We start from the raw sequence: 115,343 nt of genomic DNA on the forward strand, positions 1-115,343 counted from the left end.
AGGAAACAGTACCTTAATCTATTTTTCATGTGATGATTGTGCGAATGAAGCGAGCCGGCTTGTTGAGTCTGGCGGAAAAATTCATGAAGCAAAAACGGCCATTGGTGAATATGGTTTTATTGTGCTGGCCTTTGATAGCGAAGGAAATATGATTGGCCTACATTCCATGACGTGAAACGGATGAAACTCCAAATTTTCGCTTAGCTGGTTTGAATTTTTGTATTAAACCTTTTCCTCTATCATCCATCAGACTTGAAAAATCGATAAAAAGCCCGATATAAATAATAAGAACAAATACGCGCTGTATGTTTCTTTTTATTGATGATTTGAAATTGCATGGTCATCTGATTCTCCAGACGGATGACCTTTTATCGCAGTTCTCGCTACTTGAGAACTGCGTTTTTTATGGCTCAAAATACCTTAAGGTTTCAATAAATGCTGTACCAGCCCATCGATCACATTTGCCATTTTGGTCAAATTCAACGTCGCTAAGCGGTCTGCTTTGGTATGGTAGTGACTATTTCGATAAAATGCCGTATCGGTAATCATCACTGCGGGAATATCAAACTCCCAATAATTCAAGTGATCTGAAAAATCAAAAGCATTAGCAAAGCTCGGAGCAACCAAACGCTGACATTCCAACTGATCAAGTTGCTGCATCGCTGTACAATAGCCTGCGCCTAAATCACGCGAACTAACATTACTCACGGTCGCAATAAAATTACCATGGGTTGGATAAATCCACTTTAAGCCCACAGGATAGCTTTGGATGGGTTGTTCACTAAAGAACCCGATCATTTCTAAAATATACACACCTTTAATCTTATCTTTTTGTGACTGAACCGATTTCGCATGCACATAGCTGCCCATTTGTTCAGTTTTAGAAAACGGTGGTTCTTCTAAACTATAGAACACGAAGTCCACATTGTTAGGCAGTTTAGACTTTTGCTCTGCCAAAATACGCGCCGTTTCAATTACCCCTGCAACGCCAGAGGCATTGTCATCTGCACCATCTTGATCGCCAAAGACGTCATAATGTGCCCCAACAATCACGCGGTCTGCCCGTCCGACGTTTAAACTACACACTACATTTCGGTAGATTTGCTGATTGGCCGTAAAGTTTTGATAGTGACACGGAACGCCCAATAAGCGCATTTGTTCTTTGATCCATGCAGAGACACGGTTCAGTTCATCAAGATTTTTATAGTTACGTGCTTTGCCCTGACCGATCACTTGCTCCAAATAAACTTGTAGGTTTTGTTCATCAGCCATTTTGACGTTGCTTGCAAATACCTGCCCTGTGAAAGTACCCAGTACAACAATCAACAAAAAAGCCTGTTTTTTTAAAGTTTTGAGCCACATTGTTATTATTCCAAGTATTTCTTATTCCTCTCATCTGTTGAATTAAGCAACATTAGTTCAGTGAATTCAATTGCATTTTGTTTCGTCTCACTGCAAAGCCTTACTTTCACCGTTATAATGAATCGTCTCCTTATACATGACCCATTATGAAAATCCGTATTCTGACCATTGGTCAAAAAATGCCTGCATGGGTACTGACTGGTTTTGAAGATTATTTCAAACGTATTCAACCTTTTGTGCAAACGCAGATTATTGAACTGCCAATGGCAAAGCGCGGTAAAAATGATTCAGAAGCAGATATTTTAAAATACCGTCAAATTGAAGGTGATAGCATTTTAAATGCAATGAAAGGCAACGAAATACTGATTGCTTTGGAAGTCGGTGGTCGTGAGTTTAGCACCGAAAAACTGGCAGAAACCATGAAAGGATGGATGCTTGAGGGCAATGATATTGTACTGGCAATTGGTGGGCCTGACGGTCACTCTGAAGCAGTACGTAAAGCAGCTGCTTGGCATTGGTCTTTATCCAAACTGACCTTACCTCACCCGATGGTTCGCGTGATGCTGATTGAACAACTCTACCGTGCGATGAGTATTAATCATAATCACCCTTATCATCGTGCAGGTTAAGCTCAAGTATTGTTCTTTTTTTGGAACAATACGTTGATATTTCTCCCATTACACAGATGATTAGAATCTGACAAAATTCCTTTCATCTTCCCTTATTAGGCTTTCACAATGAACTTACAAACGCTACCCGGCTTATTCATTTCTCATGGCTCACCCATGCTTGCGTTGAATCCAGAGCAAGTTGGGCCTGCGTTACATCGTTTGGGCCTAAACTTACCGACACCACAAGCAATTGTGATTATGTCTGCTCATTGGGAAAGTAACTCACTTGAAGTAAGTACTGGAGTCCGCCCTGAGACATGGCATGACTTTCGAGGCTTTCCTGCTGAGCTTTATGACATTCGCTACCCAGCACCCGGTCAACCTGTTCTAGCTGAAGAAATTCTACATTTATTGGCAGAAGCGGGTTTTTCAGCTCATGCAAACAGTACCCGTCCGCGTGATCATGGCGTTTGGATGCCTTTACTCCATATGTATCCAGATGCAGACATCCCTGTGGTGGAAATTTCACTCCCGATGAATCTGTCGGCAGAGGAGATTTATAAAATTGGACAAACCCTTGCGCCTCTACGCGAACAGCAGGTCTTGCTGATCGGCTCAGGGAGTATTACCCATAACTTAGCCGAATTGTCTTGGCATGGTCAGTCACAAACGGTACCTGAGTGGGCGTCGACGTTTCGTAATCATGTCGTCGCGAAACTTAGCCATCAGGACTTTGACGCCATTTTAGACTGGGAATCGATTCCTTTTATCCGTCGTAACCACCCAACGTTAGAACACTTTGCCCCAATATTCTTTGCGATGGGTACAGGTCATCGTTTTAATATTGTGCATAGTAGCTTTACCATGGGTGCACTGGGCATGGACATTTACCGTTTTGATTAATGTATAAATTTTACTTATATATTAACAAAAAAATATTTATGGATACATTTTGAAACCCAAAAGAACTGAATGTATCCATTCTTTTAAAAACAACATCGGATATGATGTATCTTTTTATTTTAAATCAAGAACTTGTAACCCATGAAATTAAAATATTTAGCGATTGCCCTTTTCCCACTCGCACTGGCTGCTTGCCAATCATCTGATATTCAAAAAGTAGGAGATTTGGCTGTGTCTGTACTACAACAACAAAATGCAGATCAAACACTCGCAAACTACCATTGGAGTGCGAACACCGTGGATGCGCCTAAACCTTTGGTTTTAAACTTTGACAAACAAGCAGGTCGTTTAGGCATTGCAACCAGTTGTAACGGTATGGGTACCAGTTGGAAAGTTGAGAATAATCAAATCGTCACGGGTAACCTGATGGCGACTCAAATGGCATGTGAACCAAAAGCCATGGCTCAAGAAGGCGTTGCAGCAGATTTATTTGACAACCGTAAGGCACCGTTTGTTTTAAACCTAAATGATCCTGATGCACCAACACTAACCGTGGTATCGGCAAAAGGTGAAAAAATTGTATTCACAGGTAAGCAAACTGCTGAATCGAAATATCAAAGCCAAGGTGAAACTGTTTTCTTAGAAATTTCACCTGAAACTAAAACATGTTCTGCAGGTGTTGCCCGTATGGAATGCCTACAAGTTCGTGAAGTTAAATATGCTGAAAATGGCGTAAAAACACAGGTCGATAAAGACTGGACGTTATTCTATAACCATATCGATGGCTTCACTCATAACCCTAAAGAGCGTCAAATCGTGCGTGTTAAACGTTTTGAAATTGCCAACCCTGCGGCTGACCAATCAAAATATGCTTATGTTCAAGACATGATTATTGAACGTGAAGCAGTAAAAGGTTCATTGTAATCGTTCAATGACCTAGAAAAAAACCGAGGCCTCAAGCCTCGGTTTTTTATTGGGATTTTTCTAAGTGTATATAAACTTAGAATACGCCTTGAGCAAGCATTGCATCTGCAACTTTTACAAAGCCTGCAATGTTGGCACCATTTACATAGTTCACAGTACCATCTGCTTGTGTACCGTATTTCACACAGTTACGGTGAATTTCTTTCATGATCGCATGTAAGCGCTCATCGACTTCTTCAAAAGTCCAACCCAAACGCAAAGCATTTTGTGACATTTCTAGGCCAGAGGTCGCAACACCACCCGCGTTGGATGCTTTACCTGGTGCGTATAAAATTTTCGCTTCAACGAATTTTTCGACTGCATCTAAGGTAGAAGGCATGTTTGCCCCTTCAGCGACACAAATCACTCCATTTGCAAGGAGTACTTCAGCATCCGCCTGATCTAACTCATTTTGAGTTGCACATGGCAATGCGATATCACATGGAATAGACCATGGACGCTGCCCTTCTAAGTATTCAAAACCATGCTTAGACGCAAACTCAGAAATACGACCGCGCTTCACATTTTTCAGTTCCATCACTTCAGCAAGTAAAGCATCGGTGAAACCTGCTTTTACATATACCGTACCCGCAGAGTCAGACAATGAAACGACTTTTGCACCTAGGTACATTGCTTTTTCAGCAGCGTACTGTGCTACGTTACCAGAACCAGAAATCGTGACTGTTTTGCCTTGGAAGCAGTCGCCACGTGTTTTCAGCATTTCTTCAGCAAAATACACTGTGCCGTAGCCCGTTGCTTCAGGACGCGCCAAAGAACCACCAAAGGTTAAACCTTTACCAGTAAACACACATGAAGTGTCATTACTCAGCTTCTTCATCATGCCAGCCATATAACCCACTTCACGGCCACCCACACCAATATCACCCGCAGGGATATCCGTATTTGAACCAAGGTGACGGTATAGCTCAATCATTAGCGCTTGGCAAAAACGCATAATTTCGCCTTCAGACTTCCCTTTAGGATCAAAGTCTGAACCACCTTTACCGCCACCCATTGGCAGTGTCGTTAACGCATTTTTAAAGGTTTGTTCAAAGCCTAAAAATTTTAGGATCGATAGATTCACCGATGGATGAAAACGCATACCACCTTTAAATGGACCAATTGCCGAGTTGTACTGAACACGGAAAGCACGGTTGACATGCGTTTGACCTTGATCATCCACCCATGAAACGCGGAATTGAATCGCACGCTCTGGCTCAACTAAACGTTCTAGCAAGCCGTGGTCTGCATAACGAGGATTTTTTTCAATGAACGGCCAAAGGCTGGTCATGACTTCCTCTACCGCTTGTAGAAACTCGGGTTGATGTTCATCACGTGTTTTCACGTAATCTAAAAACTCATTAAGGCTGTTATATTTCAACGCTTAATCCTCAGCAGAAAATGGATCAAAATTGGTCAAATTTTATAAACAATGTTAAATTTTGGCGCAAACAATTAAATATCTTTTACCAACAATTCACAACACATTTCTTTTAAAAAACATATTTATCATTTATATAACAATTATTTATATAAAATATACCTAGAAACTGCTTATAAAAAAACACCAATGAAAACACAGGTTTAAAATCTTTTTTTTGCTCAAAAATGATGCAATCAATGAACCATTTTAGAACACAGGATTAATCAAAAAAAACATGGTAAAATTCAGTGATCTACCTATTTCTTCTAATATCTCTGCAAATTCATCTGCAGGATTGGTTTACGCATGAATTCGCACATTTCCCTGATCCAAAATATCGATGCTCTCCTTCCCCAAACCCAATGTGGACTCTGCGGACATCGTGATGGATGTCTGCCTTATGCCCAAGCCATCAGCGAAGGTGAAGCAGCCAATAAATGTGTACCCGGCGGGCAGCCTGTAGCCGATGCATTGGCTCAGTTGCTAAACCGACCAGCATTAATTGCAGAGGAAAGTGTTTGGCCTATTCAAGCCGATGGCCGCCCACAGAGAATGAAAGCAATCATTCGTGAAGATGAATGCATTGGTTGTACCAAATGTATTAGTGCCTGTCCTGTAGACGCCATTGTTGGCTCGGGTAAACTCATGCACAGTATTTTGACTGACCTGTGTACAGGCTGTGAACTGTGTATTCCGCCTTGTCCTGTTGACTGTATTGACCTTATTCCAGATGTAAGCGGTATACCGACGGAAATCTTGCGCAAAGCTGAGCAAGATGACTTAAGACAACGCTATTACGCGCACATTCAGCGTGAAGAAAAACAGCGTCTACACCGTAAAGGTCCAGTAGTTCGTGCAGAAATTGATACGGCGTTATTTGCCCAGTTTTCAGCACAGAACGATGCTGTACCTGATATTCAAATCCTCGACAAAGAGCCAGAAATGGCAGCAAAGCTCGATGCAAAAGCCACCATTGAGCTGGCGAAATTACGTGTACAAATTAAAAAATTAGAAAAGCAGCTCAGCGTGCGTGAAGATACGAAAAAACGTCTGTTGTTAGATGACTTAACCCAACAGCTTCATCAGTTACAGGGAGCTTAAGCATGCTCACTACAAGCGGAAAACCCGTAAAAAGCATGACCAAAAAGCAAATCCAAATCTTTTTTGAACGTTTACGCGCGCAACGTCCAAATCCCAAAACTGAATTGAATTATTCGAGTCCTTTTGAGCTGTTGGTGGCTGTGACCTTGTCTGCTCAGGCGACGGATGTGAGTGTCAACAAAGCTACAGATAAACTCTTTCCAGTCGCCAATACACCTGAAACGATTTATGCCTTAGGGGTCGATGGTTTAAAAACCTACATTAAAACCATAGGCTTATATAATGCAAAGGCTGAGAATGTCATTAAAGCCTGTAAGATACTGATTGAAAAACATAACAGCATCGTGCCAAACAACCGTGCCGATTTAGAAGCTTTGCCCGGTGTAGGACGAAAAACCGCCAATGTGGTGTTAAATACTGCTTTTGGACAACCGACCATGGCGGTCGATACGCATATTTTTCGTTTAGGCAATCGTACGGGGTTAGCGGTCGGCAAAAATGTACTTGAAGTCGAACACCGTTTAGTTAAAGTCATACCGAAAGAATTTATTGTCGACTCGCATCATTGGCTCATTTTACATGGTCGATACTGCTGTATCGCACGCAAACCGAAATGTCATGAGTGTATTGTTTCAGATGTGTGTAACTGGCCAGATCGTTTTGAATTTGGTGCAGCACGTATTACCACAAAGACGATAGAAGCTGAACATTAAAGTTCAGTTTTTTTATTGTTGATTTGATTTATCTTTTAAGTCTTGCTGCAACTTCGGATGTAACTGACGTTCTGGCTGCGTCTTCGACATTTTTTCTTGCTTACTGACATCGCGTAGCATTTTTACGCTGATATAAAACAGACCTACTAATACCGCCGCAACAACAATAATTAAAACAATGATTCCAACTTGTGCCACACGCGACTCCATTTTAACAGGATCAAGAAAAAGAGCCCTAATATGACTTAGAGCTCTTTCAATGTCAAAACATTGCCATGTTTAAAACATGCAATTATTTGTCTTGATCAAGAATCGCAAACAAATCTGCTTGTACTTCGTCAATTGGACGTAAGCCATTCAGCTTGTTATAGGTTGGTGCATTTTCACCAGACGCTGCGCGACCTTGGTAGAAACCAACCAACTGTTCAGTTTCAGTGTGGTATGAACCTAAACGTTTACGAATTGTTGCTTCTTGGTCATCAGGACGTTGTACCAGCTCTTCACCAGTTTCGTCGTCCTTACCTTCCACTTTAGGTGGGTTGTAAACGATGTGATAAACACGGCCCGATGCAGGGTGCTGACGACGACCAGAAAGACGTTGTACGATTTCTTCGTCAGGAACATCAATTTCAATCACGTGATCAATGTTGATGCCTTCATTTTCAAGCGCTTCGGCTTGAGGAATGGTACGAGGGAAACCATCAAAGATACAGCCATTTACACAGTCAGGTTGTGCAATACGTTCTTTCACTAAACCAATGATCAGTTCATCAGATACAAGACCACCATTGTCCATCACGCTTTTAGCTTGTAGACCGAGTTCAGTTCCTTCACGAATTGCAGCACGGAGCATATCACCGGTTGAAATTTGTGGGACATTGTAGCGCTTACAGATCAACTGAGCTTGTGTACCTTTACCTGCTCCAGGTGGTCCGAGTAAGATAATGCGCATAAAAAAACATCCTCATTTAAACAATGTATTTGACACTTTAGTACATGCCGACAAATTCGACATATTTTTAGCATCTAATTATAAGAAAGCTACAAACAAATGTATTGTACCCGCAATGAAGCCCGTTACCCCACCCAATAAAATCAAAATCCATTCGTCTTCCTGAAATGCAGGACGTAATAAGTTTTGAAATTCTTTCGGTGTTAGCTCTCGAATACGGTCTCTAAACATTTGATAGATTTTCTGTGCACGGCTCGCATTGAACGCTGGGTCGCATACAGGCACCATCGTAATTTCAATTGAACGATCAATCAAGTCCGTCTTGAGTTTTGCGTATTCACGTGGCCCCAAAGACAGCTGCAAAGATGTTCTCACCAATGGCGTTTCCATGATTTCATTAATATGACGTTTGACAATACGACGGGTCTTGTCTTTTTTATTGCCATACATCATTTCAGTCATGATGGATTTTAACGTAATCAGGTCTTCTGTGACTACACTTGCAAACACATCAGACACTTCTTCTTGGCGCTTCATGAAAGCTCCTTGTACATTATAAGTCCCAATGCGCGGAATCACAGGTTTAATCCATGGAAACTTACGATCTTTTGTTAATTCAGTCAGTTGTAAGTATCGAACATAGTGTGGCTCAATTGGATTAAACACCATCCAAATCGCAATCCAGTTGGTTAAGAAGCCCCATACCGCGGCCCAAAATGGCACGGTCCAATGCCATGGCACCACAAACCAAACAATCATTTGGAAGATACCAAAGAACATCCCAATGAGGGCACTAATATGCCAAATAAAGTTGATTTCTTTCTGACCCACTTTCAAGAACATACGCACCATTAGTCTGCGGTCACCTTCCATTTGGCTGACCACCATATCGCGCATATCCACAAGTGACTCGACGTTCATGGTCAGTTCGGTCACTAATTCTCTGAGCACAGCCGGAAGCTGTTTGTGTGCCTGCGCATAAATTCGACGCTTAATCGAATAAGGTAAGTTTTCCCAAAGTACAGCATTACGGTCAATCATGACTTCATCAATCAGGTGCTCAAGTTCAAAACCAACTTGCTCACCAATGATTCGCGCCATATCCTCAGGATCCATTGCATCTAAAAATTCACGCAAAGAACCAAGTTTAGATAAGGTGTTATCCGTAATGATGCCTGAAATACGCCCCGCTTTTCTGGGCACAATACCCTGCCAACCCACAGGCAAAGGCCCAATATGAACCCCCCAAAATGTAATCGGGTAAAAGACCATTTTCAGGGCCATCCAAACGTGTGCCCAAGTCACAAAAGCAGTCACAGGAATAATGCTGAGTACAGCCCAAAAATCAGGTCGATTCAAAAAGGTTTGCCACAACTGATTGACGTACTCAAGCATGCATAACTTCCATATTTAATTTTATTAACTGAATTATATAGCGTTTTAAAAAAGATATTGTGTCTATAAACCGAAACTTAGAGTATAGGAAAATTGTAGTCTCGGTTCAGTTTCTGCAACCACATAACCCGATTTGGCTTCGAGTTTTTCGCCTGCACCAATCCCTACACTGAAAGTGCTGATTCGTTCAGGACTAAGTAACACATAAGCAAGATCTACACCACCACCAAGGCGAGATTCGTACTCGCCATCTACTTTCTTGCTGTCAATATGCCCTGCGTAAACACCGAGATAATAACCATTTTTATCTTTACCAGTAAAATGCACAGGAAATCTAAAACCCAGCTGACCACCGACAGGGTAATCATCATTGATAAATACCCCAGCTTTTGCGTATGCAATGCCATAAGGATTCACCCACTCCAAATTGGTGTGCAGTAATTTCTGCGTTACACCAGCCCCTACATTCCACGTTTGAGCACTGCCAGCAGGAATTTTCGCATCTGGCAAAAAGGAATTATCTTGAGCGTAGGCTACGTTTGCACAGGCAACAAGTGCCAACACTGGATAAATTCTTGTCATTATTGTCACCATTATCCGTAATGTTATTTTAGTAATTGGTCCCTTTTTACAGGATTTTGACTGTAGCAGAATTTATAAAACACTTATATACAGCAATTTATATTTTTGATGTCTATAAAGTCAAAATTTAGGCAAAAATGAAAAGCAGAAGCAGCGATAACAAATATCAAAACAGTGTGACATGCGTTAGAATAGCGCGCAGGTATTTTCCTCTTTATCCATGTGTTTAAGTCGATTTGGTATGAAACAGCACTTTCCTTTAAAAAATGTCCAACAAGAAAAGCGCATTTTTCGAAATCGTACCTTTATTTCCATGGGTATTGTGGTTTTCTTCTTGCTGATTTTAGTCACTCGCTATGCCTATTTGCAGCTGGTTCAATTTGACGAGTTTTCAACTGCATCCGATCAAAACCGTATCCGCCTACAACCTTTAGCCCCTGCACGTGGTTATATTTATGACCGCAATGGTGTGTTGTTGGCGGACAACTATCCTGTCTTTACCGCGACGATGAGTCGAGCGGATGTGACGGATATTGATGCTACGATTGAACGTTTAACGCCAATCTTAGAACTCACACCAGATGATATTGAACGCTTTAACAGTCGTATTAAAGCCTCACGTAAAACTGAACGCGTTTCCATTAAACTTAATCTCAATGAAAATGATATCGCTCGCTTTAGCGAAGTTAAGTATCAATTCCCTGGGGTTAATATCGAAACCCAGATGACGCGCTACTATCCACATGGTGAGCTATTTGCCCATGTGATTGGTTATGTAGGTCGAATTAACGATAAAGAATTAAAAAGTATCAATAAAGATTTGTATGCGGGCACTAACCTGATTGGTAAAATTGGGGTAGAAAACTCCTATGAAGATTTGCTACATGGTGTGCCAGGAAATGAGTCGGTCGAAGCCGATGCGCACGGTAACGTGTTGCGCCATTTAGGTCGCAAAGAACCCGTTCGTGGTAATGACTTATATCTTTCACTCGATTATGGCTTGCAGACGGTTGCCTCAGAGCAGCTTGCAGGTCGTCGTGGTGCAATCGTGGCGATGGATCCACGTACAGGTGAAATTCTGGCCTTGGTCTCAAGTCCAAGTTTTAACCCTAACCTGTTTGTCACGGGGATTAGTCATACCGACTATAGCGGTTTACGCGATAACCTCGATCAACCGCTATATAACCGTGCTGTACAAGGCGCTTACCCACCCGGCTCAACCATTAAACCGATGTTTGGTTTAGGTGGTATTCATTATGGCTTAATTGATTGGGGTACTGCTATTTCCGATCATGGCTATTTTACCCTTCCGGGCGATTCGCATAAATTCCGTGACTGGAAAAAGTCAGGACATGGTGTAGTCAATTTACATAAAGCTCAAGTTGTTTCTTGCGATACCTTTTATTACATTCTGTCTTTCCGCATGGGCATTGAAAAAATGAACACATGGATGCGTCAGTTTGGTTTTGGTGAGAAAACGGGTGTTGATTTACCGAGTGAAAGCACAGGTCTGTATCCAAACCCTGAATGGAAAATGCGTACTCGCGATGCCAAATGGCTTAAAGGTGAAACCATTTCTGTCAGTATTGGACAAGGTGCTTTTACCGCAACCCCCCTACAATTAGCCATGGCAACTGCCATTACTGCGAATCATGGTTCGCATGTAATTCCACATGTTTTACAAACCAGTAAAGGCGCAAAACCACATAAAAACCTCAATGCACCTGATGGTCGAATTCAGTTCAATGGTACAGATGAAGACTGGATAAAAATGCGTGATGCTATGGTCGATGTCATCGAAACGGGTACAGGACGTGGTATTCGTACACCAATGTATAAAATTGCAGGTAAAACTGGTACGGCACAAGTCAAAAGTATTGCCCAAGGCAAACGCTATAACGAAGCACTTTTAACAGAACGTCAGCTCGACCACGGTTTATTTGTTGGCTTTGCACCTGCGGAAAACCCTGAAATTGCGATTGCAGTAGTGTGGGAAAATGGTCGTCACGGTGGTTCTGCGGCACAGCTGGCTCGTCCGATCTTAGACTACTGGCTGCTCACACGTCATAAAAATCCAATTCGTCCTCAAAACCATCAAATTAGTGGCGGCTTGATGACGGCGGGGATTAAACCGGGTGAATTACCAAGTGGTAGCACTCCACCAGCGACCACAACTGGGACAAATACAGCTACACCAACCAGTACTTCAAATACAGCACCCACTTCAACAACGGCAAATACAAGCCGTTCAGCTACACCACCTTCTGCACCTGTGGAGTCAGACTAATTATGAAAAACCAACTCCGCATCATTGGAGGGGACTGGAAACGTCGCCAATTGCCTTTTGCCAGTATTGAAGGTTTACGCCCTACGCCTGATCGTGTACGTGAGACTTTGTTTAATTGGCTCATGTGGGATGTGCAAAACACCAATGTTTTGGATATTTGTGCAGGTTCGGGTGCGTTGGCATTTGAAGCCTTATCACGTGGTGCCTCAAAAGTAGTGATAATTGAACCTGACCACAATCAAGCACAGTTTTTAACAAAAAACTTGGAACTCCTTAAAGTCCCTAAGTCTCGTGCCCAGTTAAAAGTAGCGACTGCACAGCAAACATTACCTACCTTAAAAGAACAGTTTGATTTGGTCTTTTTAGACCCGCCGTATAGCCTAGAGCTATGGGAAGAACTAGCCCTCTTGGCGGATCCGATGATTCAAAATAATGGCTATATTTATGTGGAAGCCGACCGAGATTTGAATCAGTTAAAACTTCCAAGCACTTGGATTCAAATAAAGAACACCAAAGCTGGGTCTGTACGTGCAGGTTTATATCAAAAGAAAGTGGTTGTTTCCCCATAATCTAGACACTTTTATGTCCTTTTGATTGACACCATCACGAAAGAAAGTGGTCTTAGCGCATATTAGTGTGGTTCTGAGCTACGCTATGTATGAAGATCAATATACATATTCAAAATCAAGCTAAGGTTTCAATCATTTTTCATGTCTAAAACTATGTAGACAGATCGAAAAACCATACACTCGCTAAAATTTTAAATATATCGCATATGACTTGGTTGATCTTTATCTTAGGTGTAATGGTGGCGGGTTTTGTACAGGGACTCACGGGCTTTGCATTTGCCTTAATTGCCATGTCATTTTGGGTCTGGATCTTGGCACCTCAGCTCGCAGCGCCCTTGGTGGTGTTCGCCTCAGTCTGGAGTCACCTAATTTCCTTAAAGTCGGAATCTGCCTTTCAACTTGATAAAAGCCTTGTTACGCCTTATATCCTTGCAGGTCTGATTGGCGTTCCATTGGGTACCTATCTGTTAGACATCATTCAAGCACATACCTTTAAACTGGTTCTAGGAATTTTTCTGATTCTTTGGTGTCCATTGATGCTACTTAATCCCCAGATTCACTTCATTCAAAACTCTGGAAAATACGCCGATAGCAGTATTGGTTTTCTTGGAGGTGTATTGGGTGGGTTAGGAGGCTTTTGTGGCTCACTGCCTTCAGCTTGGGTCATGTTAAAAAACCTTCCTAAAGAGCAACAGCGCTCAATTTTAAGGCATTTTAATTTCGCCATTCAGCTATTCACCTTACTCACCTATCTGCTCCGCGGAAATTTAAACTTGCAACATTTACCCTATATGGGCATCTTACTTTTGAGTGTGAGTCTACCGGCCATGCTCGGCGCGCAATTGTTTTATAAGATTTCGGAGCGGCAGTTCAAGCATACGGTACTGGGTTTATTATTTAGTACAGGCTGTTTTCTATGTATCAGCTATCGCTTTCTGTAGTGCTATAAAAACCTGACTCTGCACTTTGGCATTGGCTTGGGTCAGCAATTGTGTGTTTTGTGTCAAAATAGGCTTATCTTTAAACAGCTTGGCACTACTAGACTTCCTCCAGCTTCACAAATCTTTATACAATTGGCGCACCTTAAAACCCACCGCCCACCATATATGAAACTGCCTCTTGCACTACTGAGTATTTGCTTTATCAGTGCTTGCTCCATAAGCTCATCCAAAGAAATAAAACAAGCCGAAAAACTTCTCCAATCTTTTGACTGTCAAAATATAGAACGCGATCAGGCAGACCACAGCAGCATGACCAGTTATCATGAACAAGTGCTTGCCAGCAGCAAACAAAAAGCCCAATCCTATGTAGAAAGCTATCAACATGGCGATCAAATTTTTGACCTGCCCCTGCCCGAAGTGATTGAAACACAGCTACAAAGTTATACGGCCGCATGCCAGTCACTAGGTGGGGTTTTACCCAATCCCTAGCAAAGCCCTTAAAATACGGTTAGCAATAAAAAAGACAGCTCGAAAGCTGTCTTTTTTAATTTCATATGACTTAAATTTGAAGTTAAGACACAGTTGAGTCGTTGTGATAGCGAGTATCGACACTGAAATCTTGAGGAAATTTAGCAGAAATTTGTGCATAAAATGCCATAATTTCAGCCATATCTTTTTCATAATCACCCGTAGGATAAATAATTTTACCCACTCCAGTTTTTTTCTTCGCATAGTCCATATAGGCCAACGCAATTGGAACACCTGCACTAACTGCAACATGGTAAAAACCTGTTTTCCACTGTTCCTGCTTGGCACGTGTCCCTTCAGGGGTGACCAACATCACCAACTTAGGGTGTTCTTTAAAAAGATCACTCATGAGTTGTACCATACTTGGACGTGGTTCACCTTCATGCTTCGGACGACGGTCAATACCTATCCCGCCCATTGCACGAACAAATGGCCCAAATGGCAGTTTCATATAGCTGTCTTTAATAGTGATACGGACATGCACACCTAAGGCCTTTAATGCCAAACGAGCGTACAGCGCATCCCAATTGCTGGTATGTGGCGCTGCAATCATCACACATTGATCGATATTCAAATCCCAATGATTATCAATCTGCCACCCCATTAAGGCTAAACTTTGTTCTGCAAGCTTTTCGAACACAAAAAATACCACATTACTAAAAATCTGTGCCGATTCTAGCAATGCTGCTGATCAAATACACGGCGAGACGCTCAATAAAACAACAATTAATCTATAAACGTATATTTTATTTAATTCCAAATATTTCAAGAAAAAACAGGGTCTTTGAGATTAAAGGTAAAAATACGTGAATAGTATTCTTTATTGAAGATACAGAAGCACTCACAGATCTTCATAGATTCATTTCTTGCACTACTGTAAGGTAAAACTAAACAATGAATAATATCGGGTGCTGTATATGCAAAAGACTGTTTTAGCACTATGCCTATCTTTCACCATGTTAACTGCATGCTCAAAGCCAAATGAAAACAATCCTCCACCAGATCACAATGTCACGGCATCTCTGGACGACAGTGCTAGCGCAACCGTGATGGATACACCAGACACAGCAAATGCCTTAGATTGGGTAGGCACATATCAAGGGATTCTACCCTGTCATGATTGTTCTGGGATCGACACTGAACTTGAACTGACCTTAGATCATCATTTTGTGCTGAAACAAAAATTTTTAGGCAAATCGAATAATAATTATGTGAATGAAGTGAAAGGTTCATTTCAATTTGTGAATGGCTCTGATCAACTGATACAGCTCGACTCATCTGGTGATAGCCGTATTTATTATATTGGTGCGCAATTTATTGAAATGCGTGGCGATAAAGGTCAAGTACTGGATCAACCTGAGTCCAACTTTAAACTCACCAAATCCTTGGAATAGACACTCGCAACATTCTGAATGATTTAAATTGCTTATTTATATATCACAGCAAAAATTTCACCCAAACATCAAAAAGGTAGCCTAATTACTTCGGCCACCTTTATCAGAGTTTACTACTTTTGAGTTTGCATATTCTTAATTAGCTCGCTAAAATCAAGTGTTGCAGCTTTTTGTACCGGTGGATAATCCATCAAAGATTTAATGTGTGAACCCAGTAATGCCTGTAAGGGTTCAGAAATCCATTGCTTGGTTTGAATAATATCTGAACGGTCTCTGATACTATCAAAAGTCTCAAATGGGTCTTGGCGAAGGTTGTACATCACTGGAAATTTTTTGCTTTTGATATTGGTCGTAATAATTTTCACTGGTTTCAAAATGAACTTTCCATTGATTAATACGAACTGCACGTAAAATCGATTCACGATAGTACAGAAAATTATCTCGCATACTCTCTTTTGATTTTCCCGTCCAATAGTCGATATTGTTTACACCATCAATAATTTGCTTACGATTGGTTTTCATTTCCTCGACTACATTTTTATTCCCTGCGACATTCGCCAAAGTTGTAAACAGATCCATATGCGACTGAATGCCGTGTTTCACTTGTCCCGCAGGAATATGTCCCGGCCACCGTACCATCATTGGAACACGGACTCCCCCTTCATAGGTCGTCATTTTTTCACCACGGAACGGTGTGGTTCCACCATGATTTTTTGCACTGTGCTCAGGGCCGTTATCGGTGGTATAAACAATGATGGTGTTATCCAACACTCCCATCTTCTTCATATCATCCAAGAGTTGACCGACTTGCATATCGTGTTCAACCATACCACTGCCGTATAAATCATCTTCTGAGGTGGCTTTGGCAGCTAAGTAACGATGCTCAGGACGTAAATGGGTAAACATATGCATACGACTTGGATTCAGCCACACAAAAAACGGCTTGTCCGATTTTTTACTACGCTTCATGAAGTCTACACTGGCAGCAATGAACTCATCATCCACCGTTTCCATGCGTTTACGCGAAAGTTCACCCGTATCTTTACATTTTTGCTTACCCATTTTACCAAAACGCGGATCATTCGTTTCATCATCTGTAGTGTTTGCATAACAGTGTAGAACGCCACGAGTACCAAATTTTTGACGGAATTCTGGATCTTTTGGATAATCATACTGTTCAGGAAATTCTTCAGTATTTAAGTGATATAAATTACCAAAGAATTCATCAAAACCATGTACTGTCGGTAAGCTATCATTTCGATCACCCAAATGATTTTTACCAAACTGACCACTCATATAACCTAACGGTTTGAGTACTTCTGCCAAAGTCGGTGTTGCAGCTTTAATCCCTAAAGGTGAACCTGGACGACCGACTGTCGTCATACCTGAACGAATTGGATACTGACCTGTAATAAATGCTGCACGTCCAGCGGTTGAACTTGGCTGTGCATAGTGATCGGTAAACATCACGCCTTCTTGGGCAATACGATCAATATTCGGCGTGTTATAGCCCATAACACCATGACGGCTTTGTTGCATAAATATGTAAGCATCTGATTTAAATAAATTTAATTTTGGATCAAAAAATAATCAAAACTTTTAAAATCATATAGTTATGAAATCTTTGTGCAACAAAGCCGTTGGCGGATTTCACTGGCCATTTTTGGGCTACGCCAAGGAAATAACACTTTGAGGCGGTAATGCGGTTTGAATGGGTCGCGTGTTCCAATATTGACTTGGTATTCTCTTTTGACTGGGCTGCGATGTTCGTGATGGCGGATATGCGTTCCCGTCATCGGATTGCTGGTGACTGTGCTTGTATAAGAGACTTTGTCTTCAACTAAGTTGAAGTGGCCGACTGAGGTAATATAGTCAAATGGGTATTTCACTAAACGCTGTTCAGGTTCATCAAACAGGATGATGGTTTTATCCTGACTGTTAATCCAGACCCCACGATTGTGATAATTAAACTGTTCACCTTGGCGGCTCAGTTGCTCCGTCATGCCTGCAAAGTAGGTATTGCCATATTCATAGAAGTAATAGGTGATCACAAACCATAACAGCCAGATGCCAAAGAACAGAGAGCCAAACCAGCCAAAAGCAAACACTTTAGCCATAATTAAAAAAATGACGATCGGCACCACAATGCATTTAACAAAGACCTTGGATTTTGGTGGGCGATTTTCGATTGGAATGATTTTTGGTTGAGTGAATTCAGACATCATTGTTCCCCGCATGTTCAATGCAATTGACAATCACAAGGGGATATAAAAATAAGTATTTTTTATAGGCGTGATTGAGCCATCCACCTTAGAGATTGTTCGTGTAAAAATGTTTTTTTAATACAGCTTAAAAATTAAAATCAGTGCTGTATGCCCTGTTGAATGACACAACAAGGTTGAACAGGTGCGGAGGCACAATAAAGAATAGATGGATACAGCATGAGAAGCTCCTTGTGTTAAAGAAGTTCTACCAAATTACTGCTAAATAATGGTGGCAGAACGAGAGCGGGTTAGCAGACTGGAACACAAGAATCCAGCACGTCAAAGACGTCCCCCTCCCGTTCCACCGCAGAGAGGCACGAGGAGATAAACACTAAAGGACAAGTCCTTTAATGCTCTTGTGTTGGACGGTCTGCTAAAACCGACTGGCAATGTAGGCCAGCGAGCTCATATTAGATTTATCCAGCGCTTTAGTCAATTTTGCGATACGATAAAATTCACATGATCGGCTTGAATAAATTCAGTTAAGTTGTTGATTTCACCCAGAAGCTCAAATTAAAACCATCCATGGGTTCATTTTGATTTCATGGATCGGCCTAAAATGAACTGCTCTTCTGTAATAAAATAAATGAATAAAATGATTGAATAGATCTTCGCCAAACATTCATTTCTTTAAGCGTATCTGAAGAAAAGCTATGCCGTATCAAATGACACATTCCTGTTCAACATAGGTAGATCCAGCCGTCAGACTTCGCAAATAACTAAAGCTTAATCAATGAATTAATGAAATGTTGCGTTTTGTAAAAATAATCAAATACAGCGTTGACAGCTCACGGGATACGCAGATAAGCTTATAGGACACAGCAAAATCTGTGTTCAGGCGTGAGAACCTGATACAATCTAGGTGCAAATTAATGTCGCACTCGCGGCTATTTTTTTGTCTACTGTTTTAGCAGTCGTTATGGCAGCTTGATAGGGCAACCGTAAGGTTGGCTGATCCTAGATTCAGTATTCTCACCCCTGTCTCGCTGCCACCATTACCGTGAGAAGTAATGCTGGTAAGTATTTAAAACTTATCTAGGACCACTGCTATGAACGCTAAATTTCATGGTGCATACACTAGCACATCTAAAAAACAAGCCTCTCAACTGATTGTTGAACTTGGCAAAAGCATTTCAAATCCCCAGCGTCAAAGCTTAACCCATCTTTATCAAGCACTCGATACTGCAGACTCCATGCTGACCGAGCTTGAACATGCGCACCAAATTATTCGTCAATGCATGCGCCAGATGAATGATGAACAAATCACTGAAGTCGCAAAACTCAATCAAAATAATCATACCCCTTCGCTCTGGGCATTCCGTACCCATCAGCGTCAGAACCTGATTGAACGTGCTGAGCGTCTTTTGGGAGCACGTTATGAAGCATAATCAGCATATTCTGCTGGCTCCCTCTGACTACCCTTTAATTGCTTCGCCTACGCTTGCAAAAGCGTATGGCGTCGCAGCCGCGACTTTCTTGCAAAAACTGCACTACTGTTTAGAACACAGTGATGCTCAAGTCCACAAAGGAAAAAAGTATTGGTTCCATAGTTATGAACAATGGCAACAAACACTCGGGATTTATAGTGTCTCCACAATCAAACGGATCGTCGCTAAATTAAAACAAGCTGAGATTTTAGTGATTAAAAAGCTCTCAAAAAATAAATGGCTTCAAACCAACTTTTATTCAATTAACTATAAAAAGTTAAAACAATTGATCCAGCCGAATACTGAAACTCAAGCTCAACCGCAATCGTTGATGCAAACTACAAATACAACTGTTACAAAGCCTGAAAGAAGTAGAAATGCAGTTAAAGACACTCAAGCTGATACACTAACGCTGTCAATTCAACAGGCGTTTCACACTCTCAAAGATCAGGCGACTACTCCCACGCAGTCCTTAAAATCAGCGAAAATTTCCGTACAACCGAAAATTGTCATTTCTGAACATACGACGGCACAAGGATTGAGTCAGCCACTCTCCCCGATCGCTACAAGTGAAATACTCAAAAATATGAATATGGATTATCGTCATTTCTATCAAGCGCTGTTGCAGCAGCGCGTTGATATTCATTATGCCGATCAGCGCATTCAGCATTTACTCAAACAGCAGAAACAGGTGATTCGACATATTGCATATATTAAGCAGTCATTCGATGGTCAATACCGTTATCAATGGCATCCACTTGAGCAATTACAAATCGACCGCTATTTAACAGAATAAGCAAGTTGATCACATCAATAATCAAAACTTGCTTATGACTCAGCTAGACAACCAAAATAAATTAGAAGTCAAAATCATTTGATTTTGGCTTCTGAGCAATATCATTATTTTCATATTGATACTGATTTCTTCTGGACAATTCAAGCTGATACTCAGCTTGATGTAATTCATATAAGTTCGCTTCTCGAATCTCTTTAACTATTTGTCTAACCATTTTAATTTTTTCTTGAATATCCGGATCTTTACTATGCAAATAATGTCGAGGTATTTGCGGAACATCTTTTAAATTTGTCCCATTTTTTTTGTTATAATCTTCATTCGATAAACATGAGACCTTATTTTCGACGTGGAACTTAATTCCGTAGATCTCCACTTCTTTAATGGGTGCATATTCTTTTAAAAATTTATTTATGACATTTTCTGTGATTTTTCGATAATGATTAATTTGATGACGACCGAGCCCAATTACATCTGCTGTTAGTTTCTTGGCACCGCCTCTCTCAGGATTCTTTGAACAATGTCTTTGAAAATACAGTTTTGGTGTTCGTTCAATGCCATCATAAATACTTCGTTCAGAATATAATAAATGCAAATGCGGTTGTTCATAACGCCCATCGAGGGTTGAAACATGATTATGAATTGCAAAACTATAGGGCATCTGATAATGACCACAGAATTCATGTATGAGTTGATTCGACAATTCTATACGTTGTAAACAATCAAGTTCTTTTGACAAAGCCACGGTAATATGCGTAGATGTCCTCCCCTTCATACTTTCATATTGATCTGCTGCATTCCAAAATACTTCGGGGCTCTCAGCTGCCCATTTTGGCATATTGGCTGATGCTGTATATTCAAGCTCTTCAACATCTTGTTTATGTGTTGAGAAATATAATGTTCGCGTAATGTAGTGATAGCCAAGTTCAGATGAATGCTTGAATTTATCTCTACGCATATTTTTATGCTGAGTTTTTAACATTTTCACATTATGGCGTAAATCAAAATAATACATATACAAACCTAAGTTCAAATAAAGAAAATGGATCATATAAAATTATTCAAAAATTTTATTCGTTTGATGCAGAAAATGAAAAATAATGCGATTTTTTATAGAAAATATATCAGCATCATAAATATACGTACTTTTAACGTGTAACACCCCCCAGTTTTAACGTGTAACAACAGAAATTTTAACGTGTAACACCGATCAAACTTTAAGCAAAATAACATGTAACAGCCCCAATTTTTAACGTGTAACAGACGTTTGTGTTATTTTTAACCATCTCAAGTGCTTTTTCGAATATTCAATAAATAATATCTTTTAAATACAATAACTTAAAAAACTAAAAGTGCTCCGCAGGACGAGATGTAGTGTTCATTTTGATTCGCTGCAAGCGAATTGAAATGAACACGGAGACGAGATAAAAATCTTTTTTTTGCATTCGCAAAAAATGATTTTTATCCCTCACCACTAACAGTAAAACTAACAGCAAACTAAAAGTGACTAGCAGCGAGCAGAAAAAAAAGCAGAACTTTTTTTTGAATATTTAAACTTTTCTCAAGTTTTAAAATTGACATGTGATATACATTTTTTATTTTTTTAGTGAGAAAATATCAAGATGAGTCGTACAGCATTAACAACACAAGATCACATTTATTCAATAGAATATTTTGCAATGAATAATCCCGCTTTCGAAAAAACACATTATGATGTCATTCAATTAATCGAACAAAAAAATTAGGAGAACTTAGTGATAAAGAAAAATATTTGCTCAAGAAAACCTATCAATATATAAATAGAAGAATCAAATACAATGAAACACTTACGCTTATCTTAGAAAAAGATGATCATCATATTACAAAAATAGAACGCGATATTTTAGATTATAGTTATTTCGGAGAAGTTGTTCCACCAGTGCTTGAACATTATTTTTTAGCTGAAAAAATGCTAGACAATTATATGTCAAAACTACCTGACAATATAAAAATAAAAATCCATCAAAACATCTTAGACACGGATGATGCTTTAGAAAAGAAACAAAATATTAAAAAGAGAAATAGAGAGAATCATCAAAAATTTTATTGGTGGGACATTATTGTCGCTTCTTAAATTAAATAATAATGATGATGATCCAATCGATATATTATTTGAGATCATGAAACTCTATTTAATGCATGATTATTTTGATAGAAAATCATTTAACACTGAAGAGATAAATGAATTTAATATTTCAGAAATTGGAAGAGAGTTTAACAACAAAAAGAATTCAATTTTACTCAACTTAAATAATCCATTCTTAATTTACGATGAGTAAATAATAAAAAATTAACAGAAAAAAGCTGTAAACGTTAATAGCCGACCTTTTTAGGTCGGCTTTGCAGTGTGCGTTCCTAAAAACTTAATTCTCTTATTTTATAATAATATTTTTTAATAAATCACTTTACAAAATAGAATTACATATTTTAAAAAATCCCATCTAAATAAACTTAAGATTATTTTACTGATATAATAAATTAAAAAATAAACCTTTTTTTGTTTTTTTAAACTTTTCTCATCTTTTTTTTTATTAATTTGATAAGCTTTATTTTAAGAGTTTATCTCTTACAACCAATTTTTAATGGAGATGATTTTTATGGGTGTATCTATAAACCTGACTAACACTGAACGACGAGTTTCTACCGCTGAATTTGCACTACGTATGAATATCAGTGAAAAAGAGCTCTATCAGCGCATCAAAGATGGACGTATACAGTCACCTATCAAGGATGGACGTAAAAATTTTTGGCTGAATAGTTATGTACTCGCTTGCATCACAAGCTCAGAAACTTATCTTGAGCCCATTTGAAAACGCTAGAATAAAAAAAGGTCGCTATAATAGCGACCTTTTTTACAACAAATTATTTTGTGAGTAACACTGTGAGTAACTTATAAAAACATGATAAATAAATCTATAAATTACAAATTATTACTCAAATTATAGGCAGATTACATCATTCCGCCCATACCACCCATGCCGCCCATATCAGGCATCGCTGGCTTGTCTTCTGGAACATCAGTAATCATACATTCAGTTGTCAACATTAAACCTGCTACAGATGCAGCGTGTTCAAGTGCGGAACGCGTTACTTTCGCAGGGTCAAGAATACCCATTTCTAGCATATCGCCATACTCAGAAGTCGCAGCGTTATAACCGAAGTTACCTTCGCCATTTTTCACAGCGTTGATGACAACTGAAGGCTCATCACCCGCATTGGCAACGATTTGACGAAGTGGTGCTTCAATCGCACGACGTAAAATGTTAATACCTACATTTTGATCGTCATTCGCACCATTTACGCCATCAAGCGCAGCTGCAGCACGTACCAGTGCAACACCACCACCAGCAACCACACCTTCTTCAACCGCAGCACGTGTTGCATGAAGCGCATCGTCTACACGGTCTTTCTTCTCTTTCATTTCAACTTCAGTCGCTGCACCAATTTTGATTACAGCTACACCGCCTGCCAATTTAGCAACACGTTCTTGAAGTTTTTCTTTGTCGTATTCTGAAGATGATTCTTCAATTTGCGCGCGGATTTGAGTCACACGTTCAGCAATTTGAGCTGCATCACCAGCACCGTCAACAATCACAGTGTTTTCTTTAGATACCGTAATTTTGTGCGCTGTACCTAAATCTTGAAGAGAAGCTTGCTCTAAAGTCATGCCAACTTCTTCAGAAATTACAGTCGCACCAGTTAAGATCGCGATGTCTTGTAACATTGCTTTACGACGGTCACCAAAACCAGGTGCTTTAACCGCACATACTTTGATAATTCCGCGCATGTTGTTTACAACAAGTGTAGCTAAAGCCTCACCTTCAACATCTTCAGCGATGATTAAAAGTGGTTTACCTGTTTTAGCAACAGCTTCCAGTACAGTAATTAATTCACGGATGTTGCTGATTTTTTTATCAACAAGCAAGATGAATGGATTTTCAAGTTCAGCCGTTAATGTATCTTGTTTGTTTGCAAAATACGGGCTGATATAACCACGGTCAAACTGCATACCTTCAACAACGTCCAAAGCATCTTCAAAGCCTGAACCTTCTTCAACAGTAATCACGCCTTCTTTACCTACGCGTTCCATTGCTTGTGCAATGAGTTTACCTACAGTTTCGTCAGAGTTTGCAGAGATTGAACCGACTTGTTCAATCGCTTTAGTATCAGAAGCAGGTTTTGCTGTTGCTTTAATTTCAGCAACCAATGCTTTAACAGCCAGGTCAATACCACGTTTCAAGTCCATTGGGTTCATGCCCGCAGTTACAGACTTAATGCCTTCATTTAAAATTGCTTGAGCTAGTACAGTTGCAGTTGTTGTACCGTCACCCGCGATATCATTGGTTTTAGAAGATACTTCACGAACCAATTGAGCGCCCATGTTCTCAAATTTGTCTTTTAGAGAAATTTCTTTCGCAACTGTTACGCCATCTTTAGTGATGTGCGGCGCGCCGAAAGAACGGTCAATCACAACGTTACGGCCTTTAGGACCTAAAGTTACTTTTACAGCATCTGCAAGCACGTTTACGCCTGCAATCATTTTAGAACGAGCTGAATCACCAAATTTTACGTCTTTAGCTGACATACTAAACTCCAAATATTCTTAAATTTTAATCAATTGTATTGCTTAAACAGCAAATGAACGTTCTGAATTAACCTTCAAGAACCGCTAAAATATCAGACTCTTTCATCACAAGAAGTTCTTCGCCTTCGACTTTAACTTTAGTGCCTGCATATGCACCAAACAGTACATTGTCGCCCACTTTTACGTCTAAAGCACGAACGCCATTGTCTGTAATTTTGCCATTACCTACTGCAATGATTTCACCTTGAGCTGGCTGTTCAGCAGCAGAAGTACTCAAAATTAAACCACCTGCAGTTTTAGTTTCCTTTTCTACGCGGCGAATCACAACGTTGTCATGTAAAGGACGAATTTTGCTCATTTCTTGCTCCATAGACATTTTTAAAATGCCGTTGTTTACGATGTGAAGATGACTTCTTATTCCTAGGTCATCAACAAAATTTTGATATGACACTTTTGTGGGGATGGAATAAAACGCTTCAAGGGCAAACACAAAATATTTTTATATTTTTGCGCTCTTTTTAAGCAAACCTCATCAAAGTTTAGACACTCAATTCAATCTGAGGTATTTTGCTGCATCAACTCGAAGTGATTTGTTTCAGCGTTAAAGCTCAAATGTTGTACATCGGCATTCGGCAAAATAATATTCAGGCTGTTGGGCAAACCCGCATGTAAACGATAAGACGTTGCCGTTCCCGCATGAATATCCAGCACAGGATGCGATACCCCAAGTTGATAAATCTGATTCAAATCATAAACGGCAGCATGGTGTAGATGCCCATGTAAGAGTCCATTTAAACCATGCTGGCTCCATTGCTCCAACGCAATACGACCAAGCATTGGGCAGTCTTTCACACCATGACTATGGTCTGGCGGAGTATAAAAAGGCTGATGCGCGGCGATCAGTTTAATTTTGTGTGCAGGTGCTTGCTGCAACTTCAGGTCAATCTCTTGAATTTGGTTCAGTGAAATATGCCCTCGTGTGTGGTAACGCCGACGAATACTATTCACCCCAATGACATAAAAGCGTTCAGTTTCCAACGTGTTTTCCACCCCCCCAAAAAACAGTTGATAACGTGCAAAGGGGCTGAAAAAACGATTCCACACATGGTACAGCGGAATATCATGATTCCCTGGCACCACCAAATACGGCAGCTTTAAACTGTCTAAAAACTGCCGACAAGCATAAAACTGAATAAACCGTGCGCGCTGGGTCAAGTCCCCACTGACCACCACTGCTTCAAAAGGGTGTTCCTCACATAACTGACGAATGGCCTGCAAACAGACTTCGCGTTCGGTCCCAAAATGTAAATCCGACAAATGTAAAATCATGCGGGAACCATGACATTCAGCGCATGCTTACGTACTGTAATTTTCAGCGGTGGTGTCATCGTGACAATTTCTCCATCTACCGCAACCGTGAGCTTATTGCGCTTTGAATGAACAATCACTTCATCTGCTGCAAAGCTATAGACATCGGAAGCCTGATCCAAATTGCCTTTAATCAACTGCCATAAGGTCTTGAACAAAGTCCGCTTATCACTTTTTGCTACTACCACGCCCGCCACTTTGCCTGCTTCCGCCGCCTCGGCAATACGTAGTTTCATTTCAGCAAGTTGAAGTTGGTTATTGCCAAAGAAAATCAATGACGTTTTCACTGGATAGCGTTGTCCATCGACTTCTACTTCAAGTTTTAACTCTTTACGGTCGCGGATGAGAACATCCAATGCTGAGGTATACGCATGCAATGGAAAGCGCCCAAAATGCTTATTAAACTGTTCTCTTTTTTGAATAAATAAAGGATAAAGCCCTAAACTGGCATTGTTCAAATAGATATGTTGATTCAGCTGTGCCACATGTACAGAACGTGGCTGCCCTTCACTAATTGTTTTGGCCGCATCTAATAAATCCAACGGAATATTCAACACTCGCGCAACATAGTTAAATGTACCTAGAGGCAAGATCCCCATAGGAATATCCGTTCCCATCAATTTAGATGCAACTGCATTTAAAGTTCCGTCACCACCTGCAGCAACCACGACCCCTACATTCTCCGCTTGACGATGACGTAGTAAAATATCTTGCATCATCTGATCAAAGTTGATGCACTCACTTAACTCAAATGACTGTATTTCAAAACCCGCAGTACTCAAATCTGCTACCAACTGTTCATACACTTCATCTTTATTTGCAGCATGAAAACCTGATTTTTTATTATAAATAAGTGATAAAGGTTTGAGTTGTTCTGACATTTTGCACCTAAATTTGAAGTAATTGCTCTATTTTTGTCCAAATATTCAACACTTAACAGTTTTGTTATGTAAAATTCAAATGACTACCATTTATTTAATCAATAATAAATCTCAATCACAAAATAAATGCAAGCATATGATTTTAATACTAATATCTTAAATGAATAATCCTCATAAATATAATAAATACACAAAATAAAAGCAAGAAATCTAACCAAACTATTGTTTTTTAATAATTAAAATGAAGCAACTCCATCGAACTGTTCATAATTTAGATACGCCTTTGGTCTTATTTTTTTTATCAAATTATGCTTTAATACAGCCACTTTTTTTTCATCTTTTCATCTCTGCAGTAAATTTTATTGCTGAGATTGTACTTTGTACAAACGTGTACATATTTGAGATAGGCCTCACCATGACCCAAGTGAACGCACCAGAATTCGTTCGTCACCCTAAGCTTATTGCGTGGGTGGAAGAAATTGCAAAATTAACAAAACCAGCGAAAATTGAATGGTGTGACGGCAGCGAAGAAGAATATCAACGTTATATCAACTTGATGATCGCTAACGGCACAATGCAAGCGCTTAACCAAGAAACGCATCCTGGTTCTTATCTTGCTAATTCTGATCCTTCTGACGTTGCTCGTGTTGAAGGTCGTACTTACATCTGCTCTGAAAAACAAGAAGATGCTGGTGCAACAAACAACTGGGAAGAGCCTGCTGAAATGCGTGCCCGCCTAAATGGTTTGTTTGACGGTTCAATGGCAGGTCGTACTTTATATGTAGTACCGTTCTCTATGGGCCCATTGGGTTCTCATATTGCGCACATTGGTATCGAATTAACTGACTCTCCATATGTAGCAGTTAGCATGTCTAAAATGGCTCGCATGGGTAAAGCTGTTTATGACGTTCTTGGTACAGACGGTGAATTTATTCCTTGCGTACATACTGTTGGTGCGCCGCTTGCTGATGGCGAAAAAGATGTTGCATGGCCTTGCAACCATGAAAAATACATCGTGCATTACCCAGAAACACGTGAAATCTGGTCTTACGGTTCTGGTTACGGCGGTAACGCATTGTTAGGTAAAAAATGCTTAGCTTTACGTATTGCGTCTTCTATGGGTCGTCAACAAGGTTGGTTAGCAGAACATATGCTGATTCTTGGTGTGACTAATCCTCAAGGTGAAAAACACTACATCGCAGCAGCATTCCCTTCTGCTTGTGGTAAAACAAACTTCGCAATGTTGATTCCACCAGCAGGCTACGAAGGTTGGAAAATTGAAACTGTTGGTGACGATATTGCTTGGATCAAACCAGGTGAAGACGGTCGCTTATACGCAATCAACCCAGAAGCAGGCTTCTTCGGTGTAGCGCCTGGTACAAATACCAAGACCAACCCGAACTGCATGGCAACATTGACTAAAGATGTCATCTATACCAACGTTGCGGTAACTGACAATGGTGAAGTATGGTGGGAAGGTCTAACTAAAGAAGCACCTGCTAACCTGACCAACTGGAAAGGTCAACCTCACACTGGCGCAGAAAAAGCGGCTCATCCAAATGCGCGCTTCACTGTTTCAGCTGGTCAATGTCCTTCTATTGATGCTGACTGGGAAAATCCAGCCGGTGTTCCAATTTCAGCGTTCATCTTTGGTGGTCGCCGTGCGGACACAGTGCCTCTAATTTCAGAAGCATTTGACTGGGTAGATGGTGTTTACAAAGCTGCAACTATGGGCTCTGAAACAACTGCAGCTGCCGTTGGCCAACAAGGTATTGTTCGTCGTGACCCATTCGCAATGCTTCCATTTGCGGGTTACAACATGGCGGATTACTTCTCTCACTGGTTAGAGCTTGGTGAAGAAGTTGCAGCGAAAGCTAAAGCTGCGGGCAACAAACTTCCAGGCATCTACAACGTGAACTGGTTCCGTCGTGATGCTGAAGGCAACTTCGTATGGCCTGGTTTCGGTCAAAACATGCGTGTTCTTGAGTGGATTATTGACCGTTGTGAAGGCCGTGCTGATGCAGTTGAAACACCAATTGGTTTAGTTCCAACTTATGAACAGTTGAACTGGACAGGTTCTGACTTCACTAAAGCCCAATTTGACCTTGTGACTTCTCAAGACAAAGATCAATGGATCAAAGAGCTTGAAAGCCATACTGAGCTATTCGACAAACTTGGTGAACGCCTACCAGCTGCACTTAAAGCTCGCCAAAACGAACTTTTAGATGCTGTTAAGCAATATGCTTAATCTTTAAATTAAGCCAAAAAAGACCGCGTAAGCGGTCTTTTTTTAATCTATTTATAATTTTAAAACTTTATAACTCAACAAAAACTTATCAAGGGGTAATTCATGCTTAAAAAACTCACACTCACAATCGGTCTACTGGGCCTATCAAGCTTAGTCATGGCTCAAACAGAAGTAGCAACAACTCAGCCAGCACTTCATGTTTGCGCGATCAAAGGCACACCTGATTCAACTCAATTTGAAATCAAAAAGCGCATCAAAGTCGCTAAAGGCACTTATGGCAGTGTGGTTGAACTCTATCCGCGTTTTGCTGAACGTGCACATCAAGTCGGTGGTAACGTCGTCATTAACTACAATGCCAGCCAACGTTTTGGCTTTTGGCCTTGGCGTATTGTCCGCCCAGTTGTTTGGGGAACAGCTGTAAAATGGAAGACACCTGTAGACTGTAAACAGCTCGGCGGAATCGAAATTTAAATTTAAAAAAGCCGCGATAGCGGCTTTTTTAATAGAACGAAATTAAATGTAACCATGACACTCACTCAACACTATGCAGCATCCCCTTGCATACGACGCAGGTGTAAATCCTGCAAGTAGAGGTCTAAAGCTTGAGTTTCTAGTGCATCAAATTTTAAATACAGTTTAGTCCGTCGTTTTAAAATATCTTCACTGCTGACAGCCCACTCACGTTTCACCACATAATCCACTTCTTGCTGATACAAACCATGGCCAAAAGACTGCCCAAAAGTTTGTACATCTTTGTTCTCACCGAGCATATGCCACACTCGACTACCATAACTGTTTGCCCAACGATGCGCTGTTTGAGACTCTAGCCCTTTGATTTCATGCATCAACTCTGCACATAAAACCTCGACTGAACTAAAACCTTCCGCACCTGGGAGTTTTGCCTCAGCCGTCCATTCCGCTTTCATGTGTGGAAAATAACGTTTCAGCTGTAGCAAAGCCGCTTCCGCCAACTTGCGATAAGTCGTTAGCTTTCCACCATAAACAGATAACAATGGCGCTTCATCTGCAACAGGCTTAGACATCGCCAGTACATAATCACGTGTCACTTTAGAGGCTTGGGTACTTGCATCATCATACAGCGCCCTTACGCCTGCAAAGCTTGACATCACATCTCCTTGCTGTAATTGAAGCTTGAAATGGTCATTAATCACATCAATCAAATAAGCCGTTTCCTGCTCGGTAATATGGACATGATTTGCATCACCCTCAAACTCTACGTCCGTGGTACCAATCAGGCTGTATTCATCTAAATAAGGAATTACAAACACAATTCGTTGATCGTCATTTTGCAAAATAAATGCATGCTGTTCAGGGTATAAACGCTTCACAATGATATGGCTGCCCTGAACCAATCGAATGCCTGCCTTTGGTGTTTGGGACAGTTGTTGTTGAATAAAATCTGTGACCCATGCACCTGTTGCATTGACTAAGCTTCGAGCTTTAATTTGGTAGTGTTGTTTTTGATGCTCTAAGGTTAGGCACCACACCCCCTCCTGCTGAACCGCAGAAACACATCTCGTTTGTGTCCGAATTTGAGCCCCTAGCTCATGTGCTTGGATTGCATTAACCACCACCAAACGCGCATCATCCACAGTACAATCTGAATATTCGAAACCACGTTTAATCGTATCTTTTAACGGGCTATCGACATTAAAATGAACAAGCTCCGAGCCCTCTAATGTTTCTCGTTTTGCCAAATAATCATAGATAAATAAGCCTGAACGAATCAGCCATGCAGGGCGCAAATAAGGCAAATGCGGCATAATAAAACGCATAGGATGGATCAAATGTGGGGCTTTTTTTAACAGTACTTCACGCTCTAATAAAGCTTCACGCACCAAACGAAATTCTTTTTGTTCGAGATAACGCAATCCACCATGAATGAGCTTGCTACTGGCTGAAGACGTATGACTGGCTAAATCATCTTTTTCACAGACAAAAACACTTAAACCACGCCCTACAGCATCATTTGCAATGCCCACCCCATTGATGCCCGCGCCCACAACGGCAATATCATAAATGGCATCTGTGTCTTGCATATTCACCTCTCTCATTGAGTTATTGTGTTATTTTTGTTCTTCACGCTAAACTTAACATCAAAATCCAACCTTGTCATATTCCAAAGCCAGTCAAATCAGAGAAAATTCTTTACTATAAATAAATTAATACCCGCATCTATTTTTACAATTTAATTTTTAATTTTGACTATTCAGTGAAAAGTCGACTAATTTCCAAGCTAAAAAACACGTTCCTTTCTAAAAATCAACATTCACCATAAAATTAAAAATCACCATAACCCCTTGTATTTTAATTGACTATTCACACATTTAAAAATCACAAGGGTTTGTTCTAGATAAGTAAAATGATAATTTCCCATTAAAATAAAGATATTCATTAGAAAAACTTAACAGCATATAAATCATACCAGCATTTAGACTAAAGTCGAATGAAGTCCAAGAATAAGGGGCGTATAACGAAACAGAATTTTTTTGTTTAATCTTAAAATATATTGTTTTAACTTTTTCTATTTAAAAAGTTAAAAGATGTATTTTCCGAACTTCTCCTTGGGAAATTTTTGTGACTGATCTATCTCCCCAAACTGCTCCAGTAAGCATCGATAAAAAAACCCGTTTAAAATCGATTCTCGGTGGTTCAGCTGGCAACTTAGTTGAATGGTATGACTGGTATGTCTATGCCGCATTTACCTTATATTTCGCGCCACAGTTTTTCCCTGAAGGGGATGACACGGTAAAACTCTTACAAGCTGCAGCCGTCTTTGCACTGGGCTTCCTGATGCGTCCTATTGGCGCGTGGATCATGGGCATTTATGCAGACCGTAAAGGACGTAAATCAGGTCTTACCCTGTCTGTATCTTTAATGTGTGTAGGATCTTTGATTATTGCCTGTGCACCCACCTATGCCAGTGTGGGTATGCTCGCACCTGCCTTATTACTCTTTGCCCGTTTATTGCAAGGTTTAAGTGTCGGTGGAGAATATGGTTCAAGCGCAACCTATTTAACGGAAATGGCTGGAAAAAACCATCGTGGTTTCTTCTCTAGTTTTCAGTATGTGACTCTCATTTCAGGTCAGCTCTTGGCGCTGTGTGTGTTGATCATTTTACAACGCACCATGAGCGAAGCACAGTTATCTGAATGGGGCTGGCGTATTCCCTTCTTCATTGGTGCTGTACTTGCCATTGTGGTGTTCTGGATTCGTCGTGGTTTGGTTGAAACCCAATCTTCAAAAGATGCACAGGAACAGGCTAAAAATGGTGGCCCAAAATCTAGCGCACTTGCTTTATTTACCAAATATCCAAAGCAAGCATTCACTGTGATTATGCTAACTGCGGGTGGAACACTAGCATTCAACACCTTTACCACGTATTTACAAAAATACTTAGTCAACACCTCAGGTTTTGAGAAAACCACAGCCACAGAGATCACCACAGCAGCAATCTTTGTCTTCATGCTATTACAACCTGTGGTGGGCGCACTGTCTGATAAAATTGGTCGTAAACCAATTATGATCACTTTTGGTGTATTGGGTGTGCTATTCACAATTCCAATTTTCAATGGTCTAGGCTCAACCAGCAGCCCAACAACCGCATTCATGCTATGTATGAGCGGTATGGTAATTGTAACGGGTTATACCGCAATTAATGCCGTAGTCAAAGCAGAGCTCTTTCCAGCACATATTCGTGCACTAGGGGTTGCCCTACCTTATGCGATTGCCAATACCATCTTTGGTGGCACAGCAGAGCTTGTAGCGTTGAGTTTTAAAAATGCAGGAAATGAAAACTACTTCTTTTACTACATCACCTTCATGATTGGTTTATCTCTACTGACTTACATCTTTATGAAAGACACCAAAAAGCACAGTATGATTACCGATCATTGATGCTTAAAGTAAGTGTGTAAGTTAATAAGCTAGACATAAAAAATGCCTTCTCGAATGAAGGCATTTTTTATGTCTGATCAATTTTTTGCCGAAACTTGATTGATTGAAATATCGTGAATTACACCTGCGTATGGCATACTAAGAACAAGAATAATGTTAGGAACTTTTTATATGAAAAATACGTATAAACTTTTAGGCTTAAGCTGTATCGTTTTAGCAGTATCTGCATGTCAAAGCACGCCTCGCCAATACAATGGCAATGTTGGCTATCAAATTGAACATCAATCAGCGTCGAACGCTACCCTTGCTTATACGCTTGCTGCTCGTAAAAATCAGCAACTTGATGAAAATAAATTACAACGTGCTTGCCAAAAAGTTTTAGGTTCACAAAAGAATTATAAATTGGCGGTTTTAAGTATTAATGAAATTCCTAACACTGCAGCAGATGTTCCCGAATATGGCCGCCAAATTGGTCAAACTCGTGCCACTTTTGGCTTAAGCAATACACCTGACTTACACCAAGGTGAAAATATTGCAACACGCGAGTCACTTGAAGCACGCCCAAGCACACTGCATGTTGTGCGCTATACCTGCTCTTAATACCTTCATATAAAAAAGGGCTTAGTGCCCTTTTTGAGCATCTAACGTTCGATAAAAACTCACATTACGAAACTCTGGTGACTCATTTAGATCTGGCCAAGTTGTTGCACTACGCTCATCAAGCTTCATGTATTGCGGATGACTAAAATTTTTAACACGACTATCTGCCACCCAAACTTCAGGTGCAAACTTTAAAAACTCATCTAAAAAGAAACGATTGCATTGATCATATAAAACATCGGCAGCCAATAGAACATCAACTGGTTCCGATTGATACAAGTCATCCAAATACTCTAGCTCTACGTTATTGAGTTCCGCATTAGCACGGCAAGCATATAAACTCACTGCATCAATATCGCAACAAATCACACGTTTTGCACCCGCTATTTTGGCTGCAATCGCCACCACACCTGAACCTGCGCCAAAATCCAACACCACCTTATCTTTGACATGATGAGGCTCTGCCAGTAACCACTGCGCCATGGCTAGGCCTGAAGCCCAACAAAAGATCCAATATGGCGTTTCATTCCAAATGCGACGAATGATTTCATCATCCAGTTTATCGGTTGGAAATACGGGAGGAATGAGCCACAGGGAAATAGATGTTTCAGGAAGCTGTTGCGCAAGCAATTCACAGTGTGGAATCACTTCATGCAAGGCATGAAGTAAATGATCTGGGGCTTTGGGGAATTGGAAAGTACAGCTCATAAGTTGTTGAGTATTTTTATGCTTTTACTGCAGGATCTTGCAGCTAAGATTTGGATTGAGGAATTAGCCTTCGGCTAGACCTACTTTTGTTTTGGCAAAAGTAGGCAAAACCATGGTCATTCGCTGAACTCGTTAAACACCACCATCTATTTAAAAAGTCGCAGAAACATTCAATAAACAATAAAGTCTTAACTCAAACAACAGCGAATGACGTTTTCGTGTATCTAATACTGGCTTCAAGGCAGCATTAGACCACTTAAAATAATTAAGCTAAAGCTTTCTCAGCCGCTTCAACCGTTTGACGAATTAGTGTCGTAATCGTCATTGGGCCAACACCACCTGGAACAGGTGTGTACGCAGAAGCCACTTCTTCAATACCGACCAATTGAATGTCGCCTACCCCACCACCATCACGTGGATGGAAACCAGCATCAACAACTACTGCACCTTGTTTGATCCAATCTTTTTGAATCAATTCTGCCTTACCAACCGCGCCCACGATAATATCAGCTTGTTTCACAAAGTCAGCTAAGTTTTGAGTACGTGAGTGACAGATCGTTACGGTCGCATTGGCTTGAAGTAGCATCGCAGCCATTGGCTTACCTAAAATTGCAGAACGTCCTACAACGACAGCATGCTTTCCAGTAATTTCGATATTGTTTTCTTGCAAAATAGTCATAATACCTGCGGGTGTCGCAGAACCATACGCTGCCTCACCCATAGCCATACGACCAAAACCAAAACAAGTTACGCCATCCACATCTTTGGCAAGAGAGATTGCATCAAAACATGCACGCTCATCAATTTGTTCAGGCACTGGATGCTGAAGCAAAATACCGTGAACATCAGGATTGGCATTCAGTTTTTCAATTTCAGCCAACAATTGTTCAGTGGTGGTCTCTTTTGGCAGTTCAACTTTAAGTGAGTCCATACCAACACGACGGCAGGCATTTCCTTTCATACGAACATAAGTTGCAGATGCACCATCGTCACCCACCAAAATTGTCGCAAGAATTGGGGTACGACCTGATTTTGCTTTGAGCGCTTCAACGCGAGTTAACAAGTCAGCTTCAATTTGTTTTGCCAATGCACGACCATCTAAAACTAATGCCACGGCACATCTCCAAGTGTTGATATGAATCAATTTTGCACATAATACATGATAATTTTAAATATTTTTCGCTATATGCTGTTTTTATGCGCATACGAATGAAAGCACTATTGTTTTTTTTTCAGAGCTTGCTAATATACGCATCAACAAGACGCGGCGGGGTGGCAGAGTGGTCATGCAGCGGACTGCAACTCCGTGGACGCCGGTTCGATTCCGACCTCCGCCTCCATCTTGTTAAAGCCCGAGTGGTGAAATCGGTAGACACAGGGGATTTAAAATCCCCCGCCCACAAAGCGTGCCAGTTCGAGTCTGGCCTCGGGCACCATTCTTATACTTCTAAGTATGGTGCATATAAAGAACCCAGCGTTAAGCTGGTTTTTTTATGCCTACAGAAAAAGCATAATACAATGCACAAAAAAAAAGAGAGCACATTGACTCTCTTAAAAATAATATCTCATTCGTTTATCACGATAAGGGTGGTAATAAATAATGTTGCAGATCTTGTTCTAATTTTTCTTGAAAATGAGCTGGCTCAATAATTTTAATGTATGGAATCCAATAGCGCACCAAAGGTAAAAGTTGCATTTCATGGCAAATTTGACAATCAATTAACAAACCACCTGATGCATCTTCTAGTACGATTTGTTGCTCTGGCAATAATAGACGTTGCTTAAAATATAAGGCAACTTCAGGTCGCACCGATATTTTCACCGTTTGCTTATGCTTTGCAAACCAAATCCCCTCACTGAGCTCTAATTGGGTCAAAACTTCTAAATGGTGCTCGAAAAGCTCCGACTCATGTACAACCACTTGATCTATTTTACTTAAACGATAAGCACGTAATTCATCAGTTACAGCTGCGGCCAAATACCAACTTCCCTGATGATGAATTAAACGATACGGGTCAACATGGCGTAAACGATCATTATAAATAAAACTGATTTTTTGACGCTTATGAATCGCGCCCGCAAAAACCTGAAAATGTTCAGCAAATTGCTGTGCATTTTCATAATAATAACCTTTGGCAGAGAACACTTGATTTGCACGCTCATCAAGCAGGCCACGTAGAAAAGACATATCTAGAGATGGATAGAGCTCACCAATCCCAGAAAGCTGTGCAAAGTTCTGAATGTCTTGTAGCTTAAAGCGCCCAAGATAAACAGGATCTAAAAAGTACTTCTTGGTATATTCATCTTGAAGTAAAGGCAAATACGTATTGAGACGATCAAAATCTCGCTCTATCGTTCGCGTACTCACCTGAAATTCATGTGCTAGTTCTGCAACCCCTAATTGATATCCAGTATTTAATTTAGTCAAAATATTCGCTAAACGCTCCGCAAGGCGTTCATGTGTTGAAGCTTTACGCTTCATATTGCCCTCGCTGCACAATCAATGTTGTGTCTTTATTTATAGTTAAATGCCTAAGCATTATATTCAATATAAGTCACTGAATAATATTAAGTAAAAGACAAACGGTCAGCTTTCAAGCTATGTCATGTTTTTATCAAAAAAAAATCGATCAATGTTTTTTAGATTTCTTCTTCTTTACTACAGTTTGCTGATGCGCTAAACGCTCTATATAACGCTCAAAATGAATTAAAGCTTTATATAGCTTATGTAACTCATCAGGTAAAACACTATTATAGATAACCGCCTTATGCAAGCGCTTGAGCGCACGGAAACCATGCGCATGTGTATATGATGTCGATAAAATTTTCATGACAACCCTCTTTTCTGTTTTATTTTTCATTTAAAACCACGTAAATTTGTCAGGTTTAAATTTAGTTTCAAATTTACACCACGGTTTTGACAGGTTGTGTCGAACAGTTATCATTTTTTAATTTTTGTGAAATTATTTTCTGTTTTCAGTACATTATTTTTATTTTTTGGAAAAATTTTAGGCAAAAGAAAAGCCGACATGATGTCAGCTCTACTTTTTATACTCTAGAAATATTACAGGATTGTTACCACAACTTTACCCACGTGCTCACCCGTGTCCATGCAGGCATGCGCTGCTTGAATCTGATCAAACTCAAAAGTTTGATAAATCATCGGCAAGCAATCGCCTTTGGCCCATAACGGTGCCACATGATCTTGTAAACCTTGTGCAATCTCAGCCTTCTCAGCGGTATTTCGTGCACGCATGGTCGAACCTGTGATGGTTAAGCGCTTCATCATAATTTGCCCCAACTTAACCTCTTTGGCTTTTGCACCCCCTAAAAAGGCAATATAAACCAAACGTCCATCGCGGCGGAGCAAGTTCAAATTCTTTTCTAAATACGGTGCACCCACCATATCTAAAATGACATCAACACCAGCATTATCCGTTTTCTCATTGATCAGGTGTTCAAAGTCTTGGGTTTTATAATTGATGGCATCTGTCAAATTCGCAATGGCTTGTACTTTTTCATCGCTGCCGACGGTTGCAAAGGTTTTAATGCCCAATGCTTTACATAGCATGAGTGCCGTGGTGCCAATGCCACTGGTTCCACCATGTATTAACACCACTTCCCCTGCTTTGGCTTTACCCATTTGGAATACATTGGCCCAGACCGTGAAAAAAGTTTCAGGAATAGCCGCCGCTTCCACAAAGCTTACATTTTCTGGAATATGTAAAGTTTGACTTTGTGGAACTACACAATACTCGGCATAACCACCACCATTGGTCAAACCACAAACTTTATCGCCTAATTTAAACTGGGTAACTTCAGCTCCAACTGCAACGACTTCACCTGCAACCTCAAGCCCCGGCACTTGTGTTACCCCAGGCGGCATTGGATATAAACCTTGACGCTGTAAAATATCTGGACGGTTAATGCCAAACGCATGGACCTTAACCAAGACCTCATCTGCTTTTGCTTTAGGGATCGTCACTGTTTCATATGCCAGCTTATCCACACCACCTGGCTCTGTAATAATGACCTGTTGCATCGTTGTTTGTGACATGATTTATTCCTAACTCTTGCGATATTTTTCAAGTTTCATAGACCTATTTGATCATAGAAATAAATTGAAATGAATAACACCGTACTTATGTATAGTCTGAAGACTATTTTGCTGCGTGATAGCACTGATCATTGATAAAAAAAGCAAGCTGCGACATCAATACGACTGCACTCGACATCCCTCTCAAACATTACTTAGAACTAGTAAGGCCAGATGAAAAGCACAAGTATTCAGTTGCGTGGCTGATCAGGCAAAGACACAAACTGCATTAGAAATTTACGAACCAAAGGCAAAAACACCATAATCAGAGGAAACGCAATCAACCAAGATAAGCTCCAGCTTTTGAGCCAAAGATGGAAAAAATTATGCACTAAGCCTTTATTTAACAGTAAGTTAAAACCAGAAATAGAACCACTCATCAGGCCTGAAAGTAATAACGGCATTAACCAATTTAAATGTTTGATATGAATTTTGGGGAGCGTGTTGAACATAATCGACCTGAGTAAATAAAAATTAGCTTTGGCTTTGCGTTTTAACGGTTTGTTTTAAAGCTTTCATAAACTGTCCAAAATGGGGCATAAAATCTTTAAAGAGTGGAAGGTTTTTATGCTCTAGCATCACCTCACTAAAGAGCTTTAAACCAACAGTAAATGATTTCGCTGCTTCATCATCATCCAGCATTTGACTGTTTTGAATCACCTGTAACACTTTAAAAATATCGTCGTGGTTATAGGTGTTAAAACTCAAAGTATCAGTATAGGTCGACGGGTTGCCTTGAGCATCTGCAATGTGTTTGAGTGTGACTTCATAAGTATGTTGTTTCATTCTGTTTTCCTAGAGACGTGCAATATTCACTGCTGCTTGATCGATTTGTTCTGCAATAGCACGAATTTGTTCAGGGCTCAGCTCACTGTATTGGATCTTGAGCTTTAAAGAAGCTTTGAGGTTTTCCATCGCACGTTTAATATCAAGATATTGTTCATTATTTTGAATTTGTTTACGCGTATCAAAACGAGATAAGATCTTTTCCGCATTTGCTTGCTCAACCTCAAGATGCTTCAAACCCAAAGCTGTTATACAGTATTGCTTGCGTTCAGCATCATCTAACGCGACCTGAACAAACCGTTGCTCTTCCAAATAATTCAAGGTTGGATAGATCGTTCCTGCACTTGGGCAATAGCCCCCTCCCACAATTTCACTCACTTCTTTAATAAGGTCATAGCCATATTTAGGCGCGAATGAAATGAGATGTAAGGCTAAAAGTTTCATCTGACCCGCTTCAAATAGGCGCTGTTTACGTAACACTGGTACTGTCTCTAAATCAGCAAAGGATTCAACTTTTTGTGCTTTAGACATATCTAAGATACAAATTTAAATTATTAAGATATATCTTAAATAATTTTTTAATGATTGCAACCTCAAATTCTGAAATAGAACATCAAAATTTAAGATCATATGGATAAACGTGAAGGATTACTTGATATTTTTAGATAAGATTGCTGAACAGTTGCAATACCGCTAAAATTTAACCTATGTTGCATGCTCACCCCCTCAAGTGAACTCTGATAAAACTCCTAAAATTCAGAATTAAATTAAAATGACAGATCAACTTAGAAAAAAATTTGAAAACCTACTACTCAATGCTGGGCAAGGCAAGATCAGTGCATTTCTTTCTGTTTCCTTAGGCTTTTTGGGTATTTTTGCTGCTTTATGTTTTTTATTTCCCACTGTGCTCACCACACCAGAACTACGTCCGCTATATAGCAAACACTATGATGTTTTCTACTACACATTATTGTTCGGTATCGTCATCAGTGCTGGTTTTGGTACCTATAGTGCGATCATTAAACAGAATAAATATGGTTTTTATGGTTTGTGTATCACCATTTTAGCGGCTGTTTTAGGTTGTGGATTAATCAAAGCACCGACATTACCCACTTTGCCATTTTATGCAGGTTTTGATTATTTCGTTATTACCTTAATCATCCTTGCTTTGGTTTTTATACCACTTGAAGGATTCTTTGCAAAGAACACTGAACAGAAAATTCTGCGCGTTGGCTGGGTCACAGACATGAAATATTTCATGTTTAGCCATATTGGCATTCAGCTTTTTTCATTTTTAACGGTCATGCCTATTCAGTATTGGATCACACATATTCCCAATAACCCGATTGTGCCTTATGTGCAGGCGCAGCCAATTTGGTTGCAGTTTATTGAGTTATTGATTGTAGTGGACTTCACTACCTATTGGTTACACCGTGCGATGCATGAAGTGAACTTTTTATGGCGCTTTCATGCCATTCACCATTCAACGGAACAAATGGACTGGCTAGCCTCTTCACGCTTACACATCGTTGAAGTGTTAATGACCCGTTTTATCGCAACCTTACCAATTTTTCTGTTAGGTTTTCATACCTCTGCAGTCTTTGCTTATTTGGTCTTTATTTCTTTCCATGCCATTTTCATTCACTCCAACGTGCGTTTCCGCTTTCCCTATCTGCGCTGGTTGATCGCAACACCTGAATTTCATCACTGGCATCATTCTTCTGAAAAGCCTGCGATTGATAAAAATTATGCAGCCTTTATTCCACTTTATGACGTGATTTTTAAATCGATTTACATGCCTAATCATTTGGCCAGTGTATATGGCACCGTCGGCTATAAAATTCCAAACAGTTTTGTGAAGCAGTTTACTTGGCCATTTAAACGTTATGTGAATAAACTGAAAAAGCGCTTAAACAAAGATAATGAGACTTCCTAACAAAACCAATCGATTAACAATCTCAATAATTGAAGCTTGTCTAATCCCTCACCAAAATAGAAAACCTGTATCTCCGCAGGTTTTCTTTCATTTTCCAAGCCTTGTAAATCGAACTTAAATTACGCTCGCCCTTTAAATTCTTTTACCATACGATCACTCACGTCTTCTGGATAACAAAGTGGCGCAGCACCACCGACTCGATTGTAAGCACTACGTTTACCACACCGACTTCCATTTCTTGCAGTATTGTAAGGACAAAGACAATTTCCCGAATACGTTTGTATCGATTGTTGAATAATTTCCTTCTTAATCGCTTCATCACTTTGCGTAGCCTGTTTAGCATCAGCAGCAAAAGTTAAAGTTAAACCAATAAATAATAATATTTTTTCATAATACCCCTCTACAAAAGAGGCATTCTATAGCACTGAATTTTTATTGAAATATCACATTATTTATTTGACGCGAATCTCAACTTTTTAAGTCTTTGAAATAAAAAGGACATAACCCAATTTAATTTTCGACTAAGAAAAGCAAAGCAAGTTATGTCCATTTACGAATTTATCATTTCTGTATTTTTAATCATAGAGCAATTTTACTCAGCGATTGTCATTCAACCTTTAAGAAGTAGAGGATTTCCACCCGCTTTAAGTGATATTGAAATTCTTACTATACAAATTGTGGGAGAGTTTCTTGGCTTAGATTCTGATAAAAATATCTGGTTCTACTTTAAACACAATTGGTTTGAATGGTTTCCAAAATTAGGTTCCTATCCTAATTTTTGCAAACATTGTGCAAAATTATGGCATGTAAATCAACAGATTATGTCACAACTAAAATCTGTTTTCGGTTTAGATAATATTCATTTTATCGATGGCTTTCCTATACCTGTTTGTCGTTATGCTAGAGCAAAAAAACATAAAAACTTCAAAGAATCTGCAGGTTTTAGTTATTGTGCGGCTAAACAAGAAAAATATTATGGTTTCAAAGGACATATCGTTATTAACTTTTCAGGAATGATTACAGGCTATACTTTTGCTCCAGCTCATTGTGATGAACGTGATGTTGCACCAGAAATTACTCAAGATATTCAGGGATTACTTGGTGGTGATAAAGGATACTTAAGACCTGAATTAAAACACTATTTTAAGTACCAAGATATTGATTTACAAACACCTTATAGAAAGAACATGACTGATAGCAGGTCTAAGGAAGCTATGGCGAGGCTCATGAATGCTCGTAGAAAAATTGAGATTGTTATAGGTCAATTAACTGAACGATTTCACATTCAAAAAGTAAGAGCTAAAGATTTATGGCATTTAACGCATAGAATTACGCGTAAGATTCTTTCACATACCATTGCAGTAATTTTAAATACACGATTAGGAAATCCACCTTTACAACTGGAAAGCCTTATTCAAAGTTGAGATTGGCGTTTATTTGAATAATATTTATCCATCTAAAATAGAAATAAAAAACCCACCTTAGGGTGGGTTCCTTCAAATCAGCTCAATCTCTTATAGACGAACCAATTCAACAATTTTATCAGCTAGCTCTTCAACCGCATCTTGAGTGAATGCGACATCTGTACCGTCGACAAGGTCAGTCACCACAACCACACCTGTTTCACGTACTAGTGCAACCTGATCAGCAGTTAGACCCGCTTTCGCAATCGCAACTACACCTTGTTGAATCAACAAGTTTTCAAGTGCTTGTGCATTTTCTAGAGCTTTCGCAGAGACAGTTACCGCAGCAGGTTTTTGACCTAAACGTGCAGCACGGTCTTCCGCTGTGACAGGGTTGCTATGCGCAGACCATTCCACAGACTCTTCCACCATACCCGCACCAATCGTCACGTTGTTTAAACGGTCGATGAAGATAAACGAACCTGTATAACGACTGTCTTGGTAGCGATCAAATACCACAGGTGCATCAAACTCAACAGTGACATTAGCAATGGCGTTCAGCTCAAGGCTATCCACTTGTGCCTTTTCCAATGTGTTGACATTGGTACGGTAGTTAATAGCAGTGACTTTTGCAGGAACGGTTTGCGTACCCACTTTTAGGTTGTACAACTTACCAATCACCAGCGGTTGATCTGCCATCCAAACCACAGTGGCATTGACCGAACGTGAAATTTCTGGCGCAGCTTGATCCGCACGCACAAGCACGTTACCACGCGAAATATCAATTTCGTCATTCAGAGTCAAGGTTACCGCTTGACCTGAAACAGCACGCTCTAAATTACCATCATAAGTGACAATTTCTTTGACGGTCGACGACTTACCTGATGGTAAAGCCACGATTTTGTCACCTACCGATACATCACCCAGCGCAACCGTGCCACAGAAACCACGGAAGTCGAGGTTTGGACGGTTTACATATTGCACAGGGAAACGGAAATCGTTAGTCACCGAACTGCGGTTAATTTCCACAGACTCAAGCGTACCCATCAAAGTTTCGCCTGTGTACCATGGCGTATTTGGTGATTTATTGACAACGTTATCACCATTCAATGCTGAAATAGGCGTAAAGATAATGTTGTTTGGCTTACGGTCACCCAATTGCGCCACAAAACCTGCATACTCCTTCTGAATTTCATTGAAGCGCGCTTCAGAAAATTCAACTAAGTCCATTTTGTTAATCGCAACAATAATGTTCTTAATGCCAAGTAAGCTTGCAATATAAGTATGGCGACGCGTCTGAGTTTGTACACCATAGCGCGCATCAATCAAGATAATCGCAAGATCACAGGTTGACGCACCAGTCGCCATGTTACGCGTGTATTGCTCATGTCCTGGCGTGTCGGCAATGATGAATTTACGTTTTTCAGTTGAGAAATAACGATAAGCCACATCAATGGTAATGCCTTGTTCACGTTCAGCTTGTAGACCATCGACAAGGAGTGCCAAGTCAGGTGCATCGCCTGTCGTACCGACTTTTTTAGAGTCACGAGTTACTGCTTGCAATTGATCTTCATAAATCAATTTTGAATCGTAAAGCAAACGGCCAATTAAAGTTGACTTACCATCATCGACGTTACCGCAAGTCAGAAAACGCAATAAGTCTTTATTTTCATGTTGTTTTAGATAGCCCAAGATATCTTGGCTAATCAGTTCTGATTGATGAGACATTGCTCAAAACTCCACATATTCTTTAGAAATCGGTTTTTAATCTCTTTAATCCCTCTAAATCTCCCTTTGTTAAGGGAGACTTTCCCCTTTACAAAAGAAGGGCTTTTCCCCTCTCTTAGAAAAAGATGAGCAGCACTGCTGCGCAAGGGGAGAGATTTATAAACTGTTAGAAATAACCTTCTTGCTTTTTCTTCTCCATTGAGCCCGCTTCATCATGATCAATCATACGACCTTGACGTTCAGAGCTGGTTGCAAGCAACATTTCTTGGATAATTTCAGGCAAGGTATTTGCCGTTGACTCAACTGCACCCGTAAGTGGGTAACAACCAAGTGTACGGAAGCGTACCGATTTCATTTGTGGAACTTCGCCTTCTTTTAAAGGCATGCGTTCATCATCAACCATAATCAGGGTGCCACTACGCTCAACCACAGGACGTTCTGCAGCTAAATAAAGTGGAACCAATGGAATGCTTTCCAAGTAGATATATTGCCAAATATCAAGCTCAGTCCAGTTTGATAGTGGGAATACACGAATACTTTCACCTTTGTTCACTTTACCGTTGTAAAGATTCCAAAGTTCAGGACGTTGGTTTTTCGGGTCCCAACGGTGTTTCGAGTCACGGAATGAGTAGACACGTTCTTTAGCACGTGATTTTTCTTCATCACGACGTGCACCACCAAATGCCGCATCAAAACCGTATTTATCAAGTGCTTGTTTTAAGCCTTGAGTTTTCATAATGTCGGTATATTTTGAGCTACCATGATCAAATGGGTTTATGCCCGCATCTTTCCCTTCTTTGTTTTGATGTACGATCAAATCAAAGCCATGGGTTTTTGCCATGTTGTCGCGGAAAGCAATCATGTCTTTAAATTTCCAGCCCGTGTCTACATGTAGAAGTGGAAATGGAAGCTTGGCAGGATAGAACGCTTTGAGCGCCAGATGCAGCATGACGGCTGAATCCTTACCAATAGAATAAAGCATCACTGGGTTTTCAAACTCAGCAGCTACTTCGCGGATAATATGAATACTCTCAGCTTCAAGCTGTTTAAGATGAGTAAGTCTTTCCTCATTTAATGACATTGACAGCACCAACTCACAAAAATCGTGTACTTATTACACTTTTAAAAATATATATTCATTATAAAGATTTAGTTATACACACTATTGCTTGTTTTATTATATTTATATGCAAAAACCTCATATAAAACAAAATTGATAAGATCTATAAGTTTTATTCAATGATCATAAATCCCTAAATACACTCAAATATTACATCAACTTCATTCAAAGTATTCAGCCTGTTCACCCTTCCATGCTTCGATTTTTCATCTATGTTTCTGCTTGGCAATACATTTACAAAGACCTAAAGTCGGTTTCATTTACTTTCTATGTATGTGACTCATCAAACTCGCAACCTAGAAGACTAAAAAGCACACTCGATGTAGACCGGCTTGTTAGTTTTATATATCAACATGATAACCAAAAGTTTGGATTCCAATTATTTCGAGATTAATTCGTAAAACATAAAAAGCCCGCAATAAATGCGGGCTTTTTATGTTCATATCAAACTTAGTTTTTATGACGCATGTGTGGGAACAGAATCACATCACGAATACTTGCTGCATTAGCGAATAACATGACTAAACGATCAATGCCAATACCCTCACCTGCTGTCGGCGGCAAGCCATACTCAAGTGCTTCAACAAAGTCTGCATCGTAGTGCATTGCTTCATCATCACCTGCATCTTTTTCTGAAACCTGTGCTTGAAAACGCTCAGCTTGGTCAATCGGGTCATTCAACTCTGAGAAACCATTCGCAAGTTCACGACCACCAATAAAGAACTCAAAACGGTCAGTGATGTGCGGGTTATGATCATTACGACGTGCCAATGGCGAAGTTTCAGCAGGATATTCTGTAATGAAAGTCGGTTGACGTAGCTGAGTTTCAACAGTTTCTTCAAATACGATGGTTTGAAGTTTGCCCAAACCAAAACCAGGTTTCACCTGTTCTTTCAGCTCTTCTTGCACAAATTTTGCCAAGAACTCACGATCATTGACATTTTCAGGCGTGAACTGTGGGTTGTGCGCAAGAATGGCATCAAACATCGAAATTTTCTTGAATGGGCCTTTGAAGCTATACACTTCTTCACCATAAGGCACATCAGTTGAACCCAAGATATCGAGCGCTAAGCGCTCAAGCATATTTTCAGTAAGTTCCATCAAGTCTTTATAGTCTGCATAAGCTTGATAGAATTCAATCATAGTGAATTCTGGGTTATGACGCGTCGAAACACCTTCGTTACGGAAGTTACGGTTAATTTCAAACACACGCTCAAAACCACCAACCACCAAACGCTTTAAGTAAAGCTCAGGTGCAATACGTAAGAAAAGTGGCATATCCAAAGCATTATGATGCGTTTCAAATGGACGCGCTGATGCACCACCCGGAATCACATGCATCATCGGTGTTTCTACTTCCATGAAGCGCTGTTCAGTTAAGAACGCACGAATGCCTGAAACCACTTTGGCACGGATTTCAAAAGTCTTACGTGTTTCTTCGTTTACAATCAGGTCAAGATAACGCTTACGATATTTAACTTCAGTATCGTTTAGACCATGAAATTTATCTGGAAGTGGACGAAGCGACTTGGTTAAAAGCTCAAAGTGTTCAATATGTACATAAAGGTCACCCTTACCTGAACGACCAATATAACCTTTCACCGCGATAATATCGCCAAGATCTAAACTCTTAATAGTTTCTAAGGTTTCTGGTGCTAACTCTTTACGCGCTACATATAACTGGATACGACCCGTCATATCTTGGATCACGATGAATGAACCACGGTTCAACATCACACGACCCGCTACAGACACATAAACATGCTCTGCTGCTTCAATTTCTTCTTTGCTTTTGTCTGCAAATTGATCTTGTAAGTCTTGCGCATAATGTTCACGTTTAAAGGTGTTTGGCCATGGGCTAGTGCCCGCTTGTTTGGCTTGATCTTCAATCTGCTTTAACTTGGCATGACGCTGTGCAATTAAATCGTTTTCGGAAATGGCTTGTTCAGAAGTCGATTGAGCGTTTTGTTGCGTCATCTCTGCCTCGTATATGTATTAAAAAACGGAAGTTGCATAGCATAGCAGAATTCCAGACGAATGAGCATCATCAAAAACCACGCGGTATATAAAAAAGTATACATCCTGTTTATTTCGGACCTAAGACGCCCACCGTATAAAAGATCTGTCTATTTCTTAGACCAAAAGCTAACTTCATTTCACGGTCAATCCCTCTACAATGGACATTATAAATCGTGGAAAAGTAAACTTTTCTCCACTCATAAAATAATTTAGTTTTTTAATTGAATGATAAATCATGAGCAGATGCGAATCTAAAATTTTGTTTTTGCATGGATTAGACTCCTCACGTGAGTCCACTAAATTCCATGCCATTGATGCAAAGCAGAAATTTTGTATCGATATCGATTATCGCTATCTCAATTTTTCTACCGTAGCTAGTTTCTACGACGATATTATTGAAAAAATAAAACCTGAGATTATTGTTGGACATTGTATTGGTGCATATTGGGCATTGAAAATGTCGCTGCTACATCAAATTCCGTGTGTAATTGCTAACCCACGCTTAGCCCCTGACTTTCGTGATGATTACCCCAGTATTGATGAGACTGACTTAGACCACAATGTACCGCAAGTGGCCTACTTGGAGCTGGGAGATGAATTAATTGATATGTATGCAGCACAGGAAGTTTTAGAAAATTATATGTTGATTCAAGCAGTTGAAGGTGGGCATCACCGACTACTTAAACCTGAAAATATTAATCAACTGATTGAACATCTAGAACAACAATATTTATATAAATAAAAAAAGCCTTGGATGTGCCAAGGCTTTTTAATGTGCTTATGCAGCAACAGATTCTGGTTTCGACTTGTCATCTAACACTGACCAAATCTTTAAACCTAAGTCAGCATGTAAATCAGGCAAATCAAGAAAAATACTAGCACCGAGCACTTCATGATTACATTTTGCCACCAGCTGATTAACGGCTTTTAATGTCCCACCTGTCGCTAAAACATCATCCACAATAATCACTTTTTGCGATGGGGTATTGGCTGCCATTTCTAAGCGGTCTAAACCATATTCCAAACTATAACCCACGCCCACCACTGGTGGTGGCAGCTTGCCCGCTTTACGCACCAACAATAAACCTTTACCTAAACGCTGTGCCAATAAGCTCGCAAGCACAAAACCACGCGCTTCTACAGCAACAAAACTGTCAACTTCCGCCAACTGTTCCGCAGGAATACTTGCAATTAACGCGTCGGTTAAAGGCTCAATATTGCTCATAAACAATGGCGTTAAATCGAAGAAGCAAATCCCAGGTTTTGGAAAATCTTGGACCGTACGAATGTGCGACCACAACGTTGTAGACAAGTTGTTCATAGGAGATCAATAAAATTTGAAAAGGAATAGATGAATTTTACAGCTTTATCTGTGAAAAAAACAGTCAAGCACTGACTATGCAGCCAACTGAACAACCAAAATATTTATGTAAGTTTTTGTTTTCAATTAAATAATTTATTTAGTAAATATTAGGTATAGAAATACTCAATATTAAAATAGCAATTTAACTTTGAGTTTACAGCACGACCTTAGTCTATACATCAATAATTTTATAAGGCTAGCTGACTGAAAAAACGTATCTTTTTTAGATGTAATCATCTATAACCTTCACACATTCGCAAAACGCGATCTTGTTTTAAATGATACATTTTGTCCTGATCATCGCTTTTAGCCGATAGATTCAATCATTAAACTCCGATATTTACTTTACATTCGTATTAGAACTGCGTAAAAATTTAGCTTAGCGAAGTATGCTAACAACTCAGATGAATAGCAGCTTGCGTAATGGATTATTTTGCTGAACCCTTTCTTGTTCAGCGTTTTGGAGAGTCAAATGAAGAAGTATCAATGCATCGTTTGTGGATGGATTTATGACGAAGCAGAAGGTTGGCCACAAGATGGCATCGTGGCGGGAACAAAATGGGACGATATCCCTGACGATTGGACTTGCCCAGATTGTGGCGTGTCAAAAATCGATTTTGAAATGGTTGAAATCTAATTCATAGTGTTAAAGACCATGCAGCATGGTCTTTTTTTACGTCTTTAAAATAATCTCTGGAGAACCTTATGCATCCCATCGTCATCATTGGCTCAGGTATGGCAGGCTATGCTGTAGCACGTGAATTTCGCAAGCTGAACCCTGAACAAGAGCTGCTTATGCTATGTGCAGATGATGCGACTAATTATGCCAAACCAACATTGTCCAATGCCTTTGTTGCCAACAAAGCGCCTGAACAGATTGCTTTGGGTGATGCAGAGAAAATGGCAACACAACTGAAAATGCAAATTGCCACGCATACTTGGGTGAAAGAGATTCATGCTGAACAACAGCAGTTAACCGTTATTAAAGATGGCGCTGAATCTACACAGCCCTACTCTCAATTGGTTTTAGCGGTAGGAGCAAACCCAATTCGCTTAGCCATTGCAGGTGATGGAAGCAATGACATTCAAGTTGTAAACAATCTAGACGACTATAAAACCTTCCGCGCAGAACTTGAAAAACGTGCAGACAAACGCGTAGTCATTTTAGGTGCTGGTCTCATCGGCTGTGAATTTGCCAATGATTTACAACATACAGGTCATCAAGCCACCGTTATCGACTTGGCAAACCAGCCTTTGGGCCGTTTATTGCCAGCGCATGTTTCAAGTGCCTTTAAAGAAAACCTTGAGGCAACGGGTATTCATTTTGTCCTTGGCACCACAGTTGAAAAAGTGTCTAAAATTGAAAATGGTGACTATGTTGTGACCTTGGCCAATGGTCAGTCTTTGGTTGCAGATGTAGTGTTATCTGCGATTGGCTTACAACCGAGTATTTCCCTTGCAAAAGAAGCAGATATTCAAACCAGTCGTGGCATTTTGACCAATGCACAACTTGAGACCAATCAGCCGCACATCTACGCGGTAGGAGATTGTGCTGAAGTGAACGGACTCTTGCTACCTTATGTCATGCCAATCATGCAGCAAGCACGCGCTTTAGCCAAAACCTTAAATGGTGATACTACTGCGGTGCATTACCCTGCTATGCCTGTAGCAGTTAAAACACCCGCTGCGCCGCTCACTGTTTTGCCTGCGCCAATCGATGCAGAGGTGAACTGGGAAACTGAGGAATTAGACGATGGCATGATTGCCAAAGCCCTAGACAGTCAAGGTACACTTCGCGGCTTCGTACTGCTCGGTGCAACCGCAGCGAAACAACGTTTAGCATTAACAAAACTGGTTCCAGACTTGATTCCAGCACAGGTTTAGAGTTTAAATAAAAGGACATTTATAACAATAGATGTCCTTTATGTGAGGATTACAATAATGAATAGCGCACTCCAATATAATCTTTCACCCTATACCTCTTTTATGCGCGAAACCAAAGTCGACTTAGGCAATGGTATTGAACTCCATGTCGAAATCGGTGGCGAAGACCATCATCCGACCATTGTTTTGATCATGGGTTTAGGAGCACAGCTCTTATTTTGGCCTGATTTCTTCTGTAAATCACTGATTGATCAAGGGTTTCGTATCATTCGTTTTGATAACCGCGATATTGGTTTATCTTCAAAAATTAAACATCAAGGTCCGCGCTTAAACACCCTCAAACTGATGGGGCGTTTTGCTTTAGGTTTAGATAACCGTGGTGCACCTTATGACCTATACGACATGGCTGACGATGTGGCACTGCTTTTAGACCGTTTAGGTTTAGATGAAAGTTATGTGATTGGTGCATCCATGGGTGGTATGATTGGGCAAATTCTAGCAGCGCGTCACCCACAAAAGGTCAAAAAGCTCGGCCTGATGTTCACCAGTAACAACCAACCTTTACTGCCGCCGCCTTTTCCAAAGCAACTCTTTAGTCTAATTGGTCGACCTGAATCGACCGATGAAGAAGGAATTGTGAGCCACTCTTTGAAAGTATTTAAGATCATTGGCTCGCCTGATTATCACAATCCAATCGAGTCAATTCAGACTTCTCGCAAATTATATCGCCGAAGTTATTACCCTGCGGGTGTACTTCAACAGTTTTTAGCAATATTATGTACAGGTTCTTTATTGCAACTGGACAAACAGATTCAACAACCGACCCTTGTGGTACACGGTTCGCGAGACCGTTTACTCCCGCCTAGTCACGGAAAGGCCGTTGCAAAGGCAATTATGGGCGCTAAATTTGAATTAATTGATGGAATGGGGCATGATATCCCACCGCACTTCATTCCAAATCTTAGCGAATTATTTGCACAACACTTTAAATCATAATCATTAGGACACTATGGCTGCATTACCATCCTTAAGACAGCTGTCATATCTCGTTACACTGTCAGAAACGCTGCATTTTACTGAAGCTGCACGCCGTTCATTTGTAACCCAATCGACTTTGTCGGGCGGGATTATGGAGCTTGAACGCCTACTCGGTGGCGTACTTGTAGAGCGTGATCGCCAAAATGTGCGCTTAACTCCTCTAGGCGAGCAAGTCGTTGCTCGTGCTCGTGTTCTACTGGCAGATGCTCAAGACCTGATGCGTTTAAGCCGAGAAATGAGCGAGCCTTTAACTGGTGATTTACATCTAGGTGTTATTCCAACCATTGCGCCATTTATTCTGGCGCAATTGTTAGATGAAGTGCATAAGCAACTCCCTAAAATTCAACTACATTTGCACGAAGCGCAAAGTGAGAAAATTGTAGAAAAACTCGAACATGGCAATTTAGACATGGTCGTTTTGGCTCTACCTTTTGATACACGTGGCTTAAAAGTTGCTGAAGTCGCAAAAGAAAGTTTATTTTTGGTCTGCAATAAGTCAGATATCGCAAGCCAAGCCAAATCGCTGGATGACTTAGACCTTTCGCGTTTAATGTTGCTTGAAGAAGGCCACTGCTTACGTGACCATACTCTAAGTGCCTGCCCTATTGGTGAGCGTAAAAACGATCATCGTTTAAAAGCGAGTTCTTTACCGACCCTTGTGGAAATGGTATCGGCTGATCTTGGTTTTACCTTATTACCTGAAATCGCAATTCATACCAATATGATTAAAGCGAATCCAGATTTGATGGTCAAACAAATTGAAGCTGCTCCAAGCCGTATCTTAGCTTTGGTGACACGTAAAAGCACCCCGCTACAAAGCGAATTTGATGTGCTATTACAAATCCTGCAAAAAATTACTCAAAATCTGCACTAAGCTTATTTTAGTGCATAAAAAAGGAGTCAAACATGACTCCTTTTTTTGTGCCTGAATCTTTTTTAGACCCAAGCACCCCTCTAAAGTTATTTAATCACATCTAGCAAATAACGCTGCGCATTATGCTCGGTTTCGCCTTCAGCTGGCGTCGCACGAAGCCAAGTTCCATCACCCTGTAGTAACCAAGCTTGTTGATTATCCTGCAAATAGGTCAATAAACCTTGTTGATAAATACGTTTTTTCAAAGCAGGATCTTCAATTGGGAAACAGGCCTCAACACGATTAAATAGATTTCGATCCATCCAATCGGCACTCGAACCATAAATACGCGCATCGCCATTATTACTAAAGTAGAAAACACGGGTATGTTCTAAGAAACGCCCCACGATCGAACGTACACGAATGTTTTCCGAAAGCCCTGGCAAGCCCGGGCGTAGACAACAAATTGAACGAATAATGAGATCAATTTGTACACCTGCTTGTGATGCCTCATACAGCTTATTGATTAGTTGCACTTCGGTTAGTGCATTCACTTTCACAATAATCTGCGCTTTCTTACCCGCTTTCGCATTGGCAATTTCATCATCAATAAAGTTGATCAGTTGTGCATGGAGCGTAAACGGCGCATGAAGTAGCTTTTTCAGCTTCGCCATTTTCCCCATACCTGTCAATTCTTGGAAAATACGGTGTACATCTTCACACAACTCTTTATCGGTCGTGAGCAAACCATAGTCTGTATAAATACGCGCATTACCCGCATGGTAGTTACCCGTTCCCAAGTGCACATAACGAACGAGTTTATTATTTTCACGGCGTACCACAAGAATCATTTTGGCATGAGTTTTATAGCCCACAATGCCGTAAACAACCACAGCACCCGCTTCTTGTAGCACATTTGCCACTTCGATATTTGACTCTTCATCAAAACGCGCACGCAGCTCAATCACCGCGGTAACTTCTTTACCATTACGCGCCGCTTCTGCTAGGACTTGTACAATTTCAGAGTCTGCACCACTGCGATAGAGGGTTTGCTTAATTGCCAACACTTGTGGGTCACGTGCCGCTTCACGCAACAAGTTAATCACAGGTGCGAAAGACTCAAACGGATGATGTAGTAAAATATCCTGCTTCTGCATTGCAGAGAACATGCTTTCCGACTTTTTCAACACTTTAGGAATAACAGGAATATGTGCGTCATACCGTAGATGTGGACGTTTAAAATTGGACAATAAACGCGCCAAGTTCACAGGTCCTTCAACTTTATACAACTGCTCTTGATGCAGATCAAATTCATCTAGCAAGTAATTATAAATATGTTCTGGACAGTTTTGCGTGACTTCCAAACGTACTGCACGTCCAAAACGACGTGAACTCAACTCACCTTTCAGTGCTTTGGCTAAGTCTTCCACATCCTCATTGAGCGCCAAATCGGCATTCCGTGTGACACGGAACTGATAACAACCAGTCGCTGTCATCCCTGGGAACAAGTCAGAAACATGTTCATGGATAATGGCAGAGAGCATCACATGATGCTCTTTTCCGCCTGTGAGCTCATCTGGTAAACGAACCACACGTGGCAATGAACGCGGTGCAGGAACAACGGCCAAATCAATCTGACGACCAAATGCGTCTTTCCCTTCCAAAGTCACAATAAAGTTGAGACTTTTATTCACTAAACGCGGAAATGGATGCGCAGGGTCAAGGCTAATCGGTGTTAAGACAGGTGCAACTTGTTCTTGGAAATATTTCTTCACCCATGAAGACTGTGCAGGTGTCAGTTCCCCACGGCGTAAGAAGCAAATGTCTTCCTCACGTAGTTTCGGCAAAATTTCATCATTGAGAATACGATACTGACGTTCAATTGCAGCATGTGCAGTTTGCGAAATTTGATCGAGGACTTGGCGTGGGGTTAAGCCATCGGGGCTACGGCTTTCATTACCCAGATCCAACTGTTCCATGACGCCTGCAACACGAATTTCAAAGAACTCATCTAAGTTACGTGAAAAAATCAGTAAGAAATTCATCCGTTCTAACAGCGGATGTAAAGGATCTACGGCTTGTTCCAATACACGTAAATGGAAATCTAATATCGATAACTCACGGTTAATATAGCGATCGTTATACGCGTATTCAGGTTGTAGTATCGGAGATGTGCTTGCTGCCGTATTCATAGCTAACCTTTGATTATTTGAATGCGTTTTATCATGATAAGTATGCTTCAATTTTGTGACAATTTCATAAAAAAAAGCCCATAAATTTGGGCTTTTTCACATCAATCAAATTAAGGGATATCGCTATAGCGCATATACTTTCGAATCATGCGCTCGCGGTTTTGCAACTTACGGTCATTTTGATGGTCTTGGTAGTATTTCGGATTGGGTAAAATGGCCGCTAAAAAGACCGCCTGCTCTCGGCTTAAGCTACGTGAACTTTTACCAAAGTAGTGTTGGGTTGCAGCTTCCACGCCATAGATATTATCGCCAAACTCCACCGAGTTCAGATATACCTCTAAGATGCGTTCTTTGCTCCACATCCGTTCCATCATCCAAGTTGCAACAGCTTCCTGACCTTTACGAATGAATGAACGTTTGTTATATAAAAATAAGTTCTTGGCCAATTGCTGAGAAATCGTCGAACCGCCCGCAACCACTTTTCCCGTGTCATTATTACGTTCAAGCGCCGCTTGAATCCCATCCCAGTCAAAACCATGATGTTGCATAAATTTGCCATCTTCAGCCGCAACAATGGCTTTTTTCATGTACTCACTGATCTCGTCATAATCACGCCATTCGTGTTGAATGGGTTTAGATGGCTCAGACCAATAATCAATCCGCATAAACATGGTGGTTTCCACTGGCTTGTAACGCCACCACGCTAGGCTTGCAAAAATCCACAACTGTACCAAAAGCACGAAGCTGACAACGACTAACAAACTACGAACAATAAAAGCTTTCATGCCAGTGGCTTACTCCAAAAATCATTTTTATTCATGCTAAGCTTGGGCAAATATAGCAAAATTTTAGCAAGAATAGCATGACAGAGCTTACACCTCCGCAAATCAAAACAAAATTTGACGTACATTTATGGTGGATTACCGCCGTCATTATTGCCGTGAATGTTGGGTTGTTTTTTTGGCAAATCCTGCAGGGCATGGATGTCAGCAATCCAAGTACGGCGGATGCCATACGCTGGGGAGCAGACTATGCACCGCTCACCTTCTTGGCTGAACCAATGCGTTTATTGAGCAGTATGTTCTTTCATTTTGGCTTGGTTCACCTCATGTTGAACATGTGGGCGCTGTATATTTTTGGCAGTGTGTTGGAGCAAATGTTTGGACGTGTCTATTTTCTTGCGCTATATGTTCTTGCGGGTCTCATGGGTAGCTTGCTCAGTGGTTATATCGCCATTCAAGAAAGTTATGAACTGATTCGTATTGGGTTAGCAAACCCTGAACTCTTGCCTCGTGTCGGTGCAGGGGCTTCAGGTGCCGTCATGGGACTGGGGGCAGCACTGACGGTTCTATCGCTACTGCCGATGCTCCCACAGCAACGTTTTATTTTAGATAAAAAGACTTTGCTCATCGTGATGGGCATCAACTTAGCCATGGGCTTTATGATTTCAGGTATTAATAATGCCGCACATATTGGCGGCATGTTGATGGGTGCTGTCTTGGCAGCACTTTGGTATCTCTCCCAAAAAATGCAGCAGCGTTGGATTATGCCGCTGAGCCTTGTTTTGGCGGCCTGCGGATCATATTGGTTTTACTTACACTGCCAAAACCTTGTAACCCACATTCAACCCCTATGGTCTGAAGTGTTAATGATGATGCGTCAACAGCTCAACTTCTAAGATTCAACACTTAACGTATTAAGAGATCAATCACGATTGATTGATCTCTCTCAAACTTTGTAAAGGTGGAATATCACTGAGATAACTTAAGCGATAACGCCCAATCAGCGCGCAGAGTAAGGTCATGAACAGTGGTAAAATGAACCAGATTTCCCAGTGTGGCTGAATGGCTAATCCCATGCGATAACATGCTACCGCACTTATTGTTTCAGCAAACAAACAAGAAACCACACCTGCCATAAAACCAATAAAGCCAATTTCTAGACTGAGCATAGTTCTGAGTTTTTGCTTGGAACCACCAAATGAACGTAATAACGCCACCTCACGTTTGCGCTCATCCATGAGTAGGTTCAGGCACGCAATTAAAACCAAAATACCTGAAATACTCACTAAAACTGCAAGGATCGTGACAATCTGCACCAGCACGGTCACGATGCGCTTAATTTCATCTAAAATTAAACTGACATCAATAAAGACAGTGTTGGAAAATTGCTGAATAATGCTGACCAATTTCGCTTGGTCAGACTCTGGTACATAAAAACTACCCAAATAACTGCCCGCATTTTCATCCATAGTTTGGGGCGCAAAAATAAAGAAGAAGTTTGGGCTAAAACTTTCCCATTCTACAGTTCTTAAGTTTGCCACTTTGGCGTGAATGACACCCTCTGGTAAGCTAAAGGTCAGTTGATCCCCCACTTTTATCCCAAGCTCTGTTGCGGTATTGGCTTCTACCGAAACTTGTCCTTTTGCTGTGAGTTTTGATGCCCCAGAGACAATTACATTATCATTAGGATAATTGTCAGCTTGAGTCAAATTTAATTCGCGGCGTAAGGAATTATTTTGCTTGACCAAATCCGCAGCAAAGGGCTGTCCATTTTTGGCAATCAGCCTGCCCCGAATATTGGGATAGAGCGGTGTACTGTTCCATTGGTTCTGCTCAATTTGTGCTTTTAACTTAGGCATGTCAAAAGGCGGTAAACCATATACAAACTGATTCGGGGTTCCCTCAGGAATTTGCTGCTGCCAACGCTCTAATAAATCAGTGCGTAGCACGGCTAAGACCGTAATTAAACTAAGTCCCAAAGCCAAAGCGGTAATCTGAAATGCAGTCTGATAAGGTGTGCGAACATAAGCAGAAACCGCATTTTTCAAGCCACGCAGAAACTTCAAACTCAGCCAGACTACAGCGTATAACACTGCACATAGAATGATAATTGCCCCAATCACCATGGCTGTCAGTACAATGTTTTCAGTCAGAACGATACTAAACAGCACCAGACTTGCCGTTCCTGCGAGCAACATCCAAAACATAGACGAAACCGATTTTTCTTGACTGCGAATGACTCGGATCGGTGGCGTATTTAACAGTTCCCAAAAACTCGGCAAGACAAAACCCAGAAGCACTACGGCACTGGTCAACATAGCAATCGGAATCGGCCCGAGCAGCATATCCCACGCTGAAAACGCAATACTTAAGTGTGGGATCAGTTGTAACATCAGCTGTAACAGGCCATAGCCCAGCCCTACCCCCACTGCACTCCCGACCAACATGGCAAGCAAAAACACCACACCTAACAAGCTGAGGTAAGCCCAGAGAATTTGTGACTTCGCAGCCCCCATACAACGCAATAGCGCAATGTGGTCTTGGTTTTGTTGTACAAAGCGCTGACTGGTCAGAGCAATCGCAATTCCACACAGCAAAATCGTTAAAATATTCGCCAACTGCAAAAAAGTGTCCAAATTTGCAATTGGTTTCATTAAGCGGGTATTGCCCTCACTGGCATTGCGTAGGCGTAAGCTGTTTTGTGGTTCTTCAGCATTGACACTTTGAGCTGCCGCATCTACATCCATAGGTGCTGCATTTTGCTTCTTAAAATTTGCTTCAAACTTCTGGGTATTTTGTGCTGTACCTGCCATCAGTAGACGATAGTCAATACGACTACCGACTTGTATGGCATTGGTCTTGGTAATATCCGCTTCAGAAATAATCACCGTCGGCGAGAACCCAGAAAAGCCCAACTCTTGATTGGAATCATGCTCAATCAAGCCTGTCACCTTGAAAGTACCATCTGCAATATTCAGCTGATCGCCCAGTTTAACCTGTAGCAAATCCTTAGCACGCTGACTCAACCACACTTCACCCGAGGCAATGCGCTTCGCAGCAGGCTGAATGCGTAACTCTCCACGCAGAGGAAAGGCTTGATCGATGGCTTTGACATTGACCATAACAAACTGATCATCTGTATATGCCATCGAACTAAAGACAGTGACTTCGGATTGTTTTAAATCGAGAGCTGTCGCTCGTGCTTTCCATTTCGGATCGAGCTTTTCGCTGTCCGTTAGAACCAAATCCCCTGCTAACATCTCAGCGGCTTGCAACGCTACGGCGTTCTGAATTTGTTCATTACTAAACTTTAGTGCAGTCGTGGCGCTGATCGCGAGAATCAACGCAATAATCAATAAATACACACCACTACTTTTAAAACTTTGCTTCAGTAAGGGTTGAAATAAAGAATTCATTTTATCCTCCCGTTCGAGGATGTTCGATCAACTGCCCATCGAGTAATTCAAAATGCCGTTGGCACTGCTCCGCAAGCGTATGATCATGCGTTACTAAAATCAGGGTCGTACCCAACTCACGGTTCAATTGAAACAATAGTTGCTCAATTTCTCGCGCAGTTTGACTGTCTAAGTTTCCTGTTGGTTCATCGGCAAAGATAATTTTTGGCTCAGCAATCAGCGCACGGGCAATTGCAACGCGCTGCTGCTCCCCACCTGAAAGTACCTTCGGTGTTTGGGTGGCCTGTCGCTTTAATCCAACTTTTTGCAACAAACTCAAAGCACGTTGCTCCGCTTCAGCGAAGTTAAATGATGCATGAAGCCGTAACGGCAGCATCACATTTTCAACAGCAGTCAGGTGTGGCAGCAGTTGAAAGGACTGAAACACAAAACCAATATGCTTCAAACGCACATTCGCACGCTGTTCTTCATTGAGCTTGGAGATACTTTCACCACAAACGATTAGCTCACCACCGCTAGCCTGATCTAAGGTCGCCAAAATACCCAGTAAGGTAGACTTTCCTGAACCTGAACGTCCTGTAATTGCGACTTGTTCACCTGCTGCGATGCTGAGACTCAAATCTGAGAAAATGGTCAGTTCTTTTTGCGGAAGTTTAATCTTTTGTGTCAGTTGCTGGGCAGAAATAATCACTTGTGGCATGATGCTTACATCACTATGAACTTGGGTCATAACATCCCTATATGCAAATATTCGTGCAAAATCGCAAATTTAAAAAATGTATCAGTTCATACTTGGTTTTGCTTGCACTGTGCTTAAGCCCCACTTGGGTTTTTGCAAAAACCGTGATGGTTTTAGGAGATAGCATTAGTGCAGGTTATGGCATAGAACCACAGCAAGCATGGGTAAATTTACTGCAAAAACGGTTAGACCAACAGTATCCGAAACAACACAAAGTGGTCAATGCCAGTGTGAGTGGTGAAACCACCAGTGGTGCTTTGGCTCGTTTACCCAAACTGTTGCAAACGCATAAGCCAAATGTAGTCGTGATTGAGCTTGGCGGGAATGATGGATTGCGGGGTCAGCCCCCTCAGATGATTCAAAAAAATTTAGTTCAGTTGATTCAACAGAGTCAAAAAGCCAATGCCACCGTGGTTATTTTGGGGATGAAAATGCCACCAAACTATGGCACAGCCTATAGCAAGGCATTTGAAAATAATTACAAAGTGGTCAGTCAACAATACAAAGTTAAATTGCTGCCCTTCTTTTTAGAAGGTGTAGCGGGAAATAAAAGCTTGATGCAAAAAGATTTGGTTCATCCAAATAGCAAAGCACAGCCTATTTTATTAAATTTAGCTTATCCCTATATAAAAGGCGCTTTATAAAGCGCCTTTTATTCTGATCATATCCGCTGATCAGAAGTCAAAAAAAACCACTTCACCACTTTCAAGTGAGTACTCAGCGCCAACCACTTGTAACTTGCCTTTGGCAATCAAACTCTCAAGCACAGCTGAGCCATGACGTAACTGATTGACAGAAGCAAATACATTTGAACGTACCGCATGTTTAGACAGTTTGCATAAGTCATGTTTCAGTTCGGTTTGCATCAAGGTTTCAACCGAAGGACGGACACGGTTTACAATCGACATCAAGTTTGCAGACGGTGGGCTATCTGGGTTCATCAGGGTGTCAATGGTGGCTTGAATCGCACCACAATGGCTATGACCAAGTACCACAACGACCGCACAGTCATAACGCTCAGCAGCAAACTCAACACTGCCAACCTGTGAAGGTGCAACTACATTTCCTGCAACACGAATAACAAACAGATCACCCAAACCTTGGTCAAATACCATTTCTGCAGGTACACGAGAATCAGAACATCCCAGTACAATGGCAAATGGATTTTGGTCTTCCGCCATCTCTGCTCGTGCTTGGTGAGACAATTGCTTATGGTGGGTTGTCTCACCCGCTACAAAACGTTGGTTACCTTGTTTTAGACGGCTTAAAGCTTCTTGAGCTGTTAGCATTCCCTTTCCCACCCGATTGTTATTAAGTTGGACTAGTTTAATCCCAGCGAAATTGATTGTCACTTGCAAAAAACATAGCGGCTTCTTTTTTTGCTTAATTTTAAATTTGCATTTTATCTCAAAAAAATCGTTACGCAGTTCACACTTTATCCAAATGCAGTATATCCTTTCAAATAAATAATTAATGACATTTGCATGAAAGCTATTAGAATCAAACAGACCTGTAAATAAACATAAAAACTATTCAAAATCAGAGCATTTTTATCTTATTCGGTCAGTTTTTTCATTCATCTCCGTTTAAGGATGAACCATGATGATGCGCTCAAAATCCGTCTTGAAACAAAGTCTAAAGGCCGGTCTATTCGCCTTAGCTTTGTCATTTCCTTTCGCCAGCCATGCGGTCGAAAATACCATCATCAAAGACAAACTCAGTTTACAAAGCTACCTTCTACAAGAACGCGTCACCGCTGGCTTAAAAACCAAAACACTTAAAGTGGATGATATCGTTTGGAGTTATAACGAAGGCGGTGCAGTTGATAAACCAACGATTTTGCTGATTCATGGTTTTGCTGGAAATCGAGACAATTGGAACCGTGTAGCACAATTTCTAACGCCGTATTACCACGTGGTTATCCCTGACCTTCCGACTAATGGCGACACCAAAGTCCCTGATGATTTTGATCTCTCTATGCCAAATGTCACAGAGCGACTCCGTCGTTTTGTTGAAGCCATTCATATACAAGATAAGCTGAATGTTGCAGGACATTCTATCGGTGGTTCTATTGCAACCCTATATGCCGCGCAATACCCTTTTGACACGCAAAGTTTGTTTTTATTAAACAGTGCAGGCATTTATAAGAACGCCAACACCAACTATGCCAAAGACCCTCAATATTTAAAGCACTTGATTGTAAGCAAGCCGGGCGATTTAGATGATGTTATGCAACGTGTCATGCAAACCCCAATCAAAATGCCCTATTATTTAAAACGCGCCCAAGAAAAACAGTTAATTACTCAGGCTGAAAAAAACAGTAAAGTGATTGATCAATTGGTGACCTTGAACCGAATTTATACCACTGACTCCTTTGCTCGAGTGACCCGTAACATTGAAGCGCCCACCCTCATTTTGTGGGGTAAGCAGGACAAAATTATTAATGTCGAAGTGGCGAATGAGCTCAAATCTTTATTGAAACGTGCTGAAGCTCCTGTCATCCTTAACAATGTTGGTCATATGCCACTTTTGGAGGCAGAACAGGCCGTTGCACAGCACTACCTGCCTTTTCTTGCAAAAACACAAAAGTTAAAAAATCCATTGGCTGATAAACTGATTCCACTAAATTAATTTTGTTGAGTACGTATGCAGAAACACCCGATGATTGAGCAGCTCATTGAAGCTCATCTTAATTTTTTAGATCATGAGTTTTCGCAAGCAAGTACCGTACAAAATGAATTCACCCTATTTTATCACTGGTTTAGAAAACAAACTTTGCAGCAACTGTGGAGCTTTGAAGACATCAACGCGCTTTTGCAAAAACAAATCCTAGCCACACCTGCGACCGAGTATCTGATTTCACAAATTGCTGAGCACATTAAGTTTGCTTTGATTCATCCCATCAATGAAACAACAAAAATTGCCGATGTGATTCCTGTACTTACCATCGACAAAATTGCGCAGTATGTCGCGAGTAAAAGTGGGCACCGCCAGCGTCTGATTAAAACTGTGGTAAATAACCCAGCTTTTTCGGCCATGATTACCCAGCTGATTCAGCACTCGATTCAAGACTATTTGAACAACTCGGTGATGACTAAACGTGTGCCGGGTGTTTCTAGTTTTATGAAAATAGGCAAGTCGGTACTCGAAACCGTCACAGATTCTAATCTGAATGACACCATCGGACATTATTTGCAAAAGAACATCTTAAAACTCAGTCAAATGAGCGAACAAGTTTTAAATCAAAACTTTAATGATGAAAAGCTATATCATTTTCAAGCCAACCTCTGGCACAAAATCAAAGATATGCCTTTATCAGTTTTGAAAAATTATATTGAAGTACAGGACTTGCCTCAAACCGTCGCAATGGGTCACGAGATTTGGGCACACATGCGTCAAACCGACTATCTCCAACAACAGGTGCATGACGGTGTTTACGCTTGGTACATTCGCAACCAAGAACGTCCTTTTGATTTACTCCTACGTGACTTAAATATCGACGAAGCTTTAATCCAAAATCAACTTCAAAATTTGTTGAATCCTATTATTCAAGAGCTCATTCGTTCTGATTACTTGCGTGATCGAGCACGCTATTATTTAGAACAGTTTTATTATTCTGACCAGGCGCAGAGTATTTTAAAGCTTTAAAAAAAAGCCGCGTTATGCGGCTTTTTTCTTAGAATTTATACGTTAAACCAAGGTTATAACGTCGACCATCGAGCACATAATCATAGGTATCAGTATCAATCCGCTTATCAAACAGATTATAAATACCTGCATTAATTTGAATTTGATCGGTTGGTTTGACATTTAAGCCAACATCAATCATTCCATATGCAGGCTTGCCATCTGTCATAGTGGTTCGACTCAAATATTCAGAAGTTTTACTGCGGAAATTGTATCGCGCCCACATATTCGTAATATCTGTTGACTGCCAATCTAATGTCGTATTAAACATATGCTTAGGCATTTCATTTAAAGGCTTGCCTTTATTGACGCCACTCTTTTGCTCTGTTTCTGTATAGGTATAATTCGCATTCCAAACAACATTTGAGGTGATATCCCAACCAAATGTTGCTTCAGCGCCGTACATATTGGCTTTATCTACGTTTTCTCGCAGACTAACAAAATCGAAGCTTTCCCCTAACCATGGACAATTTCGAGTTCCTGAATCACCAGAACAGTCTCTGATTTCAGTAATCTTATCTTTAAACTCACTATTAAATACTGTGACACCCGCACTTAAATTATGACCATTATCCCACTGTGCCGAAACCTCATAGTTAATACTGGTTTCAGGTTTTAGATCTGGATTACCAACAATGACGCCCGCACTACTTCCGCCGCCAGTCACTTGTCCCCACTCAGCAACCGTTGCCCGTAAAGCTGGTGTTTTATAACCTGTAGAAACACCACCTTTTACAACCCATTCATCATTTAATGTCCACACACCGTATAATTTCGGACTCCAATGATCACCAAACTTTTCATCTTTATCCAAACGAATCGATGTTGTTAAAACAAAAGGATCTGCAATTCTCCAGTTATCCTCTAAAAATAATGCCCAGCTATATCGATCCAAATGCGTCAAAATGCTGCCATTTACTTTAAGCTGGTTGCCCTGATCATCTAATTCTTCTTTTAAATACATTCCCCCAAAACTCAAATCATGACTTCCAAGTTGAATTTGATTGATCGTGTTAAAGGTCGTATTGATCGCTTCCATATCACGGGAAGGGTTTTCATTTTCTTCGCGCTGAATATATGAATGAGTCTGAACGCGTCCAATTTCACCGCGGTGAGTTAGACTATATTCTGTACGGTAATAATCAGTCTTAGAATCTGTTGGAAGTTCACCACGTCTGTTCGGTACATTGGCAATAGTTTTACCTACAGAACCATTACGGTTTTGAATAGAACGTTGATATTCTAAATCTAATGTATGTTTCTCATTTGGAGTTAGAGTTAAAACTGCTCCTCCTGCTCGCATGGTTTGTTCTTTATAACCGCCAAGAATTTCATCTTCTTCACGTTGTGAATACGTACCATTGGCTCTTAATGACAGTAAATTCGCAATAAGTGGTCCAGAAACATAAGCATTGGTTTGATAAATGTTACCCGAATCTGTGTTCTCTTGAAGTGTCGTATCTAGGCGTACAGACCCCGCCCACTCAGTCGCATTCTTTTTCGTAATAATATTAATGACACCACCCATTGCATCTGAACCATATAGGCCTGACATTGGTCCACGTATCACTTCAATTCGTTCGATTGCTTCGATGCCTGGCAACCAGCCTTGCTCAATCCCTGAATTATCACTATTTGGTCTTACTGAGCGCGAATTTACCTTCTTTCCATCGACCATGATGACGGTATATGCGCTACCCATCCCACGAATACTAATATCAGATGAACTTCCACCACCCGTAACTACAACACCGGGAACATCTCTCAGTGCATCAGTAACATCTCTATATGCTTTTTTTCCAATTTCTTCTTGTGACAATACAGAAATAGAAGCCGCAGCCTTCTTAATATCTTGTTCAAATCCACTTGCCGATACAACGATCGTCTGTAATTGTGTTGTTTCTTTCTCTTTCGTGGTTTCAATTGTTTCATTTGCCATCGCAAATGAACTCATTGCTCCTACAACCGCTAAAGCCAAAGTTGATCTCGTTAGATTTTTACCCATAACGCATACACCCAAATACAAAAAAAGGAGAAATTGTGTAAATTTCGTAGGGCATTTTAACAAATGGTAAACATATTGCAATTAATATTAATAATTATTCTCAATTACATTTTGGCTTTAGATAAAATATAACCCCCTAATTGAAGGAGGTTATTTATCAAAATGGTTTAAAAATTATTTGAAGTACGCGCCTTCCGCCTGCGTATGGTCTGTCTGGTCAATAACACGACGTAACTCAGGAATGTGTTGTTGCAGAGTCGTTTCAACACCCTGTTTCAAGGTGACATCAATTGCTGAACAACCTTGGCAACCACCACCGAATTTCAGTACAGCCGTTAAACCATGCTCTTCATCTTCAACTACTTCAACCAATGCACAGTTACCACCATGCCCTGCTAGCCCAGGATTAATTTCAGACTGAAGAATATAAGTAATACGCTCTTCAATCGATGCATCAGGACCGACGCGTGGTACTTTCGAGTTTGGTGCACGGAATGTCAACTGCCCACCAAAACGGTCTTTATTGTAATCAATCACCGCATCTAATAAATATGGAATAGACGGTGTGTCGATATACGCAGGAAAGTCTGGATAATCTTGGCGGTAATCGGTTGGGATCACTTCTTCAGGCGCACTATATGCCATACAACATTCAGCACGTGGTGTACCCGGATTTTCAACAAATACACGTACAGCAATGCCCGGTGTATTTTGTTTTTCTAATAAATCACGTAAATACTCTTGTGCAGTTGGAGTAATCAATAAGTTTGGAATTTCCTCTGCAACTGCAGTGCTGCTGTTCTCAGTCGACATAACAATCATTTCCTCAAGCTGAAGTTGCTATTTTAACTGAAGATGCGGGGTAATTAAAAAAAATCAACCAAAATTGTCGGATTTATTGTGAAAGTTCATCTTTTCGCTCAATTTAATGGCATTATGACCACAAGATAGTTATATGCAGAACATCTCAGAAATGTTGGATTTACCTTTTAATCATACAGTTACGATCATTATTATTACGGTCATTATTTCTATGGTGGCATTTTCAAATCAGAACGTGATGAACCGTCTGATTTTCTGGCCTCCTGCGATGCAACGTGGACAATATGATCGTTTTATTACACATGGCTTTATTCATGCCGATGGTATGCATCTCCTGTTCAATATGTTCACCTTGTTTTTCTTTGGTAGCATTATTGAAAGTTTTTACCGCCAATACTTCTATGAGTTAGGTTTTATTTTGTTTTATCTGGGTGGCTTAATTTTTGCCATTTTACCAAGTTATTTAAAACATAAGAATGATGTGCGCTGGGCAAGCCTTGGTGCTTCTGGTGCGGTCTCTGCGGTATTGTTCGCTTATGTGTTGTTTGAACCTTGGAAGCTGATTTTTGTATTTTTTATTCCAGTACCTGCGATTATTTTTGCAGTGTTGTACGTGGCATATAGCATCTGGTCAGGTAAAAAAGGCAACTCCAACATCAATCATAGCGCTCATCTTTGGGGAGCTTCTTATGGGGTTATCATGACCTTAATTTTAGAGCCGCGTCTTATTCCACATTTTCTGAGCAAATTAACCCAGTTACCTATTTAAAGCTCAGCACCTAAGTTGCAAATGGATTGCATCCATACGCATATAGGCTCAGTAACATTTTTTCACAGCAACGGGTGGTTCTGATTTTTACAATAAACATCAGGATCACAATATCCCAAGGAAATTGCGATGAAAATAATGTTTATATGTGCAGCCTTGATGATCACCCTTAATTTTACAGCCTGTGCGGTACACACCCCTGAAGGGAGTATCATCGTCGATCCTGATCGTTCTTATTATCCTCATGGCCAAGGCGATTTCTGCCCACCGGGACAAGCCAAAAAAGGTCGCTGCTAAACTCAAAAGCCTTCTATTCAGAAGGCTTTTTTATTACATATATTTTTACATAAATTTGGCATGAAATGCCAAGCAGTAATTTGATTTGGCATAGATAATGTTTACAACTGTATATAAATAGCAAATGCCAGTGAGATTTCTTGCATGTCCAATCCCTTAGATGGTCTTCAATTTCCAATTTACTCGAAAACACAAAAAGTTAGTACCTCACGTACAGGGAAAGAGATTATTGCAGAGGCCTTAGCCAATGTTGATCACCAAAGCTCTGTTACTGCACTTACAGAAAAGAACTGGCGTAAACAATATCCACGCTATTTTAAATCCTTAGTTGAATTTGGGATTTGTAATCAAATTGCACCGATTCAAATAGCACAAGATGGGCTCAACAAAGCACATAATGTGTTTGAGTTTTATCGCGATGGCCAAAAGCATCTCCTCAAAGATGTGATGTCACTTAAAACTACACCGCTACACACCATCAAACTCAAAGGTGAAAGCGATGCTGCACCTGAGTGGTCAGTACCTTATAAAGGCCAACAACTCACAGGTGATGCATTACTCGCACAAATCCAAACGTGGTTAGATGCAGGTGTGATTGAACCAAGCCATGCTGAAGCACTAATTGCTTGTGTAGAGCATCCTGAATGGTTTGATTTATCTGACCGTACTATGGTTTTGTTCGGTGCGGCATCTGAAGCTGGTCCACTCACATGGTTAGCCCAATGGAAAGCCAATATTGTGGCGGTTGATTTACCCAATAGCCGTGTATGGGGCAAAATTTTAGACACCATTCAACACGGCAATGCCACGTTATATGCCCCATCTGTTGAAGCATTGAGTGCAGAAACACCTATAGCTGTTTTAAAAGAAAAACTCGGCGCAAACCTACTGACACAAGTCCCTGAAATTGCACAATGGTTGGTACAAAACCCACATCAGTTAGATTTGGCAGCGATTGCTTATTTGGATGGTGAAAAGCATGTCCGTGTTTCTGTTGCAATGGATGCGATCATACAATATGTCAGTGCACAAAAAGCAGACACCAGTTTGATGTATATGTGCACACCTACCGATGTCTATGCAGTCCCAGAAGAAGTCATTACAGCATCTGAGCAAAAGTTCAGTGGACGCTCTAAAACTCAGCAGATGATCAGTAAAAGTATTTCAACCCTCAGCGGGCAACTTTTCTTTAAGAAAAACCTACATGACCTCGTCAAGTCAGATAATGACAAGTCTTACGGCATCGCCGACTGTTTAGTGATTGAACAAGGGCCGAACTATGCGTTGGCTAAACGTATTCAGCAGTGGCGTGCAACGCTTGCTCGCTCAGAAGGTCAGCGCGTCAGCATCAACATTGCGCCATCAACCACCACGCATTCTGTCACCAAAAATCCACTGCTCAAAGCCGCATTTAATGGGGCGAGCTTGTTTGATGTTGAAGCCTTTAAGCCTGAAACCACCAATGCCATCATGGCGGCTTTATGGATCCATGATCTGCGTAATCCTGCTTCTGTAGCCAATCCAGAGAACAAACTTGAACATCCTTTAGAACTAATGATGCACGGTGCCAATCACGGCGGCTTATGGCGTGTAGCTTATTTAGCACGCACTGCACTGCCCTTTGCAGCACTTTATGGCTTTGCCGCAGACAAGCTACCACTCAACAAAGTATTTGCTTTACTCAAAAAATAAGACCTTGAATACCCGCTTCAATAAAATACTGAGCTAAAAAAACGCTACCTTGGGTAGCGTTTTTTTATCACTGCTTATTATACATCAGATTAAACGAACTGTAGAAACAACCAGAACAAACCACCTGATAAACAGATTGTTGCTGGCAAGGTAAAGATCCAAGCCGAAAGAATGGTTCTCACTGTTGCAAAGTTTAGACCTGACTTATTCGCCACCATGGTCCCTGCTACCGCAGAGTTCAATACGTGTGTAGTCGATACGGGCATACCAAAGCCATCAGCAGCTGCAATCGTAGTCATCGCCACTAACTCGGCTGACATACCTTGACCATAAGTCATATGGTTTTTACCAATACGCTCACCTACAGTCACGACAATACGCTTCCAACCGACCATCGTACCTAGACCTAAAGCCAATGCTACAGCCACTTTCACCCATGTTGGGATGTACTGTAAGAATGAATCAAGGTTACTACGATATTCTTTTACTGTCTTTTTGCCCGCTTCCGACATCGCTGGCAGTTGATCCGCTTTATCCAAACGTTTGAACGCTGTCGTGCTTAAGTACATGTCATTACGTAGTGCAGAAACTTCAGCTTCAGGAATATCTTTAAGATCTCCATAATGGCCAACACGCTCACCCAAATGATCTGTCAAACTGGCTAAAGCAGGTACGACTTCTGGGGTCATTTCTTTGGTTTGAATATATTGCGTGATCACCATACGGGCTTTTTCATCTGCAATATCGTTATGATTCGGATAAATCACAGCCGCAGTTTGATCTGAAAGTTGAGCAAATGACTGAATATGCTGTGAATCTAAATTCTTATTTAAAGAATAAGCCAAAGGCACAATACCAATCAAAATCAGCATGATTAGACCCATACCTTTTTGACCGTCATTTGAACCGTGCGCAAAACTTACACCTGTGCAAGTAAAAATCAAAATGGCACGAATCAGTGGCGGTGGTGGTTTGTTGCCTTCAGGTGGTTGGAATAGTTCCAGTTGTTTCTTAAAGATTTTTTTCACCAATAAGAACAACACTGCTGCAAAAGCAAAACCGATCATAGGTGAAAACAGTAAAGCTTTACCGACTTTAATCACCTGATCCATATCGACACCCGAAGCACCACTGCCTGAATGCATCAGGTAGTTCATGATGCCCACACCCAAGATTGAACCGATCAAAGTATGTGAACTCGATGCTGGAATACCCAAGAACCATGTGCCCAAGTTCCACAAAATCGCAGCAATCAACATGGCAAACACCATGGCAAAACCTGCACCTGAGCTGACATTCATAATCAACTCAACGGGCAGTAGCGCAATAATACCGTAAGCCACTGCACCACTTGCGACCATAACCCCAAGGAAGTTACAGAAACCAGCCCACATCACCGCAACAGGCGCAGACAGTGCATTGGTATAAATGACCGTTGCAACCGCATTGGCAGTGTCGTGGAAGCCATTTACAAACTCAAAACCCAAAGCAATGAACAACGCCGTCGCTAAAAGGATTAAAGAGTAAAGATTCAGTGCAGGAACATGCGATAAGTCAGCAGAAAGCTGAAAGCCAATATAAATTAGCGTTGAAATAATGACCGTTAAAAACACCGGCATAAAAAATTTCGGTGTAGGTACGTGCACATTCGTCGACTTGACCTGTGTCACGTGCACCTGATCTTGGACGGGAGGAATATTAGAATTCATGCAGACGGCTAAAGAGGATATCAATATCCCCTATTGTTCAATTTAATTGTGACAATTATATGACAAATGCGTGTCACTTGAAGCCAATTTTTTCATAATTGGCTTATTTTAGATCAGCAGTAAATCGCTTATAAGCCTTGAACACACTGTACTGGCTCAAAATTTAATTTTTCACTGCGGATTAAGCTGAATTATTTTCTTACATTTGGCTGTGCTGTCTGTAACAATCTGCTCCAATCAATATTTTTTCATCTCTATTTCTTATGATCTATTAACATAGCGGGTCTATATTTCACTTTCGTGAAAACTAAAGCTAAATCAGCCTTTTTTATTTGCCATATAGCCAATACCACTTGAATTAGGCATCAATCAACCTGCTTTTCTGCTAAAATATTGCACGTTTTGAAAACCTGTTTGTGAGTTTTGAATGTCTACACTTGCCACCTTAAAAGCACTTCTTGCCGAGCGCATCCTTATTATCGATGGTGCGATGGGTACCATGATTCAGCGTCACAAGCTCGAAGAAGAAGATTATCGTGGTGAACGCTTTGTAGATTGGGCTTCTGACCTCAAAGGCAATAATGACCTTTTGGTACTGACTCAGCCACAAATTATCCAAGGCATTCATGAAGCGTACCTCGATGCAGGTGCAGACATTATTGAAACCAACAGCTTTAACGGCACACGCGTTTCAATGTCGGATTACCACATGGAAGATCTCGTTCCCGAGATCAACCGCGAAGCGGCACGCTTAGCCAAAGCCGCTTGTGAAAAATATTCAACCCCAGACAAACCTCGTTTTGTTGCAGGCGTACTTGGTCCAACTTCACGTACTTGTTCAATTTCACCAAATGTAAATGATCCTGCGTTCCGTAACATCACCTTTGACGAACTCAAAGAAAACTACATTGAAGCAACGCATGCCTTAATCGAAGGTGGTGCAGACATCATCTTGATTGAAACCGTATTCGATACCTTAAACTGTAAAGCTGCGATCTTTGCAGTCAAGGAAGTGTTCAAGCAACTTGGTCGTGAACTGCCACTCATGATCTCGGGCACCATTACCGATGCATCAGGTCGTACTCTTACAGGTCAAACCGCAGAAGCGTTCTGGAACTCGGTGCGTCATGGTGACTTACTCTCAATTGGTTTTAACTGTGCCTTGGGTGCAGATGCCATGCGTCCACACGTTAAAACTATTGCTGATGTTGCCGATACTTTTGTTTCTGCCCATCCAAACGCTGGTTTACCAAATGCCTTTGGTGAATATGATGAAACCCCAGAACAAACTGCTGCCTTCATTAAAGAGTTTGCTGAAAGTGGTTTGATCAACATTACTGGCGGTTGCTGTGGTACCACACCCGATCATATTCGTGCCATCTATAATGCTGTTAAAGACATTCAACCACGTCAAGTGCCTGAAACAAAACCTGCCTGCCGTTTAAGTGGTTTAGAACCATTTAACATTACTGCAGATTCATTGTTTGTGAACGTCGGTGAACGGACCAACGTCACGGGTTCAAAAAAATTCCTGCGCTTAATCCGTGAAGAAAACTTTGCCGAAGCGTTGGAAGTAGCTCAGCAACAAGTCGTTGCAGGCGCACAGATCATCGACATCAACATGGATGAAGGGATGCTCGATTCGCAAAATGCGATGGTGCATTTCCTCAATCTAGTGGCATCTGAGCCTGATATTTCACGTGTGCCGATCATGATTGACTCATCAAAATGGGAAATCATTGAAGCAGGCTTAAAATGTGTACAAGGTAAACCTGTCGTGAACTCGATTTCCTTAAAAGAAGGTTATGACGAGTTTGTCGAAAAAGCACGTTTATGTCGCCAATATGGTGCTGCGATTATTGTCATGGCCTTTGATGAAACTGGTCAGGCAGATACCGCAGAACGCAAGCGTGAAATCTGTAAACGTTCTTATGATGTTTTAGTCAATGATGTTGGCTTCCCTGCCGAAGATATTATTTTTGACCCGAACGTGTTTGCCGTGGCAACAGGGATTGAAGAACATAATAACTATGGCGTCGATTTTATTGAAGCCACAGGTTGGATCAAACAAAACCTACCGCATGCCATGATCTCGGGTGGTGTCTCTAACGTCTCCTTCTCATTCCGTGGCAATGAACCTGTACGTGAAGCGATTCACTCTGTGTTCCTTTACTATGCCATTAAACAAGGCATGACTATGGGTATCGTCAATGCGGGTCAAATGGCGATTTATGACGATATTCCAAAAGAACTCAAAGATGCGGTTGAAGATGTTGTACTGAATCAAAACCAAGGTGAATCTGGTCAAAACGCCACAGAAAAATTGCTTGAAGTCGCGGAAAAATTCCGTGGTCATAGTGGCGCACAGCGTGAAGCTGAAAATCTTGAATGGCGCAATGAGTCGGTTGAAAAACGTCTCGAATATGCGTTAGTTAAAGGTATCACCACTTACATTGATGAAGATACTGAAGAAGCCCGTTTAAAAGCCAAACGTCCACTCGATGTGATTGAAGGTGCTTTGATGGATGGCATGAACGTGGTCGGCGACCTGTTTGGTTCAGGCAAAATGTTCCTACCTCAAGTGGTCAAATCTGCACGTGTGATGAAACAAGCCGTAGCTTGGCTGAACCCGTACATCGAAGCCGAAAAAGGCAATGCACAATCTAAAGGTCGTGTTCTCATGGCGACTGTAAAAGGTGACGTACACGATATTGGTAAAAATATCGTGGGCGTGGTCTTGGGCTGTAATGGTTATGACATCGTTGACCTTGGCGTGATGGTGCCATGTGAAAAAATCTTGCAAACGGCAATTGATGAAAAATGTGACATCATCGGTTTATCTGGTTTGATCACGCCATCTTTAGATGAAATGGTGTTTGTTGCCAAAGAAATGCAGCGTAAAGGTTTTGACATTCCTTTATTGATTGGTGGTGCAACCACATCGAAAGCACATACTGCAGTTAAAATTGATCCGCAATATTCAAATGATGCGGTAATCTATGTGGCCGATGCTTCTCGTGCAGTCGGTGTGGCAACTACCCTGCTCTCGAAAGAAATGCGTGGCAACTTTATTGCAGAACATCGTGCTGAATATGCCAAGATTCGTGAACGTTTAGCCAATAAGCAACCGAAAGCAGCCAAACTCAGCTATGCCGAATCGATTGAAAATGGTTTCAAGGTGGATAACAACTATGTGCCACCGATTCCAAATAGCTTAGGTACGCAAGTCATTACCAATTATCCATTGGCGACCTTGGTGGAGTATTTTGACTGGACACCATTCTTTATTTCTTGGAGCTTGGCAGGTAAGTTCCCGAAAATCTTAGAAGATGAGATTGTCGGTGAAGCGGCAACGGATTTGTATAATCAAGCGCAAGCCATGCTCAAAGATGTGATCGAGAATAATCGTTTTGATGCGCGTGCTGTATTTGGTCTATACCCTGCTCAACGTACAGGTGCGGATACAGTCAGTGTATTTGATGAAACAGCGCAGAATGTCACGCATACTTTTGAACATTTGCGTCAGCAATCTGACAAAGTCACAGGCAAGCCGAATTTATCTTTAGCCGACTTTATTAGCACCTCGAAAGACAATACCGATTATCTCGGTGGTTTCACTGTGTCGGTCTTTGGTGCAGAAGAATTGGCGAATGAATACAAAGCCAAAGGTGATGATTACTCTGCAATCTTGGTTCAGTCATTGGCAGACCGTTTTGCCGAAGCCTTTGCGGAACATTTGCATGAACGTATTCGTAAAGAGTTCTGGGGCTATAAAGCCGATGAGACTTTGGGCAATGAAGAATTGATCAAAGAGAAGTATGTCGGTATCCGTCCTGCGCCAGGTTACCCTGCTTGCCCAGAGCATTCTGAAAAAGCAGTGTTGTTTGACTGGTTAGGTTCAGAAGCAAAGATTGGTACGAAATTGACCGAACACTTTGCGATGATGCCACCTTCTTCTGTCAGTGGTTTCTATTATTCGCACCCTGAAAGTGAATACTTTAATGTAGGCAAGATTTCTCAAGATCAGCTTGAGGATTATGCGAAGCGTAAAGGCTGGACACTGGATGTAGCGAAGCGTTGGTTAGCACCGAATTTAGATGATTCGATTGTTTAAATAATCTCCCCTAACCCCTCTTTAAAAAGAGGGGGATGTCATGTGATTCAATTTGTTTCGTGACTGCTCCTCCCTTTTTCAAAGGGAGGTTGGGAGGGATTAAATCCAGTCCGTTGATTCTTTCATTCTTGGATGAGAGATATATTCAATCTCAGTTGTAATTGCTATTGATTTAACTTGTGAAATACTTAAACCAAGCCTTGATTCCTTATTCCATGAAAAATAAATTTTATTATTTCCTGCTAAAAAAGAACTATCAATTCCTTCATCGGTAACCTCAAGAAATAAGATGATATTATCTGCAGTAGGTAATTGAACTGATTTCAAAAAAATCCCCTGAATCTGATCTCCGAATTTCACTCTCAAGTACTCAAAAAAGTATTGGCTTATTAAATAATCAAATTTTCCACTCTCAAGTTTTGGCTTAGATACACTTGCTATGAGTTTTTTGAAAAATATATAAACATCCAATTTTCCTAAATAGTCTTCATCTAAATGATGAGGATATAAACCCTCCGCTAATTTATTTAGATTTAATAATTTCAATTCTATCCTATTCGAAAATTCTGCAATACCAACATATTGTCCAACTAAAGCTCTAATTTCAGCGACACATGCCATTTTCTCTGTAGATAAATAAAGAGCAGATATCCCAAAAGGTGTCATTCGTTGATCACTAGCTAAGAATGAGGGTACTAATCCAAATTTATCCCTAATATTTTTTGCTATTATTTCATTTTCTATTTCCACTTCTATTGCTAAATTATCCTCGTTAACTTCTTTCATCAGATCTTTAAGGCTATCAAAACTTCTGCCACGATATAAAATAGTATTTGCTTGAATATTATTCAAAAGTGATTGATTGATATTTTGATTATCTAGCAAGTATTCAAATGTATGATCTAAAAAATCCTTTAGTTTAGTGTTAAAGAATCTGAATTCATGTTTAAAACTTTCCTGAATACCTTCCCATTCAAATTCCTTATTACACCCTTCATACTCCTCTAAAGAATCATCATAAAGTACTAATAATTCATCCCCAAACTTCTCCCCCCAGTCCTCTGCTAATTTTTCCGTTAAAACCTCACCTAAATCTAATGACTCTATAAAATTATAGTAATCATTTACACCATCTTCATCATGCACTTCATAAAACCAACCTGCTCTATAAGGTAGATCACTTAAAAATTTATAATTAGTAGATATCACATCGAATAATTTATTTTTAAACAATTCATAATCTAAATATTGAGTTTCACACTGGCACTCTTCACAAAATTTAAGCTCAAAATCATTATTGTTATATTTATAAGGTGGTAATTTCTTTTCAATACACATTTTACAAAGCAACATTTAGACAACCACCTCTGATTTCTTTATCACAGTAAATTCAATATATTACAAACAATTATATTAACCTATGTTTTTATGAGTAATCCCTCCCAACCTCCCTTTAAAAAGAAGGAGCCTCACGAATCAAATACAATCAGCAAATTCACGTAAAGTCCCCCTTTTTTAAAGTGAGAAACTACGTTTCGCAAGAGAGGGATTCCAATCTCTGTTTCGCAATCCAATAAATCTGTTCCACCATAGCATCAGTTTCAGTCAAAATCTGCCTATTACTAAACCTCAGCACCACAAGCCCTAATTCACTTAAAACCTGATCTCGAATTTGATCAGCTAAACGACCATCTTCGGTGTAATGTTGTCCCCCATCACACTCAATAACAAGCTTCGCAGCGGAACAATAAAAATCCACGATAAAGTTGAGAATTGGCTTTTGCCGATAAAACTGTAATCCTAAAATTTGTTTACGGCGTAATCTTTGCCATAGCCATTGTTCTGCATCGGTCATATTGCTACGTAAATTACGCGATGGAAGTTTTAAGCTCTTGTTATAAGGTTGCATCACACGCTCTTAGTTTTTATATCTTCTTTTAAAAATCTTGGCATAATATCTTCCAGAGAATAACAATGCACGAAACATCATCATGAACAGCACTCAACTCTTACTCGGCGTGATCTTTAGCTCAATTGGTTTAGGCTATTTTCTCTATGGCAAAAAACAAAAAATGACTGTGCCCTTAGTTGCTGGTCTGGTTTTAATGGTTTTCCCTTATTTTATAGAAAGCCATTTCTTGCTGAGTGGCATTGGGATTCTGCTGTCTGTCATTCCCTATTTTTTACGTTTTTAATGCAATTGAGCCGCTTCAAGCGATTCAAATTGAATGTCGACCACATTCCAGTGGTGCATCATCTCACGTAAAAACACAAAGTAAACCAGACTGAATACCCCCTGTTCTACCACTTTACAGACATAATACTCCCGACGCTCGATAAACTCGTTAAAGCCGCTTTCAAGCTGTACTCGGTCTATACTGTGCTGATTCTGGAAAAATAAAGTCAGAACTTGCTGAAATAAATCATCAGCACTGATTGCATTTTTGGGCTGACCATAATGAATTGGAACCGACTCTAATATTTCTTCAATTACATAAATCATCAATTCGATGGCAAGTTCATCCAGCACCCCATGCCGCATACTATTCGACTGTATGAATCGTAAACCTTTATCAATCTGAAAGTGCTGTCCATCTAGTTCAAAACTCAACTGCTCCAAGCCTAAGGAAAATTTTATTACAGCATCGGGAGTAGTCATGGCATTCATCCTCCAGAATCAAAGCACACAAAGATTGAGTGCATCGAGCATTTAATGACAACACCCCTACTCAAATCCAAACGCGCCATCCTATTCTTTATACAAGATAACGCGTCTAAACCTAAAGTTCTGCGGTATTCAGTTTAGTTTGCTTGGGTTTTCGGTAAAAAGAAGGTCGCTAAACCGAGTAAAGGCAATAACGCACACACGCCAAATACCCATTCAATGCCGTTGACGTCAGCCAAATATCCTAAGCCTGCTGCGGCGATACCACTTACACCGAACATTAAACCAAACATCAAACCTGCAATCATGCCAACTCGTCCCGGAACAGCCTCTTGTGCATAGACCACCATGGCAGCAAAGGCAGAGGAAAGTACTAAACCTGTGATAATCGACAGTACAGTCGTCCAAAATAGATTGGCATGCGGCATCATCAACGCAAACGGCGCCATGCCGACAAAAGACACCCAAATCACCGCTTTACGCCCAATTCGATCTCCAATCGGCCCACCAGCAAATGTACCCAGAGCCACCGCAGCCAAAAAGGCAAAGAGATGTAACTGCGCACTTTGTAAACTGAGGTGAAACTTGTGCATTAAATAAAAAGTGAAATAGTTACTGATGCTGGCGATGTAAGTAAATTTAGCAAACATCAACACGCAAATGGTCGACAGCGCGATGACGAGTTGACGCCCATGCAGTTTGCTTTGCACTTGATGCGCTTTGGCAGCCAATTGTTTTTTACTGTGACTGATGCTCCAACGGCTGACACCGAACAGCACCCAAATCGCCAGTAAGGCAAATACAATCAACCATGCCACGGCGTGCTGTCCGAAAGGCACAATAATCAGCGCGGCCAATAAAGGCCCAATGGCTGTACCTGTATTGCCACCGACCTGAAAGGTCGATTGTGCTGTGCCAAAGCGCCCGCCCGAAGCCATTCGTGCCACACGTGAGGCTTCAGGGTGAAAAGTTGAAGACCCCACACCAATCAATGCTGAAGCCATAAGTAGTACGATAAAATTCGGCGAAAAGGCCAACAGTAAAATGCCACTAAAAGTCACTACCATACCCAGTGGCAGTAAATATGGTTTCGGATGTTTGTCGGTATAGAGTCCAATCCAAGGTTGCAGTAGCGATGCCGTAATTTGATACACCAATGAAATCAGTCCGACTTGCGCAAAGCTTAAGGAAAAATTGGTTTTCAGCATCGGGTAAATGGCTGGCAAAACGGCTTGAATCAAGTCATTGAGCAGATGCGCAACCGCCACAGCCCCCACCACTTTTATGATCATGCCTTGCGGCTGTTCATTAATCGTAGCTTCGCCCATACCCTCTTTTATTTGAATTGAAGACGACATACCTCGCAAACTCCATGTATTTTTCATCAGGCATTGATTGTAAAATGTCATTCATAAGGCTATCTTCCAATAATCATTGTATAACTGACAATTTTAAACTGCACATGCCAAATTCTCTGATTCAAACCGAAATGTCCGAATTGGTGATTGGGCTTTCTTCTGAGCATACCTATCGAGAGATTACCCCTGCGCATACCCATTCGCGGGCACAGTTTCTGTATGCTTCGACAGGGATGATTCAAGTGTTCACCCCAAACCACGTTTGGATCGTGCCGCCGATGTGCGCACTATGGATTCCGACCCATGTTGAACACAGTGTGATTTCATTAAGTCGAGTTAAGCTCAATACCGCATTGGTTCAAGCCGATGCAGCTGCACTGCTGGGGCAACATTGTTTTATTATTCGGGTCAGTAAGTTATTGCATGAACTGCTCATTCGGCTCAATGCGATTGAACACATTCCACCCTCCGAGCTGATCAGCTCTGATGAACTGTCTCGATCTTTACAGATTTTAATTTTTGATGAAATTCATAAAGCCAATCTGTTGCCCATTCAAATTCCGTGGCCACAAGACAAACGCTTAATGAATATTTGCCAAGCACTATTAAGTACGCCCGATCAGTTAAAAGATTTAAGCACATGGGCAGATGAAATTGGCACCAGCTCCAGAACCTTGATGCGCATGTTTCAAAAGGAAACGGGGCTGTCTTATCGCGCATGGGTTCAGCAAATGCATATTGCCCATGCCTTAAGTAAAATTGCCAGTGGTGAATCTGTCGCGCAGATTGCAAGATCTCTTGGCTATAGCAATCCGAGTGCATTTAGTGCCATGTTTAAACGTCATTTGGGGCAGACCCCACAACAGTTTAAATATAAAGATGAATAAAATGACACTCGCGACTAAGCACTCAGGCGATCGACAAATAAAATACCATTTAGATGATCGATTTCATGTTGCACAATGCGTGCAGGAAAACCTTCAAAAGTACTTTCCATTACCTCACCAGTCAAAGTGTGATACAGCACCTTAATGCTTTGCGCACGCTGTACCTGACCACGCTCATTCGGTACGCTTAAACAGCCTTCTTCACCTAAGGTCGTTGCTTGCGAAAACTCTAAAATTTCAGGATTGACCATCACCACGGCGTCCATTTCAGGTGCATCGGGATAGCGTAAATTTGGCCGTGAAGCCACAATAATGACCCGCTTTGAAATATAGACTTGTGCTGCGGCAATGCCCACACCGCTCCGCTCCAACATGGTCGCAATCATGGCAGAAGCCAACTGCATGAGCCAGTCGCTATTAAATTCTGCATCTGCGACGCGAGCAGCTTTGAGTCTTAAAATATCTTCACCACGTTGTGCAACAGGTAAAATGACGCTCATACACAAATCCTAAATTTTTATACCTATTTATTCTTTTTATATCATAAGCCTTTTATCTCACCTGCGTTATAAATTTACGTTGACCGTCAAATCAACGATGTTGATTCATGTATAATTTTTAGTTCGAACCCAGTAAAGAAAGATTGATTATTCATTCAAAAAAGACTTCTTTAAAATCAAATATAAACCTTTATTCAGCTTTGGAAATATACGCATGGATGCAACACCACGTTTGACCAGAGAAGACAAACGTACCCTTGGGCTGTCATCACTCGGTGGTGCACTTGAGTTCTATGACTTTGTTATTTATGTTTTTTACGCCAAAATTATTTCTGAGCTATTCTTTCCCGCAGGGCTCAGCCCATTTTGGGCCATGCTAAATACTTACGGTATTTTTGCCGCAGGTTACTTCTTCCGTCCACTTGGCGGGGTGGTCATGGCTCACTTTGGTGACCTCATTGGTCGTAAGCGACTCTTTAGTTTGTCTATTTTACTCATGGCTTTACCCACCCTCATGATCGGGGTCATGCCAACTTTTGAAACAATTGGGTATGCTGCGCCGCTGCTTTTGCTCCTTATGCGAGTGATACAAGGCATTGCAATTGGTGGAGAAATTCCAGCGGCATGGACATTTGTTTCCGAACATGTCCCATCTGAAAAAATTGGTTTTGCCAATGGCTTGCTCACAGCAGGTTTGTCTCTCGGCATCTTGCTCGGTGCTTTAATGTCACTGTTCATTTCTCTTCAGTTTAGTGAAGCAGCTATACATGATTGGGCATGGCGTATTCCCTTTATTGTGGGCGGTATTTTTGGCTTAGTGGCCTTGTATTTACGTAGTTATTTGAAAGAAACGCCTGTATTCAAAGCCATGCAAGCACGTAAAGAGCTGTCTAAAGAAATGCCGGTGAAACAAGTCTTAGGCAGCCATAAAACCGCCGTGGTGATTGGCATGCTCTTGACCTGGTTCTTAACTGCTTGTGTGGTAGTCCTAATTTTAGCCATGCCAAACTTACTGACGGGTGCCTTTGGATTTGAACGTAGCGATGCTTTTCAAATGCAAAGTGCTGCGATCATCATGCAAATGTTGGGATGTATACTCGCTGGGACATTGGCAGATCGTTTTGGTGCAGCCAAGGTCTTGATTTTTGGCTCGCTCGGTGTCGCCGCTATCGCAACCATTTTCTATCACAGTTTAGGTGCGGTCAGTCCAACTACGGTGTTTGCACTGTATATGCTTTTGGGATTCTTTTCAGGCACGGTAGGGCTTGTGTCCTATAGCATGGTCAAAATGTTCCCTGCTCCAATCCGCTTTTCGGGCATTTCGTTTTCCTACAATGTCGCCTATGCTATTGCAGGAGGCATCACACTGCCTTTGGTTCAATGGCTCAGTCTCTATAGCAACATTGGCGCGATGTATTATATTTGGCTGGTCTGTTTGGTTTGCTTCTTCACAGCTTTGGTTTATCGAACTCGGTTCGAGACGAAGCACTAAAATGATAAAACCCTTCAATCGAAGGGTTTCTTTTTATGCAAGCTACTTTGAAAACATGAGGTCAAAGCCTTTAGCTTAAGGTTTCTGCATGCAGATTTTGGCGCAGTTCATCTTCCACAATATCAAGCTCGATTTGGCTAAACTTACGAATTTCGCCTTCAGCATGTTTTTCTAACATACCACCAATCAATGGCACTTTTACTTTTACCGTCCACTCCAGTTGAAAGTGAATCTGCTCATCATTACCCGATACACTACGTTGGCACACAGCTTCTAAAGGTAGATTGGGGTCTAAACGGACTTCCGAACTGAGCACAACTAAATTGCTGACGTCGGTACGTTGTAAGCGAAAGGCATCTTTTAGAAATTTCTTCGCAATATCGGGAATATTGACATCCAAATTATACGCGCGCTTAAGGGTATAAATATCGCCAACTTTATTCGACTCCAAAATTTCCAACTTCTCCCCAGGAATACGACGACAAACATTTTCATGTAAGCTGATATTGGCTGCGAGTCGACGGAAGTCATCCAACGAAACACCGTTGATGGTGGCATTGACTACAAACTGATGTGCCATAACATTAAATCCTTTATTTTTTGTTTTTGTAAACATCCATGCCCTGATCAGGACTGAAAAACTGGATCTCGTCATCCTGTAGAAAGCTCAAATATAGACGATGATCCAGCACCGACTATACCGTGATCTAGATATCAATGTGCACCATTCTGTATGACAATATCATCTGCAATATAAATAAAAACCACGCGCTCAAAACAGGCCAAGCGAATATCAAAATGCTCGGCCCCATCATCCAGTCCTGTAACCGCCCAACTTGCACTGCTGGGTAAATCACCCAACCAAGTGGCCTGATAAAAATCCGCAACCGAAGCAAAGTCCAAATATTGCTGTGGACTTCCTTTTAACCGTTCAATGACCGACTCAAATTGAGCCAATTGTATTTGTTTAAAATCAATCAACACTACTCAGCCTATACACTTTTTAGCTGTTGTTTATGACGTACCTGAGTCCATTGCCACCAGCCAAAAGCTGCCAAGCCAACAAAGCCTGCATATAAAGCCGCGGTTAGGAACAAATCTTTATAGATAAACATACCGACATAAACAATATCGACAAATACCCACAGCACCCATGTCGCAATATGTTTACGACTGGTCCAATAGGTCGCCAACAGACTAAACGCTGCGAGCTGCGCATCCAATAGCGGTACAGCTGCATCGGTAAAATACTTTAAGCTCAAACCAAATACTGCACCAACCGCAGCGGCAAGTAGCATTTGCAAAATCACTTGCCGAGCTGTAATCGGTTCAATCCGAATCTCATGATCTTGTTGTTTACCTTTGAGCCAGTGATAAAAACCGTAAAAGTTCACCACTACAAAGAAAAACTGCAAAATGGTTTCGCCATACAACTTATAGGTATAAAACAAATAGCCATATAACAAGAAAGCAGCGAAGTTAAACCACCAACACCACATATTGCGCTTAATGGTCAACGTCACCCCAATTAAGCTAATGATGACTGCAAATATTTCAAGGCTAGACATGGTTCAACTGGTATTCAAAGAAGTGTTGCTATTATGAAAAAAAACTCAATAAAGGCAAGACAATTCCACTCAATCTAAACGTCGATCTTTTTTCGGGGAATCGGATCAAACTGTCGAGTCACAGAATGGATACGTATAAGTTTTGACAGTTTTCTAACAATCGTTTAAAAACTTATAAAACGATGCAGGAATAATCAAAATGTCAGAACAACAAGGTCGTGTCAGTCGCGAAGTTCGCGGTTCGTTACTTTTAATTGGTTTAGATCGCGCAGCCAAGCGCAATGCTTTCGATAGTCATATGATTCATGACTTATCATTGGCCCTTACCGAATATGAGGATGAGCCTTCACTGCGCTGTGCCGTGATTTTTGCGCACGGGGAACACTTTACTGCTGGGCTTGATTTGGTTGAGTTACAACCCAAACTCACTGCAGGCGTTTTCGACTTTCCAGCGTCACAAATTAACCCTTGGGGCACCAGTTCCAGACCCCGTACCAAACCCGTGGTTGTGGCAGTCCAAGGCTTTTGTTTTACCGCGGGAATTGAACTGATGCTCAATGCCGATGTGGTGATTGCCGATGCCAATACACAATTTGCCCAAATGGAAGTGCAGCGCGGTATTTTACCCTTTGGCGGTGCAACGGTTCGCTTTGTACAAGCGGCGGGTTGGAACAAGGCTATGCGCTATCTACTCACAGGTGACAGCTTCAATGCTCAAGTAGCTTTCGATCTCAATTTAATTACCGAGGTCGTAGAAGCATCCACGCCAAATGCTGCATTAGAACGAGCATTGGCCCTTGCAGAATCAATTGCACATGCTGCTCCACTCGCCGTTCAAGCCACGCTGGCTTCTGCACAACAAGCAGTACAACATGGCGCAGACTATGCCTTTGCACATTTACAAGAGCACCTCAGCCCGCTACTCAAAACCCAAGATGTCCAAGAAGGTGTCATGGCAATGCTGCAACGCCGCCCTGCTCAGTTTAAGGGACAGTAAAGCAAGGGCAATAAAACTTAAAAGTCTGGAACCCACTTTAGTATTTAACAAAAAAGAAGAAACGATAATGCAAGCCACCGCCCATTTAGATTCGACCCCAATAGAGAAACAAACTGTAAAACTTTCAGCAACCGATGGTTATGTACTCGTTGGTACACGTTATCGTTCATCTGAGCCGATCAAAGCCAACATCATTGTTGCCAGTGCAACAGGTGTACCACAGCAGTTTTATCGCCGCTTTGCCGAGTATGCAGTAGCGCTAGGTTATCAAGTCCTAACTTTTGATTATCGCGGTGTGGGGCTCTCTGCACCGAAGCAACTCAAAGGTTTTAGCATGTCCTATTTGGACTGGGGGCAGCTAGACTTGTCGGCTGCCATTGACTCTATCCGCAAAGATGACAAACCTCTTTTTGTGGTTGGACACTCATATGGAGGCCAAGCGCTCGGTTTAACCCACAACCATGACCAAGTCACTGCGATGTATTGCTTCGGCACAGGTGCGGGTTGGCATGGCTATATGCCGTTCCGGGAGAAAATGAAAGTACATGTCATGTGGAATCTTATTTTCCCGCCGATGGTTGCACTAAAGGGCTATCTGCCTTGGAGCCTACTGAAAATGGGCACCGATTTACCTGTGGATGTCTACACACAGTGGCGAAAATGGTGTAAAAATCCGACCTACTTTTTTGCAGATCCCGAGCAACAACACTTACTGGAACAATATGCACAGGTCAAAACTCCAATCTATGCTGTTTCAGCACTGGATGATGACTGGGCTTTACCGAACTCAAGGCATGCATTTATGCAGCATTATCGGCATGCGAACATGCATTACCTCAATATTGAAGCCAATGACTATGGCTTAAAAGAAATTGGACACATGGGATATTTCCGCCAGGGGGCCGAAGCCATCTGGGACGATATGCTGAACACTTTCAATGGCTATTTATCATTACCAACCACTACGGAACGTTAAAGCTCTATGCGCCCACAAAAACTGAGTAAAGAACAAATCCAGTTGCACTGCATGCAAACCTTTAAAACCCATGGTTATGCAGGCACTAGTATGGATTTACTAGCAAAGTCTTGTGGGCTCAGTAAAGCGACATTTTATTATTATTATCCCAATAAAGAAGCTTTGGTTTTAGATATTTTGCAAGTCAGCCAGCAATACTTAAACCATAAACTGTTCAGTATTTTGTGTGATACGCACTTAGATTATTGCGTTCGCTTTGAACACTTGCACCAGCAAGCTGTCAGCTTTTTTAGTATGGGTGTTCAAGGCTGTTTAGTCGGGATGCTGTCTTTGGAAGTCCCACATTTATCCGAACAAATTCATCTCAAAATTCAATCAATTTTCCAAGATTGGGAGTTGGCGTTGTTGCACTACTTTCAGCAAGTCATGCCTATTGCTCAAGCTGAGGCACTGGCTAAAATCAGTGTTGCCGATTATGAGGGCGCAATTTTAATGACACGTTTAAAACAAGATGACTTCTATTTGACTCATGTCGCAGAGCGAATTCTTAAGCAGTTATCCATGGCTGTGATGGACGTTGTAGAGGCTTAAGCGAGGAGATCAATCCCGAGTACGATGGCTTTTTTTATGCTCGCGTCCACTACGGTCGATATGCGTATAAAACATGCCATAACGACTTACATAATATTCAAGCGACTGATCATAAAAGCTCCAAAAAATAGACCATTCATTTAAATCCATTTTGCGAATTTGCGTCTGGGTTTTCGCAGGCATTTTGACCAATAATGTGCTTTGCATTAACGTTGCATCTTCTTCGACCGTGAGCAATATCGCTTGATCTAAAAATAGAGTCGCCACGTCATCGAACAGCTCTTGTTCATAAGCATCAACTTCAATAACACGCTCAACCTGAGGTGCTCTATTGGTATGCGTTGCCATTTGCACAGATGCTGCTTCCGATTCAACCACTTTTTTGTCGCTTCAGAAAGCGGTGCTTTTTTTGAATTTTGATTACAATAATAGATGCCGCAACCAAAGCAATGAGTATGCAAATCATCAGTAAAAATGTCGCCATGCCCTGCTCTCGTAACCAATATTCCCTTTTAAAATACAGCATTATCGCTCAAATAAACACCAAATTAATTAAAACAGACTACGTATGAACTCAAATGCTCAATTCGATGACTTGTAATTGGGTATTGATTCTCAGACCAATTCAAGTGATTCAACACATATTCGCACAAACGTGAAAGGCATCACGATATGTGATTTTTCACTCACAAAATCACTATAAAAAATAATTAACTTAGTGCGATTGAACAACAAAGTTACATCCGTACTAACAGTAATTCAATTTAATAAATACAGTCGCTAGCATGAAATAGCTGTTTCTATAGCTCTAAGAAGAAAAGATGATACGGGCAGCCCAACTTCAGGACATTCCTGAAATTTTAAATGTCGTGCACGACAGTATTCGATCATGTATCAAAGACCATCATCGCCATGAAAGTACGATTCAAATTTGGCTAGAAAATAAAACCCAATCCAACCTGATTATGTGGATGCACTATAACGACAGCTGGGTTTATGTGCTCAATCAGCACGTAGTGGGTTTTATTATGGTCAGTGATCAAGGTCGTATTTTACTCAATTATATTTCATCCGCTGAACAACAGCGCGGTATTGGGAAAGCCTTATTAGAAACCGTTATTGAACATCTTAAACGTAAAAAAATTCACCAAATTAGTTTAGAAAGCACCCAAACAGCATGCTCTTTTTATCAAAAACATGGCTTTCAAATCCATGTCCAAGACATTCCAAATCCCAAAATGGTGACCATGGTTAAACTCTTATCCTAAGGTTTATTAACAGAAGTATGACTCAACTAAATTCACTCATTTTCATAGGATTCATTGGGCATTTTCATCTGATCACGGCCCGCTTCTTTGGCTTGATAAAGCTTTAAATCGGCCGCTTTCATAAGGTCATGAATATTGGCATAAATCGTTTCATGATCCATCCACGACACCCCCATACTCAAAGTTACATAATCTTTGCCATCTAGGCGGTTATGATGCTCAAAGCGCGCACTACGCACTGCATCTAAGACGGTTTGCATAATCTGACTAATAATCGCAATTGGGACATTATATAAAACAATGGCAAACTCTTCCCCACCATAGCGTGCTAAGTAGGCATTATGTGGCAGTACCGCACCAATCACTTTGACCAGATTTTGCAGGACTTCGTCGCCCTTTAAATGCCCATAGTAATCATTATAATTTTTGAAATAATCGACATCCATCATGGCAAAAACCAAAGTTGCATGACTATTTTGTTGTGTTTCAATAAAGCGCTGCTGAATTTCCTGATTCAATGCACGCCGATTATAGGCGCCTGTTAAGGCATCAATTTGAATTTGATATTCGAGTTTTTCATTTAAGTCATGTAATTGAGAGGTGCGCTGTTGCACTTTTTGCTCTAAAGAATCATTCAATTCAATTAAATTATTATTTAAACGTTCGGTATGGTAAGTCTGATAAGCATAGTTACGTGATTGTCGGAACATCACCAAAAGTGCATACAGACTGGTAGAGATAAAAGATAGATGAATAGAATCAATCACATGTAGCGTTAGTAAAAAGTCATGAATGACCGATATACACAGCAATACCACGGCGTATAAATTGATTTTCGAATATTTTTGTTTGGTCTTTAAAGTAAGGTAAAAACCATAGGCAAAATTAAGCAAAATAACAATACTGAAAAATGCGCTATAAAAAGCCAGCTGCTCAAAAACAACTTGCTCGGATAACAAGGTAATGACGATATTCAAGGTCAAAACCAAAATGGAAACGGTATAAATCCAACGCTGTAAATAGTACTGATTGAGCAAATACATATAGCTCAAAAAAAATATGACCGCTAAATAGATAAATAAATATTCTAAACGTATGCCCCACAACCAGTTGATATCTAGGAAGGTCGTATAAGCATATGGCGCAGTAAAAAGATTATGTAAGGCAAGAAATAAAATAAAAATACCAAAAACAAAAATACTTTTACTATTCCGTTCATCTGAACCACGGAACATCGAGAACATGGTGGTGAACATTCCTACACCAAACACCACGCCACAGATCATGGCGATACTCATCATCAGTTGCTGATAATGTCGATTAATCGTTTTAGCAATGCCAATATGCATGGGGCTTTCAAGGCCGCCGCGTAAATTGTTAAAGTTTGAGGCTTGTATACTTAAAGTAAAATAGGGGCTGTCAGGGACAAAATAAGCAATCCGCGGTGCATTTTCTGTTTGCTGTGCTCCCGCATTATCCGCGACATCCCCTAAACGAACTAAAAAATCGCCATTGAGATAAACCCGATAAGCACAATTTTGATTGGGGATATGAATGGCTAGCCTTCGGCCAATAAATTCATCCGGAATTTTGAAATGACCGACAAAAGTCCCATAACCCGTATTACTACCTGTAAGTTCTTGAAATGAAATTGGCAATTCGGTAGTTTTAGAAGGGAGTTTACGATTAGGCTGAGAAATCAGCTCTTGGTCATAATAAGACCATGTACCTTTTAAATAACTGGTGGTTTGTTCGGTGAATTGAATGTCATTGACATTTTTTTGATGCAAATAATACTGCGTGGGCTCAGCTTCATATTGTGCCCACGTCGAAGGTATCAAACTTAAAACCAGCAAACAGCTTAAAACAAACCCAAACAAAGACCGTTTGCTCAATGAGCTATACAAAAGCGACTCTTCCCTTAAATACGCTCTGCCTAGTAATTAATCTACAAATGTTTTTCTTAAAAACCAAGTGTTTTTACAAATGAATCAAATACATCCTTGTAATTGACTCTTTTATTTATCAATATTTTTGATTAATCACGTGTTTTTACATCATACAACTCAATTTCAAAAATCAAATTTGAATTGGCAGGAATAATATTACCCATTTTACGCTCACCATAAGCCAAATGTGATGGCACGATGAGTTTACGTTTACCACCCACTTTCATGCCCATAATCCCTTGGTCCCAACCTTTAATGACACGGCCTGTCCCAATCACAGTTTCAAAGTAGTTCCCGCGGTCTAAAGATGAGTCAAATTTGGTTCCATCTTCTAACCAACCCGTATAATGCGTGGTGATTAAAGCACCTTTAACCGCTTCTTTACCTTCACCGACAACCAAATCAATAATTTCTAATTCTGCGCTCATGTTTTCGCTCCCAACCTGTTCAATCAATAAATCTAGTTAAACTGCATGCTTATTGCAATTTCGTCCATTCAATAATGGCTTGTGCATGGTCACCAATTAAGGTCCACTCACCATCCATCACATTCAACTGAAGTTGCATGGTACGCTCACACAGGGCCTGAACTGCTTCAGTACTTGCAGTCGACAACTGCCAAATTTCAACATTGTTCAATGTCTTCAACTTACTGTTGCGCTTATACCATTCATCGACCGCTGTGCCATAAGTGACAATCGCCACTTGCTTACAACGTGCACTGGCTTTTTTCACTTTATCTTCGTCTGGGCTGCCCACTTCAATCCATTTCACCAACTGACCCGTGAGGTCCTTTTCCCACAGCGCAGGCTCATTGGTTTCAAATAAGTCTTTGGTAAACTCTAAAGCTTCATCCGCAAAACGTGCAAACGCTAACAAACGCACCATCAAACGCTCAATGGTTTCTGAAGGATGCAATGCCAAAGTCAGTTGATAGTCCCCATATTGGTGGACATCCATATTGGCAATATTCAAATCTGCCTTATAAATTGTAGCTTTAAGCGCCATACATACCATCCTCAAATTTGCCGACTAGCATATAAGATTTCGGCTTTTTTTGCTTAAAACAATTTAAGTCATTACTCAATGCGGCATGCAAAAAGTGCACTTTCAAACCTTATCCAATCTCTTTCATTTTGAACAATCAATTCAACTCGGTTATCAATCCCTTCTTCAACATCTTGATAGTTAAATTGTTCAGGATTGAAATTAAATGCCTTCCACCCCTGATTGGTATGGAAAATTCCTTTAATCCGTCGCCAATCTTGCTGTTCACAAAGTAAATCTAATAAATCGTAAAAGTCAAAAACCCAACGCTTCGGCATTTTCCAACCTGCAACACTATAACCTTGCGCCGTTTCTACATAGTGATACGGCAACTGTTTAATCTCAGGAAAATCTTGTTGAGTCGCTTTCAACTGTTGCTGAATGTTCAGTAAAGGCTGCTTTAGTCGTTTTGTTCCGATGTACTCAAAATCGATTTGCGCAAGCTCAATCTTGCCCTGCTCTGCCATCAGCCACTGCTGAGCATAAGGCTGATATTCGGTTTGCAGTTTTTCAAGAGCATCTTGATCTGTTTTTTGCATATGAGCTTGATGCGAAACCACCACAATCTGCGCCGCTTTCAATTGATCCTGATAGAGATTTTGTGCTGTCCATGCATGATCATGTAAACGCGAACCATCCAGCACCGTGATCGGTGCACGCATGTGCAGGGTCGAGTGCCAATGTGGCTCGGTCAGTTGCTCCAGTAACTGTGCTGGATGTCCCAAGCCTGTGGGTTCAATAAACAACCGATCAGGCTTTTGTTCTGAGAGCAAACGAGACAATGCTATTTGCATCGGTAGTTGGCTGCTACAACATAAACAACCACCGAGTAATTCTTTTACCGCATAGCCTTCCGTTTGTGGCATGAGCTGTTGATCTACGCCAATTTTCCCAAACTCATTCATCAGTACCGCCCAAACTTCATGTTCAGGTTTCTGACTTAACAAATGCATGAGTAAAGTGGTTTTACCTGCACCCAGAAAGCCCGAAATAATATGCGTAGGAACCGCCTGCGGCATCGACATCAGTTTCAAAATTTTATACCTAGCATGGAAAATGATAAAAACAGCACAATAAAATAAGCCATCATCTTAATTTAAATCACCAATTTTCTCATCTCAAATCCATGGCATCAAACACTCAGTATTCAGTTGGCTGACTTTTCATTCATTTATACCCCTATTGGACAAACTTCCTTACATTTTATTCAACACCAAAATTAAGCTTCCGCACTTAATTCGCATACTTTGTACAGTTTATGTGAGATTTCAAACAGCTACATTGCTCATTAATTCTTCATTTCCTCTCAATCTATTCACAAAAAGCTTCTACTTGTTACTTAAAGCTCACCATTTTTTCATCATCTGTAGTTTTAGGTAATGTGCACTTTTCACATTGTTGCTTCGATTGAATCGCAGATATTCAGGCGATAGCATGAAGCTCAGTTCAAATTGATGTGATGATCAGTCTGAACTATTTTTATCTATAAAATATAAGGATGCCAAAACCATGAAACTTTCTCACTTAATTATTGCAACATCTTTAACAGCTGCGAGCTTTGCAACTTTTGCTGCACCTCAACAAGCGCCAGCTCAAGAAGACAAAGTTGTGGTATCAACCCAAGAAACAGCTGAAACCACGGACTTAAGTGCAAATGCACCAGCTTCGGAAGCATCAGCAGAGCAACCGAATCAAGAAAAAGCCGTTAAATAATTGAAATGTTGAGAGATCCAGTGGCCTTACTCTCCTGCTGGATCACAATAACTTTTTAGCGTCACTTGAAACCAAGATATATCCTATCTTGGTTTCTTTTTATTTATGCGTATGGACTATAGCAGTTCGAGATCAACAGGTGCAGAAAGCCAAATTTGCATAGTTTTCCCATATAAGCTTCTATTCAAAACATCAACGTCAGACATAAAAAAAGATCCCCTATACAGGAGATCGTTTTTTAAAACTTAACTATGCGATGCTTTTTTATAAATACTGCACGAAGGATGGTGGTTTTCTTGTAAGCGCGCGACTTTACGTTGTTCTGCCGCTTCAAAACGACAACGCTTCCAGTCATTGTCCAAATTCAATGCAGGAATTTGTTTTGGCTTACCATTTTCATCTACCGCGACCATGGTGAAGTAACAGCTATTGGTATGGCGTATTGTACGCTTTTGAATATTTTGTGCTTCAACACGAATACCAATTTCCATTGAAGTACGACCGACATGGTTCACACTTGCCAAGAAAGTCACTAACTCGCCGACATGAATCGGCTCTTTAAAATTAACTTTATCAACCGATAAGGTCACCACATAACTTCCTGAAAAACGACTTGCACACGCATATGCCACTTGGTCTAACAGTTTCAAAATGGTGCCACCATGCACATTTCCTGAAAAATTCGCCATATCAGGTGTCATTAAGACCGACATAGTGAGTTCAGACTGGTCATCCGCAGCCGCAGCAATTTGATCTAATGGGGACATCGCGTTCTCTAATTGGTAAGATAATAGGATATGTGACATTTATTATATCGGTTTTGAACGCTAAATTTGGTAACAAAACCATCATTATTATTTATAGTGATTTAAGTATCATTCAAAAAAATATATATAAAGAAGACTAAGTTTTTGAATCTATAGGCCTTCTTTAAATTTTAATTTATTCAAAAACATTGTTGCTGTGATATTTTCTTAGCACATAAATGGCTTTGAGCCTGATCCACTGTATTTCGAGTTATAGAAAAGCCCATTCAGGGTTTATTTCTACATCGCGCCAGATCAATGCGTTCTTACTTGAATACTTTGAATATTCAATTTTTGCTTATAATTTTTCTGCGCAAAAACTTTTTGAATCTGTCCTAACTGTGCAACGGTTGCATCGACCCCAGCTTGCATGGTCAACTCACGTCCGCTGACATCAAAGATATGCACCTTTTCACGTAAGTCTGGCTGAATCACAATATCGGCATTTTTCAGCTCAATTTGTGCAAGGTTCTTTTGCATAATATTGATATTTTGGTTAAACAGCCCCCAAACATTTGAGGTTTCGGTATACATTGGCTGCGCCAGAATATCGACCGCGATAATAATATCCGCCCCTAACTTGCGTGCCACATCAACAGGTACAGGGCTGACTAAACCACCATCTACATATTCATCAGCACCAATCTTGGTTGGAATAAACATACTCGGGATCGATACCGATGCCCGAACCGCTTGCCCAGTATTGCCATAGTTAAAGACGACTTTTTTACCTTCTTTTAACTGCGTCGCCACCACATACATTGGGATAGGTAAGCGCTGAAGTGGAACATCGCTCACTTGTTCATTAACATAATCTTCAACTTTTTGACCATCAAAGAAACCTTTCATGTCCAAACGAATATCGCGCACGTCATTGGCTTTCATATTCAGCGCAATCTCACGAATTTGATTGGCATTTTTACCGCTGGCATACAGTGAGCCGACGATACTACCAGCACTGGTTCCCACGATAAAGTCGGGACGAATCCCCGACTGCTCTAAAACTTGAATTGCGCCAATATGTGCATAACCACGTGCACCACCACTCCCCAACACCAAGGCAATAATTGGACGGTTCTGTTCTTTTTTGAGCTGTTTAAAATTGATCTGGTTGAGTCGCTCTTGGGCTTCCCCTGACTCAGTTTCGGCTGAAAAAGCCTGACTTGGCGTTTCTTGAGCAACTTTAGGCATGCTTTGACAGCCGACTAAAGCGAGCAATGTAAACGACATAAGGCTAAGTTTAATGTTTAACATGATTCACCGAAGTTGAGATAGAGCGAAATTTTCCAGCAGCATAGTGTATGAAAATCAGCAGTCCAAGTACTGTTGTTTTTCGTAAAAGCGTCATATTCCCCTATTATAATCTGTTTCAATTTTTCAGCATAATTCAACATGCACACTCAGCAGCTCACTCGCATCTTTCTGCACTTTTTAAAATTGGGCTGCCTGTCTTTTGGTGGCCCTGCTGCTCATTTGGTGTTTTTTCACCGACATTTTGTACAGCAACTTCGGTGGTTGAGTGATGCTGAATACACCCAACTGGTTGCTCTCGCACAATTGCTCCCTGGGCCGACCAGCAGCCAAGTGGGTATTGCCATTGGTTATCAACTCCAAGGCTACCGCGGTGCGTGCGCGGCTTGGCTCGGTTTTACTTTGCCGTCTATGCTCCTCATGGCATGTCTTGCGGTACTGGGTCAGCAGTATTTCAATCAACTCAGTGCGATGACACTACATAGCATTCAGTTGATCGTTTTTGCTGTGGTGGTCTGGGCCTTTTGGCAAATGTTGACAAATTTCTGCAAAACTATCTGGCAATATGTGCTGATGCTACTTAGCACCTTGTTTCTTTACTTTGTGCCATGGTCATTCAGCCAAGTTATCGTCATCTTTGTTGCTGCTCTCGTCGGTATTTATTTCGCATCAGATTCGACATCAAAGCTCCAAGACAGCAGCTTAAAATCAAAAGTCCAAGCAAAGCAGTCTTATCTTTGGCTAATTGCCTTTGTTTTGCCTTTTGTAGTTTTTATGGTGTTGCATTCATCTTCTTCACTCTTCTCACAGAGCCTGTTCAGTTTTTACCAAGCAGCATCTTTAGTTTTTGGCGGTGGGCATATTATTTTGCCACTTTTACATCAGGACTTCGTCGCCAACCATATTTTATCTGCCGAACAATTTGACTTAGGTTATGCGCTGGCTCAACTCATGCCCGGCCCCTTATTTAGTTTCGCCAGTTACTTAGGTGCTTTATTACCTTTAACGCCCTTTGTTTGGCTGAATGTGGTTCTAGCCACCTTAGCAATCTTTCTACCCTCATTCTTTTTAATCTTTGCCACCTTGCCCTATTGGTCTTGGCTTATGCAGCAAGCTGCGATCCGAAAAGCCGTGATTGGGATTAATGCGGCAGTGGTAAGTTTACTGCTGTGTTTAGTGATACAAATGGGACAAAGTTATTTCAAGCATTGGACTGACTTAGTTTTTGTAATCGCGGTGATTTTACTGCTTCGAACCAAACTCCCGATTTGGCTAAGCCTGATTTTAAGTTTTTCACTGTATCAGCTGTTCTTTTACTTTAGCGGCTAAATAGCCATAAAAAAAGCCCCTATCAATGTAGAGGCTTTTTTATGGCTAAAAGATTACCAAATGTCTGATTTCACTTTGTCTTTAAATTTAGGATGGTTATCCAATTTAAATACTGGCTCTTTCACACCTTGTTTCAGCTGTGCCAAATAGTCTTTTAACAGCATCAATAAGAATGGTGTTAACAGCAAAATAGCAAACAAGTTAATGGTGGCCATAATGCCCATGAACAAATCCGCAGTGTTCCAAATGAGAGGCACGCTCATCACTGAACCGAGATACACCATAATCAAAACAAAAATACGGAAGACGAACATCACCTTGGCATTGTTATTAATAAATTGTACATTCCCTTCAGCATAGGCATAGTTACCAATGACTGAGGAAAAGGCAAACATGAACAAAATCGTTGCAAGGAAGTCATCACCCCAAGAACCAATTTGGCTCTCTAAAGCCATTTGGGTGAGCGCTACGCCTTCAAAGCCTGCATCATGATAAAGTCCTGAGGCCAAAATAATAATCGCTGTACATGAACACACCACGAAGGTATCCACAAATACACCGAGCATTTGTACCAAACCTTGGTTTACAGGGTGCTTTACATCCGATGCAGCTGCCGCATTCGGTGCTGAACCCATACCGGCTTCATTAGAGAATAAACCACGTTTAATCCCCATCATCATTGCCATAGAAACCATCGCACCGAAGAAACCGCCAGCAGCAGCTTCAAACTCAAAAGCTTTCGAGAAAATGAGCTGGAAGATATCAGGTAAAATCGCGTAATTAATTACGGCAATATATAAAGCAACTGCCAAATACAACAAGGCCATCAATGGCACAAAACTTTCTGCCACTTTGGCAATACGTTTAATCCCACCAAAGATAATCATTGCGGTCAGCAAGACTAGACCTAGTCCAACCCAAGACACCACAATATGAATGCCACCGAGTTCAAATGCTAGATTGGCTTTATCCCATCCCCATGCATGTGCTGTCGCACCAGTAATCGCATTGGCCTGTACTGCGTTAAACACAAAACCATAGGTTGAAATAAGCGCAACGGCAAAGACTACACCCAACCATTTTTGTTTCAGGCCTTGGGTAATATAGTAGGCAGGTCCACCACGGAACTGTTTATTTTCTTGGTCGCGCACCTTGAACAATTGTGCGAGAGATGACTCAACAAAAGCCGAACTCATGCCTAAAAATGCAGTGACCCACATCCAAAATACTGCACCCGGCCCACCAATCGCAATTGCGATCGCAACACCCGCGACATTGCCTACACCTACACGACTTGCAAGCCCAGTGACAAAAGCCTGAAAAGGTGTAATACCATGATCATCATCACATTCCTTACGGCTTGATTTCATGACCTTGATGCTGTGAAAGAATAAACGAATCTGTACCGCACCTGTAATGAGTGTATAAAATAGACCCACTGCAACCAGAAAAATGACCAAAAAGTCCCATAGAGGTCCATTCAGCTTATTCACCCATTCGAGTAATGTTTCATTTAATTGAGCATTCATCCCGATATCCTAATTATTGTGAGGAACCTGAAAGCAAAAAAAGCCCTAGTCTCCTAGGGCAGTTTGCATTTTCAATTAGTTAAAAAATTGCAAAATAGACTGAATGACAGCCACGTTAATCAAGTCTACAAAGAATGCGCCACATAAAGGCACAATCAAGAATGCCTTGTGCGAAGGACCATACATGTTGGTAATCGCCTGCATGTTTGCAACCGCAGTCGGTGTTGCACCCATACCAAATCCACAGTGACCCGCAGATAACACCGCAGCATCGTAGTTTTTACCCATTACACGGAATGTCACAAATGCAGCATATAAGCCCATCGTAATCGTTTGCGCACCTAAAATCACCACAAGCGGACCAGCAAGGTCAGCCAATTGCCATAATTTCAATGAAAGCAAAGCCATCGCAAGGTACAACGACAATGATGCATTACCAAATACATCAATCGCACGGTCAAAGATTTGAACTTTGAAAATACCTTCCAACACATTACGTAAAATCACACCACCTGCAAGCGCCCAAACAAAAGTCGGTAACTCAAGCATTGTGCCTTTCATATGGCCGGTCATAAAGTCAGCAAAAGCCAAACAGCCTGCAAACAAACCTAATGTGGTAATCGCATTATCCGCAGTGATTAAACGCACACGATGTGGATATTCAAACGGTACATATTCTGTTGAATTAATATCAGTCAGTGGCGTGTTATCACTCTTTTCAATTTGTTCATTGGTACGTGGCGTCGCCAATTGATAGCGGTTAATGAGTAACTTCGCTAGAGGACCACCAATCAAACCACCAATAATCAAACCAAATGTCGCACTCGCCATACCCAAAGCTAATGCACCTTGGATACCATGTTTAACTTCTAAAATTTCACCCCAAGCACCCGCAGTACCATGACCACCAGTTAAGGTAATTGAACCTGCAATCAAACCAATAAGTGGGTCAATACCCAATAAAGTTGCAAGGCTAATGCCGACAAAGTTTTGCACCACAATAAATGAAGCGACAGCCATCAAGAAAATAATCAGACCGATTCCGCCTTCACGCAATTTGGCAAAGTTTGCACTTAAGCCAATTGAGGCGAAGAAGATCAGCATAAAACTTGTTTGCAATTCGCTACTGGTCATGATGCTATAGCCCCAAAGACTATGCACAACCAAGGAGATAATCGCTGCAACTAAACCACCTGCGACAGGCTCAGGAATGTTGTAGCGTTTCAAGAAACCAATTTTATTTACCAAGAAGCGGCCAAGTAACAAAACAATGACGGCAGCAATCAAGGTATAAAAAGCGTTAAAAGTAAATTCCATGACAATTGTCCATAAAGCGGATGCTTAGATTTTGTTATCTGGCTAATAAGCCACCGAATCCATTGATACTTCAAGAGATATTTCGTAAATCTGAGACAAACTCAGTCTTCCGTATGGAAATTCAGGCAATGGGTAAATTGGTAACAAACTAAGCGATCTGATGCATAACATGTTCAGTTCTACACGATGAGTAAACTGAAATAACGTAATGCCCAATAATGTTTGGACACAGATACGGTTTTTTGAAAAAAATCACAAAACCGCCCCATATTGCTTTAAAAACAAGCAATAAATGCACAATATGGGCGAAAGACGGACATTATGCAGATTTTTTATAGATAATCTTTATTTTTTTACAATAATTTCCAACTATTTCACTTATTCTTTTCTGACCCAATACTTAAGTCTATATTCAAAATGTATTTAGTCTGTATAAATTTCTCGACTAAAACAAAACAGGAGCCTAAAGCTCCTGTTTTTTAAACTACAACTATTTCATCACATGATTAGAAGCTGTATTTCGCCATTAAGCCAACACGGTTGTCTTTGTAGCTATCACCAGCAAAGGTATCACGTTTACCATTGATATATTCAACACCTAAGTCCAACGGCTTAACTGGTGAATAGATGAAGTTAATCCATGCTTGGTAAACTTCTTCATTTGCAGCATCATTTATACGCGCGTAATCAGTACCATCATCTGCAAAGAGTGCGCCATAGGCTAAAGTCGAACGTAATTTCTCGTTGAATTTATACGTACCACCGACTTGTACACCAAACGCTTCATTTTGTGCGATCTTGCCATTTGCAGCATTAACCACATATGCAGAATTACTGCCATATAAGTAGTTGCTGTTACCATCCACATAAGACACATCAGCACTTAATTTTAATGGGTCCATTACTTGATAATTTACACCTGCCGCTACACCCCAAGCTGTATCAGAGTCATCAGCCGATTTATAATTTTCAACTAAAGCACGAGCAGACACAGAGCCTTTGCCATCAGCAAAACCTTGCGTCAACTTCGCAGTTAAGTTGGGTACGCTATATTTAATTGCAGCATCTGAACTACCACTATTGCTATTTCCTTCTTCCGCAGCAATAAATAATTTCGTTGCAGGTGATAAATTAAAGCCATAACGTACTTGTGGAATACGTGCTGCTGTACCGCCACCCACGTTGGTGGCGAAGTCAATCATTTCTGGTGCATGGTTAGACAGGAAGTTGGATGTGGTTTGACCAAATAACCAGTTGTTATAAGTCAAATATGCATGACGGATACGCAGTGCTTCATTTGTTCCAGCGAAGTCGACTTCTACTTTACCGCCAAGTTTGTTATCGCCACCAACATTGGTATTGAAATCTAAACCTAAGCGTGTAGTTTTCGCTGTTGCACGAAGTTTGTCTTTTACATCTTCTTTAGAGCTTGAAACTTTGTTGAAGTCGTCGTCCGCACCTTCAATAATGTAGTTTGCATCGCCACGAACAAAACCGTACAGGTTAATATCTGCGCCAGACTTAGATTTGAACGAAGATAGTGGAGATTCAGCTTTTACAGGCGCTGGCTGTGCTTTCACTTGTTGAATCTGAACTGCTTGCTGTTGTTGAACTTGTTGCTGTTGTTGCATCAATGCTTTTAGCTCTGCAACTTCGGCACGTAACTGAGCGAGTTCTTGTTGTTCTTTGGTTGCAGCATGAGTTGTTGTCATCATCAGAGCAGCCACACTAAGTGCTAGGCTTTGAGCGATAAATGGCTTTTTATTGAGGGCTAAACGCATACACAAACTTCCTTTATTACATTGTTAATTGTGAATCAAAAATTCCATTTCAGTAAATTTTTTTGCACAAAAGACCACTCCGTTTTGGTCTTTTCATATGCAAAGTAATCTTATAAAGATGAAAAATCGCACATTTCGATGTTTTAAGATATGACCTTTTATTACTCTTGCCACTAAAGTCTAATGCACATAATTTCAAACTATAATTGATGTTATTCGCGATTGGCTTTGAAGCATCAAATTACAATTTAGACAGACTTTTGCAATAATTAAGTAACAATTATTCATATTTTCTTAAATATAGACTGAGTTTTATTTGATATCTATACTTTTTTCTTATAACTAAAGTCTTAGTCTAATCGATAACCACCTATGCTCAGTGATGGGTCAAAATTACGTCTTTGCACCAAAAAAGTCTAACTATTCAGACGATTATTGAGCATGATAAATAAAATATCCGCAAGCACGAATACACGGTTATGGCAAAAAGATGTGCTCATAGGAAAAAAGCGTGACGAAATGCTTGAGTAGGTCTGTTATGTTCAATTTGAATGATTTCAACATCCAAAAAAATCCGCACTATACCAAAAAGCTTTTGCATATTATCCAGAAAAATGAATTTCGCCTTTTATTGAGCGCCACCGTGAAAATGGTTGGGGCTTATATGGCTTGCTTAATATTCAAAAAGGTGAAAAGCGAAAATCGCACAGCAGCAACCACGTAATGACCAATTTTTTGATGCACCTGTCGGACTATTCTTCGCAGTCAATCAAGCCTTAAACATCTGCGCGAAAATGGATATTGCCATGATGAGAAATGTCATGACTTCAGTCAAAGTACAAGGCTTAGACACTTGCCCACAAGCCGCATGGAATCATCTTCATGCTCTCGTGCTGAATATACTCGATGCTGCACAATTTGAAGAATTGGTCTGCAGTATGGCACTGGGTTATGCAGATTCAGAGTAGATCGTCAATCACTTTATAACACCACGCGTACCAGTTGAAGATTTTGCAGTATTCTTAAATAATGATTAAGATTTAAAGCATTCATTTTAACAAAAAAAGAGACTAAAATGAGTCTCTTTTTTATATAGTAACGACTTCAATTTTTAGGCTTTTTCGTGCTCAAGCTTAAACACATAATACAAAGCCAAAGCCACAAAAATAGCCATGACAATGGCCATATTCAAAAGTGCCGACCAGAGTAGAAAATTAAGAATCACACCACAAAGTAGACCACAACCAAATTGCATGCTGCCCATAATCGCACTAGCCGTTCCTGCCCGTGCACCCTGCTCAGACATTGCAATCGCCATGGCATTTGGCCCTGTAAAACCGATTGCTGCGACAGCGAGAAACATCCCTGCGCATACGATATATAAGGGCGCATGCGTCATGCTGCCCGCTACCAACAGCAGCCCCACACCAGCCAACTGCAAAAAACTGCCTAATTTTAAGCGCTGAAATACACTTAACTTTTGTGCCAGACGTTTATTTAAAGTCGAGAACAGCATAATCCCAACTGCATTGGCACCAAAGGCATAGGCAAAAACTTGCTGACTTAAGCCGTAACCATCCATCAGAATGGAAGCAGAAGCACTGATATAGCAAAAGAGTACAGCCCCAGCAAAGCATCCAACAAACATCGGGCGTCTAAAACTCGAATCTTGCAGAATCGCCCCGTAAAGGTTTAAAACTTGGTTAAAGTTAAGCTTTAAACGACGCTTCGGATCTAAAGTTTCTTCAAAGAAAAAGTGTACGCAGCACAGGCTTCCCAAGCCAACGACCATCAAAAAGGCGAAAATACTATGCCAACTACTAAAACTCAGCACCAGCGCGCCTAAACTCGGTGCAATAATCGGCGCGATGGTGGTCACGATCATCATACTGGCAAATGCTTGGGCTGAGGCTTGCATATCTAAACGGTCACGAATCGCAGCACGGGCAATCACCACGCCCACACAACCGCCTAAGGCTTGTAAAACCCGAGCGGCAATGAGACTCCACTCACTGTTTGCAAACACACACAGTAAACTGGCAATAATGTAGAGACTTAGGCCAAAATACAGCGGTTTTTTCCGCCCAATTCGATCACTTACAGGTCCATAAATTAGTTGTCCAATAGCCAAGCCTAAGAAGTACGCAGGTAAGCTGTTGGCCACCATTTGTGTGCTTACCCCGAAGTCATCTGCCATTTGTGGCAAAGCGGGTAAATACATATCAATAGACAGTGGACCGAGTGCAGTCAGTGAAGCAAGTAAGAGAATCCAAGCGTTGGAATAGACCGCTTTTTCCTGTGTAGTCGGCATAGGATTAATTTATGTTTTGGAAGGAGAGTTTGCAGACAAGTTTACACGCTCCATAGTATGATTTATACCAGAGCAGGTGAAATTTCACATATTCTCATATTTGAAAATTGTCCAACCCTAAGCGACAAACAAAGGTGCCCTTTGAAAGCATGGCTGACCAGTCTAAAACAGGCTACTTATAATACAACCTTCATGTATAACCTCCGCATGGTCATTACCTTTGCAGGGACTGCTTTTGTTCCATATTTTATGGGTTTTCAGCTGGCAACTATTCCGCTGACACTCGGCGCAGTTGCTGCGGGTTTAAGTGATATAGATGACCGCTTTTCTGTGCGGATCATGAATTTAATTTTTACCTATATTGGCTTTTTCATTACCGCAACGTCGATTTACTTTTTATTTCCACATCCAATTTTATTCGCACTGGGTCTAATCGTTTCGTGTATTGGTCTGATTTTACTGGGCTCACTGGGACGTCGTTATGCCACCATTTCCTATGGTTGCTTAGTGGTTTCCGTTTACTCCATGCTCGGTGTCGGACTTTTTGACAACTGGTATACACAACCATCTCTGCTGGTGATTGGAGCAATTTGGTATAGCGTTATTTCAACTATCAGTTTTCTGCTCTTTCCCGTTCGTCAGGTTCAAGACAATCTATCGAAGTGTTATTCCTCACTCGCCGATTTTCTGTTTGCCAAATCCAACCTCTTTGATGTCGATATGACAGCTAACAGCTATCAACAGAGCATGATTGAACTATCGTTGGAAAATGGTAAATTAATTGCAATTTTCAACGACATGAAAACCGCCCTACTCACCCGTTTAAAAGGTGACCGTGGACAACGAGATACCCGTCGCAGTCTGCAATATTATTTTGTGGCACAAGATATTCATGAACGTGCAGATTCAGCACATATTGACTATCAAAAACTGGCGAAAATTTTTCAACACAGCGATATTTTATTCCGCTTTCAACGAATCTTATCTATACAAGCCAAAGCCTGTAAGGACTTAAGCAGCAGCATTTTAAACCGTCAAACCTATACCCATAATAAGCGCTTTAAACATGCATTTGAAAACCTCCGTTTATCATTAGAAAAGCTCAGAGATGAACAACAATACGACCAAATTTGGGTCAATGCTCTGTTTTCACTGTATCAAAACTTAAAATCGATTGATGCACAGCTACGTAACTTAGAAACTGAACGCAATATTAAACTCGATAAAGCTAAGCATATCGAAAGCCAACTCAAAGATGATGACTTGAAAGGCTGGGATGACATTAAGGTTCGGATTAAACAACATCTCACCCCAGAATCGGTGTTATTTAGACATGCGATTCGTTTGTCTATCGTGCTATTAGTTGGATATATCTTTGTTCAAGTCACCAACATTGAATATGGGTACTGGATTCTACTTACAGCACTATTTGTCAGTCAGCCCAACTTCAACGCCACCAAACGTCGTTTACGTTTACGTATCGTAGGGACGTTGGTCGGAATCATTTTAGGGTATGCCGTATTGTACTTTGTACCTTCGATTGAAGGACAACTTCTCGTATTGGTCATCAGCGGGGTACTTTTCTTTGAGCTCCGCAGTAAACAATATGCACAAGCCACCGCTTTCATCACTATTTTGGCGCTGATTAATTTCAACTTAGATGGTATGGGATATGAAGCTGCCCTTCCGCGCATGATGGATACTTTAATTGGCTGTGGACTGGCATGGTTAGGCGTAAGTTTTATTTTCCCTGACTGGAAGTTCCGTCGCCTCCCCCGCACAATTTACCGTTCGCTTTCCGCTCAATGTGATTATTTGGCTGAGGTGATTGAGCAGTATAAGTCTGGACGCAACAATGGCCTGAATTATCGCGTGGTTCGTCGTGCGGCACACAATACTGATGCAGAAGTTGCTTCACTCATTTCAACTTTAGCCACCGAGCCCGACTTTGACCCAACGCAAAAGAGCTTGGCGTTTGAGTTCTTGTGTCTCAATCATACTTTTATTAGCTATATTGCTGCTTTGGGGGCTCATCGTGAAAAAATTGAAGACCCACAAATTTTAGAATTGATGGATCGTGCTTTTGACAATATCCAAGGTGCACTCCTGCGGGATGAAATGCCTGATTTAACTGCCCAGAATATGCTACAGACCATTCGTCAACGTTTAAGCCAAAATAATGAGGAAGATCAGAAAGCATTGATTATTTTGCAACAGCTTTCCTTGATGTTTAGCATCTTGAATCAGTTCAGTCGGTTGAAGCAAAGTTTAAGCCACGAACGGGATCATGAGGCCACAGAACTGGCTTCATTATAATTTGGGTGATTTTGGAACAATATACTCACTGAAATGCTCTAAATGATGCTAAACTTTTTGCAGTTTTAAATCTGTTACTTTCACTATGACCGCGAAAAATTTATACGCTTATACTTTACAGCCTGTGACCTATGAAATCACTGAAGCTGAACAACGCGATGCTCAATTAAAAATTTGGCGTAGCACAAACAAAATTAGCATGAAAGCTTGGATCATCATGGCTGTCGTTACAGCCCTTTCGATTCTTGGCCTAATTTTACTCAAGAATTATTCAACCATCTTTTGTTGGGTCGCAATCGCCTGCGTCGTGGTTTACCTTTTAGTCCGTAAATTCGGTTTAGAATGGTATGTGAAGCGAAAAATGAATGAGTTTCCAGTTCAGGAAATTAAAGGCATTCGTTTAGGTGTACAACCTCACGGTCTAATTATGCGCCAGAAAATGGGAATGCAAGAAGGTGTCGGTGCAATTGGTTGGAAAGACATCTACGAATGGTACAACACACCTGAGTTTTTGTTGATTAAATTCAAAGTAAAAGGCCAAGAAGGTGCATACATTCTGCCAAAACGCATGGATAGCAAAAACTTCTCGTTTAATACGATTCGTAAACATTTAAAAGAAACAGTTGGTGAAGCACAGCCACTTTAAGTCCTGCTTTCTCCTCTGTAAAAAACCTCCAACTTTTGGAGGTTTTTTTATATCCCAAACCCTCGAATACAAATGATAATGAGAATAAATATTAATTTCTAAATCCATATTATCTTCTCAATCTTCAGGTATAATTTCCGCACAACAAATCGCTCACTATTAAGTATCGCCATGTTTAAAAAAACATTTTTCCAAGTGCATTGGTTTTTGGGAATCACTGCGGGTCTTATCCTGTCGCTTATGGGCGTCACAGGGGCCATCTATTCTTATGAACAACAAATCTTAAAATGGATGAACCCAGAAAGCTATACCGTTCAAGCAACACAAAACAATAAATTAACCCCTGCTGAGCTGTATCTACATTTCCAAAAACAAGATCCTGCCATCAAAATCAATAGTATTACGATTGCTCAAGAGCCAACCACTTCAAGTACGGTTAATATCGAGAAAGAAGGCGCACGTCGTGGTTATAACATGATGGTGAACCCGTATACTGCTGAAGTCTTACCCGAAGTTAAAGGCCGTGAGTTTTTTAACTTTATTCAACAGTTGCACCGTAATTTAACTGTTGGTCCTGTCGGTAAACAAATTACTGGCGCTTGTACCCTCATGCTTATTTTCTTTGTATTGAGTGGCCTGTACTTACGTTGGCCCAAACGTCATTCCATCAAACAATGGTTTTTTATTAAACCTAAATTGAAAGGACGTAACTTCATTTGGGATTTGCATGCTGTTGTTGGTACTTGGGTGGTGATTTTTTATCTGATCTTGGCCTGTACAGGACTGTACTGGTCTTATGATTGGTGGCGCGATGGCATGTTTAAAGTCCTTGGTGTTGAGCGCCCACAAGCACAAATGCAAGAAGGACCCCGTCCAAATGCTGGTGCAGCTCAAGGCCCACGTGGCGAACAGGCTGGTGCTCGTGGTGGCGAATCACGTGAGCAAGGTCGTGGCGGCCCACAAGGTGAGCACACTGCACGTGGCGAACGTGGCCAAGGCGAACAACATGGTGAGCGTAAAGGCTTATCTCCAGAACAAGTACAAATTGCTTTAACCCAAACGTGGACAGGATTTAACGCACAAGTTGGTCGAGACTATTCAACCCTGACCCTCAATATTCCGAAAAAGCCCGATGGTACACTTGAGCTTTCATTTGTAGATGCAATTCCACAACATGAGCGGGCGCGAAACTCAGCTGTCTTCAATTATCAAACTTCACAAATTGAAAAAATGGAGTTGTATGAGCAGAAGAAGCTGAATGAAAAAATCATGAGCAGTATGCTTCCTGTGCACCGTGGTAGCTTCTTTGGCCCAATTTATCAATTCTTTGCCATGCTTGCATCACTGATGATGCCACTGTTCTTTGTAACGGGTTGGATGCTATATCTAAAACGTCGTAAGCAGAAGAAACTCACCCAGCAAGCCCGTGGTGGAGCATTGAATGTTCCGGTCGATCCACATACGAAACCATGGCTCATTGCTTATGCAACACAAACGGGTGTTTCTGAACAAATCGCTTGGCGTACTGCAACCAGCTTACAAGAAGCAAGACAACCTGTAAGTGTTAAAGCTGTGCAACACTTAACGCAAGATGACTTAAAAACTGCTGAACAAGTGCTTTTTGTTGCAAGTACTTATGGCACGGGTGAAGCACCTGACTTAGCCAGTAGTTTTGAAAAGAAATTTTTAAATACAACTTTGGATTTGTCACACCTTCACTATGCCGTGCTGGCTTTAGGCTCTCAAGAATATCCTGATTCCTATTGTAGTTTTGGACATCGTATTGACCGTTGGTTAAAAGCCAATGGAGCGCATGCTTTGTTTGAAACGATTGAAGTCAACAACGCAGATAACAATGATATTCAACGTTGGAACAGTGCTCTTGCCTCTGCAACCAAACTTGAGCTTCAAGCCATGAATATTGACAAAACCTTTGATCAATGGACTTTGGCACAACGTGAAGTACTCAATCCAAACAGTGTCGGAGCACATGCTTATAATATTGAGTTAAAAACCAACTTTGATGCAACATGGCAAGCGGGTGACATTGCTGAAGTTCAACCAGGTAACAGCACAGCACGTATCCAAGCCTTTATGCAAAAGCATCACATTGCAGCACAAAGCATCGTTGAGTCTTTAGCCATTTCGATTGAGCAAGCGCTTTGGGATAAGAACCTCAACACAGAGATTGAGCCTTTTGCCAATTTGGAACATTTACTGGAACAGTTGAGCCCTTTACCTACACGTGAATACTCGATTGCAACTGTACCGACTCAACAAGTGTTACGTTTGGTCGTGCGCCAACAGCAAGATTCAGCAGGTGAACTGGGCTTAGGTTCTGGTTGGTTAACCCAACATGCCGAGCTTCAACAGCCTATCGCACTACGTATTCGTACCAATGAATCATTCCACTTGATCAATGACAACCGTCCTATCATTTGTATTGGTAACGGCACAGGCATCGCAGGCTTAATGAGTCTACTTCATGCACGCACACGCCTAGACTATACGCAAAACTGGTTGATCTTTGGTGAGCGTCAACGTGAACATGATTTCTTCTATCAAAGTACGATTGAAGCGTGGCAAACCACAGGCATGCTACAACGCTTAGATTTAGCGTTCTCGCGAGATCAGGCAGAGAAAGTCTATGTACACCATAAACTGCGTGAACAAGCCACTGAGCTTAAAACATGGGTTGAAAATGGTGCCGTAATTTATGTCTGCGGTAGCATTAATGGTATGGCGAGCGATGTCGATGCTGCCCTAATTGAAATCTTAGGCGAAGAAAAACTAGATCAACTCCGTCAAGAAGGTCGTTATCGTCGCGATGTTTACTAAACACTAAGTCTAAATGAAAAAACCGAGCCACAGCGCTCGGTTTTTTCATGCGTAAATTTGCTAGAATCATGCAAACGATAACCCACAAGCCTATATGCAAAAATCAAAAAGAGTCATTAGTTTTATTATCGGGTCATTACTGTTCGCAGACGGCTTGTATTTTGTTTTACAACTACGCTTTAATTTTGGCACCCTCTTGCCCTTATTGATTGGACTAGGTCTAATCATTTATGCACTGGCTTATCCTAAACTTATCGCCTATATTCAAACCACTACAATCAGACAATCAATATGGCGTTGGGCTTGGGCGATTTTCTTTGTTTGGGTTTTTAGCTTAGTCATTTTCTTCGTCTTTTTAGGGTTTTCAAATCAACAAAATACCCCTCATATCGCTGCACCCGCTATTGTAGTTCTTGGGAGTGGTCTGAAGCATGGCAAACCGAGTCCAACATTGGCCAGCCGTTTAGATCAAGCGGCAAACTATGCCAAACACCATCCCAACAGCATTATGGTCGTCAGTGGTGGCCTATCTTTTCAGCAAAAAAATAGTGAAGCTGAAGCAATGCGGCAGTATCTGATTGATGTACACCATATCCCAGCACAGCGTATTTACACCGAAGATCAAAGCACCAGTACTGAGTTAAATCTGATCAATAGTAAAAAGATTTTAGCCAAGCAGCATATTTCCCTACAGCAACCGATTGCTATTGTGACCAGCGATTTTCATATCCCCCGTAGTCGTGCTATAGCCATACGTCAGGGTTATCAAACGCCTATCATGATCAGCGCTCAGACACCTCTTGCCACTCGCTATAATGCATGGTTACGTGAGTATTTTGCATATTGGAGTGGTTGGCTACTCAATGAATACTAAAATGAAATCCTCATGAATTAATGGAGGCGAATTGTCCGTGGCGATGGTAATTGTAATTGTTTAAATAATTCAGGCTTCTGCATTGAAAATTGATATAAATAGTTTTTGATATCTAATAATAATTTTTCTGGAGCAACCAAGACATTTTGCCCTTCGGGGCTTAAATTCATCGAGACCGTGGTTTTTTCTGAACGTAAGAATGGAATCACTTTTTCGACTAAATCGCTGAGACCAATACTCTGGATTTCGTAGCCCGCCCAATTATCTTTTACCAAAAGCTGCGCTAAACCTTTACTCTGCCACATCGCAAAAGAACGTTGTCCAGTCGGCGTAGCACATAAAGCCCAGCCATCTTGATATAAGGCTATAACATGACCTTGATGCACGATAGTTTCGATAAAAAGACGATAGATTTCAAGAGGATCGTAAGCAGTATTTTGATTTTTAGACGCAGCTTTGCGTTGATATGGGTTTCTCATAAATCTGTCATATTTTAAAATTATTATTGCACAGAAGTGTATGAAAACAGCTTGAGATAAGCAAGGCTTTTACGACAAGGGAATATGGTGGGCGCTGACGGGATCGAACCGCCGACATTCTGCTTGTAAGGCAGACGCTCTACCAACTGAGCTAAGCGCCCTTGAGAAATAAAAATAGCATCGCTATTTTTATGATGCAAGAAAGAAATCTTGCTTGATTCCATTTACTAGCACAAGGGATCTAGAAAATGGCGCAGCGGACGGGGCTCGAACCCGCGACCCCCGGCGTGACAGGCCGGTATTCTAACCAACTGAACTACCGCTGCAACGGTAATTGCGAATGCAATTAGGGTCATTAAGCTTTACAGCTTGAATATGGTGGGCGCTGACGGGATCGAACCGCCGACATTCTGCTTGTAAGGCAGACGCTCTACCAACTGAGCTAAGCGCCCTGATTAAGATTGTCAATCTTAGTTTTCAAATTTAAGCTCAGGGACTTAAATTTATATTTTAAATGGCGCAGCGGACGGGGCTCGAACCCGCGACCCCCGGCGTGACAGGCCGGTATTCTAACCAACTGAACTACCGCTGCGTCGTAAAATATGGTGGGCGCTGACGGGATCGAACCGCCGACATTCTGCTTGTAAGGCAGACGCTCTACCAACTGAGCTAAGCGCCCTGATTAAGATTGTCAGTCTTAGTTTTAAACTTAAGCTCAGGAACTTAAATTTAATCGATTCTTTGAATGGCGCAGCGGACGGGGCTCGAACCCGCGACCCCCGGCGTGACAGGCCGGTATTCTAACCAACTGAACTACCGCTGCATCGCAAAAAATCTGGTGGGCGCTGACGGGATCGAACCGCCGACATTCTGCTTGTAAGGCAGACGCTCTACCAACTGAGCTAAGCGCCCTCATTAAGGATTCTGTATAAATGGCGCAGCGGACGGGGCTCGAACCCGCGACCCCCGGCGTGACAGGCCGGTATTCTAACCAACTGAACTACCGCTGCACTTACACAAAGTCACCAATGTGGTACAAACAATATTAAAAATCTTAAGTGGCGCAGCGGACGGGGCTCGAACCCGCGACCCCCGGCGTGACAGGCCGGTATTCTAACCAACTGAACTACCGCTGCACATAAGATCTTTAACGTAAAGGCTTGGTGGGCGCTGACGGGATCGAACCGCCGACATTCTGCTTGTAAGGCAGACGCTCTACCAACTGAGCTAAGCGCCCTTAACGTCTTTATCGTTTGTGAGGTGCATTATAGAGAATCTTTACAGGCTGTCAAACGCTTTTCGGCTTGTTTTCGCTTTTTTGCAATCGAGTGATTAAAAAATAGGTCAAATGATATAAAAACAAGTATTTTCTGTATGTTATTTAACATATTTGCGAAAATTAAAATGATTATTCGCTAAATTTCTTTTCCTCAAAATACACATTTTCTATGATTAATCCCCTTCTTCTACTCAATATTCATATTTTAAATTACAGCGTTGAATACTCAATAAAATAAGCTTGCACATTTTTTAACAGCTATTTTTAGAGTTCAAGTTTATGTTCGGAAATATAAACCAGCGCATTGCAATCAATTAGTTCAAATAACTCCATGACATCCGTATTACGCATACGAATACAGCCATGCGACATCGGCATCCCCATTGGTTCGCTATCAGGTGTTCCATGAATATAGATATAACGTTGATAGGTATCGCAGCCTTCCCCACGATTGAAGCCCTCTTCTAAACCACTCAGCCATAAAATCCGAGACAAAATCCAGTCCCGTTCAGGAAACTGGTTGGCTAAATCGGTGTCGTATACTTCCCCAGTAGGCTTTCGAGCAATAAAAACGGCATTTTGCGGTTGCTCAGCACCATGCTTTTCAGCAACCAGATGCCAACCTCGCGGCGTTTTACCACTATTTTCAGTTTCACCCATGCCATTTTTTCCCGATGAGATCAGATAAAATTTATTCTTTTTAGGCAGCGTTAAAGTTTGTTCAGCCAGATCAATCAAGACGTCTGCATCAGCAATTACATAAGACATCAGTTGTCCTCTATTTGTTTTTTATCTATTGATATATTGGGTTCTGGGCGTAACCATAACCATATTGCGACAAGCAGCATGGTGGTATTGGTAAATAATTTCACTAAAAATGGTGCATTGGTCAGTAGCATGATCATTCCACTGATCAACATCATGATACTGGCAAACCATTTCGCTTTACGTGGTACAGTTCCATTGGCACGCCATGCTCTTAACGTTGCACCATATTTAGGATGGTTGAGTAACCAAGCATCCATTTGTGGCCAACCTTTAGATGCAGCCCAAGCTGCCAAGATCAGAAAAACAGTTGTTGGCATACCCGGCAACAGTGCACCGATAAAGCCTAGGATGACAAAGATCACCACTAAACAACGCCAAAACAACGTTTTCATACCACTTTCCTGAGCACCGAATTGCGGTAGTATAAAGTGTTTTTTAATTTTATCCGTTGTCCTTCTGCATATTTAGCTTCTTTTTTAAGGCACTCACATGCATCTCATTTCACAGCATCAGTTGTTCGAACCTTGGCTCCAATTCAAACATCCATTGGTTCGCCAGTTAGCTTTTGCTGTAGCAAGTCCAAACATTTTGTCTGCGTTGCCATCAGAGCTCGATATACAACATACTTTTCATTTTCATCCCTCACAGATCTGGCAACAGCACTTTCAAACCTATTTACCTCGCCTTAAACAGCTCGATCAAAGCCCTAAAGAACTTGAAGACTTTATGGCTCAGTTGAAAAGTACCCGTCTAGGTCTACGCTTTGAAATGTTCATGTGGTTTTGGTTACGGGATCATCGCTATCATGCATATGAATTATTGGGGCATAGTATTCAAATCATTGATGGGGCACGGACTACAGGTGAGCTGGACTTTTTAATTAAAAATACCGAAACCAATCAAATCGAGCATTGGGAAGTCGCGTTGAAATATTATTTGGGTGAAACAGATCTGAGCTTAACCACATGGTATGGGTTGAATCGTACCGATACTTTAAACCGAAAACTAAAACACTTTACCCATAAACAGTTTCAATTCCAGCAAGCTTTAGACACAGACATTCAGACGCGCTTTTCCGTTTTAAAGGGGCAACTCTTTCTCCCTCTAACAAATGGTTTCACGGCAGTTGATGCTTTAAATCAATACTCCCTTCCCAATTGGCTCAATCCTGACCGTCGACTAGGTACTTGGGGTAACATCATTCCAACGACCGACTTAAATTACTATCGCCTACAGCGTCAAGAGTGGATTTGCCCAAATGCGGAAGTCAGCAGCGAAAATGCACATTGGTGGACCAATGGCCTGTACTTACAAAATCAAAACAATCAGTTTTATATGTACCGAAATCCAAATTTGATTTTAACTTGATTTTGCAGAAGTTAGTTTATACAAAAATACATAACGCAACATACGCTTACTCATCTCCTGTAAAACGATGCTATTGTTTAAAGTGTTTATTTTTTAATCTTAAACAACATCAGAACAAAATCATTTGATGAATACACTAAAAATTTTGGAGACAGCGATGAAAAAAATTGTTTTAAGTTCACTAGTGATGCTTTTTGTTTTAACAGGCTGTAATACCGTCAAAGGTATGGGTAAAGATGTCTCTTCAGCAGGTAATGCTGTATCACATACCGCTGAAAAAACCCAAGATGAAATCCGCAAGTAGTTAATATTTGCATAAAAACCTTATCAATAGATAAGGTTTTTTTATTGCTAAGTTTCGCATTCCAGAGATTAATCGCCTATTATAGTGCCGACTGTTTTATTGACTTTGAAATGCGCATGACCTCTTCTGCTACTCTCGATTTAAGCCTCCAACTTTTACGTCAGCCATCGGTTACACCTGTGGACCACAACTGTCAAAATATTATGGCTGAACGCTTAAAAAAAATTGGTTTCAACATTGAGTCTATGCGCTTTGATGATGTTGATAATCTATGGGCACGAAAAGGTACTGAAGCACCTGTATTCTGCTTTGCGGGTCATACCGATGTCGTTCCTACAGGTAATTTAGATGCTTGGAACTCAGACCCATTTGCCCCTGAAATTCGTGATGGCAAGCTTTATGGTCGTGGCAGCGCAGACATGAAAACTGCCTTGGCTGCAATGGTGGTTGCTTCTGAGCGCTTTGTTGCGAAACACCCAAATCATAAAGGCTCAATCGCGTTCCTCATCACCTCAGATGAAGAAGGTCCATCGATTAATGGCACAGTCAAAGTGATCGAGACACTCGAAGCCCGTAATGAAAAAATGAAGTGGTGTTTGGTGGGTGAACCTTCAAGTACACATCAACTGGGTGATATTGTTAAAAATGGTCGTCGTGGTTCACTCAATGCAGTACTGACAGTGAAAGGAAAACAAGGTCACGTGGCTTATCCACATTTGGCCATTAACCCGATTCACATGGCCTCTAAAGCCGTTTCTGAACTCTGTGATACGGTTTGGGATCAGGGCAACGAATACTTCCCTGCGACATCGTTCCAAGTGTCCAATATTCAAGCTGGTACAGGGGCAACCAATGTCGTCCCAGGTACCATGACTGTGACTTTCAATTTCCGTTATTCAACTGAATTAACCGCTGAAGAATTAAAAGCACGTGTTTTAGAAATTTTGGATCGTCATGGTTTAGTCTACGACATTAAATGGACACACTCAGGCTTACCATTCCTGACGCCAGTGGGTGAGTTGGTGAATGCGGCTAAAAATGCTATTCGTAATGTGACTGGTGTAGAAACTGAGCTTTCAACCTCAGGCGGAACATCTGATGGTCGCTTTATTGCTCCTACAGGTGCTCAAGTACTTGAACTTGGTGTTCTCAATGCCAGCATCCATCAAATTGATGAGCATGTGAATGTGGCTGATCTTGAACCGCTTGCTGAAATTTACGAACAAATTTTAGAAGGCCTTTTGGCATAAGCATTCAAACCCAAATAAAAAAGGAACTCAGTTGAGTTCCTTTTTTATTACATTCAAACTTAAGCTTAAAGACCTAAACTCGCCTGAATTTTATTTAAATTCGGTACGTGGTAAGTCTCATCCCCCATACGGACTAGCTGGAAAATGGTGGGATCATTCTCAGGGCTTTCATCATCAACAATTTCAGAAATACGTAAACGAATCGACTTCGGCATTTCATTACACATCAAAGCAAAGCGTTGAGAAGCATCATCTCCCTCAATCACCAGTGCCACCCCTTCCATTTGGTCTGGACGGTTGATGGCATAAACAGGCAGATGAAGATCGTGCCATTCCACCGTTTTCACTTGCGTATCACTATCGAGCGCTGAAAGTACAATATTTTGAGGCAAGAGCATGGGTTTTTTACCATGACATTCAATGATATAAGCATCAATAAAACCCGTTGATACTGTAATCAGATATTGCAATTCTTGCTGACTGATTTGCTCATTCATGCTCTTTGAAACATTTGCATTCATTTATTTACCCCTGCTTTTCAGCCAATAACTGCTGAATGTTGGCAAGTAACTCTGCCTCTTGGAATGGTTTGCCCATGTAGTGCGTCACGCCCAAGCTGAAAGCACGTTCACGGTGTTTTTCACCCGTACGCGATGTAATCATAATAATCGGCAAGTTCTGGTGAATTTCGTGGTGACGAACCAAGTTCGTTACTTCAAAACCATCCATACGTGGCATTTCAATATCCAGCAACATCAAGTCTGGTTTAACACTCTCCAGCTGCTCCATCGCATCGACACCATCTTTTGCAGTCACAATATCAAAGCCTTGGCGCTCTAATAAGCGCGATGTGACCTTACGAACCGTGACCGAGTCATCCA

General features: G+C 41.0%; 110 protein-coding genes, 12 tRNA genes and 2 pseudogenes (2 of these 124 running past the window's edge). 53 read left to right on the forward strand and 71 right to left on the reverse strand.

From position 1 onward, the window contains the following. Positions 1–175, forward strand: partial view of a VOC family protein gene (locus AC4MC0_RS11825; RefSeq protein WP_004980894.1) — the end only. Its footprint begins 206 nt before the window's first position; 175 of the gene's 381 nt are visible here — the last part of the coding sequence; the start codon falls outside the window, past its left edge; its stop codon occupies positions 173–175. A gap of 245 nt (positions 176–420) precedes the next feature. Here AC4MC0_RS11825 and AC4MC0_RS11830 read toward each other — a convergent pair whose 3' ends face one another. Continuing rightward, complete coding sequence (locus AC4MC0_RS11830) at positions 421–1,362, reverse strand: M28 family peptidase (RefSeq protein WP_491887096.1); 942 nt, start codon at positions 1,360–1,362, stop codon at positions 421–423. Positions 1,363–1,508: 146 nt separating this feature from the next. Between AC4MC0_RS11830 and rlmH the strand changes: the two genes are divergently transcribed. From rlmH to AC4MC0_RS11845, 3 genes are all read left to right on the forward strand, one after another. Continuing rightward, a complete protein-coding gene (rlmH, locus tag AC4MC0_RS11835) occupies positions 1,509–1,991 on the forward strand; it encodes a 23S rRNA (pseudouridine(1915)-N(3))-methyltransferase RlmH (RefSeq protein ID WP_491887097.1) in 483 nt (160 codons plus the stop codon). A 108-nt stretch (positions 1,992–2,099) separates the two neighbouring features. Next, the gene (locus AC4MC0_RS11840) at positions 2,100–2,876 is read left to right on the forward strand and encodes a dioxygenase family protein (RefSeq protein ID WP_491887098.1); all 777 of its coding nucleotides are present in this window, start codon (positions 2,100–2,102) and stop codon (positions 2,874–2,876) included. Between the two features lie 141 nt (positions 2,877–3,017). Next, positions 3,018–3,800, forward strand: coding sequence for a DUF4377 domain-containing protein (locus AC4MC0_RS11845; protein ID WP_436905704.1), 783 nt, complete (start codon positions 3,018–3,020; stop codon positions 3,798–3,800). A 76-nt stretch (positions 3,801–3,876) separates the two neighbouring features. Here the strand turns inward: AC4MC0_RS11845 and gdhA are convergent, their stop codons facing one another. Further along, entirely contained in the window at positions 3,877–5,220 is a 1,344-nt protein-coding gene (gene gdhA, locus AC4MC0_RS11850) for an NADP-specific glutamate dehydrogenase (RefSeq protein WP_259233442.1), read from the reverse strand. Positions 5,221–5,568: 348 nt separating this feature from the next. On the opposite strand from gdhA, the gene AC4MC0_RS11855 reads away from it, so the two are divergent. Continuing rightward, positions 5,569–6,363 carry an RnfABCDGE type electron transport complex subunit B gene (locus AC4MC0_RS11855; protein WP_078389899.1) on the forward strand — a complete coding sequence of 265 codons (795 nt, stop codon included), beginning with the start codon at positions 5,569–5,571 and terminating at the stop codon, positions 6,361–6,363. A gap of 2 nt (positions 6,364–6,365) precedes the next feature. Then, a complete protein-coding gene (nth, locus tag AC4MC0_RS11860) occupies positions 6,366–7,076 on the forward strand; it encodes an endonuclease III (protein ID WP_491887099.1) in 711 nt (236 codons plus the stop codon). A gap of 12 nt (positions 7,077–7,088) precedes the next feature. On the opposite strand, the gene AC4MC0_RS11865 is transcribed toward nth, so the two are convergent. The 4 genes from AC4MC0_RS11865 to AC4MC0_RS11880 all read right to left on the reverse strand — a co-directional run bounded on the left by AC4MC0_RS11865 (position 7,089) and on the right by AC4MC0_RS11880 (position 10,005). Beyond that, on the reverse strand, positions 7,089–7,274 hold the full coding sequence (locus AC4MC0_RS11865) for a hypothetical protein (RefSeq protein ID WP_004694300.1): 186 nt from the start codon (positions 7,272–7,274) through the stop codon (positions 7,089–7,091). A gap of 94 nt (positions 7,275–7,368) precedes the next feature. Continuing rightward, complete coding sequence (gene adk / locus AC4MC0_RS11870; RefSeq protein ID WP_004694303.1) at positions 7,369–8,028, reverse strand: adenylate kinase; 660 nt, start codon at positions 8,026–8,028, stop codon at positions 7,369–7,371. Between the two features lie 78 nt (positions 8,029–8,106). Then, positions 8,107–9,423, reverse strand: coding sequence for a hypothetical protein (locus AC4MC0_RS11875; protein ID WP_491887100.1), 1,317 nt, complete (start codon positions 9,421–9,423; stop codon positions 8,107–8,109). Positions 9,424–9,486: 63 nt separating this feature from the next. Further along, positions 9,487–10,005: a hypothetical protein gene (locus AC4MC0_RS11880; RefSeq protein WP_004980918.1), complete on the reverse strand. Its 519-nt coding sequence runs from the start codon at positions 10,003–10,005 to the stop codon at positions 9,487–9,489. A 241-nt stretch (positions 10,006–10,246) separates the two neighbouring features. On the opposite strand from AC4MC0_RS11880, the gene mrdA reads away from it, so the two are divergent. From mrdA to AC4MC0_RS11900, 4 genes are all read left to right on the forward strand, one after another. After that, a complete protein-coding gene (mrdA, locus tag AC4MC0_RS11885; RefSeq protein WP_017396965.1) occupies positions 10,247–12,292 on the forward strand; it encodes a penicillin-binding protein 2 in 2,046 nt (681 codons plus the stop codon). A gap of 2 nt (positions 12,293–12,294) precedes the next feature. Further along, positions 12,295–12,861, forward strand: a complete 567-nt coding sequence (gene rsmD / locus AC4MC0_RS11890; RefSeq protein WP_004694311.1) for a 16S rRNA (guanine(966)-N(2))-methyltransferase RsmD — start codon at positions 12,295–12,297, stop codon at positions 12,859–12,861. 206 nt (positions 12,862–13,067) lie between these two features. Beyond that, positions 13,068–13,802, forward strand: coding sequence for a sulfite exporter TauE/SafE family protein (locus tag AC4MC0_RS11895; RefSeq protein WP_491887101.1), 735 nt, complete (start codon positions 13,068–13,070; stop codon positions 13,800–13,802). A gap of 165 nt (positions 13,803–13,967) precedes the next feature. Next, positions 13,968–14,291: a hypothetical protein gene (locus AC4MC0_RS11900; protein ID WP_004694315.1), complete on the forward strand. Its 324-nt coding sequence runs from the start codon at positions 13,968–13,970 to the stop codon at positions 14,289–14,291. Between the two features lie 82 nt (positions 14,292–14,373). Here the strand turns inward: AC4MC0_RS11900 and AC4MC0_RS11905 are convergent, their stop codons facing one another. Further along, the gene (locus AC4MC0_RS11905) at positions 14,374–14,970 is read right to left on the reverse strand and encodes a 1-acyl-sn-glycerol-3-phosphate acyltransferase (RefSeq protein WP_010326291.1); all 597 of its coding nucleotides are present in this window, start codon (positions 14,968–14,970) and stop codon (positions 14,374–14,376) included. Between the two features lie 277 nt (positions 14,971–15,247). On the opposite strand from AC4MC0_RS11905, the gene AC4MC0_RS11910 reads away from it, so the two are divergent. Then, the gene (locus AC4MC0_RS11910) at positions 15,248–15,724 is read left to right on the forward strand and encodes a copper resistance protein NlpE (RefSeq protein ID WP_491887102.1); all 477 of its coding nucleotides are present in this window, start codon (positions 15,248–15,250) and stop codon (positions 15,722–15,724) included. Positions 15,725–15,837: 113 nt separating this feature from the next. Here the strand turns inward: AC4MC0_RS11910 and AC4MC0_RS11915 are convergent, their stop codons facing one another. From AC4MC0_RS11915 to AC4MC0_RS11925, 3 genes are all read right to left on the reverse strand, one after another. Continuing rightward, on the reverse strand, positions 15,838–16,044 hold the full coding sequence (locus tag AC4MC0_RS11915; protein WP_491887103.1) for a hypothetical protein: 207 nt from the start codon (positions 16,042–16,044) through the stop codon (positions 15,838–15,840). Then, positions 16,016–17,263, reverse strand: coding sequence for an arylsulfatase (locus AC4MC0_RS11920; RefSeq protein WP_491887104.1), 1,248 nt, complete (start codon positions 17,261–17,263; stop codon positions 16,016–16,018). The genes AC4MC0_RS11915 and AC4MC0_RS11920 overlap by 29 nt, the downstream gene beginning before the upstream one ends. 74 nt (positions 17,264–17,337) lie before the next feature. Further along, entirely contained in the window at positions 17,338–17,946 is a 609-nt protein-coding gene (locus AC4MC0_RS11925) for a hypothetical protein (protein ID WP_491887105.1), read from the reverse strand. A 1,091-nt stretch (positions 17,947–19,037) separates the two neighbouring features. Between AC4MC0_RS11925 and AC4MC0_RS11930 the strand changes: the two genes are divergently transcribed. Together AC4MC0_RS11930 and AC4MC0_RS11935 are read left to right on the forward strand one after the other, a co-directional pair. Then, entirely contained in the window at positions 19,038–19,376 is a 339-nt protein-coding gene (locus AC4MC0_RS11930; RefSeq protein WP_491887106.1) for a hypothetical protein, read from the forward strand. Beyond that, complete coding sequence (locus tag AC4MC0_RS11935) at positions 19,366–20,211, forward strand: hypothetical protein (protein ID WP_491887107.1); 846 nt, start codon at positions 19,366–19,368, stop codon at positions 20,209–20,211. Before AC4MC0_RS11930 ends, AC4MC0_RS11935 begins: the two co-directional genes overlap by 11 nt. 61 nt (positions 20,212–20,272) lie before the next feature. Here the strand turns inward: AC4MC0_RS11935 and AC4MC0_RS11940 are convergent, their stop codons facing one another. Further along, positions 20,273–21,223, reverse strand: a complete 951-nt coding sequence (locus tag AC4MC0_RS11940) for a MobA/MobL family protein (protein ID WP_491887108.1) — start codon at positions 21,221–21,223, stop codon at positions 20,273–20,275. A 756-nt stretch (positions 21,224–21,979) separates the two neighbouring features. Between AC4MC0_RS11940 and AC4MC0_RS11945 the strand changes: the two genes are divergently transcribed. After that, a complete protein-coding gene (locus AC4MC0_RS11945; protein WP_491887109.1) occupies positions 21,980–22,321 on the forward strand; it encodes a hypothetical protein in 342 nt (113 codons plus the stop codon). Positions 22,322–22,844: 523 nt separating this feature from the next. Continuing rightward, the gene (locus AC4MC0_RS11950) at positions 22,845–23,057 is read left to right on the forward strand and encodes a hypothetical protein (RefSeq protein ID WP_491887110.1); all 213 of its coding nucleotides are present in this window, start codon (positions 22,845–22,847) and stop codon (positions 23,055–23,057) included. A 140-nt stretch (positions 23,058–23,197) separates the two neighbouring features. On the opposite strand, the gene groL is transcribed toward AC4MC0_RS11950, so the two are convergent. The 4 genes from groL to AC4MC0_RS11970 all read right to left on the reverse strand — a co-directional run bounded on the left by groL (position 23,198) and on the right by AC4MC0_RS11970 (position 27,081). Continuing rightward, the gene (groL, locus tag AC4MC0_RS11955) at positions 23,198–24,832 is read right to left on the reverse strand and encodes a chaperonin GroEL (protein ID WP_004694331.1); all 1,635 of its coding nucleotides are present in this window, start codon (positions 24,830–24,832) and stop codon (positions 23,198–23,200) included. A 67-nt stretch (positions 24,833–24,899) separates the two neighbouring features. Next, positions 24,900–25,190: a co-chaperone GroES gene (locus AC4MC0_RS11960; protein WP_010326285.1), complete on the reverse strand. Its 291-nt coding sequence runs from the start codon at positions 25,188–25,190 to the stop codon at positions 24,900–24,902. 194 nt (positions 25,191–25,384) lie between these two features. Continuing rightward, entirely contained in the window at positions 25,385–26,161 is a 777-nt protein-coding gene (locus AC4MC0_RS11965; protein ID WP_491887111.1) for a metallophosphoesterase family protein, read from the reverse strand. Continuing rightward, positions 26,158–27,081 carry a diacylglycerol/lipid kinase family protein gene (locus AC4MC0_RS11970; RefSeq protein ID WP_419275048.1) on the reverse strand — a complete coding sequence of 308 codons (924 nt, stop codon included), beginning with the start codon at positions 27,079–27,081 and terminating at the stop codon, positions 26,158–26,160. Before AC4MC0_RS11970 ends, AC4MC0_RS11965 begins: the two co-directional genes overlap by 4 nt. 415 nt (positions 27,082–27,496) lie before the next feature. On the opposite strand from AC4MC0_RS11970, the gene AC4MC0_RS11975 reads away from it, so the two are divergent. Continuing rightward, on the forward strand, positions 27,497–29,329 hold the full coding sequence (locus AC4MC0_RS11975) for a phosphoenolpyruvate carboxykinase (GTP) (protein ID WP_078425451.1): 1,833 nt from the start codon (positions 27,497–27,499) through the stop codon (positions 29,327–29,329). Positions 29,330–29,431: 102 nt separating this feature from the next. Continuing rightward, on the forward strand, positions 29,432–29,800 hold the full coding sequence (locus tag AC4MC0_RS11980; RefSeq protein WP_078390144.1) for a hypothetical protein: 369 nt from the start codon (positions 29,432–29,434) through the stop codon (positions 29,798–29,800). Positions 29,801–29,871: 71 nt separating this feature from the next. On the opposite strand, the gene glpD is transcribed toward AC4MC0_RS11980, so the two are convergent. After that, entirely contained in the window at positions 29,872–31,389 is a 1,518-nt protein-coding gene (gene glpD / locus AC4MC0_RS11985; RefSeq protein WP_419275050.1) for a glycerol-3-phosphate dehydrogenase, read from the reverse strand. Positions 31,390–31,927: 538 nt separating this feature from the next. Here glpD and AC4MC0_RS11990 point away from each other — a divergent pair. After that, positions 31,928–33,247 (forward strand): MFS transporter, encoded by a 1,320-nt coding sequence (locus AC4MC0_RS11990; RefSeq protein WP_491887112.1) that lies wholly within the window; start codon positions 31,928–31,930, stop codon positions 33,245–33,247. A gap of 171 nt (positions 33,248–33,418) precedes the next feature. Next, positions 33,419–33,847 (forward strand): hypothetical protein, encoded by a 429-nt coding sequence (locus tag AC4MC0_RS11995; protein WP_333655789.1) that lies wholly within the window; start codon positions 33,419–33,421, stop codon positions 33,845–33,847. Between the two features lie 21 nt (positions 33,848–33,868). Here the strand turns inward: AC4MC0_RS11995 and AC4MC0_RS12000 are convergent, their stop codons facing one another. Together AC4MC0_RS12000 and folD are read right to left on the reverse strand one after the other, a co-directional pair. Next, on the reverse strand, positions 33,869–34,555 hold the full coding sequence (locus AC4MC0_RS12000; protein WP_333655785.1) for a class I SAM-dependent methyltransferase: 687 nt from the start codon (positions 34,553–34,555) through the stop codon (positions 33,869–33,871). 265 nt (positions 34,556–34,820) lie between these two features. Beyond that, a complete protein-coding gene (gene folD, locus AC4MC0_RS12005) occupies positions 34,821–35,669 on the reverse strand; it encodes a bifunctional methylenetetrahydrofolate dehydrogenase/methenyltetrahydrofolate cyclohydrolase FolD (RefSeq protein WP_201706233.1) in 849 nt (282 codons plus the stop codon). Between the two features lie 152 nt (positions 35,670–35,821). On the opposite strand from folD, the gene AC4MC0_RS12010 reads away from it, so the two are divergent. Further along, positions 35,822–35,895: transfer RNA gene (locus AC4MC0_RS12010), tRNA-Cys, on the forward strand. Positions 35,896–35,905: 10 nt separating this feature from the next. Continuing rightward, a tRNA-Leu gene (locus AC4MC0_RS12015) sits at positions 35,906–35,991 on the forward strand. A 140-nt stretch (positions 35,992–36,131) separates the two neighbouring features. Here the strand turns inward: AC4MC0_RS12015 and AC4MC0_RS12020 are convergent. The 6 genes from AC4MC0_RS12020 to AC4MC0_RS12045 form a co-directional block, all read right to left on the reverse strand. Beyond that, positions 36,132–37,037: a helix-turn-helix transcriptional regulator gene (locus AC4MC0_RS12020; RefSeq protein ID WP_004694351.1), complete on the reverse strand. Its 906-nt coding sequence runs from the start codon at positions 37,035–37,037 to the stop codon at positions 36,132–36,134. A 148-nt stretch (positions 37,038–37,185) separates the two neighbouring features. Then, positions 37,186–37,416, reverse strand: coding sequence for a hypothetical protein (locus AC4MC0_RS12025; protein ID WP_406935408.1), 231 nt, complete (start codon positions 37,414–37,416; stop codon positions 37,186–37,188). A gap of 203 nt (positions 37,417–37,619) precedes the next feature. Further along, the gene (locus tag AC4MC0_RS12030) at positions 37,620–38,612 is read right to left on the reverse strand and encodes an NAD(P)H-quinone oxidoreductase (protein ID WP_004694354.1); all 993 of its coding nucleotides are present in this window, start codon (positions 38,610–38,612) and stop codon (positions 37,620–37,622) included. 230 nt (positions 38,613–38,842) lie between these two features. Then, on the reverse strand, positions 38,843–39,103 hold the full coding sequence (locus AC4MC0_RS12035; RefSeq protein ID WP_004694355.1) for a DUF2798 domain-containing protein: 261 nt from the start codon (positions 39,101–39,103) through the stop codon (positions 38,843–38,845). Positions 39,104–39,125: 22 nt separating this feature from the next. Further along, on the reverse strand, positions 39,126–39,437 hold the full coding sequence (locus tag AC4MC0_RS12040) for a DUF3861 domain-containing protein (protein WP_491887113.1): 312 nt from the start codon (positions 39,435–39,437) through the stop codon (positions 39,126–39,128). Positions 39,438–39,446: 9 nt separating this feature from the next. Next, positions 39,447–39,968 (reverse strand): PadR family transcriptional regulator, encoded by a 522-nt coding sequence (locus tag AC4MC0_RS12045; protein WP_491887114.1) that lies wholly within the window; start codon positions 39,966–39,968, stop codon positions 39,447–39,449. A gap of 241 nt (positions 39,969–40,209) precedes the next feature. Between AC4MC0_RS12045 and AC4MC0_RS12050 the strand changes: the two genes are divergently transcribed. After that, entirely contained in the window at positions 40,210–41,373 is a 1,164-nt protein-coding gene (locus AC4MC0_RS12050; RefSeq protein WP_491887115.1) for a sterol desaturase family protein, read from the forward strand. Between the two features lie 119 nt (positions 41,374–41,492). Here AC4MC0_RS12050 and AC4MC0_RS12055 read toward each other — a convergent pair whose 3' ends face one another. After that, positions 41,493–41,756, reverse strand: coding sequence for a hypothetical protein (locus AC4MC0_RS12055; protein WP_426978977.1), 264 nt, complete (start codon positions 41,754–41,756; stop codon positions 41,493–41,495). 159 nt (positions 41,757–41,915) lie between these two features. Between AC4MC0_RS12055 and AC4MC0_RS12060 the strand changes: the two genes are divergently transcribed. After that, positions 41,916–42,797: an IS982 family transposase gene (locus AC4MC0_RS12060; protein WP_491887116.1), complete on the forward strand. Its 882-nt coding sequence runs from the start codon at positions 41,916–41,918 to the stop codon at positions 42,795–42,797. 90 nt (positions 42,798–42,887) lie between these two features. Here the strand turns inward: AC4MC0_RS12060 and cysN are convergent, their stop codons facing one another. From cysN to lysS, 3 genes are all read right to left on the reverse strand, one after another. After that, positions 42,888–44,504 carry a sulfate adenylyltransferase subunit CysN gene (cysN, locus tag AC4MC0_RS12065; RefSeq protein WP_279044575.1) on the reverse strand — a complete coding sequence of 539 codons (1,617 nt, stop codon included), beginning with the start codon at positions 44,502–44,504 and terminating at the stop codon, positions 42,888–42,890. A gap of 166 nt (positions 44,505–44,670) precedes the next feature. Next, the gene (gene cysD, locus AC4MC0_RS12070) at positions 44,671–45,585 is read right to left on the reverse strand and encodes a sulfate adenylyltransferase subunit CysD (protein WP_004694369.1); all 915 of its coding nucleotides are present in this window, start codon (positions 45,583–45,585) and stop codon (positions 44,671–44,673) included. Between the two features lie 489 nt (positions 45,586–46,074). Beyond that, the gene (gene lysS / locus AC4MC0_RS12075; protein ID WP_004694374.1) at positions 46,075–47,601 is read right to left on the reverse strand and encodes a lysine--tRNA ligase; all 1,527 of its coding nucleotides are present in this window, start codon (positions 47,599–47,601) and stop codon (positions 46,075–46,077) included. A gap of 277 nt (positions 47,602–47,878) precedes the next feature. On the opposite strand from lysS, the gene AC4MC0_RS12080 reads away from it, so the two are divergent. Beyond that, on the forward strand, positions 47,879–48,385 hold the full coding sequence (locus tag AC4MC0_RS12080; protein ID WP_114837258.1) for a YqiA/YcfP family alpha/beta fold hydrolase: 507 nt from the start codon (positions 47,879–47,881) through the stop codon (positions 48,383–48,385). Between the two features lie 36 nt (positions 48,386–48,421). Here the strand turns inward: AC4MC0_RS12080 and AC4MC0_RS12085 are convergent, their stop codons facing one another. After that, on the reverse strand, positions 48,422–48,964 hold the full coding sequence (locus tag AC4MC0_RS12085) for an adenine phosphoribosyltransferase (protein ID WP_005399870.1): 543 nt from the start codon (positions 48,962–48,964) through the stop codon (positions 48,422–48,424). A gap of 514 nt (positions 48,965–49,478) precedes the next feature. On the opposite strand from AC4MC0_RS12085, the gene rubA reads away from it, so the two are divergent. From rubA to oxyR, 4 genes are all read left to right on the forward strand, one after another. Next, positions 49,479–49,643, forward strand: coding sequence for a rubredoxin RubA (gene rubA / locus AC4MC0_RS12090; protein ID WP_004694381.1), 165 nt, complete (start codon positions 49,479–49,481; stop codon positions 49,641–49,643). Positions 49,644–49,711: 68 nt separating this feature from the next. Continuing rightward, complete coding sequence (locus AC4MC0_RS12095) at positions 49,712–50,890, forward strand: NAD(P)/FAD-dependent oxidoreductase (protein WP_078390066.1); 1,179 nt, start codon at positions 49,712–49,714, stop codon at positions 50,888–50,890. Between the two features lie 57 nt (positions 50,891–50,947). Further along, positions 50,948–51,886, forward strand: a complete 939-nt coding sequence (locus AC4MC0_RS12100; protein ID WP_004694383.1) for an alpha/beta fold hydrolase — start codon at positions 50,948–50,950, stop codon at positions 51,884–51,886. Between the two features lie 13 nt (positions 51,887–51,899). Further along, positions 51,900–52,802: a LysR family transcriptional regulator OxyR gene (oxyR, locus tag AC4MC0_RS12105; protein WP_058869206.1), complete on the forward strand. Its 903-nt coding sequence runs from the start codon at positions 51,900–51,902 to the stop codon at positions 52,800–52,802. A gap of 86 nt (positions 52,803–52,888) precedes the next feature. On the opposite strand, the gene ppk1 is transcribed toward oxyR, so the two are convergent. Both ppk1 and mtgA read right to left on the reverse strand, forming a co-directional pair. Continuing rightward, positions 52,889–54,973: a polyphosphate kinase 1 gene (gene ppk1, locus AC4MC0_RS12110; RefSeq protein WP_125274041.1), complete on the reverse strand. Its 2,085-nt coding sequence runs from the start codon at positions 54,971–54,973 to the stop codon at positions 52,889–52,891. Positions 54,974–55,083: 110 nt separating this feature from the next. Next, positions 55,084–55,758: a monofunctional biosynthetic peptidoglycan transglycosylase gene (gene mtgA, locus AC4MC0_RS12115; protein ID WP_004694386.1), complete on the reverse strand. Its 675-nt coding sequence runs from the start codon at positions 55,756–55,758 to the stop codon at positions 55,084–55,086. Between the two features lie 77 nt (positions 55,759–55,835). On the opposite strand from mtgA, the gene AC4MC0_RS12120 reads away from it, so the two are divergent. Further along, positions 55,836–56,651 carry a rhomboid family intramembrane serine protease gene (locus AC4MC0_RS12120; protein ID WP_335997021.1) on the forward strand — a complete coding sequence of 272 codons (816 nt, stop codon included), beginning with the start codon at positions 55,836–55,838 and terminating at the stop codon, positions 56,649–56,651. Positions 56,652–56,681: 30 nt separating this feature from the next. Here the strand turns inward: AC4MC0_RS12120 and AC4MC0_RS12125 are convergent, their stop codons facing one another. Further along, positions 56,682–59,171, reverse strand: a complete 2,490-nt coding sequence (locus AC4MC0_RS12125) for an ABC transporter permease (RefSeq protein ID WP_335997020.1) — start codon at positions 59,169–59,171, stop codon at positions 56,682–56,684. A gap of 1 nt (position 59,172) precedes the next feature. After that, the gene (locus AC4MC0_RS12130) at positions 59,173–59,901 is read right to left on the reverse strand and encodes an ABC transporter ATP-binding protein (protein WP_335997019.1); all 729 of its coding nucleotides are present in this window, start codon (positions 59,899–59,901) and stop codon (positions 59,173–59,175) included. Positions 59,902–59,912: 11 nt separating this feature from the next. Between AC4MC0_RS12130 and AC4MC0_RS12135 the strand changes: the two genes are divergently transcribed. Further along, a complete protein-coding gene (locus tag AC4MC0_RS12135; protein ID WP_335997018.1) occupies positions 59,913–60,554 on the forward strand; it encodes an arylesterase in 642 nt (213 codons plus the stop codon). A 30-nt stretch (positions 60,555–60,584) separates the two neighbouring features. Here the strand turns inward: AC4MC0_RS12135 and AC4MC0_RS12140 are convergent, their stop codons facing one another. Further along, complete coding sequence (locus AC4MC0_RS12140; RefSeq protein ID WP_004981036.1) at positions 60,585–61,199, reverse strand: carbonic anhydrase; 615 nt, start codon at positions 61,197–61,199, stop codon at positions 60,585–60,587. Between the two features lie 310 nt (positions 61,200–61,509). On the opposite strand from AC4MC0_RS12140, the gene AC4MC0_RS12145 reads away from it, so the two are divergent. Beyond that, entirely contained in the window at positions 61,510–62,541 is a 1,032-nt protein-coding gene (locus AC4MC0_RS12145; RefSeq protein WP_062034416.1) for an alpha/beta fold hydrolase, read from the forward strand. A 15-nt stretch (positions 62,542–62,556) separates the two neighbouring features. Continuing rightward, on the forward strand, positions 62,557–63,558 hold the full coding sequence (locus AC4MC0_RS12150) for a hypothetical protein (protein WP_335997017.1): 1,002 nt from the start codon (positions 62,557–62,559) through the stop codon (positions 63,556–63,558). Between the two features lie 28 nt (positions 63,559–63,586). Here AC4MC0_RS12150 and AC4MC0_RS12155 read toward each other — a convergent pair whose 3' ends face one another. After that, positions 63,587–65,602, reverse strand: a complete 2,016-nt coding sequence (locus AC4MC0_RS12155) for a ligand-gated channel protein (protein ID WP_335997016.1) — start codon at positions 65,600–65,602, stop codon at positions 63,587–63,589. 174 nt (positions 65,603–65,776) lie between these two features. Continuing rightward, positions 65,777–66,415 (reverse strand): Fe-S biogenesis protein NfuA, encoded by a 639-nt coding sequence (nfuA, locus tag AC4MC0_RS12160; protein WP_004981041.1) that lies wholly within the window; start codon positions 66,413–66,415, stop codon positions 65,777–65,779. 160 nt (positions 66,416–66,575) lie between these two features. Here nfuA and AC4MC0_RS12165 point away from each other — a divergent pair, with 160 nt between their 5' ends. The 3 genes from AC4MC0_RS12165 to AC4MC0_RS12175 all read left to right on the forward strand — a co-directional run bounded on the left by AC4MC0_RS12165 (position 66,576) and on the right by AC4MC0_RS12175 (position 69,182). After that, positions 66,576–67,193, forward strand: coding sequence for a rhomboid family intramembrane serine protease (locus AC4MC0_RS12165; protein ID WP_335997055.1), 618 nt, complete (start codon positions 66,576–66,578; stop codon positions 67,191–67,193). Between the two features lie 129 nt (positions 67,194–67,322). Continuing rightward, the gene (locus AC4MC0_RS12170; protein ID WP_228254602.1) at positions 67,323–67,490 is read left to right on the forward strand and encodes a hypothetical protein; all 168 of its coding nucleotides are present in this window, start codon (positions 67,323–67,325) and stop codon (positions 67,488–67,490) included. A gap of 144 nt (positions 67,491–67,634) precedes the next feature. Then, entirely contained in the window at positions 67,635–69,182 is a 1,548-nt protein-coding gene (locus tag AC4MC0_RS12175; RefSeq protein ID WP_335997015.1) for a hypothetical protein, read from the forward strand. 89 nt (positions 69,183–69,271) lie between these two features. Here the strand turns inward: AC4MC0_RS12175 and AC4MC0_RS12180 are convergent, their stop codons facing one another. Next, complete coding sequence (locus AC4MC0_RS12180) at positions 69,272–70,891, reverse strand: inorganic phosphate transporter (protein WP_004981049.1); 1,620 nt, start codon at positions 70,889–70,891, stop codon at positions 69,272–69,274. Positions 70,892–71,318: 427 nt separating this feature from the next. Here AC4MC0_RS12180 and metH point away from each other — a divergent pair, with 427 nt between their 5' ends. Then, positions 71,319–75,005 (forward strand): methionine synthase, encoded by a 3,687-nt coding sequence (metH, locus tag AC4MC0_RS12185; RefSeq protein ID WP_335997014.1) that lies wholly within the window; start codon positions 71,319–71,321, stop codon positions 75,003–75,005. A 99-nt stretch (positions 75,006–75,104) separates the two neighbouring features. On the opposite strand, the gene AC4MC0_RS12190 is transcribed toward metH, so the two are convergent. Then, positions 75,105–76,358 carry an RES domain-containing protein gene (locus AC4MC0_RS12190; RefSeq protein ID WP_278345238.1) on the reverse strand — a complete coding sequence of 418 codons (1,254 nt, stop codon included), beginning with the start codon at positions 76,356–76,358 and terminating at the stop codon, positions 75,105–75,107. A 175-nt stretch (positions 76,359–76,533) separates the two neighbouring features. Beyond that, on the reverse strand, positions 76,534–76,914 hold the full coding sequence (locus tag AC4MC0_RS12195) for an endonuclease domain-containing protein (protein ID WP_004694408.1): 381 nt from the start codon (positions 76,912–76,914) through the stop codon (positions 76,534–76,536). 82 nt (positions 76,915–76,996) lie between these two features. Here AC4MC0_RS12195 and AC4MC0_RS12200 point away from each other — a divergent pair, with 82 nt between their 5' ends. Continuing rightward, positions 76,997–77,200, forward strand: a complete 204-nt coding sequence (locus tag AC4MC0_RS12200; protein WP_004694410.1) for a hypothetical protein — start codon at positions 76,997–76,999, stop codon at positions 77,198–77,200. Here the strand turns inward: AC4MC0_RS12200 and AC4MC0_RS12205 are convergent. Further along, positions 77,197–77,664 (reverse strand): hypothetical protein, encoded by a 468-nt coding sequence (locus tag AC4MC0_RS12205; protein ID WP_278345237.1) that lies wholly within the window; start codon positions 77,662–77,664, stop codon positions 77,197–77,199. The two genes, AC4MC0_RS12200 and AC4MC0_RS12205, sit on opposite strands and share 4 nt — an antisense overlap. Positions 77,665–77,807: 143 nt before the next feature. After that, positions 77,808–79,028, reverse strand: a complete 1,221-nt coding sequence (locus tag AC4MC0_RS12210) for an MFS transporter (protein ID WP_278345236.1) — start codon at positions 79,026–79,028, stop codon at positions 77,808–77,810. A gap of 104 nt (positions 79,029–79,132) precedes the next feature. Here AC4MC0_RS12210 and AC4MC0_RS12215 point away from each other — a divergent pair, with 104 nt between their 5' ends. Beyond that, on the forward strand, positions 79,133–79,915 hold the full coding sequence (locus tag AC4MC0_RS12215; protein WP_168158343.1) for an AraC family transcriptional regulator: 783 nt from the start codon (positions 79,133–79,135) through the stop codon (positions 79,913–79,915). A gap of 14 nt (positions 79,916–79,929) precedes the next feature. Here the strand turns inward: AC4MC0_RS12215 and def are convergent, their stop codons facing one another. Next, entirely contained in the window at positions 79,930–80,415 is a 486-nt protein-coding gene (gene def, locus AC4MC0_RS12220; protein WP_335997013.1) for a peptide deformylase, read from the reverse strand. A 214-nt stretch (positions 80,416–80,629) separates the two neighbouring features. Here def and AC4MC0_RS12225 point away from each other — a divergent pair, with 214 nt between their 5' ends. After that, positions 80,630–81,907 carry an MFS transporter gene (locus AC4MC0_RS12225; RefSeq protein WP_335997012.1) on the forward strand — a complete coding sequence of 426 codons (1,278 nt, stop codon included), beginning with the start codon at positions 80,630–80,632 and terminating at the stop codon, positions 81,905–81,907. Between the two features lie 70 nt (positions 81,908–81,977). Here the strand turns inward: AC4MC0_RS12225 and AC4MC0_RS12230 are convergent, their stop codons facing one another. From AC4MC0_RS12230 to pnuC, 3 genes are all read right to left on the reverse strand, one after another. Then, positions 81,978–82,487 carry a DUF2505 family protein gene (locus AC4MC0_RS12230; protein ID WP_004694421.1) on the reverse strand — a complete coding sequence of 170 codons (510 nt, stop codon included), beginning with the start codon at positions 82,485–82,487 and terminating at the stop codon, positions 81,978–81,980. 134 nt (positions 82,488–82,621) lie between these two features. Then, positions 82,622–82,891: a hypothetical protein gene (locus AC4MC0_RS12235; RefSeq protein ID WP_279688567.1), complete on the reverse strand. Its 270-nt coding sequence runs from the start codon at positions 82,889–82,891 to the stop codon at positions 82,622–82,624. A gap of 8 nt (positions 82,892–82,899) precedes the next feature. Continuing rightward, positions 82,900–83,475 carry a nicotinamide riboside transporter PnuC gene (pnuC, locus tag AC4MC0_RS12240; protein WP_004981080.1) on the reverse strand — a complete coding sequence of 192 codons (576 nt, stop codon included), beginning with the start codon at positions 83,473–83,475 and terminating at the stop codon, positions 82,900–82,902. A gap of 199 nt (positions 83,476–83,674) precedes the next feature. On the opposite strand from pnuC, the gene AC4MC0_RS12245 reads away from it, so the two are divergent. The 3 genes from AC4MC0_RS12245 to AC4MC0_RS12255 all read left to right on the forward strand — a co-directional run bounded on the left by AC4MC0_RS12245 (position 83,675) and on the right by AC4MC0_RS12255 (position 86,039). Continuing rightward, positions 83,675–84,472, forward strand: a complete 798-nt coding sequence (locus AC4MC0_RS12245; RefSeq protein ID WP_335997011.1) for a crotonase/enoyl-CoA hydratase family protein — start codon at positions 83,675–83,677, stop codon at positions 84,470–84,472. Between the two features lie 67 nt (positions 84,473–84,539). Further along, positions 84,540–85,448, forward strand: coding sequence for an alpha/beta hydrolase family protein (locus tag AC4MC0_RS12250; RefSeq protein ID WP_278345231.1), 909 nt, complete (start codon positions 84,540–84,542; stop codon positions 85,446–85,448). A gap of 6 nt (positions 85,449–85,454) precedes the next feature. Continuing rightward, positions 85,455–86,039 (forward strand): TetR/AcrR family transcriptional regulator, encoded by a 585-nt coding sequence (locus AC4MC0_RS12255; RefSeq protein WP_335997010.1) that lies wholly within the window; start codon positions 85,455–85,457, stop codon positions 86,037–86,039. Between the two features lie 9 nt (positions 86,040–86,048). Here the strand turns inward: AC4MC0_RS12255 and AC4MC0_RS12260 are convergent. Further along, positions 86,049–86,565, reverse strand: a pseudogene (locus tag AC4MC0_RS12260) (hypothetical protein). Between the two features lie 295 nt (positions 86,566–86,860). Between AC4MC0_RS12260 and AC4MC0_RS12265 the strand changes: the two are divergent. Beyond that, positions 86,861–87,307: a GNAT family N-acetyltransferase gene (locus AC4MC0_RS12265; protein WP_078388431.1), complete on the forward strand. Its 447-nt coding sequence runs from the start codon at positions 86,861–86,863 to the stop codon at positions 87,305–87,307. A gap of 32 nt (positions 87,308–87,339) precedes the next feature. Here the strand turns inward: AC4MC0_RS12265 and AC4MC0_RS12270 are convergent, their stop codons facing one another. The 4 genes from AC4MC0_RS12270 to AC4MC0_RS12285 all read right to left on the reverse strand — a co-directional run bounded on the left by AC4MC0_RS12270 (position 87,340) and on the right by AC4MC0_RS12285 (position 91,337). Continuing rightward, positions 87,340–89,187 (reverse strand): sensor domain-containing diguanylate cyclase, encoded by a 1,848-nt coding sequence (locus AC4MC0_RS12270; RefSeq protein WP_418655255.1) that lies wholly within the window; start codon positions 89,185–89,187, stop codon positions 87,340–87,342. A gap of 158 nt (positions 89,188–89,345) precedes the next feature. Continuing rightward, entirely contained in the window at positions 89,346–89,684 is a 339-nt protein-coding gene (locus tag AC4MC0_RS12275; protein WP_004981094.1) for an FKBP-type peptidyl-prolyl cis-trans isomerase, read from the reverse strand. Positions 89,685–89,733: 49 nt separating this feature from the next. After that, complete coding sequence (locus AC4MC0_RS12280; RefSeq protein ID WP_004694442.1) at positions 89,734–90,264, reverse strand: YaeQ family protein; 531 nt, start codon at positions 90,262–90,264, stop codon at positions 89,734–89,736. 71 nt (positions 90,265–90,335) lie between these two features. Beyond that, a complete protein-coding gene (locus AC4MC0_RS12285) occupies positions 90,336–91,337 on the reverse strand; it encodes a CobW family GTP-binding protein (RefSeq protein WP_335997008.1) in 1,002 nt (333 codons plus the stop codon). Between the two features lie 475 nt (positions 91,338–91,812). Here AC4MC0_RS12285 and AC4MC0_RS12290 point away from each other — a divergent pair, with 475 nt between their 5' ends. After that, positions 91,813–92,016 carry a hypothetical protein gene (locus tag AC4MC0_RS12290; RefSeq protein ID WP_335997007.1) on the forward strand — a complete coding sequence of 68 codons (204 nt, stop codon included), beginning with the start codon at positions 91,813–91,815 and terminating at the stop codon, positions 92,014–92,016. Positions 92,017–92,261: 245 nt separating this feature from the next. Here AC4MC0_RS12290 and AC4MC0_RS12295 read toward each other — a convergent pair whose 3' ends face one another. Both AC4MC0_RS12295 and AC4MC0_RS12300 read right to left on the reverse strand, forming a co-directional pair. Then, positions 92,262–92,783, reverse strand: coding sequence for an acyl-CoA thioesterase (locus AC4MC0_RS12295; protein WP_078425410.1), 522 nt, complete (start codon positions 92,781–92,783; stop codon positions 92,262–92,264). Between the two features lie 294 nt (positions 92,784–93,077). Next, positions 93,078–94,076, reverse strand: a complete 999-nt coding sequence (locus tag AC4MC0_RS12300; protein WP_279045214.1) for a patatin-like phospholipase family protein — start codon at positions 94,074–94,076, stop codon at positions 93,078–93,080. 138 nt (positions 94,077–94,214) lie between these two features. Here AC4MC0_RS12300 and chrA point away from each other — a divergent pair, with 138 nt between their 5' ends. Beyond that, positions 94,215–95,402 carry a chromate efflux transporter gene (gene chrA, locus AC4MC0_RS12305; protein WP_335997006.1) on the forward strand — a complete coding sequence of 396 codons (1,188 nt, stop codon included), beginning with the start codon at positions 94,215–94,217 and terminating at the stop codon, positions 95,400–95,402. A 53-nt stretch (positions 95,403–95,455) separates the two neighbouring features. Here chrA and AC4MC0_RS12310 read toward each other — a convergent pair whose 3' ends face one another. The 3 genes from AC4MC0_RS12310 to AC4MC0_RS12320 all read right to left on the reverse strand — a co-directional run bounded on the left by AC4MC0_RS12310 (position 95,456) and on the right by AC4MC0_RS12320 (position 100,029). Then, the gene (locus tag AC4MC0_RS12310) at positions 95,456–96,931 is read right to left on the reverse strand and encodes an alanine/glycine:cation symporter family protein (RefSeq protein ID WP_201950709.1); all 1,476 of its coding nucleotides are present in this window, start codon (positions 96,929–96,931) and stop codon (positions 95,456–95,458) included. A gap of 75 nt (positions 96,932–97,006) precedes the next feature. After that, positions 97,007–98,248, reverse strand: a complete 1,242-nt coding sequence (gltS, locus tag AC4MC0_RS12315; protein WP_335997005.1) for a sodium/glutamate symporter — start codon at positions 98,246–98,248, stop codon at positions 97,007–97,009. A 506-nt stretch (positions 98,249–98,754) separates the two neighbouring features. Then, positions 98,755–100,029 carry a DcaP family trimeric outer membrane transporter gene (locus AC4MC0_RS12320; protein WP_335997004.1) on the reverse strand — a complete coding sequence of 425 codons (1,275 nt, stop codon included), beginning with the start codon at positions 100,027–100,029 and terminating at the stop codon, positions 98,755–98,757. Positions 100,030–100,449: 420 nt separating this feature from the next. On the opposite strand from AC4MC0_RS12320, the pseudogene AC4MC0_RS12325 reads away from it, so the two are divergent. Next, positions 100,450–101,066 (forward strand): annotated as a pseudogene (locus AC4MC0_RS12325) (nitroreductase family protein); the annotation flags it as partial. Between the two features lie 74 nt (positions 101,067–101,140). Here AC4MC0_RS12325 and AC4MC0_RS12330 read toward each other — a convergent pair. Continuing rightward, positions 101,141–102,340 carry a multidrug effflux MFS transporter gene (locus tag AC4MC0_RS12330; protein WP_335997003.1) on the reverse strand — a complete coding sequence of 400 codons (1,200 nt, stop codon included), beginning with the start codon at positions 102,338–102,340 and terminating at the stop codon, positions 101,141–101,143. Between the two features lie 141 nt (positions 102,341–102,481). Between AC4MC0_RS12330 and yccS the strand changes: the two genes are divergently transcribed. The 4 genes from yccS (at position 102,482) to AC4MC0_RS12350 (ending at position 109,014) form a co-directional block, all read left to right on the forward strand. Continuing rightward, a complete protein-coding gene (yccS, locus tag AC4MC0_RS12335) occupies positions 102,482–104,656 on the forward strand; it encodes a YccS family putative transporter (RefSeq protein ID WP_335997002.1) in 2,175 nt (724 codons plus the stop codon). An 85-nt stretch (positions 104,657–104,741) separates the two neighbouring features. Beyond that, the gene (locus tag AC4MC0_RS12340) at positions 104,742–105,302 is read left to right on the forward strand and encodes a YcxB family protein (protein WP_004694466.1); all 561 of its coding nucleotides are present in this window, start codon (positions 104,742–104,744) and stop codon (positions 105,300–105,302) included. A gap of 171 nt (positions 105,303–105,473) precedes the next feature. Further along, positions 105,474–108,140 (forward strand): PepSY domain-containing protein, encoded by a 2,667-nt coding sequence (locus tag AC4MC0_RS12345; RefSeq protein ID WP_335997001.1) that lies wholly within the window; start codon positions 105,474–105,476, stop codon positions 108,138–108,140. A gap of 94 nt (positions 108,141–108,234) precedes the next feature. Further along, positions 108,235–109,014, forward strand: coding sequence for a YdcF family protein (locus tag AC4MC0_RS12350; protein ID WP_335997000.1), 780 nt, complete (start codon positions 108,235–108,237; stop codon positions 109,012–109,014). Between the two features lie 17 nt (positions 109,015–109,031). On the opposite strand, the gene AC4MC0_RS12355 is transcribed toward AC4MC0_RS12350, so the two are convergent. The 13 genes from AC4MC0_RS12355 to AC4MC0_RS12415 all read right to left on the reverse strand — a co-directional run bounded on the left by AC4MC0_RS12355 (position 109,032) and on the right by AC4MC0_RS12415 (position 111,932). Next, complete coding sequence (locus AC4MC0_RS12355; RefSeq protein ID WP_004694470.1) at positions 109,032–109,493, reverse strand: DUF2750 domain-containing protein; 462 nt, start codon at positions 109,491–109,493, stop codon at positions 109,032–109,034. 85 nt (positions 109,494–109,578) lie between these two features. After that, a tRNA-Val gene (locus AC4MC0_RS12360) sits at positions 109,579–109,654 on the reverse strand. Between the two features lie 88 nt (positions 109,655–109,742). Beyond that, positions 109,743–109,819: transfer RNA gene (locus AC4MC0_RS12365), tRNA-Asp, on the reverse strand. Positions 109,820–109,869: 50 nt separating this feature from the next. Continuing rightward, positions 109,870–109,945 (reverse strand) — tRNA-Val (locus AC4MC0_RS12370). Positions 109,946–110,008: 63 nt separating this feature from the next. After that, positions 110,009–110,085: transfer RNA gene (locus AC4MC0_RS12375), tRNA-Asp, on the reverse strand. A gap of 11 nt (positions 110,086–110,096) precedes the next feature. Next, positions 110,097–110,172: transfer RNA gene (locus AC4MC0_RS12380), tRNA-Val, on the reverse strand. A 67-nt stretch (positions 110,173–110,239) separates the two neighbouring features. Continuing rightward, positions 110,240–110,316 (reverse strand) — tRNA-Asp (locus AC4MC0_RS12385). 13 nt (positions 110,317–110,329) lie between these two features. Beyond that, a tRNA-Val gene (locus AC4MC0_RS12390) sits at positions 110,330–110,405 on the reverse strand. Between the two features lie 21 nt (positions 110,406–110,426). Next, positions 110,427–110,503, reverse strand: a tRNA-Asp gene (locus AC4MC0_RS12395). 49 nt (positions 110,504–110,552) lie between these two features. Continuing rightward, positions 110,553–110,629 (reverse strand) — tRNA-Asp (locus AC4MC0_RS12400). A gap of 25 nt (positions 110,630–110,654) precedes the next feature. After that, positions 110,655–110,730 (reverse strand) — tRNA-Val (locus tag AC4MC0_RS12405). Between the two features lie 306 nt (positions 110,731–111,036). Then, the gene (gene elsL, locus AC4MC0_RS12410) at positions 111,037–111,540 is read right to left on the reverse strand and encodes a cell wall-recycling L,D-carboxypeptidase ElsL (RefSeq protein WP_278344901.1); all 504 of its coding nucleotides are present in this window, start codon (positions 111,538–111,540) and stop codon (positions 111,037–111,039) included. Continuing rightward, positions 111,540–111,932 (reverse strand): YbaN family protein, encoded by a 393-nt coding sequence (locus AC4MC0_RS12415; protein ID WP_058869166.1) that lies wholly within the window; start codon positions 111,930–111,932, stop codon positions 111,540–111,542. The genes elsL and AC4MC0_RS12415 overlap by 1 nt, the downstream gene beginning before the upstream one ends. A 97-nt stretch (positions 111,933–112,029) precedes the next feature. On the opposite strand from AC4MC0_RS12415, the gene AC4MC0_RS12420 reads away from it, so the two are divergent. The 3 genes from AC4MC0_RS12420 (at position 112,030) to dapE (ending at position 114,462) form a co-directional block, all read left to right on the forward strand. Further along, positions 112,030–112,908, forward strand: coding sequence for a DUF1853 family protein (locus AC4MC0_RS12420; protein ID WP_335996999.1), 879 nt, complete (start codon positions 112,030–112,032; stop codon positions 112,906–112,908). A gap of 157 nt (positions 112,909–113,065) precedes the next feature. Beyond that, the gene (locus AC4MC0_RS12425) at positions 113,066–113,212 is read left to right on the forward strand and encodes an entericidin A/B family lipoprotein (RefSeq protein WP_010326244.1); all 147 of its coding nucleotides are present in this window, start codon (positions 113,066–113,068) and stop codon (positions 113,210–113,212) included. A 116-nt stretch (positions 113,213–113,328) separates the two neighbouring features. After that, the gene (dapE, locus tag AC4MC0_RS12430; protein WP_176537359.1) at positions 113,329–114,462 is read left to right on the forward strand and encodes a succinyl-diaminopimelate desuccinylase; all 1,134 of its coding nucleotides are present in this window, start codon (positions 113,329–113,331) and stop codon (positions 114,460–114,462) included. Positions 114,463–114,527: 65 nt separating this feature from the next. Here dapE and AC4MC0_RS12435 read toward each other — a convergent pair whose 3' ends face one another. Then, complete coding sequence (locus AC4MC0_RS12435; protein ID WP_278344903.1) at positions 114,528–114,983, reverse strand: hypothetical protein; 456 nt, start codon at positions 114,981–114,983, stop codon at positions 114,528–114,530. Between the two features lie 4 nt (positions 114,984–114,987). Next, a protein-coding gene (locus AC4MC0_RS12440; RefSeq protein WP_335996998.1) for a hybrid sensor histidine kinase/response regulator crosses the window boundary here: on the reverse strand, positions 114,988–115,343 show its final stretch. Its footprint extends 4,123 nt past the window's final position; 356 of the gene's 4,479 nt are visible here — the last part of the coding sequence; its start codon lies beyond the right edge, outside the window; the stop codon is at positions 114,988–114,990.

It is taken from the genome of Acinetobacter sp. CAU_H_S139_7 (assembly GCF_058599305.1).

Excerpts from the sequence above, each read along its gene's own strand:
- AC4MC0_RS12165 (WP_335997055.1), top strand. The coding sequence starts at position 66,576 with ATGTTGGATTTACCTTTTAATCATACAGTTACGATCATTATTATTACG.
- AC4MC0_RS12275 (WP_004981094.1), bottom strand. The coding sequence starts at position 89,684 with ATGAGCGCAGAATTAGAAATTATTGATTTGGTTGTCGGTGAAGGTAAA.
- mrdA (WP_017396965.1), top strand. The coding sequence starts at position 10,247 with ATGAAACAGCACTTTCCTTTAAAAAATGTCCAACAAGAAAAGCGCATT.
- AC4MC0_RS12140 (WP_004981036.1), bottom strand. The coding sequence starts at position 61,199 with ATGCTAACAGCTCAAGAAGCTTTAAGCCGTCTAAAACAAGGTAACCAA.
- AC4MC0_RS12130 (WP_335997019.1), bottom strand. The coding sequence starts at position 59,901 with ATGACCCAAGTTCATAGTGATGTAAGCATCATGCCACAAGTGATTATT.
- rlmH (WP_491887097.1), top strand. The coding sequence starts at position 1,509 with ATGAAAATCCGTATTCTGACCATTGGTCAAAAAATGCCTGCATGGGTA.
- rsmD (WP_004694311.1), top strand. The coding sequence starts at position 12,295 with ATGAAAAACCAACTCCGCATCATTGGAGGGGACTGGAAACGTCGCCAA.
- AC4MC0_RS12035 (WP_004694355.1), bottom strand. The coding sequence starts at position 39,103 with ATGTTCAACACGCTCCCCAAAATTCATATCAAACATTTAAATTGGTTA.
- AC4MC0_RS12135 (WP_335997018.1), top strand. The coding sequence starts at position 59,913 with ATGCAAATATTCGTGCAAAATCGCAAATTTAAAAAATGTATCAGTTCA.
- AC4MC0_RS12060 (WP_491887116.1), top strand. The coding sequence starts at position 41,916 with ATGTCCATTTACGAATTTATCATTTCTGTATTTTTAATCATAGAGCAA.
- nfuA (WP_004981041.1), bottom strand. The coding sequence starts at position 66,415 with ATGTCGACTGAGAACAGCAGCACTGCAGTTGCAGAGGAAATTCCAAAC.
- def (WP_335997013.1), bottom strand. The coding sequence starts at position 80,415 with ATGAGCGTCATTTTACCTGTTGCACAACGTGGTGAAGATATTTTAAGA.
- AC4MC0_RS12000 (WP_333655785.1), bottom strand. The coding sequence starts at position 34,555 with ATGAGCTGTACTTTCCAATTCCCCAAAGCCCCAGATCATTTACTTCAT.
- AC4MC0_RS12190 (WP_278345238.1), bottom strand. The coding sequence starts at position 76,358 with ATGTTGCTTTGTAAAATGTGTATTGAAAAGAAATTACCACCTTATAAA.
- mtgA (WP_004694386.1), bottom strand. The coding sequence starts at position 55,758 with ATGAAAGCTTTTATTGTTCGTAGTTTGTTAGTCGTTGTCAGCTTCGTG.
- AC4MC0_RS12030 (WP_004694354.1), bottom strand. The coding sequence starts at position 38,612 with ATGTCACAAACAACGATGCAACAGGTCATTATTACAGAGCCAGGTGGT.
- AC4MC0_RS12280 (WP_004694442.1), bottom strand. The coding sequence starts at position 90,264 with ATGGCGCTTAAAGCTACAATTTATAAGGCAGATTTGAATATTGCCAAT.
- AC4MC0_RS12330 (WP_335997003.1), bottom strand. The coding sequence starts at position 102,340 with ATGCCGACTACACAGGAAAAAGCGGTCTATTCCAACGCTTGGATTCTC.
- AC4MC0_RS12350 (WP_335997000.1), top strand. The coding sequence starts at position 108,235 with ATGCAAAAATCAAAAAGAGTCATTAGTTTTATTATCGGGTCATTACTG.
- AC4MC0_RS12205 (WP_278345237.1), bottom strand. The coding sequence starts at position 77,664 with ATGACTACTCCCGATGCTGTAATAAAATTTTCCTTAGGCTTGGAGCAG.
- ppk1 (WP_125274041.1), bottom strand. The coding sequence starts at position 54,973 with ATGAATACGGCAGCAAGCACATCTCCGATACTACAACCTGAATACGCG.
- AC4MC0_RS12080 (WP_114837258.1), top strand. The coding sequence starts at position 47,879 with ATGAGCAGATGCGAATCTAAAATTTTGTTTTTGCATGGATTAGACTCC.
- AC4MC0_RS12255 (WP_335997010.1), top strand. The coding sequence starts at position 85,455 with ATGCGCCCACAAAAACTGAGTAAAGAACAAATCCAGTTGCACTGCATG.
- AC4MC0_RS11830 (WP_491887096.1), bottom strand. The coding sequence starts at position 1,362 with ATGTGGCTCAAAACTTTAAAAAAACAGGCTTTTTTGTTGATTGTTGTA.
- AC4MC0_RS12415 (WP_058869166.1), bottom strand. The coding sequence starts at position 111,932 with ATGAAAACGTTGTTTTGGCGTTGTTTAGTGGTGATCTTTGTCATCCTA.
- AC4MC0_RS12125 (WP_335997020.1), bottom strand. The coding sequence starts at position 59,171 with ATGAATTCTTTATTTCAACCCTTACTGAAGCAAAGTTTTAAAAGTAGT.
- AC4MC0_RS12170 (WP_228254602.1), top strand. The coding sequence starts at position 67,323 with ATGAAAATAATGTTTATATGTGCAGCCTTGATGATCACCCTTAATTTT.
- AC4MC0_RS12425 (WP_010326244.1), top strand. The coding sequence starts at position 113,066 with ATGAAAAAAATTGTTTTAAGTTCACTAGTGATGCTTTTTGTTTTAACA.
- AC4MC0_RS12200 (WP_004694410.1), top strand. The coding sequence starts at position 76,997 with ATGAACAGCACTCAACTCTTACTCGGCGTGATCTTTAGCTCAATTGGT.
- nth (WP_491887099.1), top strand. The coding sequence starts at position 6,366 with ATGCTCACTACAAGCGGAAAACCCGTAAAAAGCATGACCAAAAAGCAA.
- AC4MC0_RS12050 (WP_491887115.1), top strand. The coding sequence starts at position 40,210 with ATGACAGATCAACTTAGAAAAAAATTTGAAAACCTACTACTCAATGCT.
- AC4MC0_RS11880 (WP_004980918.1), bottom strand. The coding sequence starts at position 10,005 with ATGACAAGAATTTATCCAGTGTTGGCACTTGTTGCCTGTGCAAACGTA.
- AC4MC0_RS11995 (WP_333655789.1), top strand. The coding sequence starts at position 33,419 with ATGAAAAATACGTATAAACTTTTAGGCTTAAGCTGTATCGTTTTAGCA.
- AC4MC0_RS12435 (WP_278344903.1), bottom strand. The coding sequence starts at position 114,983 with ATGAATGCAAATGTTTCAAAGAGCATGAATGAGCAAATCAGTCAGCAA.
- AC4MC0_RS11920 (WP_491887104.1), bottom strand. The coding sequence starts at position 17,263 with ATGCAACAAAGCCGTCATGGTGTTATGGGCTATAACACGCCGAATATT.
- AC4MC0_RS11915 (WP_491887103.1), bottom strand. The coding sequence starts at position 16,044 with ATGTACAACCTTCGCCAAGACCCATTTGAGACTTTTGATAGTATCAGA.
- gltS (WP_335997005.1), bottom strand. The coding sequence starts at position 98,248 with ATGGAATTTACTTTTAACGCTTTTTATACCTTGATTGCTGCCGTCATT.
- AC4MC0_RS12210 (WP_278345236.1), bottom strand. The coding sequence starts at position 79,028 with ATGTCGTCTTCAATTCAAATAAAAGAGGGTATGGGCGAAGCTACGATT.
- adk (WP_004694303.1), bottom strand. The coding sequence starts at position 8,028 with ATGCGCATTATCTTACTCGGACCACCTGGAGCAGGTAAAGGTACACAA.
- AC4MC0_RS12085 (WP_005399870.1), bottom strand. The coding sequence starts at position 48,964 with ATGAACAACTTGTCTACAACGTTGTGGTCGCACATTCGTACGGTCCAA.
- AC4MC0_RS12025 (WP_406935408.1), bottom strand. The coding sequence starts at position 37,416 with ATGAAAAATAAAACAGAAAAGAGGGTTGTCATGAAAATTTTATCGACA.
- AC4MC0_RS11895 (WP_491887101.1), top strand. The coding sequence starts at position 13,068 with ATGACTTGGTTGATCTTTATCTTAGGTGTAATGGTGGCGGGTTTTGTA.
- AC4MC0_RS12310 (WP_201950709.1), bottom strand. The coding sequence starts at position 96,931 with ATGAATGCTCAATTAAATGAAACATTACTCGAATGGGTGAATAAGCTG.
- AC4MC0_RS12215 (WP_168158343.1), top strand. The coding sequence starts at position 79,133 with ATGCCAAATTCTCTGATTCAAACCGAAATGTCCGAATTGGTGATTGGG.
- AC4MC0_RS11960 (WP_010326285.1), bottom strand. The coding sequence starts at position 25,190 with ATGAGCAAAATTCGTCCTTTACATGACAACGTTGTGATTCGCCGCGTA.
- pnuC (WP_004981080.1), bottom strand. The coding sequence starts at position 83,475 with ATGTCTAGCCTTGAAATATTTGCAGTCATCATTAGCTTAATTGGGGTG.
- groL (WP_004694331.1), bottom strand. The coding sequence starts at position 24,832 with ATGTCAGCTAAAGACGTAAAATTTGGTGATTCAGCTCGTTCTAAAATG.
- cysN (WP_279044575.1), bottom strand. The coding sequence starts at position 44,504 with ATGTCTCATCAATCAGAACTGATTAGCCAAGATATCTTGGGCTATCTA.
- AC4MC0_RS12355 (WP_004694470.1), bottom strand. The coding sequence starts at position 109,493 with ATGAGAAACCCATATCAACGCAAAGCTGCGTCTAAAAATCAAAATACT.
- AC4MC0_RS12320 (WP_335997004.1), bottom strand. The coding sequence starts at position 100,029 with ATGCGTTTAGCCCTCAATAAAAAGCCATTTATCGCTCAAAGCCTAGCA.
- AC4MC0_RS12290 (WP_335997007.1), top strand. The coding sequence starts at position 91,813 with ATGAAACTTTCTCACTTAATTATTGCAACATCTTTAACAGCTGCGAGC.
- AC4MC0_RS12195 (WP_004694408.1), bottom strand. The coding sequence starts at position 76,914 with ATGCAACCTTATAACAAGAGCTTAAAACTTCCATCGCGTAATTTACGT.
- AC4MC0_RS12420 (WP_335996999.1), top strand. The coding sequence starts at position 112,030 with ATGCATCTCATTTCACAGCATCAGTTGTTCGAACCTTGGCTCCAATTC.
- AC4MC0_RS12230 (WP_004694421.1), bottom strand. The coding sequence starts at position 82,487 with ATGGCACATCAGTTTGTAGTCAATGCCACCATCAACGGTGTTTCGTTG.
- AC4MC0_RS11970 (WP_419275048.1), bottom strand. The coding sequence starts at position 27,081 with ATGTCAGAACAACTCAAACCTTTATCACTTATTTATAATAAAAAATCA.
- oxyR (WP_058869206.1), top strand. The coding sequence starts at position 51,900 with ATGGCTGCATTACCATCCTTAAGACAGCTGTCATATCTCGTTACACTG.
- cysD (WP_004694369.1), bottom strand. The coding sequence starts at position 45,585 with ATGTCATTAAATGAGGAAAGACTTACTCATCTTAAACAGCTTGAAGCT.
- AC4MC0_RS12250 (WP_278345231.1), top strand. The coding sequence starts at position 84,540 with ATGCAAGCCACCGCCCATTTAGATTCGACCCCAATAGAGAAACAAACT.
- AC4MC0_RS11845 (WP_436905704.1), top strand. The coding sequence starts at position 3,018 with ATGAAATTAAAATATTTAGCGATTGCCCTTTTCCCACTCGCACTGGCT.
- AC4MC0_RS11930 (WP_491887106.1), top strand. The coding sequence starts at position 19,038 with ATGAACGCTAAATTTCATGGTGCATACACTAGCACATCTAAAAAACAA.
- AC4MC0_RS12095 (WP_078390066.1), top strand. The coding sequence starts at position 49,712 with ATGCATCCCATCGTCATCATTGGCTCAGGTATGGCAGGCTATGCTGTA.
- AC4MC0_RS12150 (WP_335997017.1), top strand. The coding sequence starts at position 62,557 with ATGCAGAAACACCCGATGATTGAGCAGCTCATTGAAGCTCATCTTAAT.
- AC4MC0_RS12155 (WP_335997016.1), bottom strand. The coding sequence starts at position 65,602 with ATGGGTAAAAATCTAACGAGATCAACTTTGGCTTTAGCGGTTGTAGGA.
- AC4MC0_RS11910 (WP_491887102.1), top strand. The coding sequence starts at position 15,248 with ATGCAAAAGACTGTTTTAGCACTATGCCTATCTTTCACCATGTTAACT.
- AC4MC0_RS11875 (WP_491887100.1), bottom strand. The coding sequence starts at position 9,423 with ATGCTTGAGTACGTCAATCAGTTGTGGCAAACCTTTTTGAATCGACCT.
- AC4MC0_RS12175 (WP_335997015.1), top strand. The coding sequence starts at position 67,635 with ATGTCCAATCCCTTAGATGGTCTTCAATTTCCAATTTACTCGAAAACA.
- AC4MC0_RS12040 (WP_491887113.1), bottom strand. The coding sequence starts at position 39,437 with ATGAAACAACATACTTATGAAGTCACACTCAAACACATTGCAGATGCT.
- AC4MC0_RS12100 (WP_004694383.1), top strand. The coding sequence starts at position 50,948 with ATGAATAGCGCACTCCAATATAATCTTTCACCCTATACCTCTTTTATG.
- AC4MC0_RS11940 (WP_491887108.1), bottom strand. The coding sequence starts at position 21,223 with ATGTATTATTTTGATTTACGCCATAATGTGAAAATGTTAAAAACTCAG.
- AC4MC0_RS11855 (WP_078389899.1), top strand. The coding sequence starts at position 5,569 with ATGAATTCGCACATTTCCCTGATCCAAAATATCGATGCTCTCCTTCCC.
- AC4MC0_RS12265 (WP_078388431.1), top strand. The coding sequence starts at position 86,861 with ATGATACGGGCAGCCCAACTTCAGGACATTCCTGAAATTTTAAATGTC.
- chrA (WP_335997006.1), top strand. The coding sequence starts at position 94,215 with ATGCACACTCAGCAGCTCACTCGCATCTTTCTGCACTTTTTAAAATTG.
- AC4MC0_RS11980 (WP_078390144.1), top strand. The coding sequence starts at position 29,432 with ATGCTTAAAAAACTCACACTCACAATCGGTCTACTGGGCCTATCAAGC.
- AC4MC0_RS12020 (WP_004694351.1), bottom strand. The coding sequence starts at position 37,037 with ATGAAGCGTAAAGCTTCAACACATGAACGCCTTGCGGAGCGTTTAGCG.
- AC4MC0_RS12345 (WP_335997001.1), top strand. The coding sequence starts at position 105,474 with ATGTTTAAAAAAACATTTTTCCAAGTGCATTGGTTTTTGGGAATCACT.
- AC4MC0_RS12120 (WP_335997021.1), top strand. The coding sequence starts at position 55,836 with ATGACAGAGCTTACACCTCCGCAAATCAAAACAAAATTTGACGTACAT.
- AC4MC0_RS12340 (WP_004694466.1), top strand. The coding sequence starts at position 104,742 with ATGACCGCGAAAAATTTATACGCTTATACTTTACAGCCTGTGACCTAT.
- AC4MC0_RS12145 (WP_062034416.1), top strand. The coding sequence starts at position 61,510 with ATGATGATGCGCTCAAAATCCGTCTTGAAACAAAGTCTAAAGGCCGGT.
- AC4MC0_RS12295 (WP_078425410.1), bottom strand. The coding sequence starts at position 92,783 with ATGTCCCCATTAGATCAAATTGCTGCGGCTGCGGATGACCAGTCTGAA.
- AC4MC0_RS11935 (WP_491887107.1), top strand. The coding sequence starts at position 19,366 with ATGAAGCATAATCAGCATATTCTGCTGGCTCCCTCTGACTACCCTTTA.
- elsL (WP_278344901.1), bottom strand. The coding sequence starts at position 111,540 with ATGTCTTATGTAATTGCTGATGCAGACGTCTTGATTGATCTGGCTGAA.
- glpD (WP_419275050.1), bottom strand. The coding sequence starts at position 31,389 with ATGCAAGACACAGATGCCATTTATGATATTGCCGTTGTGGGCGCGGGC.
- rubA (WP_004694381.1), top strand. The coding sequence starts at position 49,479 with ATGAAGAAGTATCAATGCATCGTTTGTGGATGGATTTATGACGAAGCA.
- AC4MC0_RS11900 (WP_004694315.1), top strand. The coding sequence starts at position 13,968 with ATGAAACTGCCTCTTGCACTACTGAGTATTTGCTTTATCAGTGCTTGC.
- AC4MC0_RS11925 (WP_491887105.1), bottom strand. The coding sequence starts at position 17,946 with ATGTCTGAATTCACTCAACCAAAAATCATTCCAATCGAAAATCGCCCA.
- metH (WP_335997014.1), top strand. The coding sequence starts at position 71,319 with ATGTCTACACTTGCCACCTTAAAAGCACTTCTTGCCGAGCGCATCCTT.
- lysS (WP_004694374.1), bottom strand. The coding sequence starts at position 47,601 with ATGACGCAACAAAACGCTCAATCGACTTCTGAACAAGCCATTTCCGAA.
- AC4MC0_RS11975 (WP_078425451.1), top strand. The coding sequence starts at position 27,497 with ATGACCCAAGTGAACGCACCAGAATTCGTTCGTCACCCTAAGCTTATT.
- AC4MC0_RS12180 (WP_004981049.1), bottom strand. The coding sequence starts at position 70,891 with ATGAATTCTAATATTCCTCCCGTCCAAGATCAGGTGCACGTGACACAG.
- AC4MC0_RS12225 (WP_335997012.1), top strand. The coding sequence starts at position 80,630 with ATGGATGCAACACCACGTTTGACCAGAGAAGACAAACGTACCCTTGGG.
- dapE (WP_176537359.1), top strand. The coding sequence starts at position 113,329 with ATGACCTCTTCTGCTACTCTCGATTTAAGCCTCCAACTTTTACGTCAG.
- AC4MC0_RS12245 (WP_335997011.1), top strand. The coding sequence starts at position 83,675 with ATGTCAGAACAACAAGGTCGTGTCAGTCGCGAAGTTCGCGGTTCGTTA.
- AC4MC0_RS12045 (WP_491887114.1), bottom strand. The coding sequence starts at position 39,968 with ATGTCTAAAGCACAAAAAGTTGAATCCTTTGCTGATTTAGAGACAGTA.
- AC4MC0_RS11965 (WP_491887111.1), bottom strand. The coding sequence starts at position 26,161 with ATGATTTTACATTTGTCGGATTTACATTTTGGGACCGAACGCGAAGTC.
- AC4MC0_RS12300 (WP_279045214.1), bottom strand. The coding sequence starts at position 94,076 with ATGTTAAACATTAAACTTAGCCTTATGTCGTTTACATTGCTCGCTTTA.
- AC4MC0_RS11950 (WP_491887110.1), top strand. The coding sequence starts at position 22,845 with ATGGGTGTATCTATAAACCTGACTAACACTGAACGACGAGTTTCTACC.
- AC4MC0_RS11840 (WP_491887098.1), top strand. The coding sequence starts at position 2,100 with ATGAACTTACAAACGCTACCCGGCTTATTCATTTCTCATGGCTCACCC.